General features: G+C 71.3%; 112 protein-coding genes and 1 pseudogene (1 of these 113 only partly in view). 53 read left to right on the top strand and 60 right to left on the bottom strand.

The window, feature by feature from the left end; all coding sequences use genetic code 11:
* Nucleotides 1-1,018: the 5' portion of an ABC transporter ATP-binding protein gene (locus AB0L06_RS29990; protein ID WP_500234591.1), read on the bottom strand. The gene continues 899 nt to the left of window position 1, outside the view; only the first 1,018 of its 1,917 coding nucleotides appear in the window; the start codon lies at nt 1,016-1,018; its stop codon lies beyond the left edge, outside the window.
* Nucleotides 1,019-1,293: 275 nt separating this feature from the next.
* Here AB0L06_RS29990 and AB0L06_RS29985 point away from each other — a divergent pair, with 275 nt between their 5' ends.
* Nucleotides 1,294-3,219, top strand: coding sequence for a Xaa-Pro dipeptidyl-peptidase (locus AB0L06_RS29985; RefSeq protein ID WP_500234466.1), 1,926 nt, complete (start codon nt 1,294-1,296; stop codon nt 3,217-3,219).
* A gap of 212 nt (nt 3,220-3,431) precedes the next feature.
* Here the strand turns inward: AB0L06_RS29985 and AB0L06_RS29980 are convergent, their stop codons facing one another.
* The 3 genes from AB0L06_RS29980 to AB0L06_RS29970 form a co-directional block, all read right to left on the bottom strand.
* Nucleotides 3,432-4,253: an enoyl-CoA hydratase/isomerase family protein gene (locus AB0L06_RS29980; protein ID WP_500234465.1), complete on the bottom strand. Its 822-nt coding sequence runs from the start codon at nt 4,251-4,253 to the stop codon at nt 3,432-3,434.
* Between the two features lie 210 nt (nt 4,254-4,463).
* Entirely contained in the window at nt 4,464-4,676 is a 213-nt protein-coding gene (locus AB0L06_RS29975; protein WP_012852589.1) for a helix-turn-helix domain-containing protein, read from the bottom strand.
* Nucleotides 4,677-4,792: 116 nt separating this feature from the next.
* Nucleotides 4,793-6,394 carry an ABC-F family ATP-binding cassette domain-containing protein gene (locus tag AB0L06_RS29970; protein ID WP_500234464.1) on the bottom strand — a complete coding sequence of 534 codons (1,602 nt, stop codon included), beginning with the start codon at nt 6,392-6,394 and terminating at the stop codon, nt 4,793-4,795.
* Between the two features lie 192 nt (nt 6,395-6,586).
* Here AB0L06_RS29970 and AB0L06_RS29965 point away from each other — a divergent pair, with 192 nt between their 5' ends.
* Complete coding sequence (locus AB0L06_RS29965) at nt 6,587-7,357, top strand: VOC family protein (RefSeq protein WP_500234463.1); 771 nt, start codon at nt 6,587-6,589, stop codon at nt 7,355-7,357.
* Nucleotides 7,358-7,434: 77 nt separating this feature from the next.
* The gene (locus AB0L06_RS29960; RefSeq protein WP_500234462.1) at nt 7,435-7,830 is read left to right on the top strand and encodes an ABC transporter permease; all 396 of its coding nucleotides are present in this window, start codon (nt 7,435-7,437) and stop codon (nt 7,828-7,830) included.
* Nucleotides 7,831-7,854: 24 nt separating this feature from the next.
* On the opposite strand, the gene AB0L06_RS29955 is transcribed toward AB0L06_RS29960, so the two are convergent.
* The 20 genes from AB0L06_RS29955 to AB0L06_RS29860 form a co-directional block, all read right to left on the bottom strand.
* The gene (locus AB0L06_RS29955; protein ID WP_500234461.1) at nt 7,855-8,490 is read right to left on the bottom strand and encodes a response regulator; all 636 of its coding nucleotides are present in this window, start codon (nt 8,488-8,490) and stop codon (nt 7,855-7,857) included.
* Nucleotides 8,487-9,659 (bottom strand): sensor histidine kinase, encoded by a 1,173-nt coding sequence (locus tag AB0L06_RS29950; RefSeq protein WP_500234460.1) that lies wholly within the window; start codon nt 9,657-9,659, stop codon nt 8,487-8,489. The genes AB0L06_RS29955 and AB0L06_RS29950 overlap by 4 nt, the downstream gene beginning before the upstream one ends.
* Nucleotides 9,660-9,755: 96 nt before the next feature.
* On the bottom strand, nt 9,756-10,535 hold the full coding sequence (locus AB0L06_RS29945; protein WP_500234459.1) for a class I SAM-dependent methyltransferase: 780 nt from the start codon (nt 10,533-10,535) through the stop codon (nt 9,756-9,758).
* Between the two features lie 163 nt (nt 10,536-10,698).
* Nucleotides 10,699-11,064, bottom strand: coding sequence for a metal-sulfur cluster assembly factor (locus tag AB0L06_RS29940; protein WP_500234590.1), 366 nt, complete (start codon nt 11,062-11,064; stop codon nt 10,699-10,701).
* 89 nt (nt 11,065-11,153) lie between these two features.
* Entirely contained in the window at nt 11,154-11,612 is a 459-nt protein-coding gene (gene sufU / locus AB0L06_RS29935) for a Fe-S cluster assembly sulfur transfer protein SufU (RefSeq protein WP_500234458.1), read from the bottom strand.
* A gap of 52 nt (nt 11,613-11,664) precedes the next feature.
* Nucleotides 11,665-12,927: a cysteine desulfurase gene (locus AB0L06_RS29930; RefSeq protein WP_500234457.1), complete on the bottom strand. Its 1,263-nt coding sequence runs from the start codon at nt 12,925-12,927 to the stop codon at nt 11,665-11,667.
* Nucleotides 12,928-12,982: 55 nt separating this feature from the next.
* Nucleotides 12,983-13,750 carry a Fe-S cluster assembly ATPase SufC gene (gene sufC / locus AB0L06_RS29925; protein WP_500234456.1) on the bottom strand — a complete coding sequence of 256 codons (768 nt, stop codon included), beginning with the start codon at nt 13,748-13,750 and terminating at the stop codon, nt 12,983-12,985.
* 12 nt (nt 13,751-13,762) lie between these two features.
* Nucleotides 13,763-14,080, bottom strand: coding sequence for a Rieske (2Fe-2S) protein (locus tag AB0L06_RS29920; RefSeq protein WP_500234455.1), 318 nt, complete (start codon nt 14,078-14,080; stop codon nt 13,763-13,765).
* Nucleotides 14,077-15,231, bottom strand: coding sequence for a Fe-S cluster assembly protein SufD (sufD, locus tag AB0L06_RS29915; RefSeq protein WP_500234454.1), 1,155 nt, complete (start codon nt 15,229-15,231; stop codon nt 14,077-14,079). The genes AB0L06_RS29920 and sufD overlap by 4 nt, the downstream gene beginning before the upstream one ends.
* On the bottom strand, nt 15,231-16,643 hold the full coding sequence (gene sufB, locus AB0L06_RS29910; RefSeq protein WP_500234453.1) for a Fe-S cluster assembly protein SufB: 1,413 nt from the start codon (nt 16,641-16,643) through the stop codon (nt 15,231-15,233). The genes sufD and sufB overlap by 1 nt, the downstream gene beginning before the upstream one ends.
* Nucleotides 16,640-17,356: a helix-turn-helix transcriptional regulator gene (locus AB0L06_RS29905; RefSeq protein WP_500234589.1), complete on the bottom strand. Its 717-nt coding sequence runs from the start codon at nt 17,354-17,356 to the stop codon at nt 16,640-16,642. Before AB0L06_RS29905 ends, sufB begins: the two co-directional genes overlap by 4 nt.
* Nucleotides 17,357-17,521: 165 nt before the next feature.
* Nucleotides 17,522-18,949 carry an APC family permease gene (locus tag AB0L06_RS29900; RefSeq protein ID WP_500234452.1) on the bottom strand — a complete coding sequence of 476 codons (1,428 nt, stop codon included), beginning with the start codon at nt 18,947-18,949 and terminating at the stop codon, nt 17,522-17,524.
* Nucleotides 18,939-19,949, bottom strand: coding sequence for a universal stress protein (locus AB0L06_RS29895; protein WP_500234451.1), 1,011 nt, complete (start codon nt 19,947-19,949; stop codon nt 18,939-18,941). Before AB0L06_RS29895 ends, AB0L06_RS29900 begins: the two co-directional genes overlap by 11 nt.
* Nucleotides 19,946-21,385, bottom strand: a complete 1,440-nt coding sequence (locus AB0L06_RS29890; RefSeq protein ID WP_500234450.1) for an amino acid permease — start codon at nt 21,383-21,385, stop codon at nt 19,946-19,948. The genes AB0L06_RS29895 and AB0L06_RS29890 overlap by 4 nt, the downstream gene beginning before the upstream one ends.
* 140 nt (nt 21,386-21,525) lie before the next feature.
* A complete protein-coding gene (arcC, locus tag AB0L06_RS29885) occupies nt 21,526-22,461 on the bottom strand; it encodes a carbamate kinase (RefSeq protein WP_500234449.1) in 936 nt (311 codons plus the stop codon).
* Between the two features lie 79 nt (nt 22,462-22,540).
* The gene (gene argF / locus AB0L06_RS29880) at nt 22,541-23,545 is read right to left on the bottom strand and encodes an ornithine carbamoyltransferase (RefSeq protein WP_500234448.1); all 1,005 of its coding nucleotides are present in this window, start codon (nt 23,543-23,545) and stop codon (nt 22,541-22,543) included.
* Between the two features lie 154 nt (nt 23,546-23,699).
* On the bottom strand, nt 23,700-24,941 hold the full coding sequence (locus AB0L06_RS29875) for an arginine deiminase (RefSeq protein WP_500234447.1): 1,242 nt from the start codon (nt 24,939-24,941) through the stop codon (nt 23,700-23,702).
* 101 nt (nt 24,942-25,042) lie between these two features.
* Nucleotides 25,043-26,527, bottom strand: a complete 1,485-nt coding sequence (locus AB0L06_RS29870) for an amino acid permease (protein ID WP_500234446.1) — start codon at nt 26,525-26,527, stop codon at nt 25,043-25,045.
* A gap of 449 nt (nt 26,528-26,976) precedes the next feature.
* Nucleotides 26,977-27,282, bottom strand: coding sequence for a DUF3040 domain-containing protein (locus AB0L06_RS29865; RefSeq protein ID WP_500234445.1), 306 nt, complete (start codon nt 27,280-27,282; stop codon nt 26,977-26,979).
* Nucleotides 27,283-27,410: 128 nt separating this feature from the next.
* Nucleotides 27,411-28,313, bottom strand: coding sequence for a F0F1 ATP synthase subunit gamma (locus AB0L06_RS29860; protein WP_500234444.1), 903 nt, complete (start codon nt 28,311-28,313; stop codon nt 27,411-27,413).
* Between the two features lie 249 nt (nt 28,314-28,562).
* On the opposite strand from AB0L06_RS29860, the gene AB0L06_RS29855 reads away from it, so the two are divergent.
* From AB0L06_RS29855 to polX, 5 genes are all read left to right on the top strand, one after another.
* On the top strand, nt 28,563-29,507 hold the full coding sequence (locus AB0L06_RS29855) for an ABC transporter ATP-binding protein (RefSeq protein WP_500234443.1): 945 nt from the start codon (nt 28,563-28,565) through the stop codon (nt 29,505-29,507).
* Between the two features lie 59 nt (nt 29,508-29,566).
* Nucleotides 29,567-30,283, top strand: coding sequence for an ABC transporter permease (locus tag AB0L06_RS29850; RefSeq protein WP_500234588.1), 717 nt, complete (start codon nt 29,567-29,569; stop codon nt 30,281-30,283).
* Nucleotides 30,284-30,288: 5 nt separating this feature from the next.
* A complete protein-coding gene (locus tag AB0L06_RS29845; RefSeq protein WP_500234442.1) occupies nt 30,289-31,224 on the top strand; it encodes an EamA family transporter in 936 nt (311 codons plus the stop codon).
* A 100-nt stretch (nt 31,225-31,324) separates the two neighbouring features.
* The gene (gene prcB / locus AB0L06_RS29840; protein ID WP_500234441.1) at nt 31,325-32,164 is read left to right on the top strand and encodes a proteasome subunit beta; all 840 of its coding nucleotides are present in this window, start codon (nt 31,325-31,327) and stop codon (nt 32,162-32,164) included.
* A gap of 65 nt (nt 32,165-32,229) precedes the next feature.
* The gene (polX, locus tag AB0L06_RS29835; RefSeq protein ID WP_500234440.1) at nt 32,230-33,951 is read left to right on the top strand and encodes a DNA polymerase/3'-5' exonuclease PolX; all 1,722 of its coding nucleotides are present in this window, start codon (nt 32,230-32,232) and stop codon (nt 33,949-33,951) included.
* A 213-nt stretch (nt 33,952-34,164) separates the two neighbouring features.
* Here polX and AB0L06_RS29830 read toward each other — a convergent pair whose 3' ends face one another.
* The 3 genes from AB0L06_RS29830 to AB0L06_RS29820 form a co-directional block, all read right to left on the bottom strand.
* A complete protein-coding gene (locus tag AB0L06_RS29830) occupies nt 34,165-35,184 on the bottom strand; it encodes a COX15/CtaA family protein (RefSeq protein ID WP_500234439.1) in 1,020 nt (339 codons plus the stop codon).
* A 105-nt stretch (nt 35,185-35,289) separates the two neighbouring features.
* Nucleotides 35,290-36,501, bottom strand: coding sequence for a PrsW family intramembrane metalloprotease (locus AB0L06_RS29825; RefSeq protein ID WP_500234438.1), 1,212 nt, complete (start codon nt 36,499-36,501; stop codon nt 35,290-35,292).
* 235 nt (nt 36,502-36,736) lie between these two features.
* Nucleotides 36,737-37,675 (bottom strand): heme o synthase, encoded by a 939-nt coding sequence (locus AB0L06_RS29820; protein ID WP_500234587.1) that lies wholly within the window; start codon nt 37,673-37,675, stop codon nt 36,737-36,739.
* A 739-nt stretch (nt 37,676-38,414) separates the two neighbouring features.
* Here AB0L06_RS29820 and tkt point away from each other — a divergent pair.
* The 8 genes from tkt (at nt 38,415) to AB0L06_RS29780 (ending at nt 50,141) form a co-directional block, all read left to right on the top strand.
* The gene (gene tkt, locus AB0L06_RS29815; RefSeq protein WP_500234437.1) at nt 38,415-40,541 is read left to right on the top strand and encodes a transketolase; all 2,127 of its coding nucleotides are present in this window, start codon (nt 38,415-38,417) and stop codon (nt 40,539-40,541) included.
* A gap of 21 nt (nt 40,542-40,562) precedes the next feature.
* Complete coding sequence (gene tal, locus AB0L06_RS29810) at nt 40,563-41,678, top strand: transaldolase (RefSeq protein WP_500234436.1); 1,116 nt, start codon at nt 40,563-40,565, stop codon at nt 41,676-41,678.
* Nucleotides 41,675-43,321 carry a glucose-6-phosphate isomerase gene (locus AB0L06_RS29805; RefSeq protein ID WP_500234435.1) on the top strand — a complete coding sequence of 549 codons (1,647 nt, stop codon included), beginning with the start codon at nt 41,675-41,677 and terminating at the stop codon, nt 43,319-43,321. Before tal ends, AB0L06_RS29805 begins: the two co-directional genes overlap by 4 nt.
* A gap of 176 nt (nt 43,322-43,497) precedes the next feature.
* Nucleotides 43,498-45,231, top strand: a complete 1,734-nt coding sequence (locus AB0L06_RS29800) for a phosphoheptose isomerase (RefSeq protein ID WP_500234434.1) — start codon at nt 43,498-43,500, stop codon at nt 45,229-45,231.
* 210 nt (nt 45,232-45,441) lie between these two features.
* A complete protein-coding gene (zwf, locus tag AB0L06_RS29795; protein ID WP_500234433.1) occupies nt 45,442-47,022 on the top strand; it encodes a glucose-6-phosphate dehydrogenase in 1,581 nt (526 codons plus the stop codon).
* A gap of 3 nt (nt 47,023-47,025) precedes the next feature.
* Nucleotides 47,026-48,054, top strand: coding sequence for a glucose-6-phosphate dehydrogenase assembly protein OpcA (gene opcA / locus AB0L06_RS29790; protein ID WP_500234432.1), 1,029 nt, complete (start codon nt 47,026-47,028; stop codon nt 48,052-48,054).
* Nucleotides 48,051-48,833, top strand: coding sequence for a 6-phosphogluconolactonase (pgl, locus tag AB0L06_RS29785; RefSeq protein ID WP_500234431.1), 783 nt, complete (start codon nt 48,051-48,053; stop codon nt 48,831-48,833). The genes opcA and pgl overlap by 4 nt, the downstream gene beginning before the upstream one ends.
* 132 nt (nt 48,834-48,965) lie before the next feature.
* Nucleotides 48,966-50,141 carry a L,D-transpeptidase gene (locus tag AB0L06_RS29780; RefSeq protein WP_500234430.1) on the top strand — a complete coding sequence of 392 codons (1,176 nt, stop codon included), beginning with the start codon at nt 48,966-48,968 and terminating at the stop codon, nt 50,139-50,141.
* A 21-nt stretch (nt 50,142-50,162) separates the two neighbouring features.
* Here AB0L06_RS29780 and AB0L06_RS29775 read toward each other — a convergent pair whose 3' ends face one another.
* The gene (locus tag AB0L06_RS29775) at nt 50,163-50,552 is read right to left on the bottom strand and encodes a RidA family protein (protein ID WP_500234429.1); all 390 of its coding nucleotides are present in this window, start codon (nt 50,550-50,552) and stop codon (nt 50,163-50,165) included.
* Between the two features lie 68 nt (nt 50,553-50,620).
* On the opposite strand from AB0L06_RS29775, the gene AB0L06_RS29770 reads away from it, so the two are divergent.
* Nucleotides 50,621-51,223: a CGNR zinc finger domain-containing protein gene (locus AB0L06_RS29770; RefSeq protein ID WP_500234428.1), complete on the top strand. Its 603-nt coding sequence runs from the start codon at nt 50,621-50,623 to the stop codon at nt 51,221-51,223.
* A gap of 246 nt (nt 51,224-51,469) precedes the next feature.
* On the opposite strand, the gene AB0L06_RS29765 is transcribed toward AB0L06_RS29770, so the two are convergent.
* Nucleotides 51,470-51,967: a hypothetical protein gene (locus AB0L06_RS29765; RefSeq protein WP_500234427.1), complete on the bottom strand. Its 498-nt coding sequence runs from the start codon at nt 51,965-51,967 to the stop codon at nt 51,470-51,472.
* A gap of 339 nt (nt 51,968-52,306) precedes the next feature.
* Entirely contained in the window at nt 52,307-52,963 is a 657-nt protein-coding gene (locus AB0L06_RS29760; RefSeq protein WP_500234426.1) for an SDR family NAD(P)-dependent oxidoreductase, read from the bottom strand.
* A gap of 168 nt (nt 52,964-53,131) precedes the next feature.
* On the opposite strand from AB0L06_RS29760, the gene AB0L06_RS29755 reads away from it, so the two are divergent.
* Together AB0L06_RS29755 and AB0L06_RS29750 are read left to right on the top strand one after the other, a co-directional pair.
* Nucleotides 53,132-54,322 carry a sensor histidine kinase gene (locus AB0L06_RS29755; protein WP_500234425.1) on the top strand — a complete coding sequence of 397 codons (1,191 nt, stop codon included), beginning with the start codon at nt 53,132-53,134 and terminating at the stop codon, nt 54,320-54,322.
* Nucleotides 54,323-54,341: 19 nt separating this feature from the next.
* On the top strand, nt 54,342-54,995 hold the full coding sequence (locus AB0L06_RS29750; protein WP_500234586.1) for a response regulator transcription factor: 654 nt from the start codon (nt 54,342-54,344) through the stop codon (nt 54,993-54,995).
* Between the two features lie 103 nt (nt 54,996-55,098).
* Here the strand turns inward: AB0L06_RS29750 and AB0L06_RS29745 are convergent, their stop codons facing one another.
* On the bottom strand, nt 55,099-55,626 hold the full coding sequence (locus tag AB0L06_RS29745; protein ID WP_500234424.1) for a hypothetical protein: 528 nt from the start codon (nt 55,624-55,626) through the stop codon (nt 55,099-55,101).
* Nucleotides 55,627-55,857: 231 nt separating this feature from the next.
* On the opposite strand from AB0L06_RS29745, the gene AB0L06_RS29740 reads away from it, so the two are divergent.
* The 4 genes from AB0L06_RS29740 to AB0L06_RS29725 all read left to right on the top strand — a co-directional run bounded on the left by AB0L06_RS29740 (nt 55,858) and on the right by AB0L06_RS29725 (nt 61,241).
* The gene (locus AB0L06_RS29740; RefSeq protein ID WP_500234423.1) at nt 55,858-56,802 is read left to right on the top strand and encodes an ABC transporter ATP-binding protein; all 945 of its coding nucleotides are present in this window, start codon (nt 55,858-55,860) and stop codon (nt 56,800-56,802) included.
* The gene (locus tag AB0L06_RS29735) at nt 56,799-57,569 is read left to right on the top strand and encodes an ABC transporter permease (protein WP_500234422.1); all 771 of its coding nucleotides are present in this window, start codon (nt 56,799-56,801) and stop codon (nt 57,567-57,569) included. Before AB0L06_RS29740 ends, AB0L06_RS29735 begins: the two co-directional genes overlap by 4 nt.
* 340 nt (nt 57,570-57,909) lie before the next feature.
* Nucleotides 57,910-59,982, top strand: coding sequence for an alpha-galactosidase (locus AB0L06_RS29730; RefSeq protein ID WP_500234421.1), 2,073 nt, complete (start codon nt 57,910-57,912; stop codon nt 59,980-59,982).
* Nucleotides 59,979-61,241: an MFS transporter gene (locus AB0L06_RS29725; protein WP_500234420.1), complete on the top strand. Its 1,263-nt coding sequence runs from the start codon at nt 59,979-59,981 to the stop codon at nt 61,239-61,241. Before AB0L06_RS29730 ends, AB0L06_RS29725 begins: the two co-directional genes overlap by 4 nt.
* Before the next feature lie 45 nt (nt 61,242-61,286).
* On the opposite strand, the gene AB0L06_RS29720 is transcribed toward AB0L06_RS29725, so the two are convergent.
* Nucleotides 61,287-61,925, bottom strand: a complete 639-nt coding sequence (locus AB0L06_RS29720) for a TetR/AcrR family transcriptional regulator (RefSeq protein WP_500234419.1) — start codon at nt 61,923-61,925, stop codon at nt 61,287-61,289.
* 59 nt (nt 61,926-61,984) lie between these two features.
* On the opposite strand from AB0L06_RS29720, the gene AB0L06_RS29715 reads away from it, so the two are divergent.
* Nucleotides 61,985-63,319, top strand: a complete 1,335-nt coding sequence (locus AB0L06_RS29715; RefSeq protein ID WP_500234418.1) for a GH1 family beta-glucosidase — start codon at nt 61,985-61,987, stop codon at nt 63,317-63,319.
* Between the two features lie 143 nt (nt 63,320-63,462).
* On the opposite strand, the gene AB0L06_RS29710 is transcribed toward AB0L06_RS29715, so the two are convergent.
* Together AB0L06_RS29710 and AB0L06_RS29705 are read right to left on the bottom strand one after the other, a co-directional pair.
* Nucleotides 63,463-63,981, bottom strand: coding sequence for a pyridoxamine 5'-phosphate oxidase family protein (locus AB0L06_RS29710; RefSeq protein WP_500234417.1), 519 nt, complete (start codon nt 63,979-63,981; stop codon nt 63,463-63,465).
* A gap of 69 nt (nt 63,982-64,050) precedes the next feature.
* Entirely contained in the window at nt 64,051-64,404 is a 354-nt protein-coding gene (locus AB0L06_RS29705) for a winged helix-turn-helix transcriptional regulator (RefSeq protein WP_500234416.1), read from the bottom strand.
* A gap of 90 nt (nt 64,405-64,494) precedes the next feature.
* Between AB0L06_RS29705 and AB0L06_RS29700 the strand changes: the two genes are divergently transcribed.
* The 4 genes from AB0L06_RS29700 to AB0L06_RS29685 all read left to right on the top strand — a co-directional run bounded on the left by AB0L06_RS29700 (nt 64,495) and on the right by AB0L06_RS29685 (nt 66,279).
* The gene (locus tag AB0L06_RS29700) at nt 64,495-65,097 is read left to right on the top strand and encodes an NADPH-dependent F420 reductase (protein ID WP_500234415.1); all 603 of its coding nucleotides are present in this window, start codon (nt 64,495-64,497) and stop codon (nt 65,095-65,097) included.
* A 25-nt stretch (nt 65,098-65,122) separates the two neighbouring features.
* Nucleotides 65,123-65,713, top strand: coding sequence for a hypothetical protein (locus AB0L06_RS29695; protein WP_500234414.1), 591 nt, complete (start codon nt 65,123-65,125; stop codon nt 65,711-65,713).
* Nucleotides 65,714-65,817: 104 nt separating this feature from the next.
* Nucleotides 65,818-66,006, top strand: a complete 189-nt coding sequence (locus AB0L06_RS29690) for a hypothetical protein (protein ID WP_500234413.1) — start codon at nt 65,818-65,820, stop codon at nt 66,004-66,006.
* A 9-nt stretch (nt 66,007-66,015) separates the two neighbouring features.
* Nucleotides 66,016-66,279: a hypothetical protein gene (locus AB0L06_RS29685; RefSeq protein WP_500234412.1), complete on the top strand. Its 264-nt coding sequence runs from the start codon at nt 66,016-66,018 to the stop codon at nt 66,277-66,279.
* Between the two features lie 131 nt (nt 66,280-66,410).
* On the opposite strand, the gene AB0L06_RS29680 is transcribed toward AB0L06_RS29685, so the two are convergent.
* On the bottom strand, nt 66,411-67,082 hold the full coding sequence (locus AB0L06_RS29680; RefSeq protein ID WP_500234411.1) for an NAD(P)-dependent oxidoreductase: 672 nt from the start codon (nt 67,080-67,082) through the stop codon (nt 66,411-66,413).
* 216 nt (nt 67,083-67,298) lie between these two features.
* Here AB0L06_RS29680 and AB0L06_RS29675 point away from each other — a divergent pair, with 216 nt between their 5' ends.
* The gene (locus AB0L06_RS29675) at nt 67,299-67,796 is read left to right on the top strand and encodes a MarR family transcriptional regulator (RefSeq protein ID WP_500234410.1); all 498 of its coding nucleotides are present in this window, start codon (nt 67,299-67,301) and stop codon (nt 67,794-67,796) included.
* A gap of 37 nt (nt 67,797-67,833) precedes the next feature.
* Here the strand turns inward: AB0L06_RS29675 and AB0L06_RS29670 are convergent, their stop codons facing one another.
* Nucleotides 67,834-68,682: an alpha/beta fold hydrolase gene (locus AB0L06_RS29670; protein ID WP_500234409.1), complete on the bottom strand. Its 849-nt coding sequence runs from the start codon at nt 68,680-68,682 to the stop codon at nt 67,834-67,836.
* Nucleotides 68,683-68,804: 122 nt separating this feature from the next.
* On the bottom strand, nt 68,805-69,446 hold the full coding sequence (locus AB0L06_RS29665) for a TetR/AcrR family transcriptional regulator (protein WP_500234408.1): 642 nt from the start codon (nt 69,444-69,446) through the stop codon (nt 68,805-68,807).
* A 197-nt stretch (nt 69,447-69,643) separates the two neighbouring features.
* Here AB0L06_RS29665 and AB0L06_RS29660 point away from each other — a divergent pair, with 197 nt between their 5' ends.
* The 3 genes from AB0L06_RS29660 (at nt 69,644) to AB0L06_RS29650 (ending at nt 72,200) form a co-directional block, all read left to right on the top strand.
* A complete protein-coding gene (locus AB0L06_RS29660) occupies nt 69,644-70,498 on the top strand; it encodes an NAD(P)H-binding protein (protein ID WP_500234407.1) in 855 nt (284 codons plus the stop codon).
* Nucleotides 70,499-70,719: 221 nt separating this feature from the next.
* Nucleotides 70,720-71,310 carry a Crp/Fnr family transcriptional regulator gene (locus AB0L06_RS29655; protein WP_500234406.1) on the top strand — a complete coding sequence of 197 codons (591 nt, stop codon included), beginning with the start codon at nt 70,720-70,722 and terminating at the stop codon, nt 71,308-71,310.
* 35 nt (nt 71,311-71,345) lie between these two features.
* Nucleotides 71,346-72,200, top strand: a complete 855-nt coding sequence (locus AB0L06_RS29650) for an NADP-dependent oxidoreductase (protein ID WP_500234405.1) — start codon at nt 71,346-71,348, stop codon at nt 72,198-72,200.
* Nucleotides 72,201-72,214: 14 nt separating this feature from the next.
* Here the strand turns inward: AB0L06_RS29650 and AB0L06_RS29645 are convergent.
* Both AB0L06_RS29645 and AB0L06_RS29640 read right to left on the bottom strand, forming a co-directional pair.
* Nucleotides 72,215-72,478: pseudogene (locus AB0L06_RS29645) on the bottom strand (protein-L-isoaspartate O-methyltransferase family protein); the annotation flags it as partial.
* Nucleotides 72,479-72,622: 144 nt separating this feature from the next.
* Nucleotides 72,623-73,357 (bottom strand): VOC family protein, encoded by a 735-nt coding sequence (locus AB0L06_RS29640; protein WP_500234404.1) that lies wholly within the window; start codon nt 73,355-73,357, stop codon nt 72,623-72,625.
* A 154-nt stretch (nt 73,358-73,511) separates the two neighbouring features.
* Here AB0L06_RS29640 and AB0L06_RS29635 point away from each other — a divergent pair, with 154 nt between their 5' ends.
* Entirely contained in the window at nt 73,512-74,003 is a 492-nt protein-coding gene (locus tag AB0L06_RS29635; RefSeq protein WP_500234403.1) for an AAA family ATPase, read from the top strand.
* Here AB0L06_RS29635 and AB0L06_RS29630 read toward each other — a convergent pair.
* Nucleotides 73,949-74,386, bottom strand: a complete 438-nt coding sequence (locus AB0L06_RS29630) for a nuclear transport factor 2 family protein (RefSeq protein WP_500234402.1) — start codon at nt 74,384-74,386, stop codon at nt 73,949-73,951. The two genes, AB0L06_RS29635 and AB0L06_RS29630, sit on opposite strands and share 55 nt — an antisense overlap.
* 366 nt (nt 74,387-74,752) lie before the next feature.
* On the opposite strand from AB0L06_RS29630, the gene ctaD reads away from it, so the two are divergent.
* Nucleotides 74,753-76,411, top strand: a complete 1,659-nt coding sequence (gene ctaD / locus AB0L06_RS29625) for an aa3-type cytochrome oxidase subunit I (RefSeq protein ID WP_500234401.1) — start codon at nt 74,753-74,755, stop codon at nt 76,409-76,411.
* Between the two features lie 29 nt (nt 76,412-76,440).
* Here the strand turns inward: ctaD and AB0L06_RS29620 are convergent, their stop codons facing one another.
* On the bottom strand, nt 76,441-76,800 hold the full coding sequence (locus AB0L06_RS29620; protein WP_500234400.1) for a hypothetical protein: 360 nt from the start codon (nt 76,798-76,800) through the stop codon (nt 76,441-76,443).
* A 217-nt stretch (nt 76,801-77,017) separates the two neighbouring features.
* On the opposite strand from AB0L06_RS29620, the gene AB0L06_RS29615 reads away from it, so the two are divergent.
* From AB0L06_RS29615 to AB0L06_RS29605, 3 genes are all read left to right on the top strand, one after another.
* Nucleotides 77,018-77,299, top strand: a complete 282-nt coding sequence (locus AB0L06_RS29615) for a hypothetical protein (RefSeq protein WP_500234399.1) — start codon at nt 77,018-77,020, stop codon at nt 77,297-77,299.
* Between the two features lie 8 nt (nt 77,300-77,307).
* The gene (locus AB0L06_RS29610) at nt 77,308-77,505 is read left to right on the top strand and encodes a hypothetical protein (protein ID WP_500234398.1); all 198 of its coding nucleotides are present in this window, start codon (nt 77,308-77,310) and stop codon (nt 77,503-77,505) included.
* Between the two features lie 132 nt (nt 77,506-77,637).
* Nucleotides 77,638-79,125, top strand: coding sequence for a pentapeptide repeat-containing protein (locus AB0L06_RS29605; protein ID WP_500234397.1), 1,488 nt, complete (start codon nt 77,638-77,640; stop codon nt 79,123-79,125).
* Between the two features lie 731 nt (nt 79,126-79,856).
* On the opposite strand, the gene AB0L06_RS29600 is transcribed toward AB0L06_RS29605, so the two are convergent.
* The 7 genes from AB0L06_RS29600 to AB0L06_RS29570 form a co-directional block, all read right to left on the bottom strand.
* Nucleotides 79,857-80,045, bottom strand: a complete 189-nt coding sequence (locus AB0L06_RS29600) for a hypothetical protein (protein ID WP_500234396.1) — start codon at nt 80,043-80,045, stop codon at nt 79,857-79,859.
* 234 nt (nt 80,046-80,279) lie between these two features.
* Nucleotides 80,280-81,470: a helix-turn-helix domain-containing protein gene (locus tag AB0L06_RS29595; RefSeq protein ID WP_500234395.1), complete on the bottom strand. Its 1,191-nt coding sequence runs from the start codon at nt 81,468-81,470 to the stop codon at nt 80,280-80,282.
* A gap of 62 nt (nt 81,471-81,532) precedes the next feature.
* Nucleotides 81,533-82,144 (bottom strand): hypothetical protein, encoded by a 612-nt coding sequence (locus AB0L06_RS29590; protein WP_500234394.1) that lies wholly within the window; start codon nt 82,142-82,144, stop codon nt 81,533-81,535.
* 184 nt (nt 82,145-82,328) lie between these two features.
* Entirely contained in the window at nt 82,329-82,847 is a 519-nt protein-coding gene (locus AB0L06_RS29585; protein ID WP_500234393.1) for a hypothetical protein, read from the bottom strand.
* A 173-nt stretch (nt 82,848-83,020) separates the two neighbouring features.
* Nucleotides 83,021-84,295 carry an MFS transporter gene (locus AB0L06_RS29580; RefSeq protein ID WP_500234392.1) on the bottom strand — a complete coding sequence of 425 codons (1,275 nt, stop codon included), beginning with the start codon at nt 84,293-84,295 and terminating at the stop codon, nt 83,021-83,023.
* The gene (locus AB0L06_RS29575; protein ID WP_500234391.1) at nt 84,292-84,816 is read right to left on the bottom strand and encodes a hypothetical protein; all 525 of its coding nucleotides are present in this window, start codon (nt 84,814-84,816) and stop codon (nt 84,292-84,294) included. The genes AB0L06_RS29580 and AB0L06_RS29575 overlap by 4 nt, the downstream gene beginning before the upstream one ends.
* A gap of 161 nt (nt 84,817-84,977) precedes the next feature.
* Nucleotides 84,978-85,334: a hypothetical protein gene (locus AB0L06_RS29570; protein ID WP_500234593.1), complete on the bottom strand. Its 357-nt coding sequence runs from the start codon at nt 85,332-85,334 to the stop codon at nt 84,978-84,980.
* Here AB0L06_RS29570 and AB0L06_RS29565 point away from each other — a divergent pair.
* Nucleotides 85,218-85,703: a LysR substrate-binding domain-containing protein gene (locus AB0L06_RS29565; RefSeq protein WP_500234585.1), complete on the top strand. Its 486-nt coding sequence runs from the start codon at nt 85,218-85,220 to the stop codon at nt 85,701-85,703. The two genes, AB0L06_RS29570 and AB0L06_RS29565, sit on opposite strands and share 117 nt — an antisense overlap.
* Before the next feature lie 198 nt (nt 85,704-85,901).
* Here the strand turns inward: AB0L06_RS29565 and AB0L06_RS29560 are convergent, their stop codons facing one another.
* The gene (locus tag AB0L06_RS29560) at nt 85,902-86,621 is read right to left on the bottom strand and encodes a flavodoxin family protein (RefSeq protein ID WP_500234390.1); all 720 of its coding nucleotides are present in this window, start codon (nt 86,619-86,621) and stop codon (nt 85,902-85,904) included.
* Nucleotides 86,622-86,975: 354 nt separating this feature from the next.
* Between AB0L06_RS29560 and AB0L06_RS29555 the strand changes: the two genes are divergently transcribed.
* From AB0L06_RS29555 to infA, 6 genes are all read left to right on the top strand, one after another.
* Complete coding sequence (locus AB0L06_RS29555; protein WP_500234389.1) at nt 86,976-87,596, top strand: phosphatase PAP2 family protein; 621 nt, start codon at nt 86,976-86,978, stop codon at nt 87,594-87,596.
* A gap of 210 nt (nt 87,597-87,806) precedes the next feature.
* Nucleotides 87,807-89,216 (top strand): RICIN domain-containing protein, encoded by a 1,410-nt coding sequence (locus AB0L06_RS29550; RefSeq protein WP_500234388.1) that lies wholly within the window; start codon nt 87,807-87,809, stop codon nt 89,214-89,216.
* Nucleotides 89,217-89,403: 187 nt separating this feature from the next.
* Nucleotides 89,404-89,787, top strand: a complete 384-nt coding sequence (locus AB0L06_RS29545; protein ID WP_500234387.1) for a hypothetical protein — start codon at nt 89,404-89,406, stop codon at nt 89,785-89,787.
* Nucleotides 89,784-90,257: a MerR family transcriptional regulator gene (locus AB0L06_RS29540; RefSeq protein WP_500234386.1), complete on the top strand. Its 474-nt coding sequence runs from the start codon at nt 89,784-89,786 to the stop codon at nt 90,255-90,257. Before AB0L06_RS29545 ends, AB0L06_RS29540 begins: the two co-directional genes overlap by 4 nt.
* A 173-nt stretch (nt 90,258-90,430) precedes the next feature.
* Nucleotides 90,431-91,225: a GNAT family N-acetyltransferase gene (locus tag AB0L06_RS29535; RefSeq protein WP_500234385.1), complete on the top strand. Its 795-nt coding sequence runs from the start codon at nt 90,431-90,433 to the stop codon at nt 91,223-91,225.
* Entirely contained in the window at nt 91,222-91,446 is a 225-nt protein-coding gene (infA, locus tag AB0L06_RS29530; protein WP_500234384.1) for a translation initiation factor IF-1, read from the top strand. Before AB0L06_RS29535 ends, infA begins: the two co-directional genes overlap by 4 nt.
* Before the next feature lie 106 nt (nt 91,447-91,552).
* On the opposite strand, the gene AB0L06_RS29525 is transcribed toward infA, so the two are convergent.
* From AB0L06_RS29525 to AB0L06_RS29515, 3 genes are all read right to left on the bottom strand, one after another.
* On the bottom strand, nt 91,553-91,882 hold the full coding sequence (locus tag AB0L06_RS29525; RefSeq protein WP_500234383.1) for a hypothetical protein: 330 nt from the start codon (nt 91,880-91,882) through the stop codon (nt 91,553-91,555).
* A gap of 150 nt (nt 91,883-92,032) precedes the next feature.
* A complete protein-coding gene (locus AB0L06_RS29520) occupies nt 92,033-92,518 on the bottom strand; it encodes an SRPBCC family protein (RefSeq protein ID WP_500234382.1) in 486 nt (161 codons plus the stop codon).
* 190 nt (nt 92,519-92,708) lie between these two features.
* Nucleotides 92,709-93,134: a VOC family protein gene (locus AB0L06_RS29515; RefSeq protein WP_500234381.1), complete on the bottom strand. Its 426-nt coding sequence runs from the start codon at nt 93,132-93,134 to the stop codon at nt 92,709-92,711.
* A 97-nt stretch (nt 93,135-93,231) separates the two neighbouring features.
* Between AB0L06_RS29515 and AB0L06_RS29510 the strand changes: the two genes are divergently transcribed.
* From AB0L06_RS29510 to AB0L06_RS29495, 4 genes are all read left to right on the top strand, one after another.
* Nucleotides 93,232-94,269 carry a helix-turn-helix transcriptional regulator gene (locus AB0L06_RS29510; protein WP_500234380.1) on the top strand — a complete coding sequence of 346 codons (1,038 nt, stop codon included), beginning with the start codon at nt 93,232-93,234 and terminating at the stop codon, nt 94,267-94,269.
* Between the two features lie 111 nt (nt 94,270-94,380).
* Nucleotides 94,381-94,857, top strand: a complete 477-nt coding sequence (locus tag AB0L06_RS29505) for a MarR family winged helix-turn-helix transcriptional regulator (protein ID WP_500234379.1) — start codon at nt 94,381-94,383, stop codon at nt 94,855-94,857.
* Between the two features lie 242 nt (nt 94,858-95,099).
* On the top strand, nt 95,100-96,080 hold the full coding sequence (locus AB0L06_RS29500; RefSeq protein WP_500234378.1) for a zinc-binding dehydrogenase: 981 nt from the start codon (nt 95,100-95,102) through the stop codon (nt 96,078-96,080).
* Between the two features lie 84 nt (nt 96,081-96,164).
* Nucleotides 96,165-97,070, top strand: coding sequence for an NmrA family NAD(P)-binding protein (locus AB0L06_RS29495; RefSeq protein WP_500234377.1), 906 nt, complete (start codon nt 96,165-96,167; stop codon nt 97,068-97,070).
* A 161-nt stretch (nt 97,071-97,231) separates the two neighbouring features.
* On the opposite strand, the gene AB0L06_RS29490 is transcribed toward AB0L06_RS29495, so the two are convergent.
* Nucleotides 97,232-98,275, bottom strand: coding sequence for an alcohol dehydrogenase catalytic domain-containing protein (locus AB0L06_RS29490; RefSeq protein WP_500234376.1), 1,044 nt, complete (start codon nt 98,273-98,275; stop codon nt 97,232-97,234).
* Between the two features lie 244 nt (nt 98,276-98,519).
* Here AB0L06_RS29490 and AB0L06_RS29485 point away from each other — a divergent pair, with 244 nt between their 5' ends.
* Complete coding sequence (locus AB0L06_RS29485; protein WP_500234375.1) at nt 98,520-99,617, top strand: Fic family protein; 1,098 nt, start codon at nt 98,520-98,522, stop codon at nt 99,615-99,617.
* Between the two features lie 105 nt (nt 99,618-99,722).
* Here AB0L06_RS29485 and AB0L06_RS29480 read toward each other — a convergent pair whose 3' ends face one another.
* The gene (locus AB0L06_RS29480) at nt 99,723-100,628 is read right to left on the bottom strand and encodes a LysR family transcriptional regulator (RefSeq protein WP_500234374.1); all 906 of its coding nucleotides are present in this window, start codon (nt 100,626-100,628) and stop codon (nt 99,723-99,725) included.
* Nucleotides 100,629-100,709: 81 nt separating this feature from the next.
* On the opposite strand from AB0L06_RS29480, the gene AB0L06_RS29475 reads away from it, so the two are divergent.
* The 3 genes from AB0L06_RS29475 (at nt 100,710) to AB0L06_RS29465 (ending at nt 103,685) form a co-directional block, all read left to right on the top strand.
* Nucleotides 100,710-101,645, top strand: coding sequence for a DMT family transporter (locus tag AB0L06_RS29475; protein WP_500234373.1), 936 nt, complete (start codon nt 100,710-100,712; stop codon nt 101,643-101,645).
* A 161-nt stretch (nt 101,646-101,806) separates the two neighbouring features.
* A complete protein-coding gene (locus AB0L06_RS29470) occupies nt 101,807-101,953 on the top strand; it encodes a hypothetical protein (RefSeq protein ID WP_500234372.1) in 147 nt (48 codons plus the stop codon).
* 52 nt (nt 101,954-102,005) lie between these two features.
* A complete protein-coding gene (locus AB0L06_RS29465; RefSeq protein WP_500234371.1) occupies nt 102,006-103,685 on the top strand; it encodes a serine/threonine-protein kinase in 1,680 nt (559 codons plus the stop codon).
* Between the two features lie 66 nt (nt 103,686-103,751).
* Here AB0L06_RS29465 and AB0L06_RS29460 read toward each other — a convergent pair whose 3' ends face one another.
* Nucleotides 103,752-104,633: a LysR family transcriptional regulator gene (locus AB0L06_RS29460; RefSeq protein WP_500234584.1), complete on the bottom strand. Its 882-nt coding sequence runs from the start codon at nt 104,631-104,633 to the stop codon at nt 103,752-103,754.
* A gap of 200 nt (nt 104,634-104,833) precedes the next feature.
* On the opposite strand from AB0L06_RS29460, the gene AB0L06_RS29455 reads away from it, so the two are divergent.
* Nucleotides 104,834-105,757, top strand: a complete 924-nt coding sequence (locus AB0L06_RS29455; RefSeq protein ID WP_500234370.1) for a ketopantoate reductase family protein — start codon at nt 104,834-104,836, stop codon at nt 105,755-105,757.
* Nucleotides 105,758-105,841: 84 nt separating this feature from the next.
* Here AB0L06_RS29455 and AB0L06_RS29450 read toward each other — a convergent pair whose 3' ends face one another.
* The 5 genes from AB0L06_RS29450 to AB0L06_RS29430 all read right to left on the bottom strand — a co-directional run bounded on the left by AB0L06_RS29450 (nt 105,842) and on the right by AB0L06_RS29430 (nt 110,636).
* Nucleotides 105,842-106,660 (bottom strand): urease accessory protein UreD, encoded by an 819-nt coding sequence (locus AB0L06_RS29450; protein WP_500234369.1) that lies wholly within the window; start codon nt 106,658-106,660, stop codon nt 105,842-105,844.
* Complete coding sequence (gene ureG, locus AB0L06_RS29445; protein ID WP_500234368.1) at nt 106,657-107,346, bottom strand: urease accessory protein UreG; 690 nt, start codon at nt 107,344-107,346, stop codon at nt 106,657-106,659. The genes AB0L06_RS29450 and ureG overlap by 4 nt, the downstream gene beginning before the upstream one ends.
* A 109-nt stretch (nt 107,347-107,455) precedes the next feature.
* Nucleotides 107,456-108,130, bottom strand: a complete 675-nt coding sequence (locus AB0L06_RS29440) for an urease accessory protein UreF (RefSeq protein WP_500234367.1) — start codon at nt 108,128-108,130, stop codon at nt 107,456-107,458.
* Between the two features lie 39 nt (nt 108,131-108,169).
* Nucleotides 108,170-109,978, bottom strand: coding sequence for an urease subunit alpha (locus AB0L06_RS29435; protein ID WP_500234366.1), 1,809 nt, complete (start codon nt 109,976-109,978; stop codon nt 108,170-108,172).
* On the bottom strand, nt 109,971-110,636 hold the full coding sequence (locus tag AB0L06_RS29430; protein WP_500234365.1) for an urease subunit gamma: 666 nt from the start codon (nt 110,634-110,636) through the stop codon (nt 109,971-109,973). The genes AB0L06_RS29435 and AB0L06_RS29430 overlap by 8 nt, the downstream gene beginning before the upstream one ends.
* Nucleotides 110,637-111,030 lie beyond the last annotated feature (394 nt).

Raw genomic sequence — 111,030 nt, 5'->3', positions numbered from 1 at the left:
CGAAGACGCGGTCGAAGCTGACCAGCGCGGTCATCACGTCCACGTGGACGTTGGACAGGGCGGTCAGCGGCCCGTACATGCGGGTCAGCAGGGTCGCGAGGGCGACCAGCGTGCCCAGCTGGAAGCTGCCGTCCACGACCAGCGAGCCGCCGACGCCGTAGACCATCGCGGTCGCGAGCGCCGCGACCAGGGTCAGCGCCGTGAAGAACACCCGGCCGTACATGGCCGCGACCACGCCGATGTCGCGGACGCGGGCCGCGCGTCCGGCGAAGTTCTCCTCCTCCTCGGCCGGACGGCCGTAGAGCTTGGCGAGCATCGCCCCGGCGACGTTGAACCGCTCGGTCATCAGCGAGCTCATCTCGGCGTCCAGCTGCATCTGCTCGCGGCTGACCGCCTGCAGCCGCTTGCCGACCCACTTGGCGGGCAGCACGAAGATCGGGAGCAGCAGCAGCGCGATCAGGGTGACCTGCCAGGACAGCACCAGCATCGTGATCAGCACGAGGACGAGGCTGATCACGTTGGACACCACCGACGACAGCGTGGTCGTCAGGGCGCGCTGCGCGCCGATCACGTCGCTGTTCAGGCGGCTGATCAGCGAACCGGTCTGGGCGCGCATGAAGAACGCGACGGGCTGCCGCTGGACGTGCCCGAACACCTGCGTCCGCAGGTCGTAGATCAGGCCCTCGCCGATCCGCGCGGAGTACCAGCGCTGGCCGAGCCCGAGCACCGCCTCCAGCAGCGCCAGGCCCGCCACCGTGGCCGCCAGGGCGACGACGACGCCCTGCTTGTGCGGGATGATCCCGTGGTCGATGATCCCCTTCAGCAGCAGCGGGTTGGCCACCACGATCACCGCGCCGAGCGCGTTCAGCGCCAGGAACCACACCAGGTCGCGGACGTAGGGCCGGGCGTACCCGGCGATCCGCTTGACGGTCCCCTTGGCCAGCTTCTTCTGCGTGACCGAGCTGTCCCGCCGGAACGAGGCCATCACCTGCCAGCCGTTCCCCGGCATCCCGGGCATCCCCATTCGGGCCCTCCCAAAAGGTCCTCGCGGACATGGACGCCGCGCGGCGCGGACACCGCCGGCGAGGTCGTCTCAAGCGAACGTAATCAAGTAAGCATCTCAGCTCGCACCGTCCACAACGTCCCGGGACCGCCAGGCCTTCCCGCTCCCGGCCCCCGACTCCCGGCCCACGGTCCGATCCAGGTCACCGCCCTTCCCAAATTCGATCTTGTGAGGTTCACTCCCATGTGACATTTCAGTCACCATCGCCTCATCTCCCACCAGGAGCCCCCATGAAGCGATTCATCTCGGCGGGCGCGGCCGCCGTCGCGGTCGTGACGCTCACCGCGCTCGCGCCCGGCGCGTCCGCCGCGACGCCGGGCCGGCCGGCCGGAAAACCGACAGGGACGCCGTCCGCCCAGGTCAGGAACGGCGAGACCCAGCCCGTGTTCTCACGCGCGGACGCGGTCAGCCAGACCGTCAACATCGAGACCGCCGTCGACAGCGACCGCGACGGCAAGCGCGACACCGTCCAGCTGCGGATCATGCGGCCGAAGGAGACCGGCCAGGGCCTCAAGGTCCCGACGATCATGGAGGCGAGCCCCTACTGGGCGGGCATCCTGGACGTCCCCAACCACCCCGTGGACATCGGCGGGGCGAACCGCCTGGCGGCCTCCCGGTTCCAGCGCGACCTCGCCGACGTGTTCCCCGGCTACTACGACAACTACTTCCTGCCGCGCGGGTACGCCGTCGCCGACCTGGACAGCCTCGGCACGGGCGGCTCGACCGGCTGCCCGACGTCCGGCGCGCGCAACGAGCAGGCGGGCGCGAAGGCCGCGGTGGACTGGCTGAACGGCCGGGCGCGCGGCTGGGCCCCGGACGGGACGCCGGTGAAGGCCGACTGGTCCACCGGGAACGTCGGCATGATCGGCCAGTCCTACAACGGAACGCTGCCGAACATGGCCGCCGCGACCGGCGTGGACGGCCTGAAGGCCATCGTCCCGATCGCGGGCATCTCCAACTGGTACGACTACTACCGCGACAACGGCGCGGTGATCGCACCCGGCGAGTACCAGGGCGAGGACCTGGACGTGCTCGCCAAGGCCGTCCTGACGCGCCGGAACCCCGGGGTCTGCAAGCAGGTCATCGACGACATCGAGGCCCGCGAGGACCGCGACACCGGCGACTACAGCCCCTTCTGGGACGAGCGCAACTACGTCAAGGACGCCAAGAAGGTCAAGGCGGCCGTGATGGTGGTGCACGGCCTGAACGACTGGAACGTCAAGACCGAGCAGTCCGTCCGGTGGTGGAACGCCCTGAAGGAGGCGGGCGTCCCGCACAAGCTGTGGCTGCACCAGGCCAACCACGCCACCCCGTTCCGCTGGCGGATCGACGAGTGGCTGCGGCAGACGCACCACTGGTTCGACCGGTACCTGTACGGCATCCGCAACGGCATCGAGAACGAGCCGAAGGTGGACATCCAGCGCCCCGACGGCTCGTGGGAGACCGCCAAGGACTGGCCGCTCCCCGGCACCCGCACGCTTCCGGTCAGCCTGAACCCCGGTTCCGGCTCCGGCGGCCAGCCGGGCGTCCTCGGGACGCGGCCGCAGAGCGGCGCGCCGCAGTCCTTCACCGACGAGGGCCGCACCCGTACCGCCGAGCAGCTGCTCACCGGCGAGGACAAGGCAGACCCGAACCGGCTGGCGTACCTGACCGGGCCGCTGTCCAAGCCGCTGCGGCTGGACGGCATCCCGAAGGCCGACATCCGGGCCTCGCTGAACGGCCGGTCGCCCTTCCTGACCGCGCTGCTGGTCGACTACGGCACCGACACGCGGCCGACCGGCGCCCGGATCACCACGACCGACAAGGTCTGCTACGGCCAGAGCGTTCCTGGTGACGAGGGCTGCACCCTCCGGCAGGAGCTCGCCACGGAGACGGCCCCCTACAAGATCATCACCAGGGGCTGGCTGGACGCGCGGAACCGGAACTCGATCTCCCGCAGCGAGCCGCTCACGCCCGGGAAGACCTACTCCCTCCGCTGGGACATGCAGCCCACCGACTACACGGTCAAGGCCGGCCACCGGCTCGGCGTGATCGTCCTGTCGACGGACTACGACTACACGCTCCGCTACCCGGCGGGCACCGCCGTGACCGTCCAGCCGGGCGCGAGCCGCGTCCTGCTGCCGGTCGCACCCGGCGGGGATACTTCGCTCAGGTAACCGAAATATCCGAAAACTTCGAGACAGTCCGGCAAAGGACTGGCCGAAATCCGGATCTCTCCGCAAGAATGGCACCGCCGTGCGGACGGGCGCGCCGTCCGCACGGCGGGTTTTCTCCACTTGACCGAATGGGAAGTGGAACGTTCCCCACCGGCCCGCGTCAACGCGGGCCGGTGGGGACGGCAAAGCGGGTCGGGACGGCCGAGGGGCCGTCAGCCGCTGAAGGCGGCGGCCAGCGCGCGCAGCCGGACGACCTGCTCGCGCCGCTCGGCGGCGCACTGCTCGTCCAGGGTGTTCTGCGGCGCCGCGAGGAGCAGGCGCTTGGTGGCGACGGCGGCCTCGGCGTTGACCGCCAGCAGCTCGGCCGTGAGAGCCGCAACGGCCGCGTCCAGGCCGTCCGACGGGACGACCCGCTCGACGATGCCGAGTCGGGCCGCCTCGGCGGCGTCCACGCTCCGGGCGGTGAGGCAGAGTTCCATCGCCCGGTTGACGCCCACGATCTCGACCAGGGGTTTGGTGCCGGTCAGATCCGGTACCAGGCCGAGCGCGGGCTCCTTCATGCAGAACCTCACATCGTCCGCGGCGATCCGGATGTCGCAGGCCAGCGCGAGCTGGAAGCCCCCGCCGATCGCGTGACCGTGCACCGCCGCGACGGTGACGATCTCCGGATTCCGCAGCCAGGTGTACCCCTCCTGCAGGTCGGCGATGAACCGGTCGCCCGTCTCATCGTCCGCCCCGAAGGGGAACCCCCCCTCCCCGCCGGAGAACATCGACAGGTCGATGCCGGCGGAGAACGACGGGCCGTCGCCGCGGAGGACGACGACCCTCACCTCCGGCGGAAGCGTGCGGCCGATGGCCGCCAGCATCCGCCAGGTGGCGAAGGTCATGGCGTTGCGCCGCTCGGGCCGGGCGAGCGTGACGGTCGCGACCGCCCCGTCCACCTCGAGCCGCAGCCCGCCCTCGGCGAGCTCCGCCCCGGTGGGCGGTCCCGCCGTCGTGGCCGGTTCCGGCCGTCCCAGCTCCGCGTCCGCCATGACATACCCCTTTTCCGCTGTGTCGACGTGCAGCACGGCGGACGGGGCGACCCGCGCGCGGCACGCGCGGGGACGGTACCCGGCCCGCCGTCGCGACCGAACCCTACTCGGTCGTCCGCGACGGCAGGTCAGGCGGTCCGCCCGTCCGGAGGGACGCGTCGCGCCGGGTGCGGCCGGGCACGCCCGTATCCCACCGGACCAGGCCCGGGGTCAGGACTTCTTGCCGCGGGTCGCCCCTCCGCGACCGCGCAGGTTGACACCGGATTCGGTGAGAATCCGGTGGATGAAGCCGTAGGAGCGGCCGGTGGCGGCTGCCAGGGCGCGGATGCTCTCGCCGGAGTCGTACCTCTTCTTGAGTTCCGCCGCCAGCTTGTCGCGCTCGGCACCGGTCACGCGGGTGCCCTTCTTGAGGGTCTCGGCCACGAGTACCTCCCGTAGTGATGTGGTGACCGCTGCGTTATCCCCCGCCATGATCAGTCATTCCCGCGCGTTCGGCTACCCACTCCGCCAGAAAAGATCTGTCGAACTCCCCATGCAGGTCACGCAAGTGCCACCAGATCGGCAAACTCGTCACTCCAGATGTCCTCGACCCCATCCGGAAGCAAAATCACTCTTTCCGGCCGGAGCGCCGACACCGCACCCTCATCGTGCGTCACCAGGACGATCGCCCCGGCGAAGGTGCGCAGCGCCGCGAGGATCTCCTCGCGGGACGCGGGGTCGAGGTTGTTGGTCGGCTCGTCCAGCAGCAGCACGTTGGCGCTGGAGACGACGAGCATGGCGAGCGCGAGCCGGGTCTTCTCGCCGCCGGACAGCACCCCGGCGGGCTTGTCCACGTCGTCCCCGGAGAACAGGAACGAGCCGAGGATCTTGCGGACCTCGACCGGCGGGAGGTCCGGCGCGGCGGACTGCATGTTCTCCAGCACCGAGCGCTCGACCTCGAGGGTCTCGTGCTCCTGGGCGTAGTAGCCGACCCGCAGCCCGTGGCCGGAGATGACCTTCCCCCCGGCGTCGGACTTGTCCTGGCCCGCGAGCAGGCGCAGCAGCGTGGTCTTGCCCGCGCCGTTCAGGCCCAGGATGACCACCCGGCTGCCGCGGTCCACCGCGAGGGAGACATCCGTGAAGATCTCCAAGGAACCGTACGACTTGGACAAACCTTCCGCGGTGAGCGGGGTCTTGCCGCACGGGGCCGGGTCCGGGAAGCGGATCTTGGCGACCTTGTCGGCCTGCCGCTCGTCCTCCACGCCCGCCAGCAGCTGCCGGGCCCGCCGGTCCATCTGCTGGGCCGCCTTGGCCTTGGTGGCCTTGGCGCGCATCTTGTCGGCCTGGGAGAGCAGCGTGGAGGCCTGCCGCTCGGCGTTGGCGCGCTCCCGCTTGCGGCGGCGCTCGTCGGTCTCGCGCGCCTCCAGGTACTTCTTCCAGCCGACGTTGTAGATGTCGACGACGCTGCGGTTGGCGTCCAGGTGGAACACCCGGTTCACCACCACGTCCAGCAGCTCCACGTCGTGGCTGATCACCACCAGGCCGCCCTGGTGCGACTTGAGGAAGTCGCGCAGCCACATGATCGAGTCGGCGTCCAGGTGGTTGGTCGGCTCGTCCAGCAGCAGGGTGTCGGCACCGGAGAACAGGATGCGGGCCAGCTCCACGCGGCGGCGCTGGCCGCCGGACAGGGTGCCGAGCGGCTGGCCGAGGACGCGGTCGGGCAGCCCGAGGCTGGAGGCGATCGACGCCGCCTCGGCCTCGGCGGAGTAGCCGCCGAGGATGTGCAGCCGCTCCTCCAGCCGCCCGTACTGCCGGACGGCCTTGTCCCGGTCGGCGCCGGTCTTGGTCGCCATCCGCTCCTCGGCGGCGCGCAGCTTGCGGATCACCTCGTCCAGGCCGCGCGCGGACAGGATCCGGTCGCGGGCGAGCTCCTCCAGGTCGACACCGCGCGGGTCCTGCGGGAGGTAGCCGAGCGTGCCGGAGCGGGACACCCCGCCCGCCGCGGGCTGCGCGTCCCCGGCGAGGACCTTGGTGAGCGTGGTCTTGCCCGCGCCGTTGCGCCCGACGAGGCCGACCCGGTCGCCGGGGTTGACCCGGAAGGTGGCTCCCTCGATCAGCAGCCGGGCCCCGGCGCGCAGCTCGATGTCGTTCGCGATGATCACAAGTGTTCCCTGACGGATGAGGCGGGTGGATGCGCAGCCGATCAGTCTACGTGGACGGGCCGCCAGGTCCGGCCATGCCGAAACCCTTCAAACATGAGTACGAACGCTGGGCGTGGCGGGAACATGCCCGGGAAGACCACCCGGGGGGCCGGGGCCCGCCCGGCCGTGACAAGGGGGAACACCATGGTCCGCGTGACGAGCAACCCACCGCTCGGTACACCGAACTACATCGACATAGGCATCCCGGACATCGCCCGCGCGAAGGCCTTCTACGGCGAGCTGTTCGGCTGGACCTTCCAGGACCTCGGCCCGGACGCCATGGGCTACGAGGCCGTCATGCTCGACGGCCGGATGATCGCGGGCATGGTCCAGGTGTCCGGCGAGGACACCGGTGGAAGCCACTGGTGGAACCTGTACTTCTCCACCGACGACGCCGACGCGACGATCAAGCGGGTCACGGACGCGGGCGGCGAGGTCGTCCAGCCCGTCGGGGACGTGTTCGAGCACGGCCGGATGGCCATGCTGAAGGACCCGACCGGCGCGCAGTTCGGCCTCTGGCAGGGCAAGTCGATGCCCGGCTCGGGCATCGTCAACGAACCCGGCTCGTTCACCTGGGAAGAGCTCCACACCCGCGACACCGCCGCGGCGTGCTCGTTCTACGAGTCCGTGTTCGACCTGCGTCCGGTGAAGATCGACGCCGGGCCGGACATGGAGTTCTACGCGCTCGCCCGCCCGGACGACGCCGAGCGGCCGATCGGCGGGATCGCCCGCGACGACGACCGCGAGCTCCCGCAGTGGGTGGTGTACTTCCAGGTGGCCGACGCCGACCAGGCCGTCCAGCGCGTCAAGGACGGGGGCGGCGCCCTCAAGGACGGCCCGTGGGACACCCCGTACGGCCGGATGGCCGACGTCAGGGACCCGTTCGGCGTCGAGTTCCGGGTGATCCACAGCACCGCGCGGTGAGGCGGATCTCACCCGGCCCGCGAGCGGGTGCCGCGAACGGGTGTCCGCTCTGCCGTTGATCGGGAAGGATGTCCCCCATGTGGTTGGCTCCCGAACGCAGGTCGGCACGTCGGTGGGCGGTCCCCGTCCTCGTCCTCGGCGCGGGTCTGGTGGTCGGCGGGGTCCTGCTGGCGGACGGCCGCCGGGGCACCGCGCTGATCGCCCTGGCGGTGCTCGCCGGGTACGCGGCGCATCTGGCGTACCGGCGGGACGAGCAGGGCCTGGCGATCAGCGAGGCGTTCGGCCGCGGGCACCGGGGCCGAACGCACCTGAAGGCCGCGGCGATGACCGGGGACGTCCTGTCGGCGGGCCTGGTCGCCGCGCTGGTCGTCCAGGCGCTCCGCGGCGCCGACGTCGCCCCCTACGCCTGGCTCGCCCTGCTCGCCGGCGTCACCTACCTGGTGTCCGCCCTGACCGGCGGCCGCGCGCCCTAGCCCGGCCCCGTCGCCGGGCGGGCGTCAGCGGAGGTCGTCGGCGTGCTCGCGGGCCAGGATCGCGGCCTGCACCCTGCTGCGCAGCTCCAGTTTGGCCAGGATCCGGCTGACGTGCGTCTTCGCGGTCGTCTCCGCCATCTCCAGGCGTTCGGCGATCTGCTGGTTCGACAGGCCGTCCCCGAGGCATGCCAGGACGTCCCGCTCACGCGGGGTCAGCACGTCCAGCGCCACGGGCTCGGCGGGCACCGGCGCGGCGGCGAACGCGCCGATCAGCCGCCGGGTGACCTGGGGCGCGATCACGCCCTCCCCCGCCGCGACCGTCCGGACGGCCTCGACGAGCCCGTCGGCGTCCACGTCCTTCAGGAGGAACCCGGCCGCGCCCGCCCGCAGCGCCCCGAACACGTGCGCGTCGGCGTCGAACGTCGTCAGCACCAGCACGTCGGCGAGCCCGGCGACCGCGCGGGTCGCGGCGATCCCGTCCATCTTCGGCATCCGGACGTCCATCAGGACCACGTCCGGCCGCAGCTCGCGGGTGAGCGCCACGGCGGCCTCCCCGTCGGCGGCCTCCCCGACCACCTCGACGTCCGGGGCCGCGCGCAGGATCAGCGCGATCCCGGCCCGCACCGCCGCCTGGTCGTCGGCCACCAGCACCCTGATCACCGCGTCCCCCCTTCGTCGACCCCTCCGTCGAGGGGCAGCTCCGCCCGCACCACCCAGGCCCCGCCGGACGCCCCGGCGGAGAACTCCCCGCCGAGCAGCGTGGCCCGCTCCCGCATCCCGATCAGCCCGGCGCCCGCGCCCGGCAGCTCCGACGCCCCGCCGAGGGGGCTGGTGACCTCCACGCCCACCCGGCCCGTCCCGTAGGTCAGCCGGACCTCGGCCAGCCCGGCCCCGCCGTGCTTGAGCGCGTTCGTCAGCGACTCCTGGACGATCCGGTACGCGGCCAGCTCGACGGCCGCGGGCGGCGCGTACGGCTCCCCCACGACCTCCAGGCGGGCCGACAGGTCCGAGCGCGCCGCGTGCGCGACCAGCCGGTCCACCTCCGCCAGCCGGGGCGCGGCGGGCGGGTCGGTCCCCTCGTCCCGCAGCAGGCCGATCATGCGCCGCATCTCGGTCAGCCCCTGCACGCTGTTCTCCCGGATGACCTCCATGGCCCGCCGCAGCCCCTCCTCGTCCAGGTCGCGCACCCTCAGCAGGGCCGTGGAGTGCAGCGCCACGGCGCTCAGGTGGTTGGCGACCACGTCGTGCAGCTCCCGAGCCATCCGCGCCCGCTCGGTCGTCACGGCGGCCAGCCGGTCCATCTCGGCCAGCCGCGCCACCTGCCGGGCCCGCTCCCGCTCGGCCTCCGCGCGGTCCCGGTGCTCCCGGACGATCATGGCGGTCAGCACCGGCGTCAGCCAGGTCGTCCCGGCGACCGCGCCCAGCACCACCCCCGGCCCGAGGCGTCCGAGCAGGGTCGCGATCGTGGCCACCACCGACAGCGACGCCCCGATCGTCGCCCCGAGCAGCCACCGCACCGCCCCGCGCGGCCCGTACAGCGTCGCCGCGTACAGGGCGTCGGTGTAGATCACCGCCCCGCCGATGCTGGGCCCGAGGACGATCTCGAAGACGTTCCCGGCCGTCGAGATCGCCAGGCCCGTCATGGGGGCCGTCCGGCGGAACAGCATCCCGGCGCACATCACCGCCAGCGGGACGGCCCGCAGCCCGATCGGGGCGCTCCAGCCGTGCACCGTCCACCGCACGTAGCCCTGGGCGAACAGGAGCAGGACGCCGCCCGCGAACGCGAGCGGCGCGATCAAGGCGTCCTGCCTGGTGGTGAAGCGCTGCACACCCCTATCTCAGCACCACCGCCGAGCCCGCGCGCCCTCCCCGGGGGGCGGACCCGGCTACATCGTTCGGAGTACGGCGGATCTCCGACCCGCCGGTCAGGCGGCGACGGCGCGGATGGTGAGGGTGATCAGGGGGTGCTCGAACTCGCCGCCGGCAATCTCCGGGGTGGCGCGCAGGTGGGCGACGATCCTGTCCAGCAGAACCTCGCGCTCCGGGGCGTCCATGATCAGGACGTGCGAGTGGGTGCCGATCGTCGCGGCCATCGACTCGGGCGTCCGGCGCTGGACGTGCGGGAACTCGGTCTGCTCCAGGTTCGGGAACAGCGGGTGCTCGGGCAGCCCCCTGGGGCGCCCCTGCTCGACCGCGAAGCCGCTGCGGGCGATCCGCTTCATCTCGGCCACCCACGGGACGGCGGCGTCGTCCCTGTTCCAGAAGCCGCCCATGACGCCGCCCGGCCTCAGGACGCGGTGCATCTCCGGGTAGGCCCGGTCCGTGTCGAACCAGTGCATCGCCTGGCCCACCAGGATGGCGTCGACCGAGCCGTCCGGCAGCGGGATCTCCTCGGCGGTGCCCTCGATGGCGGTCACGCCGGGGTGCTCGCGGCGCAGCTCGGCCAGCATCGCGGGATCGGGCTCGACGGCGGTGATCGCCCCGGCCGGAATCCCCTCGGCGAGCAGGACGCCGGTCAGCTTGCCCGTCCCGGCCCCCAGGTCGAGCACACGGGCCGGACGGCCCGGGAGGCGGTCCAGTGCCCAGCGGACGGCCGCGACCGGGTAGTCGGGGCGTTCGGCCGCGTAGGCGGCGGCGTTCGTGCCGAACGAGGCGGCGCGGCGGGCTCTGAGGCCCTCGGGAGACTCCGGGAAGGCGTCCTGCATGGGGACCAGGCTAGGACGGCGAAGGCCGCACCCCGCTGCGGGGTGCGGCCTTCGCATAACGCCTCAGGTCAGGCGCCGGGCCGCGGTCCGGCCGAGCGCCTGAAGCCCTGCCGGCGAGGGCTTCCGGCACGCTCAGGACGGCCCGGACTCGTCGGCGGACGGCTCAGACGTTGAAGCCGAGGGCGCGGAGCTGGTCCCGGCCCTCGTCGGTGATCTTGTCCGGGCCCCACGGCGGCAGCCAGACCCAGTTGATCTTCACGTCCTTGACCAGGCCCTCCAGCGCGCTGTGCGCCTGGTCCTCGATCACGTCGGTGAGCGGGCACGCGGCGCTGGTCAGGGTCATGTCCAGGGTGGCCACCTCGTCGGCGATGGTCACCCCGTAGACCAGGCCCAGGTCCACGACGTTGATGCCGAGCTCCGGGTCCACCACGTCGCGGAGAGCCTCCAGGATCTCCTCGTCCGGGGTGGCGTCGGGCTCCGGGGCAGGAGTGCCGGGGACGGCCTCGGCGGCCGTCTCGGGCTCGTTCACGGCCTCGGCGGCCGTCTCCGTGGCGGCGGGCTCCGCGGCGGTCGCGGGCTCGACGGCCTCGGCGGTCTCGGTGTCGGTGACGTTCTCGCTCATGCTGCCTCTCCCAGGGCGCGGGCGGTCGCGTCCTTGAACGCCATCCAGGCGAGCAGGGCGCACTTGATCCGTGCGGGGTACTTCGACACCCCGGCGAAAGCGATGGCGTCCTCCAGGAGGTCCTCGTCCAGCTCGACCTCCTGGCCACGGGACTGCATCAGCGTGAGGAACTCCTCGCCGACGCCCATCGCCTCCTTCACGGACTTTCCGATGACCAGGTCGGTCATGACCGACGCGCTGGCCTGGCTGATCGAGCAGCCCATGGCGTCGTACGAGACGTCCGCGACGACCGCGTCCCGGCCCACGCCGTCAAGGTGCACGCGCACCGTCGTCTCGTCCCCGCAGGTGGGGTTGACGTGGTGCGCCTCGCCCTCGAACGGCTCCCGCAGCCCCTTGTGGTGGGGGTTGCGGTAATGGTCCAGGATGACCTCCTGGTACATCGCCTCAAGCTGCATGGCTTCCGTTTCCTCGTGAGGGGCCTTCGTCGTTCTTCAACAGCCCGCCGGATCAGGCTGTTCCGAAGAACTTCTGCGCCTGCCGGATGCCGTCGGCCAGCGCGTCGACGTCCGACAGGGTGTTGTGCACGTAGAAGGACGCCCGGGTCGTCGCGGGGATGCCGAACCGGCGGCAGATCGGCTTGGCGCAGTGGTGTCCGACCCGGACCTCCACGCCCAGCTCGTCCAGCACCTGGCCGACGTCGTGCGGGTGGATGTCCTCCACCGTGAACGACACCGCGCCGCCGCGCGACTCGGTCGTGCCCGGGCCGATCACCCGCACTCCCGCGATCTCGCCGAGCCGCTCCAGCGCGTACCCGGTGAGCGCGACCTCGTGCGCGTGGACGTTCGCCATGCCGAGGTCCGACAGGTAGTCGACCGCCGCGCCGAGCGCCACGGCCTGCGCCACGTTCGGCGACCCGGCCTCGAACCGCTGCGGCGGCGGCATGAAGGTGGTGCCCTCCATCGTGACGGTCTCGATCATCGAGCCGCCGGTGATGAACGGGGGCATCGCCTCCAGCAGCTCCGAGCGGCCCCACAGGACGCCGATCCCGGTCGGGCCGAGCATCTTGTGGCCCGAGAACGCCAGGAAGTCGGCGCCGAGGGACGCCACGTCCACCGGCATGTGCGGCACCGACTGCGCGGCGTCCAGCAGGACCAGCGCGCCGAGCCTGCGGGCCCGGGCGGCGATCAGCTCGACCGGCGGGACGGTGCCGAGCACGTTCGACTGGTGTGTCAGCGCGACCAGCCTGGTGCGCTCGTTGACCAGCGAGTCGAGCTCCGACAGGTCCAGGCGGCCCTCGTCGGTGATGCCGAACCAGCGCAGCGTCGCGCCCGTCCGCTGGCAGAGCTGCTGCCACGGGACGAGGTTGGCGTGGTGCTCCATCTCGGTGACCAGGATCTCGTCACCGGGGCCCACCTTGAACCGGTCGGCCTCGGGACCGAACGTGGCGGCGTTGCTCAACGCGTACGCCACCAGGTTGATCGCCTCGGTCGCGTTCTTGGTGAACACGATCTCGCCCGGGACGGCCCCGACGAACCGCGCGATCTTCTCGCGCGCGCCCTCGAACGCGTCCGTCGCCTCCTCGGCGAGCAGGTGCGCGCCGCGGTGGACGGCCGCGTTGTGCTTCTCGTAGAACTCCCGCTCGGCGTCCAGCACCTGGACGGGCTTCTGCGACGTCGCCCCGGAGTCCAGGTAGATCAGCGGGTTCCCGCCGCGGACCGTCCGCTGGAGGAGGGGGAAGTCCTTCTTGATCTCCTCCGGAAGCAGAGTCATGGTGTCTCCCCCTCTCCCACGGGCCGCACTTCGGCGCCGTCGCCCTTCGGCTCGGTCACGAGGAAGCGCCCGCCTTCACGTACTTCTCGTAGCCCTCGTTCTCGAGCACGTCGGCCAGCTCCGGGCCGCCCTGCTCGACGATCCGGCCGGCGGCGAACACGTGCACGAAGTCCGGCTTCACGTACCGCAGGATGCGGGTGTAGTGCGTGATCAGCAGGACGCCGGTCTCCGGGTCGCCGTCGTGGAACCGGTTGATGCCCTCGGAGACGACCTTCAGGGCGTCCACGTCGAGGCCGGAGTCGGTCTCGTCCAGCACGGCGATCTTCGGCTTGAGCATCTCCAGCTGGAGGATCTCGTGCCGCTTCTTCTCACCGCCGGAGAAGCCCTCGTTCAGCGAGCGCTGGGCGAACGCCGGGTCGATGGACAGGGCGTCCATGGCGGCCTTGGTCTCCTTGGCGAACACCCGCAGCTTCGGCGCCTCGCCGCGGACGGCGGTGACGGCCGAGCGCAGGAAGTTCGACACCGACACGCCCGGCACCTCCACCGGGTACTGCATCGCCAGGAACAGGCCCGCGCGGGCCCGCTCGTCGACGCTCATCGCCAGGACGTCCTCGCCGTCCAGGGTGACCGTGCCGGAGGTGACGGTGTACTTCGGGTGGCCCGCGATCGCGTAGGCGAGCGTGGACTTGCCGGACCCGTTCGGGCCCATGATCGCGTGCGTCTCGCCCGCCTTCACGGTCAGGTCGACGCCGCGCAGGATCTCCTTCGCGTCCTCGCCCGCTCCGACGGAGACGTGCAGGTCGCGGATCTCAAGGGTTGCCATGATCAGTGTTTCCTAGTCCTCGGAGTCGAGCGAGACGTAGACGTCGCCGTCCTCGACCTTGACCTTGTAGGTGGCGACGGGCTGCGTCGCGGGCGGGTTGGTGGGCTTGCCGCTCCGGAGGTCGAAGCAGGATCCGTGCAGCCAGCACTCGATCGTGCCGTTGTAGACCTCGCCCTCGGAGAGCGAGACCTCCGCGTGCGAGCAGATGTCGCTGACCGCGAACACCTCCTCGCCGCTGCGCACCACCGCGACCGGGGTGTCGTCCACCTCGACGGCGAGCGCGCCGTCCGCCGGGATCTCCGCGAGCGGGCAGACCTTGACGAAGCTCATCGGGCCGGCTCCGCCTCGGGGGCCGGGGCCCGGTCGAGCTCGGCCTCGATCGCCGCGGCGACCTTCTCCCGGACCTCCTCGACCTGGATCCGGTCGACGAGCTGGCCGAGGAAGCCCCGGACCACCATGCGCCGGGCCTGGTCGAACGGGATGCCGCGCGCCTGCAGGTAGAACAGGTGCTCGTCGTCCAGCCGGCCGGAGGCCGAGGCGTGCCCCGCCCCGGCGACCTCGCCGGTCAGGATCTCCAGGTTCGGCACCGAGTCGACCCGCGTCCCGTCGGTGAGGACGAGGTTGCGGTTCAGCTCGTAGGTGTCGGTGCCCTCGGCCTCGGCCCGGATGATCACGTCGCCGATCCAGACCGCGTGGGCGTCCTGGTCCTGCAGCGCGCCGCGGTAGTCCACGCGGCTGCGGCAGGTCGGGACGGTGTGGTCGACCAGCAGCCGGTGCTCCAGGTGCTGGCCGCCGTCCGCGAAGTAGACGCCGTACAGCTCGGCGTCGCCGCCGCGGTCGGCGTACTCGACCGACGGGGAGACCCGCACCACGTCGCCGCCCAGGCTGATGTTGTGCGAGGTGAACCGGGCGTCCCGGCCCAGCCTGGCGTGCTGCCGGCTGACGTGGACGGCGTCGTCCGCCCAGTCCTGCAGGCTGATCACCGACAGCGAGGCGCTGTCGCCGACCACGAACTCCACGTTGTCGGCGTAGACCGCCGAGCCGCGGTGGATCAGCACGACCGTCGCCTTGGCGAACGGCTCCACGATGACCGTGGTGTGCCCGTACGCCGCGCCGGACGCGTCCTCGCCGTGCCGCCGGATGACGACCGGGTCGGACGCCTCGAGCTCCTTCGGCACCGTCACGACGGTCGCCTCGGTGAACGACGTCCACGCCTGCGCGCTCACGCGGTCGGAAGGCACGAACGCCTTGCCGATCCGCTCGTCGTCCCGGCCGACGGTCTCGACCTTGATCTCGGCCGGGCCCTCGACCTCGGCGATGACCTTGCCGGACGCGTCGGCGGTGCCGTTGTGCAGGCCCTTCAGGCGGCGCAGCGGGGTGAACCGCCACTCCTCCTCGCGCCCGGTCGGCACCTCGAAGTCGGCGACCTCGTAGGACTCCCTCTCGTGCAGGGTCGAGAGAGGCTTGGTGTCGAGCCCCATCAGCCGACGGCTCCTTCCATCTGAAGCTCGATGAGCCGGTTCAGCTCAAGGGCGTACTCCATCGGCAGCTCGCGCGCGATGGGCTCGACGAACCCGCGCACGATCATCGCCATCGCCTCGTCCTCGGTGAGGCCGCGGCTCATCAGGTAGAACAGCTGCTCCTCCGACACCTTGGAGACGGTGGCCTCGTGGCCCATCTCCACGTCGTCCTCGCGGACGTCGACGTACGGGTAGGTGTCGGACCGGGAGATCTGGTCGACCAGCAGCGCGTCGCACTTGACCGTGGACTTGCTGTGCTCGGCGCCCTCCTGGATCTGCACCAGGCCGCGGTAGGACGTCCGGCCGCCGCCGCGCGCCACCGACTTCGACACGATCGTCGAGGAGGTGTTCGGCGCGGCGTGCACCATCTTGGCGCCCGCGTCCTGGTGCTGGCCCTCGCCCGCGAAGGCGATCGACAGGGTCTCGCCCTTGGCGTGCTCGCCCAGCAGGTAGACGGCCGGGTACTTCATGGTGACCTTGGAGCCGATGTTGCCGTCGATCCACTCCATGGTCGCGCCCTCGTAGGCGACGGCGCGCTTGGTGACCAGGTTGTAGACGTTGTTCGACCAGTTCTGGATGGTCGTGTAGCGGACGCGGGCGTCCTTCTTCACGACGATCTCGACGACGGCCGAGTGCAGCGAGTCCGACTTGTAGATCGGCGCGGTGCAGCCCTCGACGTAGTGCACGTACGAGCCCTCGTCCGCGATGATCAGCGTCCGCTCGAACTGGCCCATGTTCTCGGTGTTGATCCGGAAGTAGGCCTGGAGCGGGATCTCGACGTGGACGCCCGGGGGGACGTAGATGAACGATCCACCGGACCAGACGGCGGTGTTCAGCGCGGCGAACTTGTTGTCGCCGACCGGGATCACCGAGCCGAAGTACTCCTGGAAGATCTCCGGGTGCTCCTTGAGACCGGTGTCGGTGTCGAGGAAGATGACACCCTTCTCCTCAAGATCCTCGCGGATCTTGTGGTAGACGACCTCCGACTCGTACTGCGCGGCGACGCCCGCGATGAGGCGCTGCTTCTCCGCCTCCGGGATGCCGAGCCTGTCGTAGGTGTTCTTGATGTCCTCGGGGAGCTCCTCCCAGGAAGCGGCCTGCTTCTCGGTGGAGCGGACGAAGTACTTGATGTTGTCGAAGTCGATCTCCGACAGGTCCGACCCCCAGCCGGGCATCGGCTTCTTGTCGAACAGCCGCAGGCCCTTCAGGCGGAGGTCGAGCATCCAGTCGGGCTCGTCCTTCTTGCCCGAGATGTCGCGGACGACGTCCTCGTTCAGGCCGCGGCGCGCCGAGGCCCCGGCAGTGTCGGGGTCGGCCCAGCCGAACTTGTACCTGTCGAGACCTTCCAGCTCGGGGTGGGCAGCCGTAGTCATAGGGAGGACCCTCCGGTCTCCTCGTCACTGGTGTTCTGAACGTCCGCCCCGGCCGCCTCGCAGAGGGACCGGGAGCTGACGTGGGTGGTGCAGATGCCGTCGCCGTGGGCGATGGTGGCCAGCCGCTGGACGGGGGTGCCCAGAAGCCGGCTGAACGCCTCGGTCTCGGCCTCGCACAGCTGCGGGAACTCCGCGGCGACGTGCGCGACCGGGCAGTGGTGCTGGCAGAGCTGCTCGCCGCCTCCCGGCTGGGGGGCCTTGGCCGCGGCGGCGGCGTAGCCGTCGCCGGACAGGGCCTCCGCCAGGCGGCGGACGCGCTGCTGCGGCGGCGCCCCCTGGACGGCCGGGTGGTAGCGTCGCTCGAGGTCGGCGATCTGCCGCCGGGCGAACTCGGCCACCGCCTGCTCCCCCGCCGTCTCGGCGAGGAAGCGCAGGGCGCTGGTGGCCAGGTCGTCGTAGGCGTGCACGAACGCGTTGCGGCCGGCGTCGGTGATGGCGAACCACTTGGCCGGGCGGCCGCGGCCGCGATGCGCCGGACGGCGGTCGCGGCGGACCTCGATCATGCCCTCGGCGAGCAGCGCGTCCAGGTGCCGGCGGATCGCGGCGGGCGTCAGCCCCACCCGCTCCCCCAGGGTGGACGCGGTGATCGGGCCGTGTTCGAGAATGAGCCGGGCCACGCGCGCACGGGTGTCGTGCTCGCCGCTCGGCGGCATCGACGGCACGCCGACGGGCCGCGCGGGGGCGGCCTCGGCGCTGGTCGACGTCTCGCTCACGTTTTTCACAACATCAGTGTGCCGTAATTCCTTCCCCGCCTTCAACCGTTCGCCGGTGCCGTCGCTCACGCAGGCAAGGCTTACCTAACTTAGTTTTGGGGCTTTTTACCCGACCTGGGGGTTCTCGCCGCCCTGCTCCCGCAGCGCCTCGGCCCGGGCGGACCGCCAGCGCATGAACACGTAGACCGGGATGGCCACGAAGATCAGCAGGATGCCCTGGTAGACGGCGCTGTAGCCCGCCCCGGCCACGAGCCAGATCGTGAACCCGACGGCGATCGCGGAGACCAGCACGTCCCGGGCGAAGCGGAGCGCGGCCTCCGGACGTCCCGCCGGGCCGTGGTCGGTGAGCAGCCAGAGCAGCTGCGCGGCGGCGGAGTACACGTAGGGGACGGCGGCGGTGAACGTGGTCAGCAGCGCGAGCGCGGTGAACGCCGCCTTGAGCCCGCCGGCGTAGTTCAGCAGGGTGATCAGGGACGCGAGCACCCCCGAGACGACCAGCCCGACCCACGGGACGCCGCGCCGGTTCCGGCGCAGGAACATCTGCGGGAACAGCGAGTCGCGGGCGGCGGCGTAGGGCATCCGGGCGCTGATCAGCGTCCAGCCGACGAGCGTCCCGGCGCCGGAGATCACGGCGGCGGCGGCCATCGCCTCGTCCGCCCCGCTCCAACCGGGGATCAAGGCCGTGGCGGCCTGCGCGTAGGGGGCCGTGGAGTGCTCGAGCGCGGTGTGCGGGACGAGCCCGAAGACCGAGATCGTCCCGACGACGTAGACGACGGCCGCGGCGGCGGTCCCGATGACGGTGGCGCGCAGGACGTTGCGGCGGGGGTCGTGGACCTCCTCGGCGGCGACGGTGGCCGACTCGACGCCGAGGAAGCTGAACATCAGGACGGCGGCCGCGGCCGAGAGGGAGCCGAGCACATGGCCGCCGTGCGAGACGAACGGCCCGAAGTTCTGCCGCTGGATGAAGAAGAGCCCGACGAAGGCGATCAGCACGAGCGGGACGAACTTCAGGATGGTGGTGACCACCGCGATGACGCCCGCGCCGCGGACCCCGGCGAGGTTGGCGAGGACGGCCAGCCAGAGCGCGCCGATGGTGACCAGCAGGTTCGGGCCCCTGCCGTGCAGCGGGACGAGCACGTTCACATAGCCCGCCCAGGCGACGACGAGCGCTCCGTTGCTGGCCCAGGTGGTGATCCAGTAGGACCAGGCGGTGAGGAACCCGGTCAGCTCGCCGAAGGCGTCGCGGGCGTAGACGTAGGGCCCGCCGGTGTGCGGGAGCCGCCGGGCGAGCCAGCCGAACACGACGGCGAGCAGCACCGAGCAGACGCTGACGACGACGAACGCGACGATGCCGACCGTCCCGTAGCCGGCGATGGCTGCCGGGAGCTGGAAGACGCCGACGCCGATCACGTTGCCCATGACCAGCGCGGTCGCGGCGGGCAGCCCGAGCACGCGGCGGGGCCTGGGCTCGCCGGCGGCCGCGCCGGCCATCACGGCGCCGCCGCCGGAGCCCACCGCGCCGCTAGCGGGCATAGCCCCTCGGCAGCACCAGGACGGGCGCACAGGAGGCGCGGACGATCTTGCCGGAGCTCTCGCCGACGAACACCTTGCGCAGCGGCCCCTCGTGGCTGGACATGGTGGCGAGCAGCTCGCCGGGCAGCATGTCGACATTGTTCAGGGCCTTGTTGACGTGGGTGCCCTGGACGGCCTCGGTCTCGACGTCCTCGACGCCGCGTTCGGCGAGGGCCTTGCGGGCGAAGGCCAGGTCCTTCTCCGCCTGGTCGAACTGGCGCTGGACGACGTCGTCCGCGCCGAGGAAGCGGGCGGGCAGGCCGGACGGGCGCAGCACGAGCGTGACCAGCCGGACGGGGATGCCCAGGTCGACGGCGAAGGTGGTGACCAGGTCCATCGTGGCCTGGACGTCCCGGCGCCGGTAGTAGGCGACGCTGAGCCGCTCGAACCGGGCCGGCGGATCCTCGGCGTAGCCGCGCGGGGCGAGCATGACCGGGACGGGCGAGCCGTGCAGGAGCTGGTCGGCGGTGCTGCCGATCGCGATGCGGTCGCGGCGCCCGCGCGGCCCGGACCCGATGACGATCAGGGTCGCGCCGACCTCCTCGGCGACCTCGACCAGGCCGCGTCCGCTGCCCCGGTGGGCGTTCACCCGGTAGCCGACGCCGCGCTTGGGATGCTTCATCCCGGCCAGCCGCTCGGCGGCCTGGGCGCACGCGGCGGCGGACTGCTCGCGCAGGTAGGCGAGCCATTCGGCGTCCACCGAGCCGGCTCCGCGGGTGGGCCAGGCGGGCGGGTGGACGTTGGCGACGACCAGCGGGGCGCCGGCGGTGCGGGCGGCCAGCGAGGCGAGCGCGAGGGCGTCGTCGCCGCGGTCGTCGGGCGAGTAGCCGACCAGGACTCGTCCGCCGTTCCCGTTCCCGCCGCCCTTGCCGTTCCCGGCGTTCCTGCCGTTCCCGCCGTTCTTGCCGTTCCTCTTCGCGTTCCGGCCGTTGCGGCCCGCCGCGGACGTGGCGTCGGTCATGACGCCCCCTTCTCGATCGGTGGCTGCCCTGGCCCGCCGCCCCGCCGCCCGAGCAGCGAGTGGCGGCGGCTGTAGGCGAAGTAGACGACCAGGCCGACGGCCATCCAGATCAGGAAGATCTGCTGGGTCACGTGGTCCAGGGTGAAGATCAGCCCGGCGCAGAACAGCACGCCGAGGATCGGGGTGATCGGGTAGAGGGGGGTGCGGAAGCTGCGGCTCAGGTCGGGCCGGGACCGGCGCAGGACCATCACGCCGATGTTGACCAGGCCGAACGCGAACAGGGTGCCGATGCTGGTGGCATCGGCGAGGTGGCCGAGGGGGACGACGGCGGCGAGCAGGGCGATGAACCCCGACACGATGAGGGTGTTGGCGACCGGCACCCGGCGGCCCGCGCTGACCCGCTGGAACACCCTCGGCACCAGGCCGTCGCGGGACATCGCGAACAGGATGCGGGTCTGGCCGTACATCACCGACAGCACGACGCTGGCGATGGCGATGACCGCGCCGAACGACAGCACGGCCGACGGCCAGGCCATGCCCGTGGCGCGTTCCAGGACGAGCGACAGCGACGCCTCGCTCTCGCCCTGCTTGAACTCCGTCCAGGGCATGGCGCCGACGGCGGCGAGGCCGACCGCGACGTAGACGACGGTGACGATGACCAGGGAGCCGATGATGGCGAGCGGCAGGTCGCGCCGGGGGTTCTTGGCCTCCTCACCGGCCGTGGACGCCGCGTCGAAACCGATGTAGGAGAAGAACACCTTCGACCCGGCGGCCTGGATCCCGGCCCAGCCCATCGGCGCGAACGGCTTCAGGTTGGCCCGGTCGAAGGCGGTGAAGGCGATGACGCAGAAGAAGACCAGCACGCCGATCTTCAGGAACACCATGATCGTGTTGACCGTGGCGGACTCGGACGCGCCCTGCAGGAGCAGCAGCATCGCCAGCAGCACCACGACGATGGCGGGGATGTTGAGGTAGCCGCCGGAGCCGGGCGGGTTGCTGATCGCCGCGGGCAGGGTGAAGTGGAAGGTCTGCCTGAAGAAGTCGTTGAGGTACTGGCCCCAGCCGACCGCGACGGCCGACACCGACACGGCGTACTCCAGCAGCAGGCACCAGCCGCTGATCCAGGCGATCAGCTCGCCCATGGTCGCGTAGGTGTAGGAGTAGGACGACCCGGACACCGGGATCGTCCCGGCGAGCTCGGCGTAGGACAGCGCGGAGAACAGCGCGGTGACCGCGGCGAGGATGAACGACAGCACGATCGCGGGCCCGACGAGCGGCACCGCCTCCCCGAGCACCACGAAGATCCCGGTGCCGAGGGTGGCGCCCACGCTGAACATCGTGAGCTGGAGCAGGGACATCGAGCGTTTCAGCTCGCCCTGCCCGCCCTCTCGGACGATCTGGTCGACGGGTTTGGTCCGGAACAGGCTGTGCAGCATGGAACCTGATGAGGCGGTGGCCACGGTGGTCGCTGCTTTCGTCGGGAGCCGTGAGGCCGCTGAGCGGTGGTACGACGGGAGGGCGCCCGGTCCGCCCGTCCCGGACCGGTCACCCTGTGTTGTCGATCATATACTCCTGGTCACAACGTGCTGGCGAGCGGCCATGTGGCGTTCGGCGTCACGATCGTCCCCGCGGCCCCGTCCAGGATCTCCACGCACTGGTCGAGCTTGCCGATGGCGGCCATGTCACCGGTCTTCTCCACGAACCCGCAGACCGCGTCGATCTTGGGCCCCATGGAACCGGCCGGGAACTCCTCCGAGCGCAGCTCGAACGGCGTCGTGTGGCCGATCGCCTCGGCCTGCGGCGTGCCGAAGCCGCGCACCACGTTCGGCACGTCGGTGAGGATGAGGAAGGCGTCGGCCTCCAGCGTCTCGGCGAGCATCGCGGCGGTGGTGTCCTTGTCGATGACCGCCTCGACGCCCTCGAGCTGCCCGACGTCGTTGCGGATGACCGGGATGCCGCCGCCGCCCGCGCAGACCACGACGGTGCCGGTGCGGACGGCCTGCCGGATCAGCCGGGTCTCGATCACCCGCTGCGGCTGCGGCGACGGGACGACCCGGCGCCAGTAGTCGCCGTCCGGCTTGACCGTCCAGCCGTACTCCTGGGCGAGCTTGTCCGCCTCCTCCCGCGTGTAGACCTGGCCGACGAACTTGGTCGGGTTCTCGAACGCGGGGTCCACCGCCGACACCAGGGTCTGGTTGACCAGCGACAGCACCTGGCGGCCGGGCAGGGCGTTCTGCAGCGCCTGCAGCATCCAGTAGCCGATCATCCCCTGGGTCTCGGCGCCGATGGTGTCCAGCGGGTAGGGCCGGGTCAGGTTCGGGTCGTTGATGCTCTCCAGCGCCAGCACGCCGACCTGGGGGCCGTTGCCGTGCGTGATGATCAGCTCGTGCTTCTCGGCCAGCGGCGCGAGCGACCGCACCGCGGTCTGCACGTTGGCGCGCTGGATCTCCGCGTCGGGCTTGTCCCCGCGTTGCATCAGGGCGTTTCCCCCGAGTGCGACGACGACTCTCATGCTGTGTCCTCTGATTCGAAGGTCGAAGGGGCGGCTGTCAGAAGGCGAAGGCCGCGGGGCGGCGGCCTGCGGGCGCGGGTCAGCCGAGCGTCGCGACCATGACGGCCTTGATGGTGTGCAGGCGGTTCTCCGCCTCGTCGAAGACGATGGACGCCTCGGACTCGAAGACCTCCTCGGTCACCTCCAGGGCGTCCAGGCCGGTCTTGCGGTAGATGTCCTCGCCGACCGTGGTCTCGCGGTTGTGGAACGCGGGCAGGCAGTGCATGAACCTCACGTTCGGGTTGCCGGCCGCCTTCATGATCTCGGCGTTGACCTGGTACGGCTTCAGCAGCTTGATGCGCTCGTCCCAGATCTCCTTGGGCTCGCCCATCGACACCCACACGTCGGTGAGGATGTAGTCGACGCCGTGCACGGCCTCCCGCGCGTCCTCGGTGATGAGCAGCTTGCCGCCGGTCCGGGCGTTGATCTCCTGCGCGGGCTTGACGGCCAGGTCCTGGTCGGGCCAGAGGCTCTTCGGCGCGGCGATCCGGACGTCCATGCCGGACAGGGCGCCCGAGGTGATGTAGGAGTGCGCCATGTTGTTGCGGGCGTCGCCGAGGTAGGCGTAGGACATCGAGTTGAGCGGACGGCCGTTGCCGTGCTCGAACATGGTGAGCTGGTCGGCGAGCATCTGGGTCGGGTGCCACTCGTCGGTCAGGCCGTTCCAGACCGGGACGCCGGAGTACCGGGCCAGCTCCTCGACCGTCTTCTGGCTGTCGCCCCGGTACTCGATGCCGTCGAACATGCGGCCCAGCACGCGGGCGGTGTCCTTGGCCGACTCCTTGTGGCCCATCTGCGAGCCGGACGGCGGGAGGTAGGTGACGTGCGCGCCCTGGTCGTAGGCGGCGACCTCGAACGCGCAACGGGTCCGGGTGGAGGTCTTCTCGAAGATCAGCGCGATGTTCTTGCGCTTCAGGCGGGGCTCCTCGGCGCCGCTGCGCTTGGCCACCTTGAGGTCGGCGGAAAGGTCGAGCAGGTACTTCCACTCCTTGGGAGTGAAGTCCAGCTCCTTGAGGAAGCTGCGGCCGTACAGGTTGTAACCCATGGTCTCGGTGTCTCCGTTCGGGCGAGATGCGTGCGGGCGGTGCGCGTGCGGGCGGTGGGCGTCCGGTGGCGGGCGAGTGCTCCGGATGGACGGGCGGTGGGTGTGCGGGCCGGGACCCGGCGTGCCCGGCCCTCACACCCGGCGGCCTGGCGGATCAGGCGTCGCGCTCCATCGGGCAGCTCATGCAGCGGGGTCCGCCGCGGCCCCGGCCGAGCTCGCTGCCCCGGATCGTGATGACCTCGATGCCGTTCTTGGTGAGGTAGTTGTTGGTGGTGGTGTTCCGCTCGTAGGCGACGACGACACCTGGCTCGATCGCGAGGACGTTGGAGCCGTCGTCCCACTGCTCGCGCTCGGCGGCGAACACGTCCTGGTGGGGAGTGAGCACCTTGATGTCGTCCAGGTCGAGGGCCCTGCCGATGGCCCTGTGCATGTCCTCGGCCTTGTGGTCGGTGACCTTGAGCTCCTTCTCGGTGTCACCGGGCTCGACGGTGTAGGACGGCAGCATGCCCATCCCGGCGTACTTGGTGAAGACGCCGTAGTCCACCATCGTCATGACCGTGTCCAGGTGCATGAAGGCGCGCTTCTGCGGCATCCGCAGGGCGACGATCTTCTTGGCCGAGCCCTGCGCGAACAGGGACTTGGCCAGCATCTCCACCGCCTGCGGCTGGGTCCGCTCGCTCATCCCGATCAGCACCGAGCCCTTGCCGATGACCAGGACGTCGCCGCCCTCGATCGTGGCGGGGGCCATCGGGGTGCCCTCGTTCCAGACGTTGAACCCGCCCGCGTCCGGCCGGTTGTACCCGTCGGCGAACAGTGGGTGCCACTTGTAGATGGCCTCCATGTTCACCGTCTCGCGCATCCGGGCCTTCTTCTTCATGGCGTTGATGGACACGCCGTCGTAGACCCAGCAGGAGGTGTCCCGGGTGAACAGGTGGTTCGGCAGCGGCGGCAGGATGAAGTCGTCCAGCCCGATGGCGTGGAAGGCGATCGACGCGATGTCGTCCATCCGCTCCAGCAGCTCACGCTTGGTGATGCCGCCGATGAGGAACGAACCGAGTTCACGCAGGTCCATGGCGTCGAAGGCGTTGCGGATCCCGTCGGTGGCCAGCGGACCGAACCAGTGCGGGTCGATCACGTAGTCCAGGATGTGCTTCTTGGCCTCGGGGATCTCGATGGTCTCGCGCAGCAGGTCCAGCAGCAGGTGGACCTTGATGCCGCGCGAGCGCAGCACCTTCTGGAACTCCTCGTGCTCCTCGGTGGCGCGCTGCACCCAGAGGACGTCGTCGAACAGCAGGTCCGCGGCGTTGGACGGGGTGAGCCGCTTCAGCGACAGTTCCGGACGGTGCACGAGCACCTGGCGGAGCTTGCCGACCTCGGAATCGACGTGGAAGGACATTGTTCAGCCTCCTTGCTGACTTGCTGAGAAGTGGAAGTTCAGATGTGGGGCGGTCGGTGGCGGCGGCCTGCCGGGGCGGGCCCGGCGGGCCGCCGCGGGACTCAGCCGCCCGACTCGACGGCTCCGGACCCGCCGGACGGCCCGGAGGAGGCGGGCGGCGCGGGGGTGGGCGGCGTGGTCGCCACGCCCTCGCCCCTGGGGCCGTACTCGCCGCGCCGGCCCTTGGTCCAGATGTAGACGACGACGCCGATCAGCATCGCGAGGATGCCGAGCATGACGGCCTGCTCACCGGAGGCGTAGACGATCGCGAACGAGAAGACCAGGGCGATGACCGTCACCGTCATGTCCTTGGCCATCCGCGCCTTGTTGACCTCCCGTCCCCCGGTGACCAGCCAGAACAGCTGGGCCGCGGCGGAGAAGAAGTAGGGGATCGCGGTGGTGAAGGACGCGAACAGCAGGATCGTGTTGAAGGTGTTCTCGGACGCGTAGGCGAACAGCAGCATCAGGGTGGTCAGGCCCGTCCCGACGAGGATGCCGACGACCGGGGCCTCGCGCTTGGACAGCCGGCCGAACGACTTGGGGAACATGCCGTCCCGGGCGGCGGCCATGGGCATCTCGGCGACCAGCATCGTCCAGCCGTTCAGGGCCCCGATGCCGGAGATGATCGCGCAGACCGCCATCACGTTGCCCCACATGGAGCCGCCGAACATGTTGTTCAGGGAGTCCGCGAAGGGCGCGGTGGAGTTCATCAGCTGGTCGTGCGGGACGGTGCCGAAGACGGCGAGCGTGGCGAGCAGGTACATCACGCCGCAGGCCAGGACGCCGTACACGCTGGCCTTGCCGACGTTCCGCTCGGGGTTCTTGATCCGCTCGGCGACGATCGTCACCGACTCCATGCCGGAGTAGATGAACAGGATCAGTCCGAGGGACAGCGAGATCGCGCTCCACAGGGAGCCGCCGCTGGCGTTGAACGGGCCGAAGTTGGCGGACTTGATGAAGAACAGCCCGACGATGCCGACGAAGATGAGCGGGACGAACTTCAGCACCGTGGTGACGCTCTGGAAGAGCCCGATGTTCTTCACGCCGGTCAGGTTGATCAGCGCGGGGATCCAGATGCCGACCAGGCCGATGGCGATCTGCCCGGCGGTGTTGTTCCAGTGCAGGAAGTGGTTGACGTAGCCGACCCACGCGACCGCGATGCCGGCGTTGCCGCCCCAGGCGGTGAGCCAGAACGACCAGGCGCTCCAGAACCCCATGAACTCGCCGAAGGCGCTGCGCGCGTAGGCGTAGGGTCCGCCGGACGCCGGGATCCGCGCGCCGAGCTTGCCGAAGACCAGCGCGAGGGCGATCGCGCCGATCGTGGTGGCGATCATCACCGGGAAGCTGATGGTCCCGATCGCGGCCAGCGAGGCGGGCAGCAGGAAGATTCCCGTTCCGACGATGTTGCCGATGACCAGGGCGGTGGACTGCGGCAGCCCGAGCTTCCCGGCCTCGCCGAGCACCTTGGCCGGATGCGGTTCACCGGCCCTGTCGAGTTCGCCGGCCTCCCAGGCCGACGGCGTCGACGGTGTCGCTCGATCGCTCATATTCGGTGCCCCCTCGACCGATCCGATTCGCCCCCGCCGCACCAAACGATCATGCGACATGCGGGGAATTACCCCTGGGCTGGTTCAGGAAAACTCGCGAACGATCAAGACGTTAGTACGCCCGAAATGCGAGGGGCTTCGGGCGCTTTTCACATTTGCCGCGCGCAGGCCGTAACATGACCCGCGCTTGGCCCGCAGGGCTGCACGAACGCCGTCCACGCAGGCTTTCCGGGAGACTCGGCCCCGAGGTGTCGACGGATCGGGGACGCTTCTTTGACCGTCCTTTGCCCTCCGGACGAGGCCCACAGGTCACCCTTCGGCGAGGGGCGTGACGAGTGGTGACCGAGGCCACTTGAAACTCGCTAATTCACATGAGAAATAAACAACGCCCCGGCCGATTTCACATCGGCCGGGGCGTGCCCGGAAAGATTCGGGAAGTCGCCGAGAGGTCAGCCCCGACAGTTCCCGGCGAGCGCCTGGGCGGGGTGCCCGGCGCAGGCCGCCGGCCCGGTCCCGGCGTCCGCGCCGTCCGAGACGGCCGTGCCCGCGGTCATGACCGAGACCACCAGGAACGCGCCGATCAGCAGGGCTCCGACGAGCGCGACCGGGACGAGCGTCCAGCGCGACGGCAGGCCGAGGGCGCTGGTCTCGTAGCCGCCGAAGACCGAGAGGCGGTGGCCGAACTCGGGGTCGTCGGCGGTCAGGCGCCGCGCGATCTCCGTCAGAGTCCTGTGCTCGCCCGCGCTCAGCGCCATGTGGTCCCGTCCCCCCGGTCGGTCTTCCGCTTCCTGATTGAGGGACGGTTTTAGCCTGTTTTGAGCTTGATGTCCAGTTTTTAGGGAAGGCTTTACCCTTCGCCCCCGCCCGGACGGACGGCGGCGGATCAGTCGTTCCCGCTCGAGGCGAGCGCGTTGGCGCCGCCGACGATCTCGCTGATCTCCATCGTGATCTCCTCCTGGCGGGCCTCGTTCGCCTGCCGGGTGAGCGACCCGATCAGGTCGTTGGCGTTGTCGGTGGCGGCCATCATCGCGGCCCGGCGCGCGGCCTGCTCGGCGGCGGCCGACTCCAGCCGCATGTGCCACAGGCGCCCGTGGACGTACTGCCGGAGCAGGCCGTCCAGCAGCAGGAGCGGGTCCGGCTCGAAGTCGTAGCCCGCCTCGGCCTCTCCCTCCTCCTCCTCCACCTCCTCGACCTCGAGGGGCAGGATCCGGCGGACGGCCACCCGCTGCGTCAGCATCGACACGAACTCGGTGTAGACGACGTGCACCCCGCCGACGCCGCCCTCCTTGGTCGGACGGTCGAACGCCTCCAGCAGCTCCTGCCCGATCTCGGCGGTGGTCGCGTACTCGGGCCGGCCGGAGTCGCCGTGCCAGGACCGCTCGACCGGCACGCCCTTGAACCGGAAGTGGTCGATCCCCCGCTGCCCGGCCACGTACAGGACCGGCTCGCTGCCCCGCTCCCGCAGCCGCGTCATCAGCGACTCGCCCTGCTTGATCGCGTTGTTGTTGAACGCGCCGCAGAACCCGCGGTCGCTGGTCACCACCAGCAGCGCGACCCGCGAGACGTCGGGGTCCTCGTTCAGCAGCGCGTGGTCCATGCGGACGTGGTGGCTGATCAGCGCCTCGACGGACCGGGTCACCTGCCGCGCGTACGGCATGGCCTGGAAGAGCCGCAGCTGCGCCTGCGAGATCCGGGCGGCGGCGATCAGCTCCTGGGCCCGGGTGATCTTCGCCGTGGACTTCACCGAGCGGATGCGGTTGCGCAGTGCGCGCAGTTGAGCGGCCATGAGCGTCACGCTGCCACCGGCCCGGGCCTCCCCCACGCCGACGGGACCGTCCCATCACCGAAGCTTTGTCGGGACTTTCACGGACCTGCGTCCCAGGTCACGAGGGCCGCTCCGCATGGGTGGCAACGATCACGCCCGGCCCCACGAGAGCGGCCGGAACACCGGCGAAACGCCGAAGTGTCGACCGTCACAGCGCGGCACGGGCATCCCGGGCCGGAACCTCGGAGGGCCGGTCATAAACTCGAGGACATGGCACCCCCCGGAGACGACACCACCGCATCCGGCAGCGCGGTCCGGCTCGACGGACTGGTCAAGCGCTACGGAACCAGGACCGCGGTGGACGGGACGTCCTTCGGGGCCGCGCGCGGCGAGGTCACCGCGCTGCTCGGCCCGAACGGCGCGGGCAAGACCACCACGATCGAGATCTGCGAGGGCTTCCGGCGCGCCGACTCCGGCACCGTCCGCGTCCTCGGCCTCGACCCGGTCGCGGACGCCAAGGCGCTCAAGCCGCGCGTCGGCGTGATGCCGCAGTCCGGCGGCGTCCCCGGCACCGCGAAGGCCGGCGAGTTCCTCAGGCTCGTCGCCGCGTTCCACACCAACCCGCTCGACCCGGACGCGCTGCTCGAGCGGCTCGGCCTCACCGAGCACGCCCGGACCCCGTACCGGCGGCTGTCGGGCGGGCAGCAGCAGCGCCTCTCGCTGGCCCTGGCCATCGTCGGACGCCCCGAGCTGGTCTTCCTGGACGAGCCGACCACCGGCCTCGACCCACAGGCCCGCCACGCGACCTGGGACCTGGTCGCCGGGCTCCGCGACGCCGGGGTGTCGGTGGTGCTGACCACGCACTACATGGAGGAGGCCGAGCGGCTCGCCGACCACGTGGTGATCGTCGACCACGGCCGGGTCGTCGCGCAGGGCTCCCCCGCCGAGCTGACCGGCGCCGAACGGCAGCTGCGCTTCCGCGCCCGTCCCGGCCTCGGCCTGGACGAGCTGCTGGCGGCGCTCCCGGTGGGCAGCACCGCCAAGGAGTCGCCCGCCGGGCACTACCTCGTCGAGGGCGACGTCGGGCCGGAGCTGCTGGCGACCGTGACCGCCTGGTGCGCCTCGCACGGAGTCCTCGCCGAGGACCTGCGGATCGAGCGCCGCACCCTCGAGGACGTCTTCCTGGAGCTGACCGGACGGGAGCTGCGCTCGTGACCACCGCCGCCGAACGGCTCGACCTCACCCCCGCGCCGGGCGCCGTCGCGCTGCCCCGGATGATCGCCGCGCAGACCGGCTACGAGCTGCGCGCGCTGCTGCGCAACGGCGAGCAGCTGCTGCTGACGCTGATCATCCCGGTCGTCCTGCTGACGCTGTTCTCCGCGACGTCCCTGCTCGACCTCGGGCCGGGCCGGCGGGTGGACTTCCTCGCCCCCGGCATCCTGGCGCTCGCGGTCATGTCGACCGCGTTCACGGGGCAGGCCATCGGCACCGGCTTCGAACGCCGCTACGGCGTGCTCAAGCGGCTCGGCGCGACGCCGCTGCCCCGTGCCGGGCTGATCGCCGCCAAGACCCTCACCGTCGTCCTGGTCGAGATCCTCCAGGCCGTCGTGATCGGCGCGGTCGCGCTGGCGCTCGGCTGGCACCCGCACGGCGACCCGTTCTCCGTGGCCGTCCTGCTGCTGCTCGGCACCGCCGCGTTCAGCGGGTTCGGCCTGCTCATGGCCGGGACGCTGCGCGCCGAGGCGACCCTCGCCGCCGCGAACCTGGTCTACATCCTGCTGCTCGCGGTCGGCGGCGTGGTCTTCCCGCTGACCAAGTTCCCGGACGGCGTGCGCGCCGCGCTCGAGCTGCTGCCGATCTCCGCGCTCGCGGACGGGCTGCGGCAGGTCCTCCAGCACGGTGCGGCGCTGCCCGGCAAGCCCCTGATCGTCCTCGCGGTGTGGGCCGTCGCCGGCCTCGCCCTTTCCGCCCGTTTCTTCCGCTGGGAGTAAGTCCGTTGGCCCTCGCCGAAGCCCCCGGTTCGGCCGTTCCCGCAGCCGGCGCGTCCCGCGCCGCCCGTTTCTCGCTCGGCGCCGTCCCGCCGCCCGCGCTGATCCTGCTCGGCATCCTGTCGCTCCAGGTCGGGGCGGGCATCGCCAAGCACCTGTTCGGACAGCTGCCGCCCGCCGCGCTGGTGATGCTGCGGCTGGTCACCTCCGCGGCCGTCCTGGCGTTCGTGGCGCGCAAGGGCCTGCGGACGGTCCTGCGCGACCACTCGCGGCGCAGCCTGGCGGTCGCGGCGGGCTTCGGCCTGACGCTCGCGCTGATGAACTTCGCGATCTACCAGTCGTTCTCCCGGATCCCGCTGGGCGTCGCGGTCACGATCGAGTTCCTCGGCCCGCTGGCGGTCACGGTGTTCGCGTCCCGCCGTCCGCGCGACCTGCTGTGGACGGCCCTGGCCGCCGCGGGGGTCCTGCTCCTGGCACGCGGCGCCGGCAGCGCCACCGACCTGGTCGGCGTCGGGTTCGCGCTGTTCGCGGGGATCTGCTGGGCCTTCTACATCCTCCTCAGCGCCGCGACCGGACGCCGCTTCACCGGCTCCACCGGCCTCGCCCTCGCCAGCGTCGTCGCGACCGCCGCGATCCTCCCGGTCGGCATCGCCACCGGCGGCCCGAAGCTGCTCGACCCGCAGCTGCTCCTGCTCGGCGTGGGCGTCGGCCTGATGTCCTCGGTGATCCCCTACTCGCTCGAGCTCGAGGCGCTCCGCCGCATGCCGCCGCGCGTGTTCGGCATCCTGATGAGCCTCGAGCCGGCCGCCGCCGCGCTGGTCGGCGTCGTCCTGCTGGGCGAGGTGCTGTCCGGCCTGCAGTGGCTCGCGATCGTCTGCGTCATGGCCGCCTGCGCCGGCGCCACCCTCGGCGAGAAGACCCCGCCCGAGGCCCCGCAGGCCTGACCCGCCGCCCGGCGGGCGTGATGTGGCGGGCGGGCCGTGAGCGTGCGAGGATCGATCTCGGGACGGATCCGGCGTCCCGACGACAGCGAGAGGAGCCGCCGTGACCGGCCTGAACGACGAGCAGGGGTTGCCGCCCGAGTTCTTCGAGGCGGGACAGGCGTCGTTCGTGGACTTCCTGCGCCTGCACGCGCCCGACCTGCTTCCGGTGAACCGGACGCCCGAGGCCGCGCGCCCGCTCGAGCTGCCGCACGGCACCACGGTCCTCGCGCTCACCTTCCCCGGCGGTGTGCTGATGGCGGGCGACCGCCGCGCCACGCAGGGGCACCAGATCGCCTACCGCGAACTGGACAAGGTCCAGCGCGGCGACGACCACTCGGTGGTCGCGTTCGCCGGGACGGTCGGCCTGGCGATGGAGATGGTCCGGCTGTTCCAGGTCGAGCTGGAGCACTACGAGAAGATGGAGACCGTCCCGCTGTCGCTGCCGGGCAAGGCGCGGCGGCTCGGCGCGGTCGTCCAGGCGAACCTGGCGCAGGCACTGCAGGGCCTGGGCGTCGTGCCGCTGCTCGCGGGCTGGGACGTCGACGAGGGCGTCGGCCGCATCTACTCCTACGACATCACCGGCGCGCCCACCGAGGTGCGCCGGTACTACGCGGACGGCTCCGGCTCGCCGTACGCCTCGGGCGCGCTGAAGAAGCTGTACCGGGACGACCTGACCGAGGACGAGGCCGCCCTCGTCGCCGTCCAGGCGCTGTACGACGCCGCCGACGACGACTCGGCGACGGGCGGGCCCGACCTGTCCCGGCGGATCTACCCGTCGCTGGCCGTGGTCACCGCGGACGGGTTCCGCGCGTACTCGGGCGAGCGCGCCGGGGAGATCGCCGAGACCGTCGTCCGGGAACGCGCCGAGCACCCGGACGGCCCGGTCGCCCCGCTCCGCTGAACCGGGTTTCCGATCATGGCCCGCCCGGGCCGCGTTCTGTCGTAGGCGCCTCGTAGGCTGCCGGTATGGCACGCGCGAACGAGGAGGCCGCCGAGCTGCTGCGGGAGCTCGCCGACCTGCTGTCCATCACCGGCGGTGACGCCTTCAAGATCCGGGCCTACGAGAAGGCCGCCCGGGCGGTCGAGGGCTTCCCGGACGACATCTCCGGCCTCGGCCTCCCCGGCCTGCGGAAGATCCCGACGGTCGGCGAGGCGATCGCCAAGAAGCTGCTCGACTACAACCAGACCGGCACGATCCGGCAGGTGGAGGACCTGCGCGCCCAGATCCCGGCGGGGGTGCGGGCGCTGACCGAGATCCCGACGCTCGGCCCGAAGCGCGCCTACCAGCTGTACGACGAGCTGGGCATCTCCTCGGTCGCCGAGCTGTCCGAGGCGATCGGCGAGGAGCGCCTCAAGGGCGTCAAGGGCTTCGGCCCGAAGTCGGTGGAGAACATCCGGCACGGCATCGAGCTGCTGTCGCAGACCCGCGACCGCGCCCCGATCGACGTCGCCACCGGGCTGGCCGACGACGTCGTCGCCGCGATCTCGGCGCTGCCGGGCGTGGAGCGGTGCCGATACACCGGGTCGCTGCGGCGGCGGCGCGAGACCATCGGCGACGTCGACGTCCTGGTCGCCTCGGACGACCCGCACCCGATCATGGAGGCGTTCAAGGCGCTGCCGTTCGTCACCGAGATCATCGGGAGCGGCGACAAGAAGACCTCCGTGCGCACCTCCCGCGGCCTCCAGGTCGATCTGCGGGTCGTCCCGCCGGAGTCGTGGGGCGCGGCGCTGCAGTACTTCACGGGGTCGCAGGCGCACAACATCCGGACGCGCGAGATGGCCGTCCGGGCCGGGCTGAAGCTGTCGGAGTACGGCCTGTTCGACGTCGAGTCCGGCGCGCTGGTCGTGTCCGAGACCGAGGAGGAGGTGTACCGGCGGCTCGGGCTGCCCTGGATCCCGCCGCCGCTGCGCGAGGACACCGGCGAGATCGAGGCCGCGCTGAAGGACGAGCTCCCCCGGCTCGTCCAGGTGGACGACCTGCGCGGCGACCTGCACACCCACACCGACCTCACCGACGGCGTCGCGTCCCTGGAGGAGATGGTCGAGGCCGCCTCCGCGCGCGGCCTCGAGTACTACGCGGTCACCGACCACGCCCCCGACCTGGTCATGCAGCGGATGACCGACGAGAAGATGCTCGCCCAGCGCGAGCGGATCCGGGAGCTCCAGAAGCGCTACCCGGACCTGACGATCCTGCACGGCACCGAGCTGAACATCGGCCCGGACGGCTCGGTCGACTGGGACGCCGACTTCCTCGCGGGCTTCGACGTGTGCGTGGCGTCCGTCCACTCGCACTTCACCCAGAGCCGCGAGGAAGTGACCCGGCGCCTGATCACCGCGTGCGAGAACCCGCACGTCAACGTGATCGGCCACCCCACGGCCCGGTCGCTCGGCCGCCGCGCCCCCATCGACGCCGACTGGGACGAGGTGTTCCGCGCCGCCGCCCGCACCGGGACGGCGATGGAGGTCAACTCGTTCCCGGACCGGCTCGACCTGCCCGCCGACCTGGCCCGCCGGGCGCTGCGGCTCGGCGTGCGGTTCGCGATCGACACCGACGCGCACTCGGTCACCGACATGCGCAACATCCGGTTCTCAATCGGCACCGCCCAGCGCGCCTGGATCACGCCCGACGACGTGATCAACACCTGGCCGCTCCCCCGCCTCCGCGAGTTCCTCGCCAAGAAGGGCTGACGGAGCGGATCGCCCGAAGGCCCCGTCCGGAACGTCCCGGACGGGGCCTTCGACCATGTCGCGTCCCGCGGAGCAGGGCGCCTGCGGCCGTCCTGGATGCCGACGCGCCGATCATGCGGAGCTGGGAGGCGGTGCGGGAGGACGGCCCGGCGCGCCAACCTCTCAGGCGGGCCGGGAGGCAGTGCATGAGGATGGCCCCCCGGGGCCGTCGTCTCAGGCGGGCTGAGGGGCGGTGCGGGAGGACGGCGCGGGGGCCGACGTCTCGGCCGCGGGCACGGGACCGCGGTCCCGGGTCGCGAACAGGATGCGCAGGGCCATGATCCAGACCATCACCGCGCCGAGCATGTGCAGCACGACCAGCGGCCCGGGAACGCCCATGAAGTACTGGATGTAGCCGAGCGCGCCCTGCGCCACCTCGAGGGCGACCAGGGTGAGGACGCGGCGGCGGTAGACGGCGGGCGCGCCGGTCCGCAGGGCCACGACCAGGGCCAGGACGGTCAGCCCGACGGTGATCCAGGCCAGGCCGCTGTGCACGCGCGTGACGTCCTCGATCTGGAAGCCCCAGCGGCGGGACTTGTCGTCGCCCGCGTGGGGGCCGGTACCGGTGACGACCGTCCCGGCGACCAGGACGACGGCGGCGGCGCTCGCCAGCAGCGCCGACAGCAGGCGCAGCGCCGGCCGGACGATCCGCTCCGGAGCCGCGTCGCCCTCGCTCGCGCGCTCGTACAGGGCCACGCAGAAGATCAGCAGCGCCGGGGAGATCAGGAAGTGCAGTGCGACGGCCGCCGGGTGCAGCTTGCTCAGCACCACGATGCCGCCGATGACGGCCTGCGCGACCACGCTCATCGGCTGGGCGAGCGCCCACCAGACCAGGTCCTTGCGGCGGGGGCGCAGCCGCAGCGCGGCGATGTACACCAGGACGCCGATCGCCAACACCACGAAGGTGATCATCCGGTTGCCGAACTCGATCGCCATGTTGGCGGCCGAGTGGGCCGGGTTGTGCGTCGGGACGAGGCTGTCGCCCGAGCACCGGGGCCAGTCGGGGCAGCCGAGCCCGGACTTGGTCACCCGGACCGCGCCGCCGGTCGCGACGATCACCGCGTTGCCGATGACGCCGAGCAGCGCCAGCAGCCGCAGCGACGCCGGGGTCGGGTTCCAGAAGGAGTCGATCACCCGGGTCAGCGGATTGCGCGACGGGCGTGGGTCAGCAGCGGTCTCGGATCGTTCGGCCACGTCCCTCATCGTAGGGCCGGACCCCCGAAGCCTTGACCCGGCCCCCGCCCAAGGCGTATACGGGCGTGTCGCCCGCCACGCGCCCGGACACGGGCCCTCCGGGCCCTATCCGTAGGGCCCCGGGGCGGGCGGGGGGACGAAGCCGGACGGCCCCGGATCGGCCCACGGCGGGCCCTGGCGCCGCGCGGGCGGGGCGGTGCGCAGGAACGCCTGCCGGGCCAGGCCCATGAGGTTCAGCAGGGAGTCGCGGCGGGCCTCGAACCAGCGGGGCTCGGCGACGCCGCGCTCGGCGCGCTTGTGTAGCAGGGCGAGCTCGGTCGCGGCGAGCTGGTAGTCCTCCATGGCCTTGGCCGCGCCGCGCCCGCCGAGCGAGCGGGCCCAGCGGCGGGCCGCCCGGCGCGCCGGGATGGACCGCAGCATCCGGACGTCGGCGGGCGTGACCAGGCCGGTCGGCTCGTACATCGGCAGAACGTGCTCGATCCGCTTGACGGTGTTGTGCCGCTCGACGAACACGACCGTGAGCAGGACGGCCAGGACGACCGCGTCCAGGACGTAGACCGAGCCGAGGCCGCCGAGGCCCATGGCGGCGGCGCCGTTCCACAGGCCGTGCAGGATCATGGCCCCGAGCAGGCCGAGGATCGGCGCGGCGACGCGTCCGCGCCGGTGGGTGGCGGCCCAGGCGACGCCGATGCCGGTGATGGACGTGAACAGCGGGTGGCTCAGGGGCGCGACGATCCCCCGCAGTATGAACACCGTCTGGAGCTGCTTGGTGCCGCCGAGGTCGAACGCCCGCATGTAGTAGGTGACGTTCTCCATCATCGCGAAGCCGAGGCCGACCATGCAGGCGTACATGATCCCGTCCGCGAAGCCGTCGATCTCGTTGCGGCGCCACCAGAGCAGGCCGAACAGCACCGCGCCCTTCAGCGACTCCTCGATCACCGGGGCGCCGAAGGTGGCGCTGACGAAGTGGCCCCGGACCTCCCCGAAGATCGGGACGGTCACGTAGAGCAGGCCGAGGGTGTTCAGCACGAGCGCGCCGAGGACGGCGACGCCGGCGCCCCACATGAACGAGAACACCAGGGCGCGCGGCGGCTCCGGCTCCATCCGGTCGAGGGTGAGGACCAGCGCGATCAGCAGCGGGATCGGGAGGATCGCCAGGATCATCCCGACCCAGAACCCCGCACCGCCGTAGAGCGCGTCGATGCCGAGCGCGACGAGCGCGCACAGGGACGAGACGGTGAGCCCGATCAGCAGACCCACGGGGGGTCGCCCCGGCATCCGCCCTTCGAGCACCGCCTTGGGATCAATGCGCGCCATAGCGGGAGCGTAACGGTCCCGCAAGGACCGCGTGGACAGGAACCCCCCGACCTGCGGCGATCCTTCAGGTGCACGAACGGCTGCCCTCAAGGGCAGGGGACGGCCAGGACGCCCGGGGTGGGGAGGAGGGGGGCGCTCCGCTGGGCCCGGCCCGGAGGGCTCGGCCCAGCGGCTCAGCGCCGGTGACTCGGTGAGCGGGCGGCTCGGTGAGCGCGAAGCCCGGTGAGCGGGCGGCTCAGTGGAGCAGCGGGTCCACGGCGACGGCGGTGAACAGCAGCGCCAGGTACACGTTGGAGAGGTGGAAGAAGCGCATGGGACGCAGGTGCACGCCCGTCACGCCGCCCAGGACGTCCTTCAGCAGCCGGTGCCCCTCGGCGAGGAAGACCAGGCCGAGCACGATCGCGACGGCCCCGTACACCGGGGTCATCCCGGCGACCGGCCAGAGCAGCAGCGAGCACGCCACGGTCAGCCAGGTGTAGACGAGGCTCTCGCCGATGACCCGCTTCTCGGACGCGACGACCGGCAGCATCGGGACCTTGGCGACGGCGTAGTCCTCCTTGTAGCGCATCGCCAGCGTCCAGGTGTGCGGCGGCGTCCAGAGGAACACCACGCCGAACAGGATGAACGGGGTCCAGTCGACGGAGCCGCGGACGGCCGACCAGCCGATCAGGACGGGCATGCAGCCCGCGATGCCGCCCCAGATGATGTTCTGGGAGGTGCGCCGCTTGAGCAGCAGCGAGTACACGAAGACGTAGAACAGGATCGCGAACAGCGACATCGCGGCGGAGACGAGGTTCACCGCGAGGGCGAACCCGACCGTGGAGATCACCGCGAGGGCGATCCCGAAGGCCAGCGCCCGCCCCGGCAGGACCTGAGCCCGGGCCAGCGGACGGCGTCGGGTGCGGCGCATCTTGGCGTCGATGTCCCGGTCGATGTAGCAGTTGATCGCGTTCGCCGCGCCCGCCGACATCCAGCCGAAGGCGAAGGTCAGCAGCACCCGGCTGAGCGAGGGCACGCCGCCCGCGGCGAGGAACATCACCGGGATGGTCGTGATCAGGAGCAGCTCGATCACGCGGGGCTTGGTGAGCGCCACGTAGGCGCGGACGCTCGTGCCGAGCGTCCGCCTCTCGGCGAGGGCCGCCTCGGAGGAGGCCGCCACCGCCGCCCCCGGCATCGGGTCGTCCAGCTGCTCGACCCCGAGCTTGTTACTGAGCACCGTCACAATCGGGTCCACGTCCAACTAGGCAAGGGAATTCGCGTCCACCGAATCGCGTCACCAAGCGGTGCCCCCGCGATCCTTCGGCACGCCCCGGGACGGGTGCCCCGGTCGGCTGTTGCTTGTCGCGGTCGTTTTCGGCGTCGTACCGGTCGCCTCAACCGCGGGTCCACTGTAGTCCGCCCCCTCCGGGGTTCACGCACCGGGGCACCGGACTCGCCGCCCGCGCCCTCCGTCCCCCGCCCGACCTGCGGCGTCTCCCCGACCCGTCCGTCAAGGCCCCTGCGGCGGGGGCGGCGTGGGCCGGTCCTCCCGGGGATCCGGGACGGTCTCCCGCCGGGTGGGGGCCGTCCGGCCCTTGCGGCGGGCGCGGACGGGCCTCCACGGGCCGCCGGGCGGGGGTTATGCCGTGAAACGATCGGGCAGGCTCCGGACGAGGCGGTCGCGGGGGTTTCCGCCGGATCCCGGACCCGACGAGGTCACGGGAGCCGACCACAGGGTTGGATAGGCTCGGAGGCGGGCCGGAGCGACTCGCCTGAGCGCCCGTGACACGGATCGTCCACCGCCCGGTGGGCCCCCGCCCTGGGGGAACACCGGCGGTGCGCGTCATGTTGCGACCAACGGACGCGACAGTGGATCTCCGCCTCCGTGTGACAGACATCGCTAAATATGTGGTTCGAGAGGAGCCTGGCGTTCCGTGAGTGGGGACAACAGCACGTTTGAGTGGTCCGAGCTGGACCGGCGGGCGGTGGACACGGTCCGCGCCCTCGCGATGGACGCGGTCGAGGAAGCCGGTTCCGGGCACCCCGGGACGGCCATGAGCCTGGCTCCCGCCGCCTACCTTCTGTTCCAGCGTTTCCTGAAGCACGACCCGACCGACCCCGAGTGGGCCGGCCGTGACCGGTTCGTCCTGTCCTGCGGGCACTCCAGCCTGACCCTGTACATCCAGCTCTACCTGTCGGGCTACCCGCTGACGCTGGACGACCTGAAGCGCCTGCGCAAGTGGGGCAGCCTGACGCCGGGCCACCCCGAGCACGGGCACACCGCGGGCGTGGAGACCACGACCGGTCCGCTCGGCCAGGGCATCGGCAACGCGGTCGGCATGGCGATGGCGGCCCGCCGCGAGCGCGGCCTGTTCGACCCCGAGGCCGCCGCCGGCGTCTCCCCCTTCGACCACCGCGTGTGGGTGATCGCCTCCGACGGCGACATCGAGGAGGGCATCAGCCACGAGGCCAGCGCGATCGCCGGGCACCAGCGCCTGGGCAACCTGGTCATGATCTACGACGACAACCACATCTCGATCGAGGACGACACCCAGATCGCGAAGTCGGAGGACGTCAAGGCGCGCTACGCGGCCTACGGCTGGGACGTCCAGACCGTCGACTGGACGGTCGACGGCGAGTACGAGGAGAACGTCGGCCGACTGGCCGAGGCCCTCGCCGCCGCCGAGCGCGAGAGCGCCCGCCCGTCGCTGATCTCGCTGCGCACGATCATCGGCTGGCCCGCGCCGAACAAGAAGAACACCGGCAAGATCCACGGTTCCGCGCTCGGCGCGGACGAGGTCGCCGCCACCAAGAAGATCATGGGCATGGACCCGGCCCGCTCGTTCGAGGTCGTCCCCGAGGTCCTGGACCACGCGCGCGGCGTCGTCGAGCGCGGGCGCGCGGCGCACGCCGAGTGGGACGAGCGCTACCAGGCGTGGCGCAAGGCCAACCCGGACAAGGCCGCCCTGTACGACCGGATCTCGCGGCGCGAGCTGCCCGAGGGCTGGAAGAAGGCCGTCCCGACCTTCGCCGCCGGCAAGGACCTGGCCACCCGCGCCGCGTCCGGCGAGGTGCTGAACGCCCTGGCCCCGGTGCTGCCGGAGCTGTGGGGCGGCTCGGCCGACCTGGCCGAGTCCAACAACACCACGATGAAGGGCGAGCCGTCCTTCATCCCCGAGGAGTTCCAGACCAAGGAGTTCCCGGGCGGGCCGTACGGCCGGACGCTGCACTTCGGCATCCGCGAGCACGGCATGGGCTCGATCCTCAACGGCATCGCGCTGCACGGCGGCACCCGCCCCTACGGCGGCACGTTCCTGGTGTTCAGCGACTACATGCGCCCGGCCGTCCGGCTCGCGGCGCTGATGAAGCTGCCGGTCACCTACGTCTGGACGCACGACTCGATCGGCCTCGGCGAGGACGGCCCGACCCACCAGCCGGTCGAGCACCTGTGGGCGCTGCGCGCGATCCCGGGGCTGGACGTCGTCCGCCCGGCCGACGCCAACGAGACCGCGGTCGCGTGGGCGACGATCATGGAGAACACCGACCGTCCGGCGGGCCTCATCCTGTCCCGGCAGAAGCTGCCGACCTTCGACCGGTCCGGCGAGCTGGCTTCCGCCGACGGCGTCGCCCGCGGCGGCTACGTCCTGGCCGAGGCCGAGGGCGGACGGCCCGAGGTCATCCTCATCGCGACCGGCTCCGAGGTGCAGCTCGCCGTCGAGGCCCGCGAGGAGCTGCAGGCCGAGGGCATCCCGACCCGCGTGGTGTCGATGCCGTCGGTCGAGTGGTTCGAGGAGCAGGACGACTCCTACAAGCAGGAGGTCCTGCCGCCCGGCGTGCGCGCCCGGGTCGCGATCGAGGCGGGCATCGGGCTCGGCTGGCGCTACTACGTCGGCGACGCCGGCGAGCTCGTCAGCCTCGAGCACTTCGGCGCCTCGGCCGACCACAAGACGCTGTTCGAGCAGTTCGGCTTCACCGCCGAGCGGGTCGCGGCGGCGGCGCGGGCCAGCCGCATCAAGGCGGCGGCGCCCGGCGCCGGACGCGGCAGCACCACGGGTAACTGAGGCGAGAGGAAGCGACGAGCGATGAGCGACACTCTGAAGAGGCTCTCCGAGCAGGGCGTGTCGATCTGGCTGGACGACATCAGCCGGGAGCGGCTGCGCACGGGCAACCTCGAGCAGCTGGTCAAGGAGAAGAGCGTGGTGGGGGTCACCTCCAACCCCACGATCTTCGCCAAGGCGCTGAGCAAGGGCGACGCCTACGACGCCCAGGTCCGTGACCTGGCGGTGCGCGGCGTGGACGTCGAGGAGGCGTCCCGCGCGATCACGACCTACGACATCCGCTGGGCCGCCGACGTGCTGCGCCCGGTCTTCGACCGGAGCGAGGGTGTGGACGGCCGGGTGTCGATCGAGGTGGACCCGCGGCTGGCCCGCGAGACCGTCAAGACGATCGCCGAGGCGCGCGCGCTGTGGTGGATGGTCGACCGGCCGAACCTGTTCATCAAGATCCCCGCGACGAAGGAGGGCCTGCCCGCGATCACCGCGGCGCTGGCCGACGGGATCAGCGTGAACGTGACGCTGATCTTCTCCCTGGAGCGGTACGGCGAGGTCATCGACGCCTACTTCACCGGGCTGGAGCAGGCCCGCGCGAACGGGCACGACATCCGCGGGATCGAGTCGGTCGCGTCGTTCTTCGTGTCCCGCGTGGACACCGAGATCGACAAGCGGCTGGACAGGATCGGCACGGACGAGGCCAAGGCGCTGCGTTCCCAGGCCGGCCTGGCGAACGCGCGGCTCGCGTACGCGCTGTTCGAGGAGAGGTCCCGCACCGACCGCTGGGCGAAGCTGCGTGACGCGGGGGCGCGTCCGCAGCGTCCGCTGTGGGCGTCCACCGGCGTGAAGGACCCGAACCTCCCTCCGACCCTCTACGTGGACGGCCTGGTCGCGGACGGCGTCGTCAACACGATGCCGGAGGCGACGCTCGACGCGGAGGCCGAGAAGGGCTCCCCGGCGGGCGACACCATCACCGGCGAGTACGCCGAGGCGCGCGCCGTCATGCAGAGCCTGAAGGACGTCGGCGTCGACTACGACGACGTCGTGAAGGTCCTGGAGGACGAGGGCGTCGACAAGTTCGAGGTCTCCTGGAAGGAGATGCTCGAGACGATCGCCTCGGAGCTGAAGGACAAGGTGGCCAAGGCGTGACCTCGGTGGTGACCGCGGCGGGCGTGTCGGTCACCATCCGGGGCCCGCTGGTGGACGAGACCGAGTCCGTTCTGGACCGGCTCGTCTCCGACGGCGTCCCCGGCGCGCTGCTGCAGCGCGCCGGCCGGTTGTGGGGTCCGGACGCCGCGCCCCTGGCGGCGCGGCGGCTGGGCTGGCTGCGACTGCCCGAGACCTCCCGTGACCTGCTCGGCCGTCTGGCCGAGCGGGTCCGGGAGGCCCGGGCCGCGGGGCTCACCCGCGTCGTCCTGGCCGGTACCGGCGGGGCGGCCGCGGCCGCCGAGGCCATCGTCCGGTCGGCGGCTCCGGAGGGGACGGAGCTGGTCGTCCTGGACGGCGCCGACCCGCGCACGGTGCGGGCCGCGCTGGCCGGGCTGCCGACGACGCTGCTCGTGGTGGCCGACAAGAGCGGCGCCACCGTGGAGACGGACGCGCACCTGCGCGTCTTCGAGGAGGCGTTCGGTGAGGCCGGGCTCGACCCGGCCTCTCGCGTTCTGGTCGTCACCGACCCCGGCTCGCCGCTGGACGGCCGGTACGACACCGTGCACGGCGACCCGGAGACCGGCGGACGCTTCGGCGCGCTGGACGCCTACGGGCTGGTGCCGTCAGCGCTCGCGGGCGCCGACGTCGAGCAGCTGCTGGACGAGGCGTCGGCGCTGGCCGAGACGCTCGAACAGCCCTATGAGAACCCGGCGCTGGCCCTGGGCGCGGCGCTCGGCGCATCCGTGCTGGCCGGGCGCGACAAGCTCGTCATCGCCGACCACGGATCGGGCCTGCCCGGCCTCGCCGCGTGGATCGAGCAGCTGGTCGCGGCGTCCACCGGGAAGGACGGCCGGGGCCTGCTCCCGGTCGTCGTGGAGGACGTGGCCGCGCCCGGTTTCGAGCTCACCCCGGATGTCCGGCGCGTCATCCTGGGCGCCCGCCCGGACGAGCCCGGCCCCGCCCGGGAGGCGGGCCTGGCGGTCTCCGGGCCGCTCGGCGCGCAGTTCCTGCTGTGGGAGTACGCCGTCGCGGTGGCGGGGCGGGTCATCGGCGTCAACCCGTTCGACCAGCCCGCCGTCGCCGAGTCCGCGGACAACACCGCCGCGCTGCTGCGCGCGGCCGGGGGCACGGCCCCGACCGTCATCCCGAGCGTTCCGGCGTTCACCGACGAGTCCGTCGAGGTGCACGCCCGCGAGGACTTCCTCAAGGGCTCCTTCTCGCTCTCGGACGCCGTCGACGCGCTGCTCGCGTCCGTCCCGGACCGCGGCTACCTCGCCGTCCTGGCCTACCTGGATCCGGACGGCGACGCGGCCGCCGCGGCGCTGCGTCCGCTGCTGGCCGAACGGGGCGGCCGCCTGCGCCGCTCCCCCGTCCCGGTCACCTTCGGCTGGGGCCCGCGCTACCTGCACTCCACGGGCCAGTACCACAAGGGCGGGCCGGAGAACGGCGCGTTCCTGCTGGTCACCGGCGTGCCGGAGCATGATGTGCCGATCCCCGGACGTCCGTACAGCCTGGCCGAGCTCCAGCTGGCCCAGGCCTTCGGCGACCTTCGCGCCCTGCGCGCGCGGTCCCGTCCGGTCGTGCGCGTGCATCTGAGGGACCGGGCCGACGGGCTGACCCAGCTCGCCAAGGCCCTCACCTGACCTCACCCGACCCGTCGAGCGAACGTCGACCGCGAAGCCCGGCCGTCCCGTATGGCCGGGCTTCGCTGTTTTGTCCTCGTTTTTTCGCACTTGTTCACAAATCGACACATGGAAGATCGGAGAGTTGGTCGCGGATGCCGGGTGTCTCCTGAAACGATGGGGTCCGGGGAGGAACGGTGTCCGGATTCGACGTACTGACGCGCGGCGACGTGCTCGAGCAGGCGATGCAGGCTCGCGACTACCTGGTCGCGTGCGGTGTGCCCGCGGCACTGGCGGCCAAGGACCCGCGGCTGTGGGGCCGGCGGGCCGTCGACCACAGCCGCCTGGCGTGGCTGGACCTGCCGTTCGCCTCCCGCTACCTGCTGGACAAGGTGGACGACGTGGTCGCCGAGGCGCGGTACGCGGGCCTCGACCACGTGGTGCTGGTCGGCGTCGGCGCGGACGCGCTGGCCGCGCAGGCCATCATGGAGGAGCACGCCCCGGCCGGGAGCGCGTCGGCCGCGACCCTCACCGTCCTGGACGGCTCGGACACCGCGGCGCTCGCGTTCACGCTGGAGCGCCTCGACCGCACCCTGGTGGTGCTGGCGAGCAAGTCCGGCGTGTCCCTCGAAGGCGACGCGTACCTGCGCATCCTCGCGAGCGCGTTCCGGCAGAAGGGGCTCGGCGACCGGGAGATCGCCGCGCGGTTCGTGGTGATCACCGACCAGGGCAGCCCGCTGCACGGGTTCGCGCGCGGCAAGGGGTACCGGGTCGGGCTGACCGACCCCGGTCTGCCGGGGCACATGGCGGCGCTGTCGGCGTACGGCCTGGTGCCCGCGGTGCTGGCCGGCGCGGACGTGGGCCAGGTGCTGGACGAGGCCGCCGCGCTCGCGCCCGCGCTGCAGAACGACAAGGACAATCCGGGCCTGCTGCTCGGCGCCATCATCGGCGGCTGCGCGCAGCGCGGCCCCGAGGGGCTCGCGCGCGCCAAGCTCGCGCTGCACGAGCCGGGCGGGTCCGGCGCGCTCAGCGGCTGGATCACGCAGGTGCTCGCGGCCGGGACCGGCAAGCGCGGGCGCGGCGTGCTGGCGCTGGAGCCGCCGGGCAGCCCGGCCGAGCTGACCGACGCGCACGCCATCGCGCTGAACCCGAAGCAGGGCACGCACGGCGACGCCGAGACCTCGGTGTGGGCGCCGCTCGGCGCGCAGTTCCTCCTGTGGGAGTACGCGACGGCGGTCGCCGGCTGGCTGCTCGGCGTGAACCCGTTCGAGCCGGGCGGCACCGTCGCGCAGGAGGCCGAGGACGACGCGGCCTCGCTGCTGGCCAAGGCCGCGGGCGGACCGCTGCCGACCGGCCGTCCGGTGTTCGCCGACGGCGACCTGGAGGTCCACACCGACCTGCCCGTCCCGCACCATCCGGACGGCCTGTCCGCGACGCTCGTGGCGCTGCTGGCGCAGGTGCCGCCGGAGGGCTACCTGTCGGTGGTGACCTACCTGTCCGGCGAGTTCTCCGGGCGTTACCTCGCGCCGACGCTGGCGCGGCACACGGGCCGTCCGGTGGTCTACGGCGCGGGCCCCGGGTATCTGCACGCGACCGGGTCGGTGCACAAGCGCGGTCCGGGCGGCGGCGCGTTCCTTCTGGTCACGGGCGACCCGCCGGAGGGCGATCCGGTCGCCGACATGCCGGTGCCGGGCCGTCCGTACGGGCTCGCATCGCTGCAGCTGGCGCGCGCGCTCGCCGAGGAGCGGGCGCTGCGCGCGCTGGGGCTGCCGGTCGTCCGCGTCCACCTGCGGCACGCCGTGGAGGGCGCGGGACGCCTCGCCGAGGCCGTCCGCGCCCTGGGCACGTCGGCCGCGCCCGCCGGCGGCGCGGCCGGAACCGGCGCGCCGCTCGGCGGGGCGTCCGGGATGAGAACGCAGGCGGCGGGGTGACCGACCGGGCTGTGACGATCGCCTGGGGTTGCCGTTACCCCGACGACGGGAATGATCTTCGCGAGATGGGCGTATACCTGGGGGTGACCGGCGTGGAAGCGCCGGTCCGGGACCGGAGCGGAACGCCCGGCCCGGCACGCCGACCGCGACGCCCTCGCCCGCGCGGACGGCGTGCGCCGTGCACCGGCGCGGCGAGGGAGCTCAAGAAATATGTGGGCAGGAGAACGGTCCACGCATGATGCGAGAAGAGGGGACCGCCACGTGACGGACACAGCACCCAATCCGCTCCGGGATCCGCGGGACAAGCGGCTGCCACGTGTGGCCGGGCCGTGCGTGCTGGTGTTGTTCGGGGTCACCGGGGACCTGTCGCGCAAGAAGCTGCTTCCGGCCATCTACGACCTGGCCAACCGGGGCCTGCTGCCGCCCGGGTTCTCGCTGGTGGGCTTCGCCCGCCGCGACTGGGACCACCAGGACTTCCGCCAGATCGCCTACGAGGCGGTCAAGGAGCACGCGCGCACCCCGTTCCGTGAGGAAGTCTGGGACCACCTGTCGGAGGGCATGCACTTCGTCCCCGGCGAGTTCAACGACCCCGGCGCGTTCGACGCCCTGGCCATGGCGGTCAAGGAACTGGACGCCAGCCGCGGCACCGGCGGCAACTACGCCTTCTACATGTCGATCCCGCCGAAGTTCTTCTCGACGGTGACCGAGCAGCTGCAGCGCAGCGGCCTGGCCGACCGGTCGGAGAACTCCTGGCGCCGGGTCGTCATCGAGAAGCCGTTCGGGCACGACCTGAAGTCGGCCCAGGAGCTCAACGACATCGTGCACCGGGTCTTCCCCGAGGAGTCGATCTTCCGGATCGACCACTACCTCGGCAAGGAGACGGTGCAGAACATCCTGGCGCTGCGGTTCGCCAACACGATGTTCGAGCCGATCTGGAACCGGTACCACGTCGACCACGTGCAGATCACGATGGCCGAGGACATCGGCATCGGCGGACGCGCCGGGTACTACGACGGCATCGGCGCGGCGCGCGACGTCATCCAGAACCACCTGCTCCAGCTGCTCGCGCTGACCGCGATGGAGGAGCCGACCTCGTTCAGCTCCGAGGCCGTCCGCGCGGAGAAGGCCAAGATCCTGTCGCAGGTGCGGCTGCCGGACGACCTGTCCCTGGCGACCGCGCGCGGCCAGTACGAGGCGGGCTGGCAGGGCGGCGTGAAGGTCGCCGGATACCTGGACGAGGACGGCATTCCGCAGTCGTCCACGACCGAGACCTACGCGGCGGTCAAGCTGGAGATCGACAGCCGCCGCTGGGCGGGCGTGCCGTTCTACCTGCGCACCGGCAAGCGGCTGTCGCGCCGCGTCACCGAGGTCGCGATGGTGTTCCAGAAGGCCCCGCACCAGCCGTTCTCGCAGACCGACACCGAGGAGCTGGGGCAGAACGCCCTGGTCATGCGGGTGCAGCCGGACGAGGGCATCACCGTCCGGTTCGGCTCGAAGGTGCCCGGCACCTCGATGGAGATCCGCGACGTGAACATGGACTTCGCCTACGGCGAGTCGTTCACCGAGTCCTCCCCCGAGGCGTACGAGCGGCTCATCCTGGACGTGCTGATCGGCGACCCGCCGCTGTTCCCGCGGCAGGAGGAGGTCGAGCTGTCCTGGCGGATCCTCGACCCGGTCGAGGAGCACTGGGCGTCCCAGAAGAAGGTCGACCAGTACAAGTCCGGCGGCTACGGGCCCGAGAGCTCGGACGCGATGATGGCGCGCGACGGCCGTGCCTGGAGGCGGCTCTAACCCATGAACATCGATCTCACCAACACCACCACCCGCCGGATCCAGGAGTCGCTGACCCAGGCCCGGCACCTGATGGGCGGCCCGGCCGTCGGCATGGTCCTCACCGTGATCATCGTCACCGACGAGTCGGCGCAGTACGACGCCGTCCGGGCGGCGACCGAGGCGGCCCGCGAGCACCCCTGCCGGGTGCTGACGGTCATCTCGCGGGACGCGCGCGGCAGCTCGTCCCGGCTGGACGCCGAGATCCGGATGGGCGAGACCGGGCCGGGCGAGACCGTGCTGCTGCGCATGTACGGCCCGCTCGCCGAGCACGCCGACTCGGTCGTCGTGCCGCTGCTGATGCCGGACACGCCCGTGGTCACCTGGTGGCCGGGCGGCCGGGTCCCCAAGGCCCCGTCGTCCGACCCGCTCGGCGCGCTCGCGCAGCGGCGGGTGACCGACTCCTACGCGGCCCGCGACCGGCTCGGCACCCTCGCGCGGCTCGCCGAGGTGTACCGGCCGGGCGACACCGACTTCGCCTGGACCCGCATCACCAACTGGCGGTCGCTGCTGGCGGCGGCGCTGGACCAGGACCACGACGAGATCACCGGCGGCGAGGTCTCGGCGGAGCCGGACAGCCCGTCCGCCGAGCTGCTGGCGGCCTGGCTCGAGGTGCGGCTCGGCGTCCCGGTCGTCCGGGTCTCGTCGGACGGCCCGGGCATCACCGGCGTCCGGCTGGTGACGAAGGGCGGCGACATCGAGGTGTCCCGTCCCGACGGCCGCGTCGCGACGCTGTCGCGCTCCGGGCAGCCGGACCGGCAGGTCGCGCTGCAGCGCCGTCCGATGGCCGACCTGCTGGCCGAGGAGCTGCGCCGGCTCGACCCGGACGAGGTGTACCAGGACGCGGTGACGCGGTTCGCCAAGGACCTGACCGCCGCGACCGCGTCGCAGGAGCCGGAGGCGGCCGACAAGGACGCGGACAAGACCGGTGAAAAGGGCGCGGCCGCGGCGAAGAAGCCCGCGCCCGGCAAGCGGTCGGGGTCGTCCAAGTGAGCACTCCGACCGTCCTGATCCACCGCGACCAGGAGCTGCTCGCGAAGGCGGCGGCGGCGCGGCTGGTCACCCGGATCGTGGACGCGCAGGCCGCGCGCGGCACCGCCTCGGTGGTGCTGACCGGCGGCGGCGTCGGCACGGCCGTCCTGACCGCGCTGAACGCCACGCCCGCGCGGGACGCGATCGACTGGCACAAGCTGGACATCTGGTGGGGCGACGAGCGGTTCCTGCCGACCGGCGACCCGGAGCGCAACGAGACCGGCGCGCGCGCCGCGCTGCTCGACCACGTGGGCCTCGACCCGGCGCGGGTGCACCCGATGCCCGCGACGGACGGCCCGGACGGCGCCGACCCCGAGGCCGCCGCCGCCCGGTACGCCGAGGAACTGCGCCGGGCGGCGCGTCCCGAGGACCACGGCCCCGTCCCGTCGTTCGACGTGCTGATGCTGGGCGTCGGGCCGGACGCCCACGTCGCGTCGCTGTTCCCGGAGATGCCCGCGCTGTACGACGAGCGTCCGGTGGTGGGCGTGCGCGGCGCGCCGAAGCCGCCGCCGACCCGCATCTCGCTGACCATGCCGTCCCTGCGGGCGGCTCGGGACGTGTGGGTGCTCGCGGCGGGCGAGTCGAAGGCCAAGGCCGTCCGGCTGGGCCTGTCCCCCGAGGCGGGTCCGGTGCAGGTTCCGGTCGCGGGCGCGCGCGGGCGCCGCTCCACGCTGTTCCTTTTGGACCGTGCCGCCGCGGCGGAGCTGCCCCGGGGAATCGAGCGCATCGCGTCCCCGTGAGCTGAGCTGAGCACGACCACCGGGAGCCGCGCCGATGGCGCGGCTCCCGGTTCGTTTTCCACAGATTCCGGCTCGGCCTCCCGCTCCGCGGTCGCGTGCTTACCCTGGAGGGGACGACGGGGAGGATCACACGTGGGAAAGGCTATGACGGGTGCGGCGCTTGCGGCCGCGCTGACGCTGGTGGCGGGGTGTTCGTCCGGTGGAGGGTCGGGCGGGGGTGGTTCGAAGGCCGCCGCTCCCCCACCGACGATCAGTCCCGCGAACGGGACGCAGCAGGTCGCGCCCGACCAGCCGGTCGTGGTGAAGGCCGCGACCAGCAGGCTGACGGACGTCACGCTCGTCGACGCCAAGGGGCGCAGGACCGAGGGACGACTGTCGCCGGACGGCAAGAGCTGGCAGACGTCCTGGGGGCTCGTCCCGGGGACGACGTACACGGTGACCGCGCACGGTCGCGACGGCGGCAGGCAGACGACGGCGACGTCCACGTTCACGACGCTCGCCGCCAAGCAGAAGCTCGAGAGCGGCCTGGCGCCGCTGGACGGCGAGACCGTCGGCGTCGGCATCCCGATCCAGCTGCTGCTGAGCGACGACGTGTCGACGAAGGCGGGCAAGCAGGCGGTCGAGCGGTCCCTGGAGCTGCGGTCGTCCACGCCCCTCACGGGCGCCTGGTACTGGATCAGCGACCGCGAGGTCGACTTCCGCCCGAAGGACTACTGGCCGTCCGGCACGAAGGTGAAGCTGGTCGCGCACCTGTCCGGTGTGAAGGCGGGCGCCGGCTTCTACGGCACCAAGGACCGCACGCTCTCCTTCACCGTCGGCGCGAAGCACTACACGCGGATCAACTCCAGAAGCCACGAGGCGAAGGTCTACAAGGGCGACACGCTGGTCCGCACGATGCCCGTCAGCCTGGGCCGTCCGGGGGACGACAGCTACACCGGCGTCATGATCGCCCAGGAGAAGGACGCCCACATCATCATGGACTCCGCGACCACCGGCGACCCCGGCGCGTACCGGATCCCGACGGACTGGAACGTCCGCATGACCTACAGCGGCACCTTCGTCCACGCGGCCCCGTGGTCCACCGGCGCCCAGGGCAGCTCCAACGTCAGCCACGGCTGCGTCAACGCCTCGCCCTCCGACGCCAGGTGGTTCTTCGACTTCACCAACGTCGGCGACATCATCGAGGTCACGGGAACCTCCCGCAAGCTCCGCTTCGGCAACGGCCCCACCCCCTGGGCGAAGTCCTGGCCCGACTGGCTCCAGGGCAGCGCCCTGGGCCAACCCGTAACCACCGCCCCACTCACCTGAATCGGCGACGGGGCGGGCGGGTCAGACCGCGGCGACGGCGTCGATCTCCACGAGGAAGCCCGGGCCGAGGCCGGCGACGACGTGGACGGTGATGGCGGGCGGAGGGTTCTTCGGGTCCCAGATCTCCTGGAAGGCGGCGAAGCCGTCGTTGAAGGAGTGGCCTTCCACGACGGCGATGCGCCAGTGGACGATGTTCGCCAGCGTCGCGCCCTCGCTCTCCAGGATGGTCGCGAGGTTGCGGAGCGCCTGACCCGTCTGGTCGGCGACCGTGGGCCCGACGGCCTTGCCGTCGGCCCCGACGCCGTTCTGGCCGCCGATGTAGATCGTCTTCGCCGGGCCCTCGACCACGACGGCCTGGCTGAACGCCGGGCTGCGGTGCATGCCCTCGGGATTGATGTGACGGACGCTCATCGGACGCTCCCCCTGATGACGACACCTGTTCATATGGCGTCTCTTTCGAAACCAGTTATAGTGGTTTCATGCGAGCGAGCACAACCGGACGAGTCCTGCACGATCCCAAGGGCGGGTCATTTCGGTTCGACGCCGGGGCCGTCTGCCTGGACTTCGCGCACACCGGCGGCGAGGGCCGGTACGCGGTCTTCGAGACCATGCACGGCCCAGGTGACCTGGCCGAATGGCTGGCCGAGCCGCCGCTGTCGGCCGTCCTCACCGTGCCGGTGACGCCGTCGGAGCTGGTCGCGGCCAAGGCGCTGCGGCAGGCCATCTGGGTCGTCGCCCACGCCCGCGCCGACGGTTCACCCCTTCCCGGGAGGGACGTGGCGGTCATCAACCGCGCCGCGTCCGCTCCCGGCCTGGCCTCGCAGCTGGCCCCCGACGGAGTGACCTCCGGATGGGGGCCGCCGGTGACCGCGACGCAGGCCCTGTCGACGCTGGCGCGGGAGATGATCGGGCTGCTGAGCGGGCCGTTCGCCGACCGCGTCCGGGAGTGCGCGAGCGACGACTGCCCGCTCGTGTTCGTCGACTCGTCCCGGCCGGGAGCGCGACGCTGGTGCTCGATGGAACGGTGCGGCAACCGCAACAAGCTCCGCACCCACCGCACCCGCCGATCCACGAACACCTGAGGCCGGTGGGCGCGTCCGGGCCTGACACCGCCTCCAGCCCACCCCGGACGCCACGCTGCGCCCGTACAAGGACGCCCCCCCGGCAAGTGGAACCGCAGACACGCAGGCCCTCCCCCTTGGGACCGGGGAGGGCCTGCATTCTGGGTGCGCCGAGGCGCTCAGCTCATCTGCCTGGGGCCTGGCGCGGAAAGGGGCGGCTCCCTGCGACCCACCTCCAAGCCGGGCTGCTCAGGTGACTCGGTATGGCTAGGTGAGCATGAGGGTGTTGTACGAACTCATGTCCTCGACGACATGGGTCTGTCCGGGGTTGATGTAGATGTCGCAGCTGTCGCCATATTGGCCGTGACACACGTAGACCCTCCCGTTATGGGTCGACGTGGCGTACTGGTTGTTCATCACGCGCTTGCTGCCGTACAGGTTGTAGAACCGGGCGTAGCCGTACTCGTAGAAGCGGTAGATGGGCTGGTCGTTGTTCCAGCCCGAATCGGGGTAGATGCAGACGGTGCCGCTGGAGCACCCGTGGTAGGCGAGCAGGCCGGGGCCGGAGGCGTCGCCAGGGCGGGCGCCGGTCTTCCCGTGCAACGGAATGACGGTGCCCTTGACGGCCGGACGGTCGTGGGTGGCTTGGGCAGCGGCCGGGTGCGCCTGGACGGCGGCACTGGCGGTGCCGGAACTGATGGCGCCGAGGGCCGCGGTGGCCGCTCCGAGCACGGCAGCGACGCGGATGCTCGATCCGATCTTCATCGCGTGGTCCTTCCCTGTCTGACGATCGCGGGCGGCCGCTGGATGCTTCTCGCGGGATCCGAGGACCCCTGCCCGGCTCCTCCTCGGGTGGCTGGTCGGGTCGGCTGGGGCCCGGCCGCACGACCCCAGCTCGAGAGCTCCTCCACCGGCACTGCGGTGAAGGACCGGCGATCTTTCGGCCGGTCGGACCCAACTCTGGGAGGCGCGGAATTGTCCGGCAATCCCCTTCCACCACGCCAGACAAAGCAACCAGCGGACGGCGTCAGCCGTGCGGGCGGGCGACGAGGTGTCCCGTGGCGGCCGCCCGGCGCTCATCACCGCAGACGCCCGCGCCGGCCGTCAGGAGCGGCCGGTGTGGAGGATCTCGTGCTGCCAGTCCGCGCGGGGCTGCTTGTGGAGGTGCCAGTAGTGCTCGGCGATGAGGTCGGGGTCGAAGTCGGTGCCGGGGGCGACCGGGCCGTCGATCGTGACGCTCGCCGCGTGCACCCCGGACTCGCCGTACTGCTGGTCGATGAGCGTGACCAGCGTCCGGACGCCCGCCTTGCCCAGGGACAGGCTGACGTACTGCGGCTTCGGCTCGGGCATGCCGCCGGTGACCAGGAACGTCCCGCCGCCGCGCGCGGCCATGGCCGGGGCGAGATGGGCGGCGGCGTTGGCCGCGCCGACCACGTTGACCGCCCACGCGTCCATGTGCTCGCGCACCGTGAGCTCGCCCAGCGCGTCCGGACGGATGAGGGCCGCGTTGTAGACGACGACGTCCGGGACGCCGTGCTCGTCGACGGCCTTGTCGAGCGCGGCGTCCAGGCCGGACCTGTCCGCGGCGTCGGCCGTGAACGCGGCGACGGGGACGCCCGTGGGCGCGAGCGCGTCCGCCGCCTCCCGCAGCGTCTTCTCGCTCCGGGCCAGCAGGGCGACCGGCAGTCCCTCCGCGGCGAACCTGCGCGCCACGGCCTGTCCGACTCCCGGGCCCGCTCCAATGACCACTGCGCCTGGCATGACGCCACCTCCCCGTTCAAGATCAATGACGGGGCGACCGTAGACCCTCACACCGGTGCGAGAGTCAAGCCCCCACGCGGCGCCGAAGGCCCGGCATAGACCAAAGTCGACGGGAGGGCGACCGAGGGTGGGGTCGCGCCGGCCCGGCGGGTCGATAGCGTCGGGCGGGTGAGAGGTGGGCGGACGGTCCGGGAGTGGGCCGGGGACGTCGGCGTCATGGCGCTGGGCGCGCTGCTCGGGCTGGTCACGGTCGGGCTGTCCCAGGTCGACCAGCCGAGCCAGAACGGCGCGGCGGCGCAGACGCGCGAGCTGATGCTAGGCGCGCTGTGCTGCCTGGCCGTGCTGCTGTTCCGGCGGAACCGTCCGGTGGCGCTGGCGATCGGGCTGATCCTGGCGCAGTTCCTCGGGGCCGCCGCGTACGGGGTGGCGGCGGTCGCGGTGTTCAACGTCGCGGCGCTGCGGCCGTGGCGGGTGGCGGTGCCGATCGCGCTGGCGGAGACCGCGGCCGTGTGCGGCCTGATGACGCTGGTCTCGACGTCCCGGCAGGGGTTCGTGGAGGGCGCGGTCGTCTTCACGCTGTCGCACGCCGTCCTGGTCACGGCGGGAATGCTCGTCCGGTCGCGGCGGCTCCTGGTCGAGTCGCTGCGCGAGCGGGCCCGGCAGGCGGAGGAGGGGCAGCGGCTCCGCGTCGAGGAGGCGCGGCTGCTGGAGCGCGAGCGCCTCGCGCGCGAGATGCACGACGTCCTGGCGCACCGGATCTCGCTGCTCGCCGTCCACGCCGGGGCCCTGGAGTTCGGCCCGGACGCGCCGCAGGCGCAGCGCGACGCCGCCGGGATCATCCGGCGCGGCGCGTACGAGGCGATGGAGGACCTGCGCGAGGTCATCGGCGTCCTGCGCACCGGCCCGGAGGCCGCGGACGAGGCGCCGGAGCGTCCGCAGCCGACGCTCGCCGGCCTCGGGTCCCTGGTGACCGAGGCCCGGGGCGCCGGTGACCGCGTGGACCTGGACGACCAGGTCGGAGCGGACGGGCGCGTGCCCGAACGGATCGGACGGCACGCCTACCGGATCGTCCAGGAGGGGTTGACGAACGCGCGGAAGCACGCGCCGGGCGCCCGGGTGCGGGTGGGGCTGCTCGCGGACGGCGGGGAGCTGATCGTCCTGATCGAGAACCCCCTTCCGCCGGGCGCCGGGCTCATGCCCGCGCGGGACGGCCGGGCGGTCTCGGGGCTGCCCGGGGCCGGGGCCGGGCTGCTGGGGTTGGGCGAACGGGTCGCGCTGGTGGGCGGGACGCTCACGCACGGCCGGACGCCGGACGGAACGTTCCTGCTGGTGGCGCGGCTACCGCTCGGCGAATCGTAAACTGAAGGGTGTGGCTGAGGTGATCCGGGTGCTCATCGTGGACGACGATCCGCTCGTCCGCGCGGGGTTGAGGATGATGCTGGCGGGCGCGGACGACCTGGAGATCGTCGCGGACGTCGCCGACGGCGCCGAGGTCGTGCCGGCCGTGAACGCGCACCGGCCGGACGTGGTGCTGATGGACATCCGGATGCCGCGCGTGGACGGCCTGGCCGCGACCCAGCTGCTGCGGTCCCGGCGCGAGCCGCCCGAGATCATCATCCTGACCACGTTCGACACCGACGACCACATCCTGCGGGCGATGCGCGCGGGCGCGAGCGGCTTCCTGCTCAAGCACACCCCGCCGCCGGAGATCATGCGGGCGATCCGGCAGGTCGCGTCCGGGGAGCCGATGCTGTCCCCGGCGGTGCTGCGCAAGATGATGGGCTACGTCGCCGGGACGGGCGTCGACCCGCGGCAGGAGCGGGCGCGCACCCTGCTCGACCGCCTCAGCGAGGGCGAACTGGCCGTCGCGACGCGGGTCGGGCGCGGCCTGACCAACAGCGAGATCGGCCGCGAGCTGTCGCTGAGCGTCGCGACCGTGAAGGCGTACGTGTCGCGCCTGCTGGCCAAGCTGGAGCTCAACAACCGCGTCCAGATCGCGCTGCTCGTCCACGACGCCGCCCTGAACGACTGACCGCCGGGTCCCCGGCAGCGCCGCTGCCGGGGACCGCGTTCCCGCCGTGTCGCTGACCAGGCCCGGCCTCTCGCAGCGGCCGGTGGCGGTCCAGGCCCGCGGGTCAGTTCACGTCGGCGCAGATCGCGTAGGCGGTGGCAGTGACGGGTTCGCCCGAACCCACGGGGTTGACCGTCACCCCCCAGGTGTTGGGCCCGGTCGGCGCGGAGGCGGTCACGATCAGGGCGGTTCCGTAGAGGAAGGGCTCCGGCGGAATCACGTACCCGCCGCCCAGCACCCGTTTGTTGGGGCTGCACGTGACCGTTTCGGTCACGGGGTTCGGGCCCACTCCCAACGTGAAGTTCTGCTCGATGCGCTCCCACCCCGAGACGCCGTTCCGGCCCGGCTCTCCCTGCGGCCCCTGCGGTCCGGGCGGGCCCGGCCGTCCGCGGCGGCACTTGTGGCAGCTCCAGCCGTGACCGCAGCAGTGCCTCGGCCAGGCGGCCGCGGACTGCTCCTGGAAGGCGGTGCCCGCCTGCCCGGTGAGAGCGTATGCCGAGGTCTGGGACGACATGGCCACTCCACCGCTGAGCAGCAGAGTGCCGACCGTCAGCGCCAAGGAGCGGCTGCGAACGGATCGAGTACGAGACATCTGGGACTCCTTGTGCCTGCTGAGGCCGTTGGTACGTCGACAGGCACCGTACGGCCGATACCCCCTGGTCAGGAGCCCATTGGACGTCGACTTGATCCAATTTCCAGCCAAGATCATTAGAGGAACGGCAAGCCCCCCGCCCTCTTCGCGGGCCGCCCGATCGACCTCGGTCGATCGGGTGCCGACTTTCGGATGTTTCGGATGTCCCGGGCGAAAGGCCAGGCTGGGGGCATGATCGAAGTCGAGCGACTGACCAAGCGCTACGGCCCGACCACGGTGGTCGAGGACGTGAGTTTCGGGTGCCGCCCGGGCACGGTGACGGGCTTCCTCGGGCCGAACGGCGCGGGCAAGTCCACCACGATGCGGATGCTCTGCGGGCTGACGCCCGCGACGTCCGGGACGGCCACGGTGCTCGGGGTGCCGTTCGCCTCGCTGCCGAACCCCGGCCGGCACGTCGGCGTGCTGCTGGACGCGTCGGCGCAGCACGCGGGACGGACCGGGCGCGAGACCCTCGCCCTGACCGCGCGGGTCCTCGGCGTCCCGGCGAAGCGCGCGGACGAGATGCTCGCCACGGTCGGGCTGGCCGGGAAGGCGGCGGGCCGCCGGGTCGGGAACTACTCGCTCGGCATGCGGCAGCGGCTCGGGATCGCGCAGGCGCTGATGGGCGACCCGTCCGTGCTGGTCCTCGACGAGCCCGCCAACGGCCTGGACCCCGAGGGCATCTACTGGATGCGCACGCTGCTGCGCGGCTTCGCCGACCGGGGCGGCGCGGTGCTGCTGTCCTCGCACCTGCTCCACGAGGTGGAGGCGGTCGCCGACACGCTCGTGGTGATCGCGGGCGGACGCGTCGTCGCGAACGGCGCCAAGTCCGACCTGCTCGCCTCGTCCGGCCGGACGCTCGTCCGCGCGCTGGACCAGGCGGCCCTGTACACCGCGCTGACCGGAGCGGGCCTGGCCGTCGTGCGCCGCGAGCCCACCGGCGACGGCGGCGAGGCGTTCGTCGTGGAGGCCCCGGCCGAGGCCGTCGGACGGGCCGCCGCCGCGTCCGGGACCGTGCTCCTCGAGCTGCGCCAGGCCGGCGGGGGCGGCCTGGAGGAGCTCTTCCTCACCCTCACCGGCCGGCAGACCGGCCCGGTGGCACCGTCGCCGTCCGCTCCGCAGGAGGCTCTCCGATGACCGTGCTGGACCTCACGCAGGCCCCGGCGCGTCCGCCGCTCACGCGGCTCGCGCTGGTCGAACTGCGCAAGATGACCGACACCCGCGCGGGCCGCTGGCTGCTCGCGATCATCGCGCTGGTCGCGGTCGCGACGGTCGTGGTGTTCATGGCCGTCCGTCCGGCGGACGAGCAGTCGGCGGGGCAGCTGTTCGCGCTGTCCCAGATCGGGGTGGGCCTGCTGCTGCCGGTCGTCGGGATCCTCGCGGTCACCGGCGAGTGGTCGCAGCGGACGGCGCTGACGACGTTCGCGCTCGTCCCGCAACGCCTCCGGATCCTGGCGGCGAAGGTGATCGCGGCGGTCGTGCTCGCGACCGGGTTCGTCCTGCTCGGCCTGGCGCTCGGCGTCCTCGGCCGCGGGGCCGGCGGCCTCCTCGGGGTGGCGTCGGGCGACTGGAACCTGCCGGTGCGCGCGATCGGCTCGATGCTGCTGGTCGAGGTCGCGACCGTCCTGATCGGCGTCGCGTTCGGCGCGCTGCTGATGAACACGCCGGTCGCGATCGTCCTGTACTTCGTCCTGCCGACGGTCTGGACGACGGTCGGCTCCATGGTGAAGGCCCTGCGCGACGCGTCCGTGTGGCTGGACACGAACCGCGCCTTCGAGCCCCTGACCGGCGAGAGCGCGGCCACCGGCACCGAATGGGCCCGCGCGGGCACGGCCCTCGCCCTCTGGATGGTCCTCCCGCTGGCGATCGGCGCCTTCCGCCTCGTGAAGCGCGAGGTGAAGTAGGACGCAGACGAAGTGGGACGTAGAGGCCGCCTTCCGCGAGGAGGGCGGCCTCTACGTTTTCCGGCGGCTCGTCCTGTGAGTCCGCGCCGATCACGGGCTCGGGTCCGGTGTCGGCGGCGTTGTGTGGACCAGGCCAGGCCTGGAGGAATTGATCCGCGTCGCCGGAGCGCGCCGGGCGATCCAAATCTCCTGAGATGGCCCGGCCAAGGGGGTTGGCGTCGCTGGTCCGCTCACCTACCATGAGCCCGAATATGAGTGGTGCTCATGTTTGGATCGGTCCGGACGTCGCCATGTTCAGCCGCCCCCCGCCACCCGACATCACCGTCTGGATGGAGCTCGCGTGATCTTCCACCTCCCCGAGGCCCGGCTCTGGCTACTGAGCACGCCGGGTACGTCCTACGCGTTCCGGCTGAACGCCGCGGACGTGCCTCAGCACGTCCACTGGGGACGGCGTCTGACGGCCGAGCAGGCCGCCGTGATCGCCGCCGATCTGCCCGAATCGGGACCGGCCTCGGACGACCCGTCCGGTGAGGAGGTCGGGGAGGAGTTCCTCGCCGAGAACGGGCTCCGGTTCGGCACGCCGTCGCTGACCGTCCGGTTCCAGGACGGCGTCCGGGGGTTCGACTGGTCGTTCGTCTCCCAGGAGATCCGGGGCGGCCACCTCACCCTGGGCTTCACCGACAAGGTCCGGATGCTCGATCTCGAACTGCACTACCGGATCAGGGACGGCCACGACCAGATCGAGCGTTGGACCGTCCTCACCGCGGGCGAGCCGGTCCAGGTCCTCAGGCTGGACTCCGCCTCCTGGACGTTGCCCGTGCGCGCCGACTACCGGGTCAGCCATGTCGTGGGTGAGTGGGGCAGGGAGTTCCAGCTGCGGCGCGACCGGGTGCCGGTCGGCGAGACGGTCCTCACCAGCCGCCTGGGCATCACCGGGCCGAACGAGGGTCCCTGGCTGATGGTCGACGCGGGGGACGCCGCCGAAGAGCACGGCGAGGTCTGGAGCACCGCGCTGGCCTGGAGCGGCAGCCGCCGGATCACCCTGCGCCGCGACCAGCTCGACCGGACGTCGTGGACCGGCGGTTTCGGCCACGAGGGCCTGGTCTGGCGGCTCGCTCCGGGCGAGTCCCTCCAGACCCCCGTCTTCACCGGCCTGTACGCTCCGGACGGCTTCGGCGGCACCAGCCGCCGCTGGCACTCCTATGTCGAAGGCGAGGTCCTCCCGGAGCGTGCCGCCGAACGGCCGCTCATCTACAACTCGTGGGAGGCCACCGAGTTCGACATCTCCGAGGAGCAGCAGACCGAGCTCGCCGAGCTCGCGGCGGGCCTCGGCGTCGAGGTGTTCGTGGTGGACGACGCCTGGTTCAGCACCCGTACCGGCGACCACTCCGGCCTCGGCGACTGGTGGCCCAATCGCGAACGGTTCCCCAAGGGCCTGCGGCCGTTCGCCGACCGGGTCCGCGCGCTCGGCATGGGCTTCGGCCTCTGGGTCGAGCCCGAGGCGGTCAACCCCGACAGCGACCTGTACCGCGCCCACCCGGACTGGGTCCTTCATCAGGACGGCCGTCCGCGCACCGAGGTCCGCAACCAGTGCGTGCTCGACTTCGGCCTTCGGGACGTGCGCGAGTGGGCCGTGGAGTGGCTGGTCCGCACGGTCACCGAACTGGACACCGTCTTCCTCAAGTGGGACATGAACCGGCCGTTCACCGAGGCGGGGCGGCCCGGCTCGGGCGACCCCGACCGGGTCTGGATCGAGCACACCCGGGGTGTGTACGAGGTGATCGACCGGCTGCGCGCCGCCCGGCCCGACCTGTACCTCGAGACCTGCGCGGGCGGCGGCGGCCGAGCCGACCTCGGCATCCTCGGCCGCGCCGACCAGGTGTGGACCTCCGACAACACCGACGCCGCCGACCGGGTCGCGATCCAGCACGGCTTCTCGCAGGTCCTGCCCGCCCGGACGATGGGCGCCTGGGTCACCGACAACCCCAACGCCCTCACGGCCCGCCCGACGCCGCTGCGCTACCGCTTCCACGTCTCGATGGCCGGCGCGATGGGCATCGGCGGCGACCTGCGGTCCTGGAGCGAGGACGATCTCGCCTGGTCCCGGATGCTGGTCGAGCAGTACAAGCGGATCCGCCCGGTCGTGCACGGCGGCGCCCTGTACCGGCTCGGCGACAACGCCTTGCAGTACCTCACCGGCGACGAACTCGTCGTGTTCCAGTTCCGCCCCTCCGGGCTGGTCCGCTCCCCTGCCCGCACCCGTCTCACCGGCCTGGACCCGCAGGCCCGATATCGGGACGAGGCCACCGGGACCGTCCACGACGGCGCCGTCCTGATGAGCCACGGCCTCCCGCCGCTGCCGCCCTTCGACTGCACGAGCGAGCTGGTCCACCTCACGCGGGTGTCCCGGTGACCGTCGCTCCCCCGCGCCTCGACGCGCTCGACGAGCCGACCCGCGACGTGGGCCGCCGCTGGGTCGCCATGTTCGTCCTGGCCAACTTCGGGGTCTTCATCCCGCAGCAGGCGCCGACGATCTTCCTGATGCCGCAGCAGATCGCCGAGATCGACCCGGCCGGGAAGGTCGGCGCCTTCGCCTGGGTCAGCGCGATGGGCGCGGTCTCCGGCATCGTCCTGGCGCCGCTGGCCGGCGCGCTCTGCGACCGCACCACCGGCCGGTTCGGCCGCCGCCGCCCCTGGATGCTGGGAGGCGCGCTCGCCTGCATCGGCGCGCTGCTGCTCACCGGCGCGCAGCACACGGTCGCCGGGGTCGCCTTCGGGTCGTTCCTGCTGTCGGTGAGCATCATGGTGATGGGCGCGGGCCTGAACGCGGTCGTGCCCGACCAGGTTCCGGCCGCGCAGCGCGGCGTCGTGCTGGGATGGGCGATGGTCCCCCTGGCGGGCGCGCTGATCCTCGGCGGGGTGCTGATCGGCCTCGTCAGCGGGTTCATGGCCGGATACCTGGTGATGGCCGCGTTCCCGCTGACCGTCCTGCTGTTCGGGTTCTGGGTCAAGGACGCGCCGCTGACCGGGGGTGGCCGCGAGCCGTTCTCGCTGAGGGTCTTCCTGCGGGGCTACCGGGTCAGCCTGAGAGACGACCCCGACTTCGTCTGGGCGCTGGTCTCCCGTTTCGTCATGTCGCTCGGCTACGGGCTCGGCACCCTCTACCTGCCCTACTTCCTGGACGACGTCCTGCACTACGAGCGGTTGTTCCCCGGCCAGAAGACCGAGGACGGGCTGCTCATCGTGATCGGCATCAACGCGGTCTCGACCGTCGCCATGGTCATCCTCGGCGGGTGGTTGTCGGACAAGCTCGGCAGGCGCCGCCTGCCGGCGTTCCTCGGCGGGTTGACGATGGGCGTCGCGGCGGTCCCACTGGCCCTGTCCCCGACGTGGACGATGACGCTGGTGGCGGCCGTCGTCCTCGGCCTGGGCTACGGGGTGTACCTGGCGGTCGACACCGCGCTGGTCACCGAGGTCCTCCCCGCCTCCGCGGACCGCAGCAAGGACATGGCGCTCGGCACCCTGATGGGCTCGCTGCCCTACGTCCTGGTCCCTCCGGTCGCCTCGCTCCTGATCGGCGATATGGGGGGTTATCCGGCGCTGTTCCTGTGCTCCGCCACGATGTCGGTGAGTGGTGCGGCTCTGGTGTGGAAGGTCAAGGGTGTCCGCTGACCCGGGTCGGTGGACGGGCCGGGCGGCTCGCGTGCCGGCAGACCGTCACCCCGTCCGAAGCGACCGGATCCGATCGTTGAGGTAGCTGTTGAGGACGCGTTTGCACTCGGCGATCAACTGGGGGTCGCCCTGCGGGTCGGTTCGGAAGGCCAGGTTCAGCACGCTGTCCGCGCATTCCAGCGCCACCCGGAGCGCGATCTCCAGTTCGGCGTCGTCCCGGATGCCGACCATGGAGGTGGCCAGCTCGCGGAGCCGTCCGGCGACCGCGGTGTTGTTGTCCAGGGCCGGATCGAGGGCGTGGTCCTGGCCGGTGGCGCCGAAGTCGATGACGTTGAAGCCGGTGACCGTCCGGCGCATGTCGACGAACTCGTCGACGGCCACGTCCACGGCGGCCGGGATGTCCCCGGGCCGCTCGCGCTCCAGCCGGCCCGCGACCCGCTCGACGAAGAGCTCCAGGTTGCGGGCGGCCAGCGCGCCGAGCAGCCCCTCCTTGTCGGAGAAGAACTGGTACAGGGTGCCGATGGGCACCCCGGCCCGGCGGGCGACCTCCTTGGTGGTCAGCGCCACCAGGCCGGCCTCCTCCAGCGCTTCGGCGCAGGCGTCCAGCAACCGCTCGAAGCGCTCGACGCTGCGCTTCTGGACGGGCCGGCGGCGCTGGCCCCCCACGGTGCGCTCCTGATTCACGCGCCCATCATCCCATCGATCCCGTCAACGCGAGTAACCCTCACATTTGGAGGCCAGGCATGACCCTGAACCACCTGCCCGCCGACTTCGTCTGGGGCGCCTCGACGGCGTCCTACCAGATCGAGGGCGCCACCAAGGAGGACGGCCGCGGCCCGTCGGTGTGGGACACCTTCACCGCCCGCCCCGGGGTGATCCGCGACGGGCACACCGGTGACGTCGCCTGCGACCACTACCACCGGTACGAGGAGGACCTCGCACTGATGGCCGAGGCCGGGCTCACCGGCTACCGCTTCTCGATCGCCTGGCCCCGCGTCCAGCCGACCGGCAGGGGAGTGGCCAACCCCAAGGGCCTGGACTTCTACGACCGCCTGGTGGACGGCCTGCTCATGCGCGGTGTCGAGCCCTTTCCCACGCTGTTCCACTGGGACCTCCCCCAGGGCCTCGAGGACGACGGCGGCTGGCTGAACCGCGACACCGCGTACCGCTTCGCCGAGTACGCCGCCATCGCGGCCGCCAGGCTGGGCAACCGCGTCAAGAACTGGATCACGCTGAACGAGCCGTTCATCCACATGGTCTGGGGCTACGGTCTCGGCACCCACGCCCCGGGCCGCGCCCTGATGGTCGACTGCCTGCCGGTCGCCCACCACCAGCTGCTGGGGCACGGGCTCGCGCTGCGGGAACTGCGCGGGCGCGGCCTCCAGGTGATGATCGCCAACAACTGCACCCCGGTCTGGCCCGCCTCGCAGTCCCCCGCCGACCTCGCGGCCGCCGAGGCCTACGACAGCCTGCACAACCGCTTGTTCGCCGACCCCCTCTTCACCGGCGCCTATCCCGACCTCTCCGCCTACGGCGTCGACGCCACCCTCGGCGGCTCCGTCCAGGACGGCGACCTCGAACTGATCTCCGCTCCCCTGGACGCCCTCGGCGTCAACTACTACAACCCGACACGTGTCCAGGCCCCCACGGCCGAGGGCCTCCCCTTCGAGGAGGCCCCGATCGACGGCTACCGCCGCACCGCCTTCGACTGGCCGGTCGTCCCCGACGGCCTCCGCGAGCTCCTCGTCCTGCTGAAGGAGCGCTACCCCGCGCTCCCCCCGATCCACATCACCGAGAACGGCTGCTCGGTGAACGACGTCGTCACCGAGGACGGCACCGTCCCCGACACCGACCGCATCGACTACCTGGACACCCATCTGCGGGCCGTCGACGCCGCCGTCGCCCAGGGTGTGGACGTGCGCGGCTACTTCACCTGGACGCTGATGGACAACTTCGAATGGGCCGAAGGCTTCCACCAGCGCTTCGGCCTCGTCCACGTCGACCACGACACCCAGGTCCGCACCCCGAAGGACTCCTTCGCCTGGTACCGCGACCTCATCAAGGCGCACCGCACCTGAGGCACGCCTGCCCCGAAACCTCCGGAGCGTGATCGGTCCCCCGGCCCCCTGGCCGACTGAACCCACCGGCCAGAACCCCAACCGCGGCATGACGGAACCTGTGTGGTTCCGACGAGGCGGGTGGGTGTCGGTCCGAATGCGGGTCAGGCGAAGCGCCAGCGGGTGGCGCCGTAGGGGTCGGCCAGGGCCACCCCTGCGGCTGCGTGGACGGTGAAGCGGTAGAGGTGCCAGGGGCCGGGGCCGGCGCTCTGGGCACTGTAGGGCGCGGTGATCACATCGCCGTCCTGCTCGGCGGGCCAGCCGCCGGCGGCGTAGATGGCGGCGACGCGGGCGATCTCGGCGTGGTCGGTGGTGCGCACGGCCTCTCCCTCGAGGACGAGGTCGACGCCGGGCAGCCGCATGGAGAGCGTGCAGGCCGGGTTGGCCGCCAGGCGCTGCGACTTGCGGGTCTTCGGGCCGCTGGTGAAGTAGAGATGGCCCTCGCACTCGGCGGCCCCGATGCCCGCCGAGTGGGGACGCCCGTACGGGCCGACCGTCCCGAGGAAGACGGGCGTCTCCATTTTCGGAAGCGCTTCGACGAGGGCCTCGGCGACCTGGTCCCAGGGGAGTTCACCGTCGCCGTAGATGTTGAGATCGGTGGCTTCGACGGGTTCTGCCAGCATGGTTCCTCCTTGGTTCCTGTCGCGCGTGGAGTGACCGCTGGCGGGCGCGAACTCATCGGCGGTCGAAGGTCATCCTGCCTCGGCGGCCTCCTGCGCCGCGAGGAGTTCGTCGGCGTGTCCGTCGAGCCAGTCGCCGACGGCGCGGAGCGGGCCGTCCAGGAAGGTGCGGCCGAGCGCGGTCAGCGCGTACTCGACGCGGGGCGGGGCCTCGGCGAACGAGCGGCGGGTGACCAGGCCGTTCGCGAGCAGCCGCCGCAGGGATTCGGTCAGCACCTTGTCGCTGACGCCCCCGATGGCGTTCCTCAGGACGCGGCGGCGCAGCGGCTCGTCGCGCAGCGCGGCGACGACGAGCGGATCCCAGGTGTGCGCGAAGAGTTCGAACCCGGCGCGCAGCCAGCAGTCGACGATCAGGTCATCCGTCACCCGTCCATGGTCCTCGATCCGAGACGTACCGAATGGTGCATTTCGGAATGTCTACGTTGGCCGTCCGACCAGCGAAGGGAAGGCTGAGAGATGCGGATCGGGATCATCGGGACGGGTCACATGGCGAAGGCGCTCGGGGCGGTGTGGGTGCGCGCGGGGCACGAGGTGGTGATCGCGGGCCGGTCCCCTGAGAAGGCCCGGGCTCTGGCGGACGAGCTGGGCGCGCGATCGGTGCCCGTCGAGGAGGTGGCCGCCGAACGCGACGCGGTGCTGCTGGCCGTCCCCTGGGACGCGGCGGAGCACCTGGTCGCGGGCGTCCCGTCCGGGACGGTGCTCATCGACCCGACGAACGCCGTCGGGCACGGGATCGGAAAGCTGCTCGTCGCGCCCGGCGAGTCGATGGCCGGACGCATCGCGGCAGCAGCCCCCGGGGCGCATGTCGTCAAGGCGTTCCACACGTTCCCGTTCATGCAGTGGACGCAGCCGTCGGAGGGCCGCACGCCGGTCGTCGTCATGGCCGGGGACGATCCGGGCGCGCTCAAGACGGTCGGCGAACTGGCCCGTGACCTGGGCGGGAATCCGGTCGTCCTCGGGGGGCTCGACCGGGTGCGGCAGCTGGAGGAGGTCGGCGGATTCGTGATCGGGATGGCCTTTGCCGGACATGACCCGTCCGCCGCCGTCCCGGCTATATGACCGCTTCGCCGATTACGTTTGGCGCATGACGGGACAGATTCCTGATGCTGTGATCTACCACGATCGGCTGTACGCGCTGACGGGACAGGAGGGCGACGGCCTCTTCGACCCGTCAGCGCTGGGACTCCGGCCTCTCGCGATGTCGACCGCGTGCTGGCGCGGCTACGTGTGCGAGTACACGGTCGTGGACGGCGGGCTCGTCCTCACGGAGTTGGAGATGCTCGTGGAGGGTGAGCCGCCGACGCTGTTCGGGGTCACGCCCGCCGAGGACGCGTCGCGCGGGCGCCGCTACGAGGGCCTGCGCGAGCCGGTCCGGTTCACCGGACGGCTGCTGCTCGGCCGCGAGTTCCTCAACGAGCTGTACGTCCACATGGGATTCCAGAGCCCGTGGAAGTACGAGGACGTCCAGGAGCTGGTGTTCGAGAACGGCCACCTGACCGAGGCCCACGACCGGTCCGAGGCCGCCGCACAACGCCGCCGCGCGGAGGCCGACGCGCGACGCCGTGGCGCCGAGCAGTCCGCCGCCCACCCGGTCGTTCGTCCACCCGACCCCGCCGAGCCGGACGCGACGCGCTCCTGGATCGAGAAGAGCTTCAGCCTGGACATCGACCTGTAGAACGCCACCCCACACCCGGTCGGCGAAGGCATCACCCACCACCTGGAGACGGCGGCCCCCTCGAACTGACCCGACCACCCCGTCCGCCCCCGCGCCTCCCCGGCGTGCCTGACCGCCGTCGCCGCGAACTCGGTTCCGAGCTGGAGCGGGAACTCCAGAACAGCCTCCGGGCGGCACGTCGCCTGGACGAACGGGCCGCCGCGGGCACCGTCCGGGTGCTCACCGACGAGCGGTCCGTCCCGGACATAGCGCGCGAAGTGATTGCCGCCACGGGCTGGGCTCCTCCCTCGTAGACTCCGGCCATGCTTCTCAAGGACGCCACGCGCATGATCCTCAGCGAGTCCGCCGACCACCCCGAGCTGATGCGCCTCTCGCGCCACGCTCACGACGAGCTGTCCGTCGGACGCCCCGTCCCGCACACGGCGCTGAGCGAGATGCTCAGAATGGCCGCGCGCAAGAACCTGTTCCCCGCCCTGAAGGGCAAGCACGGCACGGCCGCGTTCGAGGACATGGTCATGACGCTCGGCCGCGAGATCGACCGCCAGGCCCCCGTCGTCCGCCGCTAGTTTCGGCAGACACGTCGAGCACCGCACCGAGGTCGCCCAGGGGTGGCGCCTCACCCCTGCGGCCCCCGGTCAGGACGGCACGGCGCGTCCATCCATGACCTGACCGGCCGCGGACGGGCCCTGCGCCGAAGTCACTGGTCGGCGATGCCGTAGATCTGGTGGATCGTCGCGGGCTGCTCGAGCATGGCGAGCATGTGGTGGGCGACGTTGGCGCGCGAGACACGGATGCCGCCTCGCACGTTCCGCCCTCGCGCGGTTCGGTAGGCCCCGGTCAGCGGCTTGTCGGTGAGCTGCGGCGGTCGGCTGACGGTCCAGTCCAGGCCGCTGTCGCGGACGATGTCCTCGGTGAGCGCGAGGTCGGCATAGTGCGCGTGGAACATGGTGTTGGCGAACCGGCTTCCCAGGTGCCGCATGAAGAACCCGTCGCCCGGGTCGTGCTTGGGCGGGTTCGGGTTGCCGGGTGAGGGGACGGTGCCGATCGGGGCGGCGCTGACGACGATGAGGCGACGGGCGCCGGCGTCCTGCATCGCCGTCACGATCGCCCTCGTGCCGCGCGAGGTGATCCCCGCCTCGGACCTCGGCTTGCGCGGACCCAGCCCGGACAGCACGGCGTCACTCCCCTCGACCGCCGAGGCGAGCACGTCCGGGTCCGCCGACGCGAGGTCGGCGGTGACGATGCGCGCCCTCCCGTCCAGGTCCCTGGGGTTGCGAGCCACCGCCGTGACGTCGTACCCCGCGGCGAGGGCCTGGTCGAGGAGTTGCCGGCCGATACCGCCGGTCGCGGCGAAGATCGTGAGCTTCATCGTTGACGCCCCTCTTCATGATCAGCACCCTTCCCGCAAGAGTGCCTACGAATCTCATATTATATGAAACTCATACAACGTCCAGCCCCGCCGGCCCACCGGACGCCCGGGAAGGGAGCCGCTTGAGGCTCGGAGCTGCGATATCCGGATGTCGTAAGATCTGGAACTCATCGAATATGAGGGCCGTATCAAGGCTCGGCGGGAAGGCGGTGGCGCATGGCGTCCGAGGCACCCCAGGACGCCGACGAGGCACGGCGTCGACGGCGGACGACCACCACGATCAAGGAATCCCTGCGTGAGCTGAGCATCCAGCTGTCCCTGCTCAACCACCAGGTCGGCGCGCGCGTCGATCTCAAGGACGTCGACGTCTCCTGCCTCGACCTCATCAACCGTCACGGTCCGCTCAGCCCCAGCGAACTCGCCCGGCGCGCGGGCCTCCACCCGGCCACCATGACCGGCGTCCTCGACCGGCTCCAACGCGGCGGCTGGATCACTCGCCAACGCGACCCGGACGCCGCCGATCGACGCGCCGTCGCCGTCCACGCCCTGCGCGACCGCAACCCCGAGATGTTCCAGCTCTACTCGGGGATGAACGGCTCCATGGACCAGATCTGCGCCGAGTACACCGACGCAGAACTCGAGCTGCTCGCCGACTTCCTGCGCCGCACCACCCATGCCGGGCAAGAGGCCACCGACCTGCTGGCCAACGAGTAGGGGAACGCCAGGCCACGAGGCCGCCGCGAGGATCTCCCTAGCGGGTCGCCGAGGAGGGAGCGAACTCCTGGATGAGCTCGGCGAGCCTCACCGGCTGGTCCAGGGAGATGAGCGTGTAGCTGTCCTCCACCTCGGCCAGCCGTCCTTGCGGAAGCAGGTCGGCGAGGCGTCGGCCGTGCTCGGGCGGCATCACGCGATCACCGTGCGCCCAGACCACCAGGGCGGGACGGTCGAAACCCGGCAGGCGTTCGGCCGCGGCGAGCAGGATGCCGGTGTCCGCCGCCGCCGCGCGCAGGACCCGGACGATGTCGCGACGGATCTCGGGCCGTGCCAGCAGCGGCTTCATCCACCGGGCGGTGGCGGCGTCTCCTCGTTTGGTGAGCCATCCGAAGGCGATGGGGAGCCGCCGCACCGGGCGTAGCCGCATCTGCTGCATGAACAGCCCGAACACGCGCGGCGGGAGCTTGCCCGCAAGGAACAGCGTCCTGCCGGTCAGGCCGGGCGGAAAGTTGTCGAACGCGTCGCAGGGCGCGAGGACGACCCGTCCCACGCGTGCGGCGCGGTCGGCCATGAGGAGCTGGACGAGAGCGCCGCCGGTGTCACTGCCGACGAGGGTGACGTCGTCCAGATCGAGGCGGTCGAGAAACTCGGCGACCAGCCGGGCGATCCCCGGGAGGGACAGGTCGGCGTCGGGACGCATCGCGTGACGATGCGCGCCGAGCGGCAGCGTCGGCGCCACGCAGCGATGGTCGGCGGACAGGTCGGCGATCGTCCCGTCCCAGAGCGAGGCGTCCATCAGCAGTCCGTGCAGGAACACGATCGTGGGGCCGCGGCCGCCGGTGTCCTCGTACTCGATCGTTCCGGCGGACAGCTCGACGGTCTTCACACCAGACTCCCTCGGCGCCGGGCGGAATCCGGTCGCCCCGGACCCGTTCCCAAGAAGTGAACCACGCGGTTCGCAAGCCGTCCATCCCCTGAGCCCGGCCCCGCGCCGGGGCCGTGCAGGAGTCATCCGCCGACGGACTCCTCCCGCTCCAGCATCCGGATCAACCCCTCGAACCCCGCGTTGACGCCGTCGGCGTCTCCACTGGTCAGCCGCTCCAGCAGGAAGCCCCGAAGCGTCGCGAGGATCATCTGGGAAACCTCCGTCCTGCGTCGGTCGGACCAGTCGTCCGGACACAGGGACCGCAGGACGGGCAGATACTGCCGCGAAGCCTCCCGGGCGAGTTCGGCGTACCGGTCCGGGTCGTACATCGCCAGGCCGATGGCCTGGTCGAGCACCCGCCGCAGCCCCGGCTCCTCCTCCCGGAGCGTCGGCCAGATGGCGCGCACGCGGTCCGCCAGCGTCCGGCCCGCACCCGCGCCCACTTCCGCTACTGCCAGCGCATTGTCGATCCGCCGTTCGCGCAGCTTGAAGATCGCCTGCCTGAGCAGGTCGTCGACTCCGTCGAAGTGGTAGAGCAGCACCTTGTGCGTCGTACCGGCCGCCCGCGCCGCACGCCGGAGCGAGAAGTCCACGAGCCCGTTGGCCGCGAGGTCCTCGACGACGCGTTCCAGCAGTTCCCGGCGCCGGGCCTCGCCACGCGGCGAGCCCGCCGACCGCCGGTAACCCGCCCGTCCTCGCGAAACCTCGTCACTCGGGATGCTCATGCCCCCAGCTTCGTGCACACCGGCCCCGGGAAGCGCACCCGCGATCGACTCCGTCGCCTCCGGGACGCGGGCCCCGGCGAGAGGTGATTTGAGTTTCATACGATATGTTCCACATATTAGATGGACGCCCTGGCGGCTCACCTGGGCGTCCCGAGCCGAGATGCCGTCCACGCACCCACCGCAGAGAGGCGCCCGCCATGATCCTTGTCACCGGAGCGACCGGCACCATCGGACGGCCGCTGGTCGACCGGCTCGTCCGCGAAGGCGCCGACGTGCGCGCCGTCACCCGCACGCCGCAGGCCGCCGAACCCCGCGCAGGCGTGCAGGTCATGGCGGGCGATCCCTCGCAGCCCGCGACCATCGCCCCCCTCCTGAAAGGCGTCCATTCACTGTTCCTGCACCCGCGCGCCGTCAGGGAGGCCGCCGCCGAGCTGCTGGCACTCGCGAAGGAGCGAGGCGTCGAGCGGGTGGTGGTGCTGTCGGCCGTCAACGTTGAGGACGACCTGTCCGAGCAGCCGTCGCGTTTCCAGGGCGACAGGAACAAGGAGGTCGAGGACGCCGCTGTCGCGAGCGGCTTGGAGTGGGTGAGCCTGCGGGCCGCCTCCTTCGCGGCCAACACGCTGCGCACGTGGGCCCCTCAGCTCCGCGCCGGTGACGTCGTCCGCGGCCCGTACGCGGCCTTCGCCGAGCCCCTGATCCACGAGGTGGACGTGGCGGAGGTCGGCGCCCGGGCGCTGCTCGGCACCGGACCGGCGGGCCAGAGGCTGCGGCTGACCGGACCGCGATCGCTGTCCCACGAGGAGCAGGTGGCCGTCATCGGCGAGGTGACCGGCCGCCCCTTGCGCTTCCTGGAGGCTTCTCCGGACGCGTCCAAGGAGGGGATGCTCCAGCGCGGCATGCCGAAGCCGTTCGTCGAGGCGCTACTGGCCAGGTACGCCCGCGGCACCGGCCCGGCCGAGGTCGTGACCGACGCGGTGGAGCGGGTTCTCGGCCGTCCCGCACGCACCTACGCCGATTGGGTCGCCGCCCACGCCGCCGCCTTCCAGAACTGACGATCACCACGAAGAGCACGTCGGCGGGCACGCGGCTGGATCACCGTCCTCTCGGGAACACCGAGGTGATGGAGTACGTCGGCCGGGTGCCCGCCCACCGCTCGTCCTGCACCTGAAGTTCAAGATCCGCCGGCAGGGCGCGAGCAGGCTTGCGGACGGCGCCCAGGATCGGGGCGACGCATAGGATCAGTGGAGATCGGGGCATTTCGGGGAGGACGGGCATGGATGGGCACGAGGCGCTTGATCGGTACCTGATCCGGCTTGCCGACATCCCGCGGGACGAGTTGCCGAGGACGCGGCGGGTGTTCCGTCCTGCCGTGCTGCGGCGCGGTGAGCTGCTGTTCCGGGCCGGGGAGCCCGCCGACAAGGTCGCCTTCGTGACACGTGGCCTGCTCGCCCTCTGGTACTCGACGGCGGACGGGCGCGAACGCGCGCTCGGGTTCCGCGCCGAGGACGAGCTGGTGTGCGCGTACGGGGCGGTGCTGCGCGACTCTCCGACGCACGCGACGGCCGAGGCGTTGGAGGAGTCGCGGCTGCTGGTCGCCTCCCGCCCGGCCTTCGACGAGCTCTGCGCCGGTCATCCGTCGTGGGGACGGGCTTTGGCGAGGCTCACCGACCGCCTCTACCTGCAGCAGGAGGAACGGCAACGTGCCCTGCTGCTGGACGACGCCGAGACCCGGTACCGCGACTTCCTCACCGCTTATCCACATCTCAGCGGACGGTTGACTCAGCGGCAGATCGCGTCCTTCGTCGGGGTGACGCCCGTGGCGCTGAGCCGGATCCGTTCCCGGATGGCGATGAACCTGGGTTAACGACAGCCCGCGCGGACGCTCCTAACGTCGTCCGCATGGAGACGCTAGCCATGGCGGTCGAGACCTTCGGACCGTCTGAGAACCTGAAGCCCGTCCGCCTGCCCGTTGCCGAGCCCGGCCCCGACGAGGTCGTCGTCAAGGTCACGGCCGTGTCGGTGAACCCGGCCGACCTCGGCATGCGGGAGGGCCGCTACCCCTGGGCGGACGAGCCGCGACTGCCGCTCGTCCCCGGATACGACCTGGCCGGAACCATCGAGATCGGCACACCCGAATGGCCGTCCGGGACGGAGGTCATCGCCATCACAGCCCACAAGAACACCCAGATCGGGGCATACGCCGAGTTCGTCACGCTTCCCACCCGGCTGCTCGCCCACGCCCCGAATGGCATGGATGCCGCCCACGCCTCCGCACTCCCCCTCGCAGGACTGACCGCGTTCGAGGCCCTGTCCGCCCTCGACCTCGCACCCGGGGCGACACTGCTGGTGAACGGCCCGCGCGGCGCGGTCGGGTCGCTGACCGTCCAAATCGCCGAGCACCAGGGCATCACCGTCGTCCCGAACGGACAGGGCCCGGTGGACGCGGCGCTCGACACCGTCGGCGGCGCCCGCGCCCAGGCCGCCTTCGACGCCGTCCGGGACGGGGGCCGCTACGTGACCGTCGTGCCCGAGTTCTGGGTCCCGGGCGGACCGTTCACCGAGGCGCGCGGCATCAAGCCGCAGGTGATCGGCGCCCGGTTCGACACCGACCGCCTCCGCGAACTGTCCCGCCTGGCGTCCGAAGGCGTCCTGAGCACCACCGTCGGCGAACGCCTCCCCCTCGCCGAAGCCGCCGAGGCCCACGCTCGCCTGACCGCCGGCGGCGTCCGCGGCAAACTCGTCCTCATCCCCTGAAACCGCACGAAGACCCGAGACCGTCGCTCCGGCATCCACGGCAGGACGATCACTCCACCCGGCCGTATCTGCCTGATCCAGGTATGCGGGACGGTCGTAACGCCGCAGGTCACATGCATTCGATCGTAGGGCGCGTGGTCAGGATGGCCATCGGTCCCGTCACCGACGACCAAGTGGACGTCCGTGCCGTGAGCGAGCCCGGACCTCAGATGACCGTCCCGGACGAGCTGGTCGACCAGACGGACGGCCAGCTCGTCGATCGACGGACGAGCGCTCACTTGCCGCGCTTTCCGCCACCGCCGGTGTTGTCGTTGTCCTTCTTGTCAGGCGGGATGGGCCGGCCGGGCCGGTGACCGTCACCGGTCGAGTCGTGCCTGCCCATGGGGCTCCCCCGATTTGATGCGCCGGCGTGTTGTGTGAGGTCAGCGGGGCTTGAGGAGGCAGAACTCGTTGCCCTCGGGGTCGACGAGGACCCTCCAGTACATCTCGGACTGGTCGATGTCGGGGGCGGTGGCGCCCAGGGTGCGCAGGCGGGCCTCCTCGTCCGCCAGTTCGTCGCCGACGTAGGGGGCGATGTCGAGGTGGGCGCGATTCCACACGGTCTTGGGCTCGGGGGTGCGGACGAACTCCAGGTAGGGCCCGACGGCCTTCGCCGAGCGCAGGGACGCGCGGTCGTCGGTGGTCTCGTGCAGGGTCCAGTCCATCGCCCCGTCCCAGAAGTGGGCCATGACCCGCGGGTCGGCGCAGTCGACGACCACGGCGGCGATCGGGCCGATGCCCTCGTAGACCGGCCGGGGCTCCAGGACGCAGAACTCGTTGCCCTCCGGGTCGGCCATGACCGTCCAGGGGACGTCGCCCTGGCCCACGTCGGCGAGGGTCGCGCCGAGTTCCCGGAGGCGCGCGACCAGCTCCGCCTGGTGGGCGGCCGAGGTGGTGGACAGGTCGAAGTGCACCCGGTTCTTGGCCGTCTTGGGCTCCGGACGGGCGAGAAGGTCCATGCCGACGGCGGAGGGGTCGGGGTAGGAGTAGCCGACGGGGTGGACGCTGCTGCCGATGTCCTCGTGCTCGACGTCCCAGCCGAGCGCCTCCGCCCAGAACCGGCCGAGTGCGGCCGGGTCGTGGGCCTTCATGTTGATCTGCACCACTCGCGTTGCCATGCCGAGATCGTAAGGCCTGCCCCCGGCGCGTGTTCGACGTTGGGGCGAGCCGTCCAAGGATGATCCAAGGCCGTCCTGAACGGCGGTATGCCCGTCGACTCGCGGTCAGGCCTTGCGGCTCGCCCGGGGGGCCGTCGATGTGCCAGGAGACGATGTGGGTGGGCGTGATCCTGATGTGGTCACGGGAGACGCCCGGCATCGGGCGTTCTTCGGCCGTGAGCGCGGCCACGGCGAAGTTCACGGGGTTGTTCTGCTGTTCGGCGAGGGCGAGCCGGAGGGAAAGCGCGACGTGCTGGAAGGGCGCATGCTCTGGCTCGCCCTGGAGGCGGTCAAGGTGGGCACCGACGTGGTGGTGGACTACGGCTGCTGGTCCCGGGACGAGCGTTCCGCGATCCGCTGGCTGGTCGAGGCCGAGGACGCCTGCTTCCGCATGGTCTACCTGCCGGTGAGCGATCAGACCCAGCGCGCCAGGATCGCCCGTCGCTGGCCGACCGCCGCTGCCGGCCGTGGGCGCACTCGGGAAACTCGGAAAGCGACGGTGCCGGGCGAACCCGCGCCGACCGGTGAAGGTCCGCCGGACACGGCCACGACTCAGGACGGGAGCGCCATTCCCAGGGCTTCGCTGGCGGCCAGGATGTTCACGTAGTCCTTGAAGTGGACGATCCGGCCGTCGCGGACCGTCATGACGACGATGTTGGGAAGCGCGAAGTCGCGTCCGGTCGCGTTCGAGAACCCGACCGCGAACTGCTCGACGACGATGACCTCGGGGTCGCCGGTGTCGCGCACCACCACATCGCGATAAGCGTCATAGCGGAGCGGGCCGTCCTTCCATACCGCTTCCAGGAAGGCGCGGATCTCCCCGCGTCCGCGCAGCTCCGACGGGATGCCCGGACGACTGAAGGGGAACTCGTGCACGGCGTCCTCGGCGTACAGGTCGAGCATGGTGTCGAGCGATTGGTCGATCGACGCCCGCTGATACCGCGCCAGCACCTCGCGCGGCCCGGCCGTGATTCCCTGCGAGACGGTCATGGCTCCTCCTCGGAGATCGAACGCGCCACCCTTAACGCAAGCTAGCAAGATCGCCCACATTTCGGGCTTGAACGCCGGCTCCGGCCCGTCCACGTCCTTCCCGTGAACCCCACACGGGCTTGTGCCCTCCGTTCGGGCTCTCCTGTCGCGTCGGCCACGGCATGGTTCCGTCCTTAATCGCACAGTTTGGCGCATGCCTGTTCATGCCCAATTGGGCGTGATTATTTACGCGGCGGAGCGTTGCCCGCGTCGGCCCTCCTGGTAGATCTTCACGAGAAGCGCAGAGCGGGGACGGACGCATAGGGCACCGCCGCACCATCGCGCCAGACGCCGATCCGCAGAATCACCCGAGCCCGACGGACGAACATGAGAACCGCAGAACCCGCAAAGGAAGCCGTTCCGACGCCCCGGACGAGCAAGGGGAGACTGGTCGCCGACTGGATGTCGACGACCGACCACAAGAAGATCGGTTACCTCTATCTGATCACTTCCTTCGCCTTCTTTCTGTTCGGCGGCGTTCTTGCCATGCTCATTCGGGCCGAACTCCTCAGGCCCGGACTCCAGATACTCAGCAACGAGGAGTTCAACCAGTCGTTCACGATCCACGGCACGATCATGCTGCTGATGTTCGCGACCCCGCTGTTCGCCGGCTTCACGAACGTGATCATGCCGCTGCAGATCGGCTCGCCGGACGTCGCGTTCCCGCGCGTGAACATGCTGGCGTACTGGCTGTACCTGTTCGGCAGCCTGATCGTCGTGCTGGCCTTCCTGACCCCGAGCGGCGCCGCGCCGTTCGGCTGGACCGGCTACGCCCCGCTCTCGAGCGCCGTGCGCTCGCCGGGCGTCGGCGGTGACATGTGGGTGATGGGCCTGGCCATGTCGGGCTTCGGCACGATCATGGGTGCGGTCAACTTCATCACCACGATCCTGTGCATGCGGGCCCCGGGTATGACCATGTTCCGGCTGCCGATCTTCGTGTGGAACGTCCTGCTGACCTCGGTCCTGGTCCTGCTGGCGTTCCCGGTCCTGGCCGCGGCGCTGCTGGCCCTGGAGGCCGACCGCAAGTTCGGCGCGCACGTGTACGACGGCGCGCACGGCGGCGAACTGCTCTGGCAGCACCTCTTCTGGTTCTTCGGCCATCCAGAGGTGTACATCATCGCGTTGCCCTTCTTCGGCATCGTGACCGAGATTCTGCCGGTGTTCAGCCGCAAGCCCTTGTTCGGCTACATCGGCCTCATTTTCGCGACCATCAGCATCGCCGGTCTATCGATGGCCGTGTGGGCACACCACATGTTCGTCACCGGACAGGTGCTGCTGCCGTTCTTCTCGTTCATGACGTTCCTGATCGCCGTGCCGACAGGTGTGAAGTTCTTCAACTGGGTCGGGACGATCTGGCGAGGGCAACTGACGTTCGAGACGCCGATGCTGTGGGCGCTCGGCTTCCTGGTCACCTTCCTGTTCGGTGGCCTGACCGGCGTCATCCTGGCGTCCCCGCCGATGGACTTCCAGCTGTCGGACACCTATTTCGTCGTCGCGCACTTCCACTACACCGTCTTCGGCACCGTGGTGTTCGCGATGTTCGCGGGCTTCTACTTCTGGTGGCCGAAGTTCACCGGGAAGATGCTGAACGAGCGGCTCGGCAAGATCCACTTCTGGCTGCTGTTCATCGGCTTCCACGGCACGTTCCTGATCCAGCACTGGCTGGGCGCCGAGGGCATGCCGCGCCGGTACGCCGACTACGCCAGCGAGTTCACCGGGCTGAACGAGGCCTCCTCGATCTTCTCGTTCATCCTCGGCGCGTCCGTGCTGCCGTTCCTCTACAACGTCTACATCACGTGGAAGAAGGCCGAGCGGGTCGAGGTCGACGACCCTTGGGGATTCGGCTCGTCCCTGGAGTGGGCCACTTCATGCCCGCCCCCACGCCACAATTTCCGCTCGATCCCGCAGATCCGGTCGGAGCGTCCCGCGTTCGACCTGCACTATCCGCGCCAAGGAACCGCGACCAAGCCGGTCGACGCCGTGTAGGCGCGCCTTCCCGGCCGCGAGTCCGAGGGTCAGCGCAGCCACCGCAGCGCCGCGTCGGCGCTGTCCTCGGGGCTGGTGTTGAAGGCGATGGCCGCGTCGGGCGCGTGCTGCCGGACCAGGTTGACCACCTTCTCGAAGAACTCGAGCAGCGGCTCGTGCTTGCGGATGCCGCCCCCGACCACCACGCAGGCGTGGTCTCCGCTGGTCAGCGCCCCGACGATCGTCTCCTCGGGGTTCTCGTCGAGCGCCACAAGGCAAACATCGGCCTCGATGCCGTGCTCGTCGAACCGGGCCTGGCCGCGTGCCAGCGCCGCCTGGATCGGCGCCGGATCCCAACCCTCGGCCTTGGCGGGGTCGAGACCGATCACCAGTACTCGCGCTGCTGCCACGCGTCCTCCGTCTCGGAACTTCTCCACGCCGCCGCGTTGGCCGAGGGCGGTGCCCGCATGCAACGGCACTATCGAACTCCTCCACGACCGCCACGTCGCCATGATCCTGCCATGGAGGGGCACAGGCCGCTTGACGAACCGAGAGACGGGCAGCGATCCGTCCCCGTCGTGTCCGGGATGTAAAGGCCGTAGACCCACAGGGTGAACCAGGGTCGGCGTGTCCGACCCACCGGGAAACCTTGGGCTCGGCGGCAGCGTCTACTACCGGGACACCGGCGAGGGCCAGACGCTCCGCGCAGCCATCATCACCGCCAAACTTGCCACCCTCGACCCGGCCGCCGTCGAGGCCGGAACCGTCCCCGCGCTCGACGACGACCAACACGTCCACCTCTCCGTATTCACCCCGCTCGGCGTCGCCGAGGCCGTTCCCAACGTCCCGCCGGCCCCGCCCGGCCGCCCCATCGAGCCCGGCACGTGGGCATGGCCCCCGCGCACCTGAGGAGTGACATGTCCGCACCCGTAGAGAGCAAGGTCACGGCCGCCTCGGCGGCGGCGCTCATCGCGGCGGCCGTCGTGGGCTATCTCGTCGTCAAGCTGCCGGGCCTGTCCGGGCTGGCCGACCCGCTTCAGGCGCTCGTCACCGCCGTCATCACGGCCGCGCTCACCTTCGCGGCGGGCTGGCTCGGCAAGCACGCGCTGCGCTGACGTAGCCTGCCCAGGTCGGCGGGTGGGAAAGCCCAGCCGACTGCGCCCCGTCTCCTTCGGGAGGCGGGGCGTTTTCGTGCCTGCGAGGAGGATGCTTGTGAACGCCTCTCGTTGCGGCCGCGTCTGAGCAGCATGGGCGAGATAGCGCCGAACGGCGCGGCAGGCGGTGCCGATCGGCCGGACGCGGGCGAAGGTCTGGCGCGGAAGCGAGAAGAGGCCGCCGGGCTTTGGCCGATCCGCCGTTCGCTGACGGTCGCGGGTGTCGCGGCCGTGCTCGGCCTGGTGGCGTTGATGACGATCGTGCTGGGCACGCTGGGGTTCCCGCACGTGGAGCACTCCAAGAGCCTGCCGCTCGCTCAACTGCTGGACGTCCTCAAGCTCGTCCTCGGCACGGTCGCCGGGGTCGGGGCCCTGTTCGCGTTGGTGACGGCCTACCGGCGTCAACGGCTGGCCGAAGCCGCGCATAATCTCGCCGAGGCTGCGCACGAGCACACGCAGAAGGTCGCTGCTTTCCAGCAGGACCATCAGGAGCGGCTCGCCCGCAACGCCGAGCACGATGCCGCCGAGCGGCGTATCACCGAGTTGTACAACGCCGCCGCCGAGCAACTCGACTCCGATAAGGCCCCCGTACGACTCACGGCCCTGTACACCTTGGAGCGGCTCGCCAACGACAACCCCAGCCACCAGCAGACGATCGCGAACATCATCTGCGCCTACCTACGCATGCCGTACTCCCAGCTTGGATCGCCGGAGGCTGAACAGTATTCAGAGACGCGCACCGATGGCCAACATATAGTTGGTGGAGTAACGAGTTCTGACTCTCGCGAAGAGCACCAGGTTCGCCTCACCGCCCAACGCATCCTCCAAACCCACCTTTACCCAGTTTCCGCATCCTTTTGGCCCGAGATTGATCTCGACCTCGCCGGTGCCACTCTCATCGATTTCAACCTTAGTGGCTGCACCCTGCGCAACGCCAACTTCGGTGCCGTGAATTTCACCAATGGAGCGGATTTTCGAGAGACAATTTTCAGTGGCCTCATCCTTTTTGACATTGCCAGGTTCGGCGACTACGCCGAATTTGGCATGGCAAGGTTCAGGGGAGACACCTCCTTTACTGGTGCGACGTTCAGCGCCGAGACCAGCTTTAGCGGTGCAGAGTTTAGCGAGTCCGTCAGCTTCTCCGGCACAGCGTTCAGCGACTACACTGGATTCTCCGAGGCAAGGTTCGGTGATGTTGCCTCCTTTGTTGGTGCAAAGTTCGACGGCACCGCCAACTTCTATTCCGTGAAGTTTGACGGCTCCTCTTTCTTTTACGAAGCGGAGTTCAGGAGTACCGCGAACTTCAACTCTTCGAGATTCGACAGTGAAGCCGATTTCGAGAATGCAGAGTTTACTGGCATCTCGTGGTTCAATTCAGTAGAGTTCAATGCTGAAATCAGCTTCAGAGATGCGAAATTTGCGGAGCATGTGAATATGGATCGCGCTCACGTCCTCGATCGGAATCGCCTGTGCCTGCTGCCGTCGGGCTGGCGGATCGAGGCGGCGGAGGGCACCGCCGCCCGTCTGGTTCGGGACGGCGTGGCCGGACAGAGCGGGCCCTCCGGGGGGGCCTCGGCGTGATGTGGTAGTCCCGACAAGGGTTTGTCCACAGAACGTCGCCCGGAACGCGGCGAGCGCCCGGCGTTCCTATGGTCGGCTCATGGACATCGACCTCATCACCAGCCTCGCCTAGTGCGCCGCTGCGCTCGCTTCGACCGTCCGCGCCCTCGACGCGCTCCGAACGCGACGGAGCCGCCCCGGCGCTTCCCCGCGCCGGGACGGCTCGTCTGCTGGCCGTGGCCCCAAGGTGCACGCCTCGCCACGGGTCATCGGACGGAGGACCGCCCCGCCCCGGGTACGGGGCGGCCCGTCTGTCCGTGGCCCCCAGGGGCGCCCTTTTGTCTTGGGGGCCGCGGGTCTACTTCCGCTCGCGCAGCTCGCGCGCGAGCTGCGGCCCGCTCGATCATGTCGCCGTAGACACGGACGGCCTCGGGGTTCTCCGGGCGCCCCTGCGAACGCTGAGACTCCGTGACGATCGCGTTCAGGAAGCGGTCAAACGACCACAGTGCGAGCGCGAGCGCCTGCCTATGGGTGAGGGTGGCCGGGTCCGGCAGTTTGTCCAGATCGGGAAGGGCGGGGGTAACCCAGTCAGGCACGACGCACCTCCTCCTCCGCCGTCGCCCGGCCGCCCGCGGAGCAGCGGCGGCCGGGCGACGCCCCCCACGGCGCAGGCGGGCGCGTGATCCCTCCTGCGCCGGGTTGAGCCGTGCGATCGAGCGTGAGCCCGTGCTCTCCTGCGATCGCACGACGCTTCATGACCGACCGTCCTCGTCAGCCAGTTCGAGCAGGCGGGCGCGGATCGCGATCACGGTGTCCGCGATGTTGCTGGCCTCGGCGAGCGGCTTCTTTCCAGGGGCCCAGAACCACAGGCGGTCCGCGTCGATGGTGCGGGGGAGGCATGTGACGAGCATCCCCACGTTCGGGCGGGCCGGGTCGGACACGAGGAGACCCGTGTCCGCCTGCTCCGTTCCGAGACGTTGCCCGCAGAGGTGAGCGCCCAACGCGGCGAGGCGCTCGCGGCGTGGCTGGAGGACGCCGTCCGGCGGGGCGGCTTCTCGGTCCTCATCCTGTTGCGGTTGGCGTGTCTCTCTCACAACACACAGATTCGCCGCGCTGGCGTTCCGTAGTGTTCCAAAGTGGTGCAGCGACCGCCTTGTCGGACCGGCGCTCCCGTGTTAAGCGCTCATGCGTGAGTGGAGACGGCGCAGCGACTCGGGCAACGACCGCCGGACGTCCACGAGATGCGCCACCACGGACCGCGCCGTCGGGTGAAAGGTGACCATTTGCGGAGCAATCCGGTCGGCGCTCGCGAGCCGTTCCAGTGCCTTGCCGTAGTCGCCGACCTCGACATGCACGCGCGACATGTCGATCTCGTGATGCGCGCGGCGCTCAGGTGGCAGCGCGTTCAGCGTGCGCTCGCCGATCTCGTGATCCCGCCGTGCCGCTTCGTCCAGGTCGCCCAGCTCGACCGCCACGGCCACGCCGTGAACGGCGACGTTCGCGGCCGTGAACTGGAGATCATGCACAGGCGCGCGATGCGTCTTCGACCAGACCCGGTCGAGCGCCCGGCCGTGGTAGTCCCATGCCCGCGAGGCGTTGCGCGGCGAGCGGGCTGCGGTGATCGCGGAGCGGAGTTCGAGCGCTCCGGCAACCTCATCCGCGTCCGGAAGGCCCGGGTCGATCTGCGCCGAGGCTCGGTCGAGCAGCGTCAAGGCCGGTCGAGTCTGGTCCATGGACATCAGCAGGAGCGTCCGCGGCAACGTCACCACGAGCGGCAGGTGAGGATCCTGGGACCGCCGGGCGGCGTCCATCGCACGATCCATGAGCGCGAGCGCGTCACCTGTGTACCCGAGTCGCCGCGCGAGACTCACGGCCGCGTAGTGGCCCCGGGACAACAGCACCCAGACGGCTCGGTCGTCGGTCTCGTAGGCGTAGTACGTCAGCTCTTCAAGGACGCTTGGCAGGATGCCGCCGAGACGGCTCAACTTGGCGTCCAGGAGCAGGCGGCGGGCAGTCGCGACCTCGGCGGCGAGGACGTCGAGATCGCGCGGCTGGCCCTCCAGTTCGGGGCCGACGTCCACGTATGCCAGGACGCGCCGCAGCTCCGGGATGAACGCATGAACACGGTCGTCGTGGCCGCGCGCCTGGTAGGGCTGACCGTACAGCTCGGCCGCGTCCATGCCGAGCGCGGCAGCCGCGGCGGCGACGAACGAAGGCGTGGCGATCTTCTGCCCTGCCTCGACCTGAGCAATGTGACCGCGCGAATACTGGCTCTTGCTCGCGAGACCGACTTGCGTGAGGCCGCGGCGCTTTCTCGCCCGAGCGATCCGAACGCCCACGGTCTCCGGGGGAGCATTCTGCGTCATAGGGCCCTGCACCTTCCTGAGCGTCTCGACAACCTCAGGCTACGGCGCGGGGGCCTTACACGTCAGGGGGACGGCCGGAGCGTTGGGCGCGCAATCCCGCCGGCCTGGACCGTCCAGTCGATCGGCGGGATCGGAGAGTCGGGGCTCGGCGCCGCGTAGGTGACACTGACGGCCCGCTTCCCGCGCGGCACCTCGTACACCACCCACCCTCGCACGCACACACCCGGCCGAATCGTCCGCGGACTGGCCGGGTACAGCGGCACCGAGAATGCGTCCGCCGACCACGATTCAGCGGGCGTGGCCGCCGTCGAGTCGGCGAACCGGATCGTCCAGCTCGACCAAGCCACCGTCGCCATCCCGGCCGCCGACCGCCGAAGGCACGTCTTGACCTCGGCGCCCGCGTACTCGTAGCCGGGCCGCTCTGGGTGCCGCGTGGAGCGGAGCGGCTGCCGGTAGGCGAGCGCCGTCACGAATGCCTCGACGTCCGTGGTGGCGGCCCTCACCGGCATCCCGAAGGTCAGCGCGGCCGGGCTGCTCGATGGAGCGGGGGCTGGCGCGCTCGACGTGGCCGGGCGCGCTGTAGGCGTGGCCGGGCCTGCTCTGAACTTCTCGGACGAGCAGCCCGTGACGGCGGCGGCGAGGACGACGAGGGCGGCGATGATCCGCGCGGGCATGGCGTCTCCCGGAGGGTGGGTGTGATGCCCGTGGGACGCGGCACCCCCGCGGGCGGTTCACACGGCCGCATGCGAGGGCAGATCAACATCCCTCATCGCCAAGCATTGGCTCACACCACCAACGCACCCGAGCGCAGGTCAGCGCCCTGATCGCGAAAACACCCAGGTCGCGAAACCCCTGCGCTCAGTTGAAGCAGTCCTGGCGCTTGAGCTCGAGCATGACGGCGGTGACCTTGCCGTGGCCTACTCCGAAGGAGTACAGGGCCTTGCGGTTGCCCGGCGCGGTGACGTCGTAGTACCCGTGGATGGTGCGGTGGACGCCCGGGTAGGCGCGCTTGAGCTGGGCCAGGGACGAGCCGGCGTGGATGCCGCGGGTGGTCGAGACCCCCTTGGGGGCCGTGATCATCGCGACGCCGTACCTGGTGGAGATGTAGCCGCCGACGTTGTTCCGGCCGGTCGGGTGACCCTTGAGGTCGTAGCCGATGCAGGAGCGGTCGCGGTGCTTGACCACGACGGCGCCGGAGCGGAGCACGGCCTTGGCGGACTCCCCGATCCGCACCTTGCCGTAGCCGAAGGGCGTGAGGCGGTGGCCAGCCGCGGCCTGCTGGTCGGCGGCGCTCGCGGCGGTCGCCCCCGTGGCAAGCGCCAGCCCGGCGGTGAACGCCACGATCGCCGGACGCGTGATCCTGCTGCTGAGTCGCATGCTGTTTCCCCGTTCTCGATGGACTCTGTGCGCTTCATGAGATGCAGGTCATACATCACCGGTTCGGGGGTTTTCCAGAAGAATCCGGCGTCTTGGTGGAGCAGCAGGCCTGCCGGTACGGGACTTGTCCGGGGTTTGACCGCGGGCCGCTGTGGCGGTTGTCTGCGGGATGCTCAGTTCTGGTTGGTGAGGGACGGGTGGAGGCGCTTTCGGCGGTTGAGAGTGCCGGCCAGGACCGCGACGAGCATGCCGGCCCCGGCGAGAAGCGCCCCGATCCAGGCCGGGGCGGTGTATCCGAGACCGGCGTCGATCGCGCTGCCGCCGAGCCAGGCGGCGATGGCGTTGCCGAGGTTGAAGGCGGCGATGTTGGCGGCCGACGCGAGCGCGGGCGCGTCCGCCGCCTCGTCCATCACCCGGGTCTGGACGGCGGGCACGAGCATGAAGCCGGTGATGCCGAGGGCCACGAGCGTCAGCGCGGCGGGGATCCGGGCGTGCGCCGTCGCCGTGAACACGGCCAGGACCAGCGTGATGCCGGCGAGCGAGGTGTAGAGCGCGGGCATGGGGCGGCGGTCGGTGGCCCGGCCGCCGACCAGGTTGCCGACGAACAGTCCCGCTCCGAGCAGCACCAGCAGCCATAGCACCGCGCCCGAGCCGAAGCCGGCCACGCGGGTCATGATGGGGGCGAGGTAGGTGACCGTGCCGAAGACCGCGCCGAAGCCGAGCGCGGTGACGGCCAGCGCGAGCCAGACCTGGACCCGGCGGAACACCCGCAGTTCGGCGTGCAGGCCTCCGGACGCCTCGGTGGGCCGGGCCGGGACGAGCAGGGCGATGCCGACCAGGCTGACCACGCCGATGGCGGTGACCGCCCAGAAAGTCGAGCGCCAGCCGAACTGCTGGCCGAGCGCGGTGCCCAGCGGCACGCCGAGCACGTTGGCGGCGGTGAGCCCGGTGAACATCAGGGCCACCGCCGAGGCCTTCCTGGCCGGGGCGACCAGGTTCGCCGCGACCACCGAGCCGATGCCGAAGAAGGCGCCGTGGGTGAGGGCGGCGACGATCCGTCCGGCCATCAGGACGCCGTAGGACGGGGCCAGCGCGGAGATCAGGTTGCCCGCGATGAACAGCGCCATGAGTCCCGCGAGCATGGTCTTGCGCGGGACGCGGGTGCCGGCGGCCGTCAGCAGCGGAGCGCCGACGGCGACGCTGATCGCGTACGCGGAGACCAGCAGGCCCGCCGACGGGATGGAGACCCCGACATCGGTGGAGATCTCGGGCAGCAGGCCCGCGATGACGAACTCGGTGAGGCCGATTCCGAAGGCGCCGACGGCCAGTGCCAGGAGCGCGACCGGCACCGCCGGGGCCGCCTTCGCAGTGGACGTTCCGGTGGACGTCCCGGAGACCGGTTCGGTGATCGGTTCGCTGATCGGTTCGGTGATCGGTTCGGTGGTCACGCCGGATCCTCCTCGCCGGGGGCGGGGACGATCCGGTGGCTGCCCTGGAAGACGAGGTTGTGCAAGTCGGCGGCGGCAATGGCGCGGAGCGTGGGAAGCTCGGCGGCGGCCTCCTGCGGGGTGACGACATTCAGCGGCCACTGGCCGACGGTTCCTCCCTGTAGGTGCGGGTGATGGAATCCGGCGCCGTAGAAGGCATGCAGGCGGACCGGTGTGAGGCCGGCGGCCCGCTGCACGGGCCAGGACAGCTCCCACCGGGCGTCCAGGCCGCGTTCCTGAGTGCGGCGGACGCCGGTCGCGTGGACCTGGCCGGTGCCCTGCAGGAGGTGGATGTTCATCTCCGCCAGGACCTGGCGGGCATAGGGGTCGACGAGCGGCACCGCCTGCAGGAACAGCTGTTCCTTGCCGGACCGGTCGCGAACTGGGCGGGCGGGCGGGTGGCCGTGGGTGCCGTCGCGCAGGTCGGCGAAGTGCCGCAGCAGCGAGGCCAGATGCGCCGGAGGCGCACCGGTGGTGTCCATGAGGTTCCTGTTCGAAGGGCACCGCCCCGCCCGGGCGCGTCCCGGGCGGGGCGGCGGCGTCTGTCAAAACGGTCGGCTCAGAGCAGTCGGCTCAGAGCGGTCGGCTCAGAGCGGTCCGGTCAGAGCGGTCCGGTCAGAGCGGTCCGGTCAGAGCGGTCCGGTCAGCGCAGGTCGGCGAGGTTCACCGCGTCGGCCATGGCCCGGTAGCCGGCCCCGTTGGGGTGCTTGTGGTCGCTGCTGTCGAAGTCCGGGCGCAGCCGCTCGGGGTCGCTCGGGTCGGCGACGGCCTTGTTGAAGTCGACGACCGCGTCGTACTCGCCGGAGGTGCGGATCCACTGGTTGAGCTGCCGGATCTTGGCGGACGACGTGGCGGTGTGCAGCTCACCGACCCGCTGGGCCCGATGCGCGCCGGCGAGGTCGATCTGCAGCTCACCGAGTTCCCGATCCGCGAACCCGACATCGCCGTCGGGTCCGTGGTGTTCTCCGAACGCCGCGCGCTCATGGTCCCCACGGACCATCCGCTCGCCGCACGCCCGTCGGTGTCGGTCGAGGACCTCGCCCACACCACACTGATCCCCGTGACGGGCGAGACCGTCCCGCAGTACTGGCTGGACGCCTACTACCCCCGCCGCACCCCGTCCGGGCAGCCCATCCCCCACGGCCCCGGCGCGACCTACTGGCAGGAGATCCTTTCGCTGGTCGGCTCGGGCAAGGGCGTCTCGACCACCTGCGTCCGGGCCATGCGGTACTTCTCGCGCCCGGACGTCACCATCGTCCCCTTCCACGACGCGCCGCCGATCGAGTACGGACTGCTCTGGCCGGTCGGCCGGCAGACCGCCCGGGTCCGCGTGTTCGCCGAACTCGTCGTCCAGACCTCCTCGAAGTGACCCGCCGCCGACCGCCCGCCTCGCGCCACTCCGGAACGATGAGCTGAACTCACCGGCGACCACCCGGGGCGCACATGTTCCGGCTCCTCACGGCCGGGCGGTGCGAGACGCCGTGCCAGGCATGAGCAGCGTGCCGGGTGTCGCCTCGGCGCGCGGCCGCGATGCCGCGCGCTGAGACCTCGCAGCCGTGCGGGGCGGCTAGCGGTAGTCGGGGTTCTCGAAGTCGAAGCGGCAGCCGGCCTCCCATTCCGAGCGCTGGTTGCCGTGGGCCGGAATGCCGCCCGCGTCCTTGAGCATCCGCGCCAGGTGCAGGAGGTTCCAGGTCATGAAGGTGGTGTTGCGGTTGGTGAAGTCGTTCTCCGGGCCGCCCGAACCGGCGTCGAGGTAGGAGGGGCCCGGTCCCGCAGGGCCGATCCAGCCCGCGTCGGCCTGCGGGGGGATGGTGTACCCCAGGTGCTGCAGGCTGTAGAGGACGTTCATCGCGCAGTGCTTGATCCCGTCCTCGTTCCCCGTGATCAGGCAGCCGCCGACGCGGCCGTAGTAGGCGTACTGGCCGTGCTCGTTGAGGATCCCCGAGTTGCCGTACAGGCGCTCGATGACCTTCTTCATCTCGGAGCTGTTGTCGCCCAGCCAGATCGGCCCGCACAGGACGAGGATGTCGGCGGCCATCACCTGGCCCTGGAGTTCCGGCCACTCGTCGCTCGGCCAGCCGTGTTCGGTCATGTCGGGCCAGACGCCGGGGGCGATGTCGTGGTCCACCGCCCGCACCTCGTCCACGTGGACGCCCTGCTTGCGCATGATGTGCGCGCTGAGGTCGATCAGGCCCTGGGTGTTGCTGGTCTCCGGTGAGCGCTTGAGCGTGCAGTTGATGAACAACGCGCGCAGGTCGTCGTAGTGCCGAAGGGCGGAATCGGTCATGGCTGGCACCCCGTGTGCTGGTCCGGTCCTGCCTGGGATGAGATCGTTCCCCGTACGACCTGCGCCGAAGCCGATGGCGGGCGACAAGGTCCGGCCGCCGCGGGCTCGGCCGTCCGCCGGCCTCGCCGAGTGCGCTCCTCCCCCACCGCGGCGATCACCGGTTCAAGAACAGTCACGGACGCCGTCTCGCCGGTGATTCCCGATCCGTCGGCCTCCCGTTCACCTGTCGTCTACAGTCGTGTAGATATCTACGCGCGCACGGACGCCGCGCCGTCCAGTGCGCCGTCCAGTGCGCCGTGCTCTCACCGCGCGTCCAGCGTGCGCCCCGCCCGTCCGTGGAAGGACAGCCCACTCGTGATCAGCTCCACCGGCCCGGCCCAGGCGTTGGACGGCTCCCGTATCGACGGGGGCCTCTACACCGACGTCACCGAGTTCGCCCGCCACACCCACTGGCTCAACCAGGCCATGGTGTGGTGGACCGGCTACGGCGCGGTCCTGTTCGTCCTCCTGCTGGTGGCGGGCTGGTGGGTCGCACGGCGCGGCGGGGCCGCCATGATGGCGGGCGCCCTGGCGGGGTTCGCGGCCGCGGCGGTGTCCTACCTGGTGAACAGCGGCATCAAGGACGTGTTCACCGAGCCGCGCCCCTGCCGCGCCCTTCCCCACGACTTCCTGCTGGAGGCGTGCCCGGCGCCCAGCGACTACGCCTTCCCCAGCAACCACACGACCGTCGCCTTCGCCGCGGCGGTCGCCGTCCTGATGATCCACCGGGGCCTGGGCGCGCTGGGGCTCGCCGCCGCCGTCCTGATGGCGTTCTCCCGTGTCTACGTCGGCGCGCACTACCCGCACGACGTGCTCGTCGCCGCGCTGGTCGGATCGCTCGTCGCCGTGCTCTGCGTCTCGATCGGACGAAGGTTCGGCGGCCCGGCCGTCCAGCGGCTGCAGTCGGGGCCGCTGCGCCCTCTTCTCACCACGTGAGGAGGCACCGCAGGCCACCCACACCGGGGGGCGGCGGACGGCCGCCCGTCGACTCGCGAGTGCGCTTCGGGGCCACACGCCGTGCGGATCGCGGCATGTGTGGTGACCTGCGCGTTGATCGGGTGAACATCCGGTGCTGATCGACACCCCGTAGCTGTGATGCCCGGAGCGGACGGAACCGCCGTCCGCCAGCACCGGGAGACATCACTCGTGAGATTCCATCCCCCCGTCTCGCGCGCCGTCATGGCGCTCGTCGCCGGAGCCACGCTGGCCGCCACCGCGAGCACCGCCGCCACCGCCTCGGCGTCCGCCCCTGGTTCGCCCACGCCGCCGGGCGGCGGGCACGTCTCCGGCCACCAGGTTCGGGCACTGCGCGGGGCCGCCCTCGACAGGACGGTCCCGAAGCAGGTCACCCAGCGCTTCCTGAACCACCGGAAGGGCGTCGACTTCATGAAGGGCTCGCCCCGGACACCGGCTCCGGCCGTATCCGGCTGGGACGGCGCGCAGCACCTCACCTGGGGCGTCACCATGAAGGGCACCGGCGTCACGGGCGGCGTCACCACGCAGTCGGTGAACCCGAACGGACGGCTGCGGAACCCGTCCGACCCCGACACCGTCTACGCCCCGACCTTCCTGCCGAACGCCAGGCAGGGCTGCATCGAGGTCACCACCTGGTACAACGCGGGCAGCGCCCAGGTCGCCGCCTGGAACTGGTGCGACCCGAAGGGCCAGTACGGCTTCCAGGCGGGCGTCCCGATCGACCAGAACTTCCTCGGCGCCTACACCAACGGCGACTCGGCCTACCGCGTCTGGCAGCAGCAGACCGACGCCTCGTCCAACACCTGGACGGCCTACCTCTACAACTACAAGACCCAGGCGTGGGACTCCCTGTTCACCAGCTCCGGCACGTCCGGGCTGACGAACTACCCGGAGGGCTTCGGCTGGAACATGTGGGAGGTCTACACCAACTACAACGCCTCCACCGGGCAGGGCTGGTACTGCGGCGACTTCGCACCGCAGCGCTGGACGAGCCGGGACCTGTCCCTGCTGCCCCCGGGCGGTAGCTGGACCAAGGCGGACACCGCCGGCACCAACACCGACACCCCGCGTACCGACAACGGCCTGTGCAACGACGGCCGCGCCTTCCGCACCACCGACGGCCCGGCCGCCTGGGAGGTCGTCCCCACGACCGGGACCCTCCCGACGCAGCGTGTGAAATTGCACTCCGCCACCGGGTACAACGCCGACGTGGACGGCGCGCTGACCTCCAACGGCACCAAGGTGAAGGCCGAGGTCGACAACGGCAACGACGCCCAGCGCTGGAACCTGGTCGGCCAGGGCGACGGCAGCTACGAGGTCCAGTCGGCCATCGCCACCGGCAGCGCCCTGGATGCCAACACCAACACCTCCTCCACCGTGGACGGCACCAGCTACTACACGCAGCTGTGGTCGTTCGGCGGGAGCGCCAACCAGAAGTGGCGGCTCAACGCACAGTCGGACGGCACTTACACGATCACCGCATACGACGGCGGCTGCCTGACCACCAACGGCCAGGGCAACGCACTGGGCTACTGGAAGTGCACCGGCGCCGACAACCAGAAGTGGCAGATCACCCAGTAGGAAGCGACCGCCCCAGGCGAGCGCGGCGCCCGGCCCAATAGGCCACGCCGCCGTGCGGGCAGCGCGACACGGCGGGAGGCCCGACCACTCGGCCGGGCCTCCCGCCCGCATGAGCCGCTCGCCCGGCCTCATCCGACTGTCGCGGGGTTTGCATCCGGTACCGAGGTACAGGCTTACCGTCGAGGACATGGAGATTCAGCAGGTACCGGTGGGATCGGGTGAGCGGGGATGGGTGCCGCAGTCGTGCACGCTGCCGACGGCCGAGCGTCCGCTGCGCGTCGCGGAGTTCGACACGTTGTTCGCCGAGGCGGTGGACGAGGTGAAGACCGTCGGACCCGGCCGGGTGCGGCTGGCCCTGAAAGCCGACGCTGTCGTGGCTGGGCGAGCGGCCGAGCTCGCAGCCCGGGAGACCGCATGCTGCTCCTTCTTCACCTTCGCCCTGACCGCCACCGGCGGTGCGCTGACCATGGAGATCAGCGTCGACGAACCCCATCTGGACGTGCTGGACGCGTTGACCGCCCGGATCGTCCGGAGAATCGCGGCAGCCGATGCCTCAGGGACGCGGCCGTGAAGGCTCCCGTCGGTGGCCGGTTGCGCAGCGGGCAGGTCGCGGCCGCGGCAGGGTTGAACCAGCAGACGCTGCGGTACTACGAGCGGCGCGGCCTGCTGGCCGAGCCGGACCGCTCCCCCGGCGGGCACCGGCTGTATCCGACCGAGGCGGTGACGCTGCTGCGGGTGATCAAGACCGCACAGCGGCTGGGCTTCACCCTGGAGGAGGTCGCCGAGCTACTGGAATCCGGGACGCACCGGCACCCCCGTCCCCGCACCGGACTGCAGGAACGTGCGCGGGGCAAGCTCGCCGAGCTCGAAGCCGAGATCGCCGATCTGCGGGTCATCGCGGGCACGCTGCGCCAAGCGCTCGCGGCGGGGTGCGACGACCTGGTCTCCTGCGCCGCCGAACAGGACTGCCCCCTGCCGTTCGCCGGGCCGACCGACGCGGCTGACCCGGCCGATCCGGCGAGGACGCGGAAAATGATTTGAGCGAGATGGTGCGCGCTGCTACTTTCATTGCGGATCGTGAAATCGTCGCAAGGAGGTGAGACCCGTGAACGCTGTCACCCATGGGTGCTCCCTCCGCCGGTCACGGTCCGTCGGCTGACGTTCGGTGTCGCCAGGAGCGCCTGAGATCGAGGCACTCCTGGAAGGAGACGCCAATGAACGAAGAGTCTTTCCCCTCCGGCCTGAGCGAGAACGCGTTGGTGATCACGCGCGTCGCGGACAGGCAATGGCACGCGCTGGACGATGACCTGGTGGTCGGCCGCGGGTACGCGGTGCACCGGCCCGACGGACGCCTGTTCGTCGGCATCGACGCCTGGCGCGACACCGCCTTCGCCCTCCTCGCCGAGGCGATGCTGGCGGAGCTGCCGGCGCCGCTGCACACGGTGGTCGACGAAGCCGACGCCGAGCTGACGGCCAACTGGCGGCGGGCCGGTTTCACGGTCCGGCGCCGCGAGTTGGAGTACGTCGTGCCGACCGACCCGCGGGTCACAGGGCTCGACGACGTCCTGCCGCCCTCGGGCGTGACGATCGTGCCCGCCGGTCAGGCGGACGAGGGCCGGCTGCGGGCGGTGGACCGCACGATCCGTGACGAGGTCGAGGCGACCGTCGGGTGGCACTCGATGCCCGCGGAGGTGCTTCCGCGCTACGAGGGCGACACCATCGTCGACCCGTCGAAGTACGCGGTGGCCGCGACGCCGGACGGCTACCTGGGTCTGATCCGGGTGGTGCCGGTGACCCGGCGGCCGCGCATCGGGCTGGTCGCGGTCCGGGCCGGTGAGCAGCGCCGGGGCATCGCGCGGGCGCTGCTGGCCCACGCGCTGGGGACGCTGCACCGCTCCGGTTACGCCGAGGCCTCGGCCGAAGTCCACGAGTCCAACCCAGCGGCCACGGCGCTGTTCGAGGGCGTCGGCGCACGGCCGATGAGCAGCAACCTGGAGCTGGTCCGATGAGTAGGAACAAGAACGGCGTCGAACTCGAGGGCAGGGTGGTCGAGTGCCTGCGCAGCGCCATGTTCACCGTGGAGCTCGACAACGGCCACCGGGTGCTCGCGCACATCAGCGGGAAGATCCGCAAGAACTACATCAAGATCCTGCCGGAAGACCGGGTGCTGGTGGAGCTCACGCCCTACGACCTGACGCGCGGCAGGATCGTGTTCCGGTACCGGAACTAGCGGCGGTCGGCAGACCCTGCTGTAACTGATCCGGGCCCCGGTCACGGCGTTTCCGTGACCGGGGCCCGAACGCCCGGCCGGGTGGGGTCAAACCCCACCCGGCCCGCTACCCGTCCTCGATGTCGGAGATCAGCTTGGTGCTGAGGTCGCTCTGCACGGCCAGGCGGGTGTGGCCCGCGTCGGGTCCGGTCCCCCAGGTGAGGGTGACCGTGGTGAACAGGTGCCCGGCGCCCGAGTCGTGATAGCGCACCGCCCAATGGGTCGGGACGTCCTGGGCCCGCAGGACGCCGTCGGCGTGGTTGGCCTCTTCCCACGCGGCCAGCTTCTGCCGAAGATCCTCGGTCAGATAGTGGGCACGCAACTCTTCGCCCAGGTCGTCGGTGCCATCGGAGACCGCGTCGATGTAGGCCCCGTAGAAGTCGGCCACCCGATCCACGGCCGAGTCCGGGCTGCCTTCCCGAACCGGGCTGGATACCTCTTCATCTGCCAACGCTTGCATCCCTTCGGTCACGGCTGGACACAGCAACCTCATCGTGTCGACGAGCGCGTACCGTCCGCTATGAGCAAGGGGCCACACCAGTGCGTCTCAGGGGTGGGACTTCTGCGCGGCGAGGTCGGCCAGGTGGCGCAGCGAGTTGGGGAGGTGCTCGGGGCCGAACGGCGGGAACGGGAGGCGCTCGCGGACGGACTGCGGCACCGCCGACCAGTCGTAGGTGAGCGTGACCTCGGTCTTGGACGGACCGAGCGGCGCCAGGTCGTAGCGCCACGTCCAGCCGCCGAACTCCAGCCGGCCGTCCTCCTGCTCCGTGCCCGGCATCCAGCCGATGGCGCGCGGCGGGTCGAGCACGAGGACCTTGTTGGCGATCCGGTAGCGGCCGTCCGGATGGTTCGGGTGGTACATGGCCATCCGGAAGACCTGCCCCGCCGCGGTCAGCGGCTCCGGGTCAAGGCACTTCTCCACCCAGCCGGTGCCGTCGATCGACACGTGGGTCGTCGGGTCCGCCAGCACCGCGAACACCCTGGCCGCCGGGACGGCGACGGTCAGGGTGGCGCTCACGATCTCCTGGTCCATGGTGGGACGCTCCTTGCCCTCATCTCGGCCTCCCCGCAGGCGGAAGAGGACGTTCTCCCTATGCAGACGGCGCGACCGGACGAAACTCATCGGCCGCAGGAGCGGGCACCTCGACCGGCGGCTGGATCGGCGACGCCGGAACGCCGGCCAGGGAAGTACAGGAGGCGCGCTCCCGTACTCCCCTGACGGGCTACCAGGCGTTCGAGTCGCTCACGACGTCGAGGACCCAGGTGACGCCGAAGCGGTCCCGGGCCATCCCGTAGGCGGACGCCCAGCCCGCGGGGCCCATGGGGATCACGATCGTCGCGCCGTCCGCGAGCTTCTCCCAGTAGCCGGTGACCTCCTCGACGGTCTCGCCGCGCACCGAGACGAAGAACGCGTTCGTCCCCTGCTCGTAGGGCAGCCGCGACGGGACGTCGTAGGCCATGACGTGGAAGCCGTTCCCGGCGAGGACCTGGCCCCACATCACCTGGTCGGCCTCGGACTCCTCCTGGACGTCCCCGGCGTCCTTGTAGGTGACGACGGCGAGGTCACCGCCGAACACGGACCGGTAGAACTCCAGCGCCTCGCGTGCGTCGCCGCGGAAATTCAGGTGGGTCGTGGTCGTGACGGACATAGTCGGCTCCTTCGATTCCGAGCTGCTTGCTGTCGTGAGCCAAGGTCGCAACGGAAGTGGCCAGGTTGTGTCCTCTACTTCGGCCAGGATGGGGAACATGCCGAAGACCTCAGCGCGCCTGCTGTCACTGCTCTCGCTGCTGCAGGCACGGCGGGACTGGCCGGGGGCGTTGCTGGCCGAGCGGCTGGAGGTCAGCTCCCGCACCGTCCGGCGCGACGTCGACCGGCTGCGCGAGCTGGGGTATCCCATCGCGGCCGTCAAGGGCCCGGACGGCGGGTACCGGCTCGACGCCGGGACGCGGCTCCCGCCTCTGCTGTTCGACGACGAGCAGGCCGTCGCCCTGGCCTTGGCGCTCCAGAACGCCGCCGCCGGCGGGGCCGCCATCGGGGACGCCGCCGCCCGGGCGCTGAACACCGTCCGGCAGGTCATGCCCGCCCGGCTGCGCCACCGCGTCGACGCCGTCGAGTTCACCGCCGTCGCGCGTCCGGCGGACCGTCCGGACCCGCGGGTCGACGGCGAGGTGCTCATGACGCTCAGCGCGTCCGTCCGCGCCCGCGAAGTGCTGCGCTTCGACTACGTCACCGCGTCCCCGCCGGATGCCGCCGACGACCGGATGCCGCCCCCGCCGCGCCGCGCGGAACCCCACCACCTCGTCACCTGGGGAGCGCGCTGGTACCTCGTCGCCTGGGACCTCGACCGCGCCGACTGGCGGACCTTCCGCGCGGACCGCATCACCCCGCGCACTCCCCCGGGCCCCCGCTTCACCCCGCGTGAACTGCCCGGCGGGGACGTGGCAGCCTTCGTCACCGGACGGTTCTCCGGCTCCGACGGCTCGGGCGACTGGCCCTGCCGCGGCGAGGTGATCCTCGACCTGCCCGCCGCGGTCGTGTCCCGCTACAGCCGCCACGGCGTCGTCGAGGAACTCGGTCCCGACCGCTGCCGCCTCGTCCTCGGCTCCTGGTCGTGGCCCGGCCTGGCCGCCGCCATCGGCAGGTTCGACGCCGACATCACCGTCGTCGGCCCGCCCGAACTCAAGGACGCCTTCGCCCACCTCGCCCGCCGCTACGCCAACGCCGCCGCCGACACTCCCGCCGACGCTCCAGGCGAGCCGCACACCGGGCTCGATCCGGCCTGACGGCGCCGGCTCGACGATGGGGCGGGCGGGGACAGATGGATGCGCTTGCATAGATCGACTTCGCGAGTTATAGTTGGTTTTGTCAAACCAACCAATCGTCAGGGGGCCGGGATGGAAGGCGCGCAGGGGAACGCGAACGGCCGGCAGCGGGAGGCCACCGACCGGGTGGCGGCGGCGCTGGCCACGGTGGGCAACTGGATGTTCGCCCCGGCCACGCGACGCCGGATCATGGCGGACTCCGGACTGGAGCTGTCCCTCGGTGACTACACGCTGCTCGCGCAGATCTCCCTGCACGCTCCGGTGCGGCTGTCGGTCCTGGCCGAGCTGATGGAGGTCGACAAGTCCACCCTGTCGCCTCCCGCCAAGCGCCTGGAGTCACGCGGGTTCATCGAGCGACGGTCCGACCCCGCCGACGCCCGGGCGCAGCTGGTGAGCGTCACCCGGGAGGGCAAGCTCGCCATCCGCGAGCTCTGGAAGGCCAGGACGGCCACCGTCGCGGGCCTCCTCGACGGCTGGGAGCCGTCCGAGATCGAGCACCTGGCGGACGGCCTGGCCGCCTTCGCCGAGGCCATCAAGAAGGGCTCGTAGCCCCACCGCGGCCAACGCGGCCGCGCGTGATTCATCGCCATACCTGTTCCTAGGCGTACCTGTTCCTAGGCGTACCTGTCTCATCGACGTACGCGTTCGCAGGCGCACCCGCCCACAGGCGTAGCCGTTCGCAGGCGTGCCTGATCACGGGCGTACGCGTGCGCAGACCTACGTGTTCACAGGCATACGTTTTTGACGTGCGTGCTCTTCGACGTGCGTGTTCATCGAACGGAGTGAGCACCATGCGTGCTGTTGTGCTGCGCGAATTCGGGTCACCGGCCCGGTTGAACGTGGAAGAGGTGCCCGCCCCCCGGCCGGGGACGGGAGAGGTCACCGTGAAGGTGGCGGCGGCCGGCGTCCAGTTCCTGGAGACCCAGGTGCGTTCGGGCGTGATGCGCGGCGTCCTGGGCGGGGCGGGCCTGCCGGTCGTCCTCGGCAAGGAGGTCGTCGGAGAGGTCGCGGAGGTCGGCCCCGGCGGTGATCCCGCCCTCGTCGGCACCCGTGTCCTCGCCACCACCGCGGGGACGGGCGGGTACGCCGAGATGGCCGCCGTCCCCGCCGATTCGCTCATCCCGGTTCCGGAGGGGCTCGACCCTCACGACGCCGTCGCGCTCTACCGGTACGGGGCCACGGCACAGGGCTTGGTCCGCGCGGCCCCGGCGGGCCCTGGCGATCGTGTCCTGGTCCTGGCCGCCGCGGGCGCCGTCGGCACGATCCTGGTGCAGTTGCTGAAGCGGGCCGGCGCGACGGTCATCGGAGCGGCGCGCGGCGAACGCAAGCTCGACCTCGTCGCCGGGCTGGGCGTCGACCATGTCGTCGACTACTCGCTCCCCGACTGGACCGACCAGGTGCGCGAGGCGGCCGGCGGCTCCGTGGAGATCGTGTTCGACCACATCGGCGGAACGCTCGGGCGGCAGGCGTTCGAGCTGCTCACGCCGGGCTCCGGCCGGCAGGTCGTCTTCGGCTTCACCAGCGGCACGCCTCTGGACGTCAAGCCCATGGAGTTGTTCGGCCGGAACCTGACCCTCAGCGGGTTCAGCGCCGGCCAGATCTGGAACCGGCCCGCCCTGGCCCGCGAACTGGTCACCCAGGTGCTCGACCTGGCCGCGGCGGGCGAGCTCACGCCGGTGGTCGGTCAGCGCTTCCCCCTGGAACGGGCGGCCGACGCGCACGCCGCCGTCGAGGCGCGCGGAACGCTCGGCAAGACCCTGCTCATTCCCTGAGTCCCGACGGACTCCCCCAAGACTCCCAGAAGCCGTTTCCGGCCTGGGTGAACCTATCGATGTGTTTTGAAACTAGGAGATGACGTGTCCACTCCCTCCAAGGTCTTCGTCGCCGGTACCGGACTGCTCGGAAGCCAGATCGTCAGCGCCCTTCTCGACCAGGGCGCGTCCGTCCGGGTCATGGTCCGGCCGGACACCGACGCGGACAAGAAGGCCGCGCTGACGGCGCTGCGGTCGCGTGGTCTGGAAGTGGTCGAGGGCGACATCACCGACCCGATCGAGACGCTCGCCGAGACCATCGGCGACGCCGCCACCGTGGTCTCGGCCGTTCAGGGTGGCCCCGACGTGATCGTGGACGGCCAGGTCAACCTGGCCCGCGCCGCCGCGAAGGCCGGCGCCGGACGGTTCATCCCGTCCGACTTCGCCATCGACGTGGCCAAGCTCGACGACGGCGACAACTTCATGCTCGACTGGCGTCGCCGTGCCGCCGGAGAGCTCGCCGGGGCCGGTATCGAGGTGGTCTCCGTGCTCAACGGCGCGTTCTACGAGGTGATGGTCGGCTTCATGGGGCTGGTCGACTGGGACCGGGGCACCCTGGCGCACTGGGGCGACCCCGACCAGCCGCTCGACATGACCTCGGTGCCCGACACCGCGGCCTTCACCGCCGCCGTCGCGCTCGACCCGACGGCCGTCGGCACGTTCCGTTTCGCCGGTGAGGTGCTGTCGATGCGGCAGTTCCACGAGGCCGTCCAGGGCGGCTCGGGGCGCACCCTGGAGCTGCTGCACCTCGGCACCGCGGACGAGCTGCGCGCCGAGATCGAGCGCCAGGCCGCGCAGACCGAGAACCCGTTCGAGTACGTCGGGCTCCAGTACCAGTGGTCCATGGTGACCGGGAAGGGCAGGTTCGACGTGCTCGACAACGACCGGTACCCGCAGGTCAAGCCGACCTCAGTGGCCGAGTTCGTCCGCAAGTCGTCCCCCGCGGCCTGACGCCGGACGACCGGACCGGGCCGCATCCGACGCCCCGGTGGGGCCCCGACCTCCTCTGGAGGCCGGGGCCCTCACCGAGTGCGCGCGCCCTCGCCGACCGCGATCCTGAACTCGCACTGCCGCACGCAGGAAACCGTCCGGCGCGAACTCACCCGCCTGGTTCAGCGGCCGGTGGTGAGGACCATGCGGAACCGCGCCCGGCCCGAGGCCATCTTGTCCACCGCCTCGGCGGTCTGCTCCAGCGGGACTTCCTCGATCCAGGCCCGCACGCCGGTCTGGGCCGCGAAACGCAGCGTGTCCTGGGTGTCGACCGCGGTTCCGGAGGAGTGGGCGTAGACCTTCCGGTCGCCGTTGATCAGCTGGAGCCCGGTCACCTGGAGCGGTTCGGCCGCGATGCCGACGATGACGAGCTCGCCGCGGCGTCCGAGTCCGTCGATCGTCGCGGACATGGCGTCCGCGTTGGTGACCGTCGACAGGACCACCTTCGCACCGCCGAGCCTTTGCAGCGCCTCGGCGACGTTCTCGTCGGAACTGTTGATGTAGTGGGCGGCGCCGAGCTTCATCGCGAGCGCCTCCTTCTCCACGCCGCGAGCGATAGCGACGGTGTTGAAGCCCATCTTCTGGGCGAACTGCACGCCCAGATGCCCCAGTCCGCCGAGCCCGAGGATCGCGACGGTGTCGCCCGGCCGGGCCGCTGAGCGTCGCAGGGCGTTGAAGACGGTGACGCCCGCGCAGGCCAGCGGCGCGGCCTCGGCGGCGGTGAGCTCGTCCGGGACGGCCGCCAGGGCCATGGCGGGCACGACGATGGAGTCGGCGAATCCTCCCGGGTAGGCGACGCCGGGGATCTTGAGCTCCGGACAGAGCACGCCGTCGCCCTCACGGCACGCGTCGCAGCGCCCGCAACTGCCGCCGTACCAGCCGACCGCGACCCGGTCCCCCACCCGCCACCCCGCAACGCCCGTCCCGAGCGCGTCGATCCGGCCGGCGACCTCGTGGCCCGGCGTGAGGGGAAAGGCGCTGCCCGGCAGGACGCCACTGGCGATGATCAGGTCGGAATGGCACACGCCGCAGGCCTCCACCGCGATCCGCACCGCACCGGGCCCCGGTTCCCGCGCCACGGCTTCGACCAGCACCGGAGTCCCACCCGGCTCGGAGACCTGGGCCGCGCGCAGCGCCTCGGACGGGCTGCCGGGAGATGTGGTCATGAGCATGTCCTCTCTTGCCGTCACGATCGAACGTCTTCAGAGTCGAAGGTGACCGGCTGTCCTTCCTCACCGGCCCCGATCACCAGTCCTACCCACCTCCACTCCCGCGCTCCCGCCCCAGTCGACCCACACCGCGGTTGGCCTATGACGTTTTGTCCTGCTGCTCAGGGAAATCCGCTTGCCCGGGGACAGGGTGAGGATGGCATGGTCACATGGTGATCGTTGATCTGGCTCCTCGCTCTCCATGCTGGCACGAGAGGACTTCGATGGTGGCCCGGTCGGGAGTTGGTGCTGTCCGCGGCACTCGATCACCACCCCGGAGGAGACGCTCGCCCTTGTCGTCGAGGCGCTGTGCGAGTGGCGGGCGTGGCTGGAGAGTCTCGCCGGCTGGTTCGAGTCGTACCCGCTCGATCCGGCCGCTGTCGCCGACCAGCGGATCCTGTGGGAGCGGGCCGCCCGGAACCTGATCTGGCAGGTCGTTGACCGCACCGGCGCCGAAAGCGGCTGGCACGGGCACTGCAAGAAGGTGCTCACCTGGTTCCTCCAGCGCTGGGACGTGCCGGCCGATGCCGCGGAGGCGCTCGTGGCCGAAGCGATCGGTGGACGGTTCCACAGCTGGACCGACCCAGAGACGGCGCTGGTCGACGTTGTCGCCGAACGGCTCGCCCTGTCGCTGCCACCGGACGGCGCCCCACCTGCCTCCAAGCCTGTTCCGGACGACCTGGAGGGCTGGCTCGCGACACGTGGGTCCGTGCCGTGGCCGGATGTCTCGGACGATGGCGGGGATGCCCCGGTGACCCCGTCCCGTGACGGCGCGATGGAAGACATCCGCGCCTTCGACCGCGCCATAGACCCCAGCCGGGCCGAAGGTCTGCTCGCCGCCCTGGAGTTGGCCCGCGCGGACGCGACGCGAGGCGCTTCCCTCACCTTCGAGCGGTTGCAGAGCTGGCAGCAGCACGTCCTCGGCACACTCCGGCCGCCCCCGTTCCGCAGCTCGCCCGCCTTCGCGAAAGGGGGCCGCGAACGCTACGGCATCGGTCCTGACACGCGCGCCCGCCTCGATGTCTGCCTGGCGGAGAGCGCGCCCGACGGCGGGCGTCCGCTCCCCCTGGCCGTCCGCGCGGCACGGTCCTATCTCGACATCTGTTTCTTTCATCCTTTCGACGACGGAAACGCCCGTGCCGCGTTCCTCGCGCTCATCTTCGTCCTCGCCCGAGAGGGCGTCGCGCTCGAGGACGTCAGCCTGCTCCGGCGTGTGAGCTTCCAGGCAGGCGACCCCCAAGACCCGCTGATCCTCGTCCGGTACGTCAACCTCCACCTCTCGCAATCCCGGCAGTCCTAGTCCCACGCTCATCGCCGGGACGCCGCCGATCCGACCGGACGAAGGTCGCCGATCGCTGGCGGCCTGTTCTTCGGCATGGGCACGCCGATACCTGCGGTGGATGGCTCAGTGGTTTCGGCTCTGGATCTGCTCGGCGGCGCGGTGCAACTCGGTGAGGACGGTCCGGACGGCCTTTCGGGCGATGCGCTCGGGGCGGTGGAGGACGTCGATGTCGCGTCGTGCGTGGACTCCGCTCAGCGGTCTGAGGACGACGTCGGGGTGCGGCCCGGCGGTCCAGCGGGGCATCAGCGCGAGGCCCCCGCCGGCGGCGACGGCCACGGCGACCACCGCGAACTCGTTGATGCGGTGGACGATGTCGAGTCGGCGGTTGGCGACGCTGGAGATGGCCTCGATGGTGGACATCAGCGGGAAGCCGTCGTGCACCGCGATCCACGGCTGGTCCGCCACGTCCTGCGGTGTGAGCAGCGGCTTGGACGCCAGCGGATGGCCGGCCGGCAGGGCGACGTCGAGGGGCTCGCGCAGCAGCGTCGTGGAGGTGACGGTGCGCGGCCAGGGCGGGCCGTGGTCGAGGCGGTGGGCGAGCACGAGGTCGTAGTGGCGGGTGAGGGCGGGGAAGCGGTCCTGGGCGACGTCCTCGTCGGCGAGCGCCGGGCGGGGGCGACCGGGTCCGGCGAGGCTCCGCAGCAGAAGCGGGAAGAACGCGGACGCCGCGCTGTGGAACGCGGCCACCGACACGTCGCCGTCGGGTTGCTCGGCGAAGTCGGTGATCGTGTGCCGGGCCTGGGCCAGGGCGGTCTCGACCCTGATGGCCGCCGCCGCCAGGGCCTGCCCGGCGTCGGTCAGGACGACCCGGCGTCCGGCGCGTTCGGTGAGCGGGACGGGGATCGAGCGCTGCAGCAGCCGCAGCTGCTGCGAGATCGCGGAAGGAGTCACGTGCAGGGCCTCGGCGACGGCGCTGACACTACCCAGGTCTCCCAGTTCGCGCAGGATGCGCAGCTGCCGCTCGTCCATCCCGACAATGTAGTGCCGCTACATCTTCGTTTTAGAAGTTGGTCGTAGCCTTCAGCATGCGAGGTGGGGCAGCGTGGGCGCATGCATGTCGCCCGGCGCACCGATGCGGTGCTTCTCCTGGTCGCGCTGGTCTGGGGATCCAGCTACCTCGCGGCCAAGACGGCCACCGCCGCACTCCCGGTCCTGACGGTCCTGTTCGCCCGGTACGCGATCTCCGCGCTCGCGTGTGGAGCCGTGGTCGCCTCCCGCCGCCGGGGACGCCGCTGGACCCGCGCCGAGGTCCGCGCCGGGTCGCTGCTGGGAGTCACCCAGGCGTCGGTGCTCGTGGTGGAGACCTACGGGGTGGCGCACACCAGCGCCGCGAACGCCGGGCTGATCATCAGCCTGACCCTCGTGCTGACACCGCTGCTGGACCGCACCGGCGGCCGCCGCCTGCCATGGACGTTCTTCCTCGCCGCCGGGCTCTGCGTCGTGGCCGTCGGGCTGCTGACGTCCAGCACCGGACTGCACGCGCCACGGCTCGGGGACGCGCTGATGCTCGCCGCCGCGGTCGTCCGGGCCGGGCACGTCGCCCTCGTCGGACGGCTCACCGCGGGCCGTCCCCTGGACCCGCTGCATCTGACGACCGTCCAGACCGTCGTGGGCTCGGCGCTGTTCCTGCCGCTCGCCGTCCCCCATCTGCCCGACCTGGCCCGCAGCAGTGCCACCACCTGGACGCAGCTGATCTATCTCGCCCTGTTCTGCAGCGTGTTCGCGTTCCTCGCCCAGACCTGGGCCGTGCAGGGCACCTCCGCCAGCAGGGCGAGCCTGCTCCTGGGCACCGAACCGATCTGGGCCGTGGCCGTCGGGATCTGTGTCGGCGGCGAAAGGCTCACCCTCTGGACCGCCCTCGGTGCCATGCTCATGATCGCCGGAACCTCCTGGGGGCAGGCCATCGAACGCACTCACCGAACCACCGCGACAAGAACCCAGAAAGAGGACGAAGCGTGCCCGAGCATGACACCTACCGCCGTCTGATCGCCCTGTTCGAGTCCTCCGAGACGCCGTCCGGCTCATCGACCACGAGCCGGACGGCACCACGGACTCGGTCAGCGCCCTGCGCGGACACCCGACCTCCGAGACGGCGAAGTGCATCATCCTCAGGGTCAAAACCGACAGGAAGACCACACGCCACGTGCTTGCGGTCGTCCCGGGCGACCGCCGCCCGCCTCGACCGGTCGGCGGCCATCTCGGGCGCCGACTACGCCCGACTCGCCCGGCTGCGCCTTGAGCCCATCGCCGGCCCAGAAGCACCGACGACACCCAAGGACTCCACCCCGGCCTGAGCCGAGGCGGCGGACGGCGCAACCGAGGGCGGGTCGGGGGCGTCCAAGGGTCGTGGAGTGGCGTGTCGACGGGTTCGAGGAGATCCGGGAGCTGGGGCGTGGTGGGCAGGGCCGGGTGGTGTTGGCCAGGCACGCGGCGTCCGGTGACCTGGTGGCGGTCAAATACCTGCTGGGGAACGCCGGGTCCAGCGCCCGGACGCGGTTCCGGGAGGAGGCGGTCCTTCTTGGCCGAGTCCGCGACCCGCACGTCGCACGGCTGTATCAGCTGGTCGAGGGCGAGGCGGGGCTCGCGCTGGTGATGGAGGCCGTCGACGGCGTCCCGTTCCGGGAGATCCTCGCCCGCTACGGATCCCTCGCGCCGGAGGCGGCGCTGACCGTCCTCAAAGGATCGCTGCTCGGCTTGGCCGCTGCGCATGCGGCGGGGGTGGTGCACCGCGACTACAAGCCGTCCAACGTGATCGTCCCGGCCGACGGCCGAAGCAAACTCATCGACTTCGGCGTCGCGACCATGACCGGTGCCGCGTCCGGTGCGGGGACGCCCGCGTACATGGCACCGGAGCAGTGGCTCGGCGAACCCGCCGGACCGGCCGCCGACGTCTACGCCGCCACGTGTGTGTTCGTCGAGACCGTCACCGGACGCCGACCGTACGCCGACGACCCGCGCAACGGACACCTCACCGGCCCCATCCCGATCGGTGAAGTACCCGAGACGCTGCATCCGCTGATCGCACGCGGGATGGCCAAGGCGGCGGAGTCGCGCCCGCCGGGAGCCGCGGCGTTCGTCCAGGAGCTGGAGGCCGTCGCGCAGGCCGCATATGGGCCTGACTGGGAATCCCGTGGCGCCCACCTCCTCGCGGGCATCGCCATGGCGCTGGCCTCGCTGTTCCCCCTGGCCGCTCTCAGCGCGAGCGCCGGTGCGGGCGCGGCCGGGGCGGCTGGAGCCGGATCGGCGGGCGCGGGCGCTGCAGGCGCCGGGGCGGGGTCGGCGGGCGCAGGAGGGGCGTCGGCGTCGGCTTCGGGGGTGTCCGGGCTGCTCGGTGGGAAGGCCGGGGTCGCGATCACGGCGGCCGCGCTCGTCGCGACGGCGGGCGCGGGCTATGGCGTGTACCAGGCCGTCAAGCCGTCGCCGAAGGAGCACGTGCTGGCGTCCGAGCCGCCGACGAAGGCGCTGACGGTCGGACGGATCTCATTTCGCGGGCCGGTGCAGTGGGTCCTGCATCCGATCATGATGGGTTCGGCCACGGAGACGTTCCAGGACAGTGACCTCGTCGCCGTGGCCGCGGGGTGTGTCGGGACGACGCCGGGCCGGTTCAGCACCTACGACCTGTCGCAGTGCAAGGGCTACCTGGTGATGGGCCCGAGCTTCTCCGACCACAACGACCAGTACCTGGCCGGGCGCTTCTCGCCGAACGACACGTTCGGCGGCCTGTTCAACGAGGACAAGGGCATGGACTGCCCGGCGGACAGGACGCTGCGCGTGGCGGACGCCGAGCACGGCGCGAGCCGGACGGTGAGCCGGTTCGCGCCCGTCGGCCCGCACAGGGCGCAGTACTTCGAGTGGACGGTCCCGTGCTGGACGCGGACGTCGACCGACGAGCACGGCTTCAAGCAGCGGACGGCCACGTCCTACACCGAGCGGATCTGGTACCTGCCGGACTCCAAGATCCTCATCGTGGACTTCTGGAAGACGCCGAACCTGAACGCCGTCCTCGCCAGGGCGACCTGGACGTAGCGCACGAAGGATCCCGCCGGGTATCAGCTGAAGTGGATGTCGCCGAGGTCGAGAGAGACCGTGTGACTACCTCTGGTGGCCGACCATATCGGCGAAGGTGCGGGCGAGTGGGGTGAGGGCGTCCCAGCGGCGGACGGCCCAGCCGACCGGCAGGGGCGGCAGGTCCGGGACGGGCAGGAACCTCAGCGGGCTTCCCGCGGCGGAGTCCTGGCCGGGCAGTGCCGGGACGACGGCGTGTCCGACGCCGAGTTCGGCCAGCAGGATGGCGGTGTCCCAGTCGGCGACGCCGGTGTCGGAGGCGAGGCGGACGCCGAGGCGGGCGAAGGCGGTGTCCAGGTGGGCCCGGGAGGACGAGTTCTCCGGGAGCCGGATGTGCCGGATCCCGGCGAGGTCGGCGACCGTGATCGACGTCCGCCGAGCGAGCGGATCATCGGCCCGGACGGCCAGCACCCACGACAGTTCGACGACCGGACGCTGCTCGATGCCCCGCACCGGACCGCCGATGGTGACCCAGGCCAGATCGACCGAGCCTTCCGCCAGCGCGTCGAAGCAGCTTCGGCTGGAGGTCTCCGTCCGGAACTCCAGGCTCGCCTCGGGGTGACGCTCGCGGAACGCGACGACCGCCTCGGACATGAAGTGCCGCACGGTCGTCGACCCTGTGGTCACGCGAACCGATCCGGCCTCCCCGCGCGCGAGCTCGCCGAGCCGGCGCAGGGCCGAGTCCAGGCCGGCGAGCCCTTCCGCGGCCGCCGCCTGGAGCACCATGCCTTCCGGGGTGGGCACGACTCCGCGCGGCCTGCGCTCCAGAAGCCGCACCCCCGTCTCCTTCTCCAGCCGCTTCACGTGCTGGCTCACCGCGGACTGGGTGCAGGAGAGGTCCCTGGCGACGGCGCTCAGGCTTCCCGCCTGGCAGACCGCCACGAAGACGCGCAGGTCGTCGAAGGTCATGGACACGGAGGTCACGATACCTCGCCATGCCCAAGGTGCACCTTGGAGATATGCAAGCAAACCCGAGGATTGACTTGGGTTTGAGGCCTCGAAAGTATCACTGCGAAGGGCGGCAACCCGTCCTGTCTCCTCCTGCCGGATCCGCGCGCGGGGCGAGGGCGGACGGGCCGGGTGCCGACCCACGACCTGAGAGGACGCACGTGCACGACACCACCCCGGCAACCAGCGACTCCGTCGCGATCCCGTCTTCCCTGAAGGTGGCCGTGCTCGGCCCGGGAGGGGTCGGCGGCCTGCTCGCCGCGCTGCTCTCCCGCGCCGGACACCGCGTGATCTGCATCGCGGGTGAGGAGACGGTCGAGACACTGCGCCGTGGCGGTGTCCAGGTGCACAGCGGGCAGTTCGGGCACTTCGCCGCCAAGGTCGAGGCCGACACCGCGCTTCGCGAGCCCGTCGACCTGTGCCTGGTGACGGTCAAGCACACCGCGCTCGACTCGGCGCTCGAGCGCGTCCCTGCCGGGTACCTCGACGGCGGTCTCGTGCTGCCCTTGCTGAACGGCATCGAGCATCGGGAGGTTCTCCGGGAACGCTACGGAGTTCAGCGAGTGGTGCCGGCCGTGATCCGCGTCGAATCCACCCGCACCGCTCCTGGCGTCATCGAGCACGGCAGCCCGTTCACCGAGATCGATCTGGCAGGACCGGACGAGCGGCTTCCCTCGCTCGCCGCGGCGCTCACCGCCGCGGGCGCGGACACGCGCGTCCTGCCGGACGAGGACGCCGTCCTGTGGGCCAAACTGGCCTTCCTCGCCCCGTTCGCCCTGCTCACCACCCGGTACCGGCTGCCCATCGGCGGCGTCCGGACCGAGCGGTGCGACGAGCTGGTGGCGCTGGTCGAGGAGACCACGGCGGTGAGCCGGGCCTGCGGTGCGCCGTTGGACGCCGCCCAGATCCTGGCGCGCTATGACGCGTTCCCGCCCGGTAGCAAGTCGTCCATGCAGCGCGACGCGGAAGCGGGCCGTCCACTCGAACTCGACGCGATCGGCGGAGCCCTGCTGCGAGCCGCCGAGCGGCATGGGATCGCCGTGCCGCTCACGGCGAAGCTCGTTGCCGCCTTGGCGGACGGCTGAGCTTCGCCGCGTCCACTGCGGAACCCGGTCGGCGCGCGTGGTGGGCGTCGACCGGCGAACGCGGTCGCTGCGCTGCGGGTGGTGTCAGGCGAGCTGGTCCAGTGCGATGTCGAGGCATTGCTGAAGGTCACCGGCGTCTGGGGCCAGTGCGGTGAGAAGAACGCCGGGACCGGCGAGCGGCGTGATGACGGCGTGGGCGTGTGAGGGGACGTCGGTGAGGAGCCGGGCCTCGGCCGGACGCTCGCCATAGGCGGGGTCGACGACCAGGAGTTGGCCGACGGCGCGGTGACCGTCCAGGACGGCGGGTCCGTCCCAGCCGGGGGTGCCGGGGCCGTAGGTGGTGTGCTGGTCCAGGAGCGTCCGCCCGTCGCGGCGGACGGTGATGCGGCTGGCCAGTCGTCCCGGCGGTTCCTGCGCGCGGCCGAGGATCTGCTGCTCGCTCAGCACGATCCGGGCGGTGGACGCCAGGTCGATGCGGATGTGCTGGCGGAGGTCGCTGCCCGCGGCGGAGATGAGGGGTTCGGGCAGCCAGGCCAGGCGTGCCGAGTCGTCCACGCGCAGCGTCACATCCTGGACGGCGGGTTCGAGGGTGGGGCCGGGCAGGGCGACGGTGGCGGCGGCGGACGTGACGTGCAGGTCGGCGCCGGGGCCGATGTCGGCCTCGATGTGCAGGCGGTCGCCGTTGTGCGGGGCGCTCATGGTGTTCAGCAGGCAGACACGCGCCTGGGGGCCGCGCGAGGGCAGGCGGCGCAGGACGAACGGGCCGTCGCCGTGGAAGAGCGGAAGGTCGGTCGTTCCGTCCGCGGCCTCGGCTCTGATGCGGGCGGTGGCCGACAGGCCGAAGCGGGTGTGCCCGCCCGCGGCGGCGAGCAGCGCGCGGTGGCGTGCCGGAGCCGCCGTCATGAGCGGACGGCGGTGTGCTCGGCGAGACGCCGGCGGACCCAGTCGGCGATGGGGTCGACGCCGTGGTCGTTCTTGACGCTGGTGAGGATGGTGGGCAGCGGGTCGCGTGCGGCCCCGGCGTCGCGGCGCATGGCGTCCAGGTCGGCGCCGACGTGCGGGGCCAGGTCGGTCTTGTTGATGACCAGCAGGTCGGCGGCGGTGACGCCGGGGCCGCCCTTGCGGGGGATGTCGTCGCCTCCGGCGGTGTCGATGACGAAGATCTGGTGGTCGATCAGGCCCTTGGAGAAGGTGGCGGTGAGGTTGTCCCCGCCGGATTCGATCAGGACGAGGTCGAGGGGGTCGATCCGCTCCTGGAGGTCTTCGACCGCTTCGAGGTTCGCGGAGATGTCGTCGCGGATGGCGGTGTGGGGACAGGCGCCGGTCTCCACGGCCGTGATCCGATCGGGTGCCAGCACCGCCTGGCGCAGCAGGGCTTCGGCGTCCTCGCGGGTGTAGATGTCGTTGGTGACCACCGCGATGGACACGGTGTCGCGCAGCGCCCGGCACAGCGCGGCGACGGTGGCGGTCTTGCCGGAACCGACCGGTCCGCCCAGGCCGATGCGCAGCGCGCGGGGACGGCCGCCGGAGCGGGCCCCGGCGGCGGGGACGATGTCGTCCAGAACGGGGTCGGTGTGGTGCAGATGCATGGCGCCTCTCGGTAGGGCAGTCGAATCGATGTGACGGTCGGGATCCGGAGCGGTGACGGTCGGGATCCGGAGCGGTGGCGGTCGGGATCCGGCGGGTGGTCGGGGCGGGTCAGCTGGCGAACAGGCGCACCGGCCAGGCCGCGTGCTGTTCGGCGGTGATCTCCAGCAGCGGCGCGGACGCGGCGGGCAGCGCGTCCACGCCTTCGGAGGGGAGCCGCGCGGCGTGACCGGCGGCCTGGGCGGCGACGTGCTCCATGTCGTCGCTCAGGCGTGCGATGACGGCGGTGGCCTGGAAGGGGTCGAGGCCGAGCAGGCGGATCGCGGCGGTCACCGGTCCGCAGACGCTGTCGTAGGCGGCGGCCTGCGCGGCGTCGTGCGGGGTCAGTGCGGCCGCGCGTGCGGCGACGCCGAGCACGACGGGCTGGTGCGCGCCCGCCGGACGTGCCGCCGCCAGGTCGTCCAGTTCGGGGGCGGGCCAGGTGGTGCGAACGGCGCGCATCAGCTGACGGCCGAGCTTGCGCGCGACCTTCCGCAGCGCCGGTGAGGGCGTGCGGGCGTCGGCCGCCTCGTCCAGCGGCAGCGGGTCGTAGCCGGTCGCCGCTCCGGCGGCCAGGGCGGCGGCGACCAGGCCGGTCGTGTGCAGCCGCCCCTGGCAGAAGGCCTGCAGGGTGGTGGCGTCGCGGACGCGTCCTGCCGCGATGGCGGCCTCGGCCCCTCCGGAGTGCGCGTGCCCGCCGGACGGGAAGCGGCCGTCTCCGAGAATCAGCAGTGACACCGAGCTCATCGCCGCTCCAGACATCATCGCCGCTCCAGGCATGGGTGATCAGAACAGGAAGTAGCGCTGGGCCATGGGCAGTTCGTCGCGGTAGTCCGGTATGACGGTGTTCTGGTCGATGTCCACGCCGACGTCGCCCTTCGGGTCGTCCTGCTCGCCGACTCCGCCGCTGCCCTCGATGACCACGGTGAAGCTGTCGGGGTCGACCTCGATGCTCGGGGTCGCGTCGTTCTCGCGCATGTCGGCCTTGCGCAGCCCGCGCGTGCTCGTGATCGTCTCGAACGGCTTGGCGAGCCCGGTCAGCTCCCCCGCGAACCACTCGGAGACGAAGTTGACCGAGTTCGCGCCCGGGGCCTGCCCGAGCGCGCCGAACATGCGGCGGGGAAGGATCGGCTGCGGGGTCGGGATGGCCGCGTTGGGGTCGCCGACCTGCGCGCAGGCGATCTGCCCTCCCTTGATCACCAGATAGGGCTTGACGCCGAAGAACGCCGGCTCCCACAGGACCAGGTCGGCGAGCTTGCCGGTCTCCACCGACCCGACCTTGTGGGCGACGCCCTGGGCGATGGCCGGGTTCACGGTGTACTTGGCGACGTAGCGCCGGGCCCGCAGGTTGTCGGCGCCTCCGTCGCCGTCCAGGGCGCCGCGCTGCCGCTTCATCACGTGCGCGGTCTGCCAGGTCCGCAGGATCATCTCGCCGATGCGTCCCATCGCCTGGGCGTCGGACGACATGATGGAGATGGCGCCCAGGTCGTGCAGGACGTCCTCGGCCGCCATCGTGGACGGCCGGATCCGCGAGTCGGCGAACGCCAGGTCCTCCTTGACCTTCGGATTGAGGTGATGGCAGACCATCACCATGTCCATGTGCTCGGTGACGGTGTTGACCGTCAGCGGCCGGGTGGGGTTGGTCGAGGCGGGCAGCACGTTGGGCCGGGACGCCATCTCGATCATGTCCGGGGCGTGGCCGCCGCCCGCCCCCTCCACGTGGAAGGCGTGGATGCAGCGGTCGCCGATGGCCTCGAGCGTGCTCTCCAGGAACCCGGCCTCGTTGAGGGTGTCGGCGTGGATGGCCAGCTGCGCGCCGGACTCCTCGCAGACCTCCAGGCAGGCGTCGATGACGGCGGGGGTCGCGCCCCAGTCCTCGTGCACCTTGAACCCGATGACGCCCGCGGCGAGCTGGTCGCGCATGGACGCCTTGGACATCGTCGCGCCCTGGCCGAGCAGCCCGATGTTGACCGGGGAGCCGTCCAGCGCCTCCAGCAGCGTGGCAATGTGCCAGGAGCCGGACGTGACGGTGGTGGCCTTGCTGCCCTCGGCCGGGCCCGTCCCGCCGCCGATGAGGGTGGTGACGCCGGACGCGAGCGCCTCGTCGATCTGGTCGGGGCAGATGAAGTGGACGTGGGTGTCGACGCCGCCGGCGGTGAGGATCTTCCCGTTCCCGGCGATGATCTCGGTCTCCGGGCCGATCACGATGTCGGTGGCCACGGGATGGTCGTCGTGGCGCCGGTTCATGGTGTCGGGGTTGTAGGCCCTGCCCAGGGCGACGATGTGTCCGTTCCGGAGCGCGACGTCGGCCTTGACCACACCCCAGTGGTCCAGGACCACCGCGCCGGTGATCACCGTGTCCGGGGCTCCGTCGGCGCGCGACACGCAGGACTGGCCCATCGACTCGCGGATCACCTTGCCGCCGCCGAACACCGCCTCGTCGCCGCTGTGGCCCGGGCCGCCCGCCCAGTCCTCGGTGATCTCGATCCGCAGGTCGGTGTCGGCGAGCCGGATCCGGTCGCCGGTCGTCGGCCCGTACAGGTCGGCGTACTCGGCGCGCTCCAGCCGCGGACGGCACACCTCGGGTTCAGTCATCGAGCGCCCCCCTCACTTCCCCGCGCAGCCCCTGGACGACCCGCTCCCCCTGCAGCGGAACCAGGTCGACCTCGACCCGGCAGGCCGTCTCGAAGCGCCGCGACTTCCCGGCCGGGATGATCAGGCGCCTGCCGTACGCGCACTCCCGGTCGGGCTCCGCGTCCGCCGCGACCGGCACCGGCCGGATCTCGAGCGCCGGGTTCACCTCGTAGAAGTGGTAGTGCGAGCCGACCTGCACGGCGCGGTCCCCGGTGTTGCGGACCTCGACCCGCGTCACCGGCAGGCCCTCGTTCACGAGCACCGGCTCGTCGGCGCCCGGATGCTCGACCTGTCCGGGCCCGGCGACGTCCTCCCTCTTGGGGATGGGGTCGGTGATGGTCACCAGCTTGGTGCCGTCGGGGAAGGTCGCCTCCACCTGGATCATCTCGATCATCTCCGGGACGCCCTGCATCACGTCCCGGCGCGTGAGCACGCCGCGCCCCGAGGACATCAGCTCACGAACCGTCCTGCCGTCCCTGGCGCCCTCCAGGACGTGCGAGGTCAACAGGGCCACCACCTCGGGATAGTTCAGCCGAAGCCCCCGCGCCCGACGCCTGGCCGCCACGTCGGCGGCCACATGGATCATCAGGCGTTCCTGTTCGTGCGGGGTCAGATGCACGAGTTCCTCCTCGGCTCGTCCCGGACTCCCTGCCCCAAGCCCCGACCGGCACGGCAGGACGCGGCGCGGCGCGACACGAGGCCCCCTGCGGCGCCTTCAGCGGTCTTGGAGCCTTCACCCGGATTCTGCCTATCCGAAGCCGCCTAGTCACCAAAAGTGACACCAAAAGGCTTCCCCGGCCACTCTGGCCTCACTGTCCCGCCATGTCCCCCAAGATCCCGCTGGTCACCTCCGCCCCTTATCGCACGAGGGCTCAAAGTCAGACCCTTTGGACATACCGGCGCCACCACGCGCCGGGATCTAGTGCGCTGACCACATACGTTTGCCTGGTTTGTTCATGCGGCTTTGGGGTGTGGGCGTCCCCAGCGTTGCTGGCGTTGGCTGCGGATGCGGG

It is taken from the genome of Spirillospora sp. NPDC052269, assembly GCF_040679435.1.
Classification (GTDB): Bacteria; Actinomycetota; Actinomycetes; order Streptosporangiales; family Streptosporangiaceae; genus Spirillospora.
The sequence above is the reverse complement of the archived record's forward strand: the minus strand, read 5'-3'. Positions and strand labels throughout refer to the sequence as shown.

Bases quoted from the DNA above. Each gene is read 5' to 3' on its own strand.
- AB0L06_RS29480 (WP_500234374.1), bottom strand. From the start codon at position 100,628: ATGGACGAGCGGCAGCTGCGCATCCTGCGCGAACTGGGAGACCTGGGT.
- opcA (WP_500234432.1), top strand. From the start codon at position 47,026: ATGAACATCGATCTCACCAACACCACCACCCGCCGGATCCAGGAGTCG.
- AB0L06_RS29655 (WP_500234406.1), top strand. From the start codon at position 70,720: ATGGATGGGCACGAGGCGCTTGATCGGTACCTGATCCGGCTTGCCGAC.
- AB0L06_RS29485 (WP_500234375.1), top strand. From the start codon at position 98,520: ATGCTGGCACGAGAGGACTTCGATGGTGGCCCGGTCGGGAGTTGGTGC.
- AB0L06_RS29890 (WP_500234450.1), bottom strand. From the start codon at position 21,385: ATGCTGCACAGCCTGTTCCGGACCAAACCCGTCGACCAGATCGTCCGA.
- AB0L06_RS29605 (WP_500234397.1), top strand. From the start codon at position 77,638: ATGGGCGAGATAGCGCCGAACGGCGCGGCAGGCGGTGCCGATCGGCCG.
- AB0L06_RS29535 (WP_500234385.1), top strand. From the start codon at position 90,431: ATGAACGAAGAGTCTTTCCCCTCCGGCCTGAGCGAGAACGCGTTGGTG.
- AB0L06_RS29875 (WP_500234447.1), bottom strand. From the start codon at position 24,941: ATGTCCTTCCACGTCGATTCCGAGGTCGGCAAGCTCCGCCAGGTGCTC.
- AB0L06_RS29675 (WP_500234410.1), top strand. From the start codon at position 67,299: ATGGCGTCCGAGGCACCCCAGGACGCCGACGAGGCACGGCGTCGACGG.
- arcC (WP_500234449.1), bottom strand. From the start codon at position 22,461: ATGAGAGTCGTCGTCGCACTCGGGGGAAACGCCCTGATGCAACGCGGG.
- AB0L06_RS29945 (WP_500234459.1), bottom strand. From the start codon at position 10,535: ATGCAGGACGCCTTCCCGGAGTCTCCCGAGGGCCTCAGAGCCCGCCGC.
- AB0L06_RS29685 (WP_500234412.1), top strand. From the start codon at position 66,016: ATGCTTCTCAAGGACGCCACGCGCATGATCCTCAGCGAGTCCGCCGAC.
- ctaD (WP_500234401.1), top strand. From the start codon at position 74,753: ATGAGAACCGCAGAACCCGCAAAGGAAGCCGTTCCGACGCCCCGGACG.
- AB0L06_RS29510 (WP_500234380.1), top strand. From the start codon at position 93,232: ATGCCGAAGACCTCAGCGCGCCTGCTGTCACTGCTCTCGCTGCTGCAG.
- sufD (WP_500234454.1), bottom strand. From the start codon at position 15,231: ATGGGGCTCGACACCAAGCCTCTCTCGACCCTGCACGAGAGGGAGTCC.
- AB0L06_RS29860 (WP_500234444.1), bottom strand. From the start codon at position 28,313: ATGGCCGCTCAACTGCGCGCACTGCGCAACCGCATCCGCTCGGTGAAG.
- AB0L06_RS29870 (WP_500234446.1), bottom strand. From the start codon at position 26,527: ATGAGCGATCGAGCGACACCGTCGACGCCGTCGGCCTGGGAGGCCGGC.
- AB0L06_RS29905 (WP_500234589.1), bottom strand. From the start codon at position 17,356: ATGCCGCCGAGCGGCGAGCACGACACCCGTGCGCGCGTGGCCCGGCTC.
- AB0L06_RS29740 (WP_500234423.1), top strand. From the start codon at position 55,858: ATGATCGAAGTCGAGCGACTGACCAAGCGCTACGGCCCGACCACGGTG.
- AB0L06_RS29985 (WP_500234466.1), top strand. From the start codon at position 1,294: ATGAAGCGATTCATCTCGGCGGGCGCGGCCGCCGTCGCGGTCGTGACG.
- AB0L06_RS29695 (WP_500234414.1), top strand. From the start codon at position 65,123: ATGACGGGACAGATTCCTGATGCTGTGATCTACCACGATCGGCTGTAC.
- sufB (WP_500234453.1), bottom strand. From the start codon at position 16,643: ATGACTACGGCTGCCCACCCCGAGCTGGAAGGTCTCGACAGGTACAAG.
- AB0L06_RS29770 (WP_500234428.1), top strand. From the start codon at position 50,621: ATGCGAGCGAGCACAACCGGACGAGTCCTGCACGATCCCAAGGGCGGG.
- AB0L06_RS29980 (WP_500234465.1), bottom strand. From the start codon at position 4,253: ATGGCGGACGCGGAGCTGGGACGGCCGGAACCGGCCACGACGGCGGGA.
- AB0L06_RS29960 (WP_500234462.1), top strand. From the start codon at position 7,435: ATGTGGTTGGCTCCCGAACGCAGGTCGGCACGTCGGTGGGCGGTCCCC.
- AB0L06_RS29665 (WP_500234408.1), bottom strand. From the start codon at position 69,446: ATGAGCATCCCGAGTGACGAGGTTTCGCGAGGACGGGCGGGTTACCGG.
- AB0L06_RS29475 (WP_500234373.1), top strand. From the start codon at position 100,710: ATGCATGTCGCCCGGCGCACCGATGCGGTGCTTCTCCTGGTCGCGCTG.
- argF (WP_500234448.1), bottom strand. From the start codon at position 23,545: ATGGGTTACAACCTGTACGGCCGCAGCTTCCTCAAGGAGCTGGACTTC.
- AB0L06_RS29765 (WP_500234427.1), bottom strand. From the start codon at position 51,967: ATGAAGATCGGATCGAGCATCCGCGTCGCTGCCGTGCTCGGAGCGGCC.
- ureG (WP_500234368.1), bottom strand. From the start codon at position 107,346: ATGCATCTGCACCACACCGACCCCGTTCTGGACGACATCGTCCCCGCC.
- AB0L06_RS29745 (WP_500234424.1), bottom strand. From the start codon at position 55,626: ATGTCTCGTACTCGATCCGTTCGCAGCCGCTCCTTGGCGCTGACGGTC.
- AB0L06_RS29855 (WP_500234443.1), top strand. From the start codon at position 28,563: ATGGCACCCCCCGGAGACGACACCACCGCATCCGGCAGCGCGGTCCGG.
- AB0L06_RS29710 (WP_500234417.1), bottom strand. From the start codon at position 63,981: ATGCTGGCAGAACCCGTCGAAGCCACCGATCTCAACATCTACGGCGAC.
- AB0L06_RS29660 (WP_500234407.1), top strand. From the start codon at position 69,644: ATGATCCTTGTCACCGGAGCGACCGGCACCATCGGACGGCCGCTGGTC.
- AB0L06_RS29610 (WP_500234398.1), top strand. From the start codon at position 77,308: ATGTCCGCACCCGTAGAGAGCAAGGTCACGGCCGCCTCGGCGGCGGCG.
- infA (WP_500234384.1), top strand. From the start codon at position 91,222: ATGAGTAGGAACAAGAACGGCGTCGAACTCGAGGGCAGGGTGGTCGAG.
- AB0L06_RS29460 (WP_500234584.1), bottom strand. From the start codon at position 104,633: ATGACCTTCGACGACCTGCGCGTCTTCGTGGCGGTCTGCCAGGCGGGA.
- AB0L06_RS29930 (WP_500234457.1), bottom strand. From the start codon at position 12,927: ATGACTCTGCTTCCGGAGGAGATCAAGAAGGACTTCCCCCTCCTCCAG.
- AB0L06_RS29520 (WP_500234382.1), bottom strand. From the start codon at position 92,518: ATGGACCAGGAGATCGTGAGCGCCACCCTGACCGTCGCCGTCCCGGCG.
- AB0L06_RS29435 (WP_500234366.1), bottom strand. From the start codon at position 109,978: ATGACTGAACCCGAGGTGTGCCGTCCGCGGCTGGAGCGCGCCGAGTAC.
- AB0L06_RS29450 (WP_500234369.1), bottom strand. From the start codon at position 106,660: ATGACGGCGGCTCCGGCACGCCACCGCGCGCTGCTCGCCGCCGCGGGC.
- AB0L06_RS29515 (WP_500234381.1), bottom strand. From the start codon at position 93,134: ATGTCCGTCACGACCACGACCCACCTGAATTTCCGCGGCGACGCACGC.
- sufC (WP_500234456.1), bottom strand. From the start codon at position 13,750: ATGGCAACCCTTGAGATCCGCGACCTGCACGTCTCCGTCGGAGCGGGC.
- AB0L06_RS29565 (WP_500234585.1), top strand. From the start codon at position 85,218: ATGCGCGCCGGCGAGGTCGATCTGCAGCTCACCGAGTTCCCGATCCGC.
- tal (WP_500234436.1), top strand. From the start codon at position 40,563: ATGAGCGACACTCTGAAGAGGCTCTCCGAGCAGGGCGTGTCGATCTGG.
- AB0L06_RS29715 (WP_500234418.1), top strand. From the start codon at position 61,985: ATGACCCTGAACCACCTGCCCGCCGACTTCGTCTGGGGCGCCTCGACG.
- AB0L06_RS29895 (WP_500234451.1), bottom strand. From the start codon at position 19,949: ATGACCGACGCCACGTCCGCGGCGGGCCGCAACGGCCGGAACGCGAAG.
- AB0L06_RS29500 (WP_500234378.1), top strand. From the start codon at position 95,100: ATGCGTGCTGTTGTGCTGCGCGAATTCGGGTCACCGGCCCGGTTGAAC.
- AB0L06_RS29630 (WP_500234402.1), bottom strand. From the start codon at position 74,386: ATGACCGTCTCGCAGGGAATCACGGCCGGGCCGCGCGAGGTGCTGGCG.
- polX (WP_500234440.1), top strand. From the start codon at position 32,230: ATGGCACGCGCGAACGAGGAGGCCGCCGAGCTGCTGCGGGAGCTCGCC.
- AB0L06_RS29735 (WP_500234422.1), top strand. From the start codon at position 56,799: ATGACCGTGCTGGACCTCACGCAGGCCCCGGCGCGTCCGCCGCTCACG.
- AB0L06_RS29900 (WP_500234452.1), bottom strand. From the start codon at position 18,949: ATGCCCGCTAGCGGCGCGGTGGGCTCCGGCGGCGGCGCCGTGATGGCC.
- AB0L06_RS29775 (WP_500234429.1), bottom strand. From the start codon at position 50,552: ATGAGCGTCCGTCACATCAATCCCGAGGGCATGCACCGCAGCCCGGCG.
- AB0L06_RS29650 (WP_500234405.1), top strand. From the start codon at position 71,346: ATGGAGACGCTAGCCATGGCGGTCGAGACCTTCGGACCGTCTGAGAAC.
- AB0L06_RS29680 (WP_500234411.1), bottom strand. From the start codon at position 67,082: ATGAAGCTCACGATCTTCGCCGCGACCGGCGGTATCGGCCGGCAACTC.
- AB0L06_RS29820 (WP_500234587.1), bottom strand. From the start codon at position 37,675: ATGCCGGGGGCGGCGGTGGCGGCCTCCTCCGAGGCGGCCCTCGCCGAG.
- AB0L06_RS29490 (WP_500234376.1), bottom strand. From the start codon at position 98,275: ATGACCACATCTCCCGGCAGCCCGTCCGAGGCGCTGCGCGCGGCCCAG.
- AB0L06_RS29640 (WP_500234404.1), bottom strand. From the start codon at position 73,357: ATGGCAACGCGAGTGGTGCAGATCAACATGAAGGCCCACGACCCGGCC.
- sufU (WP_500234458.1), bottom strand. From the start codon at position 11,612: ATGCAGCTTGAGGCGATGTACCAGGAGGTCATCCTGGACCATTACCGC.
- AB0L06_RS29560 (WP_500234390.1), bottom strand. From the start codon at position 86,621: ATGACCGATTCCGCCCTTCGGCACTACGACGACCTGCGCGCGTTGTTC.
- AB0L06_RS29575 (WP_500234391.1), bottom strand. From the start codon at position 84,816: ATGGACACCACCGGTGCGCCTCCGGCGCATCTGGCCTCGCTGCTGCGG.
- AB0L06_RS29545 (WP_500234387.1), top strand. From the start codon at position 89,404: ATGGAGATTCAGCAGGTACCGGTGGGATCGGGTGAGCGGGGATGGGTG.
- AB0L06_RS29440 (WP_500234367.1), bottom strand. From the start codon at position 108,130: ATGAGCTCGGTGTCACTGCTGATTCTCGGAGACGGCCGCTTCCCGTCC.
- AB0L06_RS29700 (WP_500234415.1), top strand. From the start codon at position 64,495: ATGCGGATCGGGATCATCGGGACGGGTCACATGGCGAAGGCGCTCGGG.
- AB0L06_RS29920 (WP_500234455.1), bottom strand. From the start codon at position 14,080: ATGAGCTTCGTCAAGGTCTGCCCGCTCGCGGAGATCCCGGCGGACGGC.
- AB0L06_RS29865 (WP_500234445.1), bottom strand. From the start codon at position 27,282: ATGGCGCTGAGCGCGGGCGAGCACAGGACTCTGACGGAGATCGCGCGG.
- AB0L06_RS29585 (WP_500234393.1), bottom strand. From the start codon at position 82,847: ATGCGACTCAGCAGCAGGATCACGCGTCCGGCGATCGTGGCGTTCACC.
- AB0L06_RS29570 (WP_500234593.1), bottom strand. From the start codon at position 85,334: ATGGTCCGTGGGGACCATGAGCGCGCGGCGTTCGGAGAACACCACGGA.
- AB0L06_RS29850 (WP_500234588.1), top strand. From the start codon at position 29,567: ATGATCGCCGCGCAGACCGGCTACGAGCTGCGCGCGCTGCTGCGCAAC.
- AB0L06_RS29590 (WP_500234394.1), bottom strand. From the start codon at position 82,144: ATGCCCGCGCGGATCATCGCCGCCCTCGTCGTCCTCGCCGCCGCCGTC.
- zwf (WP_500234433.1), top strand. From the start codon at position 45,442: ATGTGGGCAGGAGAACGGTCCACGCATGATGCGAGAAGAGGGGACCGC.
- AB0L06_RS29505 (WP_500234379.1), top strand. From the start codon at position 94,381: ATGGAAGGCGCGCAGGGGAACGCGAACGGCCGGCAGCGGGAGGCCACC.
- AB0L06_RS29595 (WP_500234395.1), bottom strand. From the start codon at position 81,470: ATGACGCAGAATGCTCCCCCGGAGACCGTGGGCGTTCGGATCGCTCGG.
- AB0L06_RS29760 (WP_500234426.1), bottom strand. From the start codon at position 52,963: ATGCCAGGCGCAGTGGTCATTGGAGCGGGCCCGGGAGTCGGACAGGCC.
- AB0L06_RS29825 (WP_500234438.1), bottom strand. From the start codon at position 36,501: ATGGCGCGCATTGATCCCAAGGCGGTGCTCGAAGGGCGGATGCCGGGG.